Source organism: Hyphomicrobium sp. DMF-1 (assembly GCF_027886585.1).
In the GTDB taxonomy this organism is placed as follows: domain Bacteria; phylum Pseudomonadota; class Alphaproteobacteria; order Rhizobiales; family Hyphomicrobiaceae; genus Hyphomicrobium_C; species Hyphomicrobium_C zavarzinii.
Map to the genome: position 1 here is coordinate 3533097 of NZ_CP115706.1, position 115343 is coordinate 3648439.

Sequence of the window (115343 nt, forward strand, 5' to 3'; positions counted from 1 at the left end):
TCTCGAAGAGCGCGTCGATCAACTCGCGCGCCACCCGCTCGCGCCGAAGCTCGTAGACGGGCTCGAAGAAGATGCGGTGCGCCATCGTCTCGAAGAAGACGGACCGTACGTCTTCCGGAACCGCCATCGTGCGCCCGTCGAGCCAGGCTGCGACGCGGGCTGCGCGGACGAGATAGCTCAGGCCGCGCGGGCTTGCGCCTGCTGCAACAAGGCGCGCCGTATCGACGCCCGGGATCTGGATGCCGGCCTCGGCCGGGTAGCGCACGGCTTGCCAGAGATTGAGCACGTAGCGCTCGAACGCGTCGCTGGTCTTGATCTCTTCCTGGATGGCGCGGCCGACATCATTCAGCTGGTCGTAAGGCAGGATGCCTTCCTCGATCGAGCCGATGAGACGATCGCCGTCATGGAAACGTGTGCTGAAAGCCAATTCGCGCCGCGTTGCGAGATCGGCTGGCGTGGTGATGGCAATTTCCATCAGGAATCGATCGCGCGCCGCCGCAGGCAGCTCGAACGTCTCCTCGCGCTCCACGCGGTTGCGGTCCGCGAACACGACGAGGTGCGGAAAGCGGAACTCGCGGTTGAACGCCGTCACGCTGCGCTCGGCCATGAGACGCAGGAGAAGTGAGTGCACTTGCGGGCGGGCGCGGTTGATCTCGTTGAAGAAGAAGATGGCGAGATCCTCGCCTGCGCGAAGCACGGGGCCTTCGTCGACCCGCGGGCGCCCGTCCTCGGCGAGGTAAGTATGATAGATGAGATCGCCCGGCATCAGGTCGATCGTGCCTTCAATGCGCTCGTAGGCACCGCCCACCGCGCGCGCGGCCGCACGCAGCAAGGTCGTCTTGCCCACGCCGACGTCGCCTTCCAGCAGCACGTGACCGCGCGCAAAAAGGGCAATCGTCAATAAGCGGATGACGCGCTCCTGGCCCACCACCGCTTTTGCAATTTCGGTTTCGAACTTGGCGGCCCGGCTACGCCATCCGGGCAAGTCAATGCGTCCGGTGGATTGACCGGATTCGATCTTATCGTGCGGCATCAGGACCTCGCGGCGCCCGGAGCCGAACCGGAGCCTTGTTGTTCTTGCTCAAAAGGAGGTGCGGCCGAAGCCGCACCCCAAGAACCCTCGGAGAGGAAGCAGAGCACTCTTGCAAGCGTGGCACTGCAGCCGAGGAATCAATCGAACGACTATTGGATCTTCGATACGTCGTAGACCCACTTGCCCGTCTTCTGGAAGTGCGCGGAGCGCTTCGCGTTGCGAGCGGCCTGGTCGTCGAGCGACTTCTGCTGCTTAGCAAGCTCGGCGGGGTTGTGCTTCGGGTCGTACTTCGAGCCGGCGACCTTCTCCGGGTAGCCGGGCTTCGGCTCCCAGCAAACGCCCGCGGCCTTGCACTTCGTTCCATCGTAGGCGCCGGCAACGCCGGCACCAACTGCGAGGATCACCGCGCTTGCGGCGAGCGTCACAATGGTCTTCGTCATGGGTCAGTTCCTCCAATCAGCGTCTTCGACTTCGGGCGGTTTAATCCGCCCTGACACCCGCATATCCCCCGGGAGGCGCCCGCGAAGGCGCCCTGGCCGGTTAGTTTGCGGATACCTTGCACTCACCTGCGTCCGCAGCCTTTGCGCTGTCGTCCGCGGATGCGTGTTCCTCGAGCTTGTAAGGCGTAAACGCCTTTTTCTGCTCCTCGGTAAGCCAATCGGCTTCCTGGATGTCGCCGGTGTAGAGATGGCGGATCCAGGCGATCAGCTTCAGCATCTCGTCGAGCTGCAGATCGTTGTGCGGTCCCATCATGCCCTGGGCGCCGCCGTAGATCGTCTCAAAGAGACCTTTGTCGGTTTTGTTCTTCGGATAGGTCCAGTAGGCGTCGTTGAGACCGGGTCCGACCTTGCCTTCGGCGACATGGCCATGACAGCCCGAGCACGACGTCAGATAGACCTCCTCACCCTTGGGGAGGCACGCCTTGACCTCGGTGTAGAGGTTCACGCCGCTTTCAAGGAACTTCTTGACCGCCTCGGTATCCCGGCCTTCCGGATTCGCAGTCTCAGGCACCTTCAGGTCTTCACCCGTGATCGTGTGCCGAAAATCTTCCGCCCACGCGACAGCACCTCCGAATGCGCCTGCCGCCAGCAGGACAGACGCAAAAATCGCCTTGCTCTTCCTCGTCATTCTCTCGTCGCTACCCGTTGTTATATTTCGTTGAACTCCCAAACCGGAAAGGCGGTGTCCACGTCCGCCTCCCGCCTCCTCACTCACGAGCGCGGCAGTCCCGTCACGAGCGGAATGCCTTCGTCCTTCAGGATCTCCTCAATCTTCGGCTTCGCCTTCTCGAGCGCGAGATCCAGTGCCGAGAGGAGTGCAGTGTCGTCCTTGCGGACGCCGATCGACTGATCGAAATGATGCGGAACCTTCTCCCCGTCGCTGCGCACGTTGTCGTCGGGGATGACCGTCAGCATCAGCTTGTCGGACGCCTTGACGTAGCGCGCCACTTCCGGCGCGAAGTTCACGGCGACGTCCGCCGTGCCGTCGGCGACCTCGTTGACCATGCGGGTGGGCGGAACGCGCGTGAACTTGTTGCGCCGATCCTGGAAGTTGGTCAGCGAGTGCATGTAGTTGAAGTGCTCGCGGAAGAGCCCGAGCTTCTCCATCATGATCTGGGCGGGCGTACCCGGCGTGAAGCCGATCTTGGCAGCCTTCGCGAGATCCGGGCTGTTCCAATCCTTGATGTCGAGCTTGGTGTCCTTGCGCTGAATGAAGACGTAAGGAGCGCGATAGTAGGGCTTGGTGGTGAGGACGCGCGGATCACCGGTGTCCATGCCCATCACGACATCGCACATCTTCATGTCGAGCTGATCGCGGACGATATAGATGCCTGGGCGCGAGAACCATACGAAGTGCGGCTTCCGCCCCATGGCGTCGGCCACAGCGACCGCAATCCTGTTCTCGAAGCCGGATCCATCGCGGTTCGAATAGGGCAGCTCGTCCGCCGCTGCGCAGATGCGGAGCATGGCGGAGGCTTCGGAGTTGGCGTCGTCAGCGGCCAGGGCGGGCGTGGCCACGAGGCCAACCGCGAAGAGAGGCGCGACGAGCGCAGATTTCATGGAAGAGAAGCGGGAGGACGCGAAACGCTTCATGACTTTCACCTTGGGTTCCTCTTGATGTGTCGAGCTTGCCGTCTCTTTCGCTTCAGATTTCGCTCTGAGCTTTGCGGCTTGGCTCTTCCGATCCCCCTTTTTTTCGGATGCATTGGCCTGCATCTCTTCCGGGCGATCGCGGTGTGTGTTTGGGTCCGCCATTCCGGCGTGGGGGCCGCCGCAGCGCCTCTCTGCCACGAGAGGATGATCGGCGCTGCGGCGGCCTTTAGTTCAGGCTAGATCAGCCCTTCGTGTCGAACTCACCGACGGAGAGGTCGTTGTAGGGGTTCTTGCCGTCGAGCGAGAACACCTGGAGACCACCACCCATCTGCGTGTAGTTCTGCAGATTCTTGAAGGCGCCGACGGCACCAAGGCCAGCGGTCGGATCCTGCAGGTCGAACACGAGACCAACGCCCGGCCAGCCACCGACGCCGTACATGATGGCGACGTACTGGGTGCCCTTGTGCTCATACGTCATCGGGTGACCGATCACGCCCGAGGGAAGCTTGTACTTCCAGAGCAGCTCACCGGTGTCAGAGTTGCGGGCCTTGATGAAGCCATCAAGCGTTCCGTAGAACACCAGGTTGCCTGCGGTCGCGAGCGTGCCGCCCCAGACCGAGAAGCGCTCCATCTTCTCCCACTTGTAGTCGCCGGAGATCGCGTTGTAGGCCTTGATCTGACCGAGACCGAGGTAGTTCTGGCGATCACCCTTCGGACCCGGGTACATCCACAGCGTGGCGCCGACGAAGAACTGGCCGGCACGATAGGGAAGCATGAAGGGCTCCCAATCCATGCAGATGTGGTTGATGCCCATGAAGAAGAGTTCCTTCGTGGGATCGTAGGAGTCGTGGCCCTGGTTGTGGTAACCCATGGCCGACGGGCAGATTTCCTTGCCCTTGTGGTCCATGCGGGTGCCGAACTCAGGATCGCGAACCGGGAGGCCCGTCTTGAGGTCGACCTGCTTCACCCAGTTGACCGTATCGTCGAGCTTGTTAGCCGAGACGAGGTCACCGTTCTCGCGGTCGAGGGTGTAGACGATACCGTTACGATCGGGGTGGGTGAGAAGCTTGCGCTTCTTGCCAGCCTTGTCCGTCTGCTCCGAAAGGATCATGACGTTCACGCCAGCGTAGTCCCACTCGTCGTGCGGGGTCTTCTGGTAGCCGAACTTGGCCTTGCCGGTGTCGGCATCGCGGCCCCAGATCGTCATCGTCCACTTGTTGTCGCCCGGACGCATGGTCTCGTTCCACGGCGCCGGGTTGCCCGAGCCATAGTGGAAGAGGTTCGTCTCGGGGTCATAGGCGTACCAGCCCCAGTTCGTGCCGCCGCCGATCTTCCAGGCGTCGCCTTCCCAGGTGCCCGTGCCAAGGCCCTTCTGGCCGTAGTGCGGGTTTGCGCTGTTGAAGTCGTCAGCCAGGCCGACCTCGTTGTCGGGACCGGTTGCGTACACGCGCCAGACCTGCTCACCGGTCTTGACGTTGTAAGCGGTGGTGTGACCGCGAACGCCGAGCTCGGCGCCCGAGGAACCGACGAGAGCCAGATCCTTGATCACGTACGGAGCCTGGGTCAGCGTCTGGCCGACCTTGATGTCGCCGTTCTCAACCTTCCAGTACTCTTCACCCGTCTCAGCGTTGAGAGCCACGAGGTGGCCGTCGAGCTGGGTCTTGATGATCAGAGCCGGAACCTTGCCGTCGCCCGGCCAGTAGGCCAGACCGCGGTTGACGAGGTCGCAGCAAGCGACCGAGCGAGCGGCCGGATCCTGCTTCGGCTTGTGCTGCCACAGGATGTGGCCGGGATCGTTCAGGTCGAGAGCGAACGTGTTGTTCGGGAACGACGTGTGGACGTACATGACGCCATTCACGACGAGCGGCGTTCCCTCATGCCCGTGCAGCAGACCCGTCGAGAACGACCAGGCAGCGCGGAGCTGCTTCACGTTCTCGGTGTTGATCTGCGTGTTGGGGCTGTAGTTCTGTGAGCTGTAGTTCTTGCCCGGCATCACCCAGTTTTCGTTGCTCTTCGACAGCTCGTTGAGCTTGTCGTTGGCGAACGAAGAGGATGCCGAACCCATGGCGACCATCAGCGCAGCGCAGGACGCGCCAGCCAACAGCCCCTTACCCAGGTGCTTCATCATTCCCAAAACCTCGCGTTATCCATCCCAAGGCCGAGACAGTTCCCGCGGAGAGCCTCACGGTTAGCCATGAGTGCGCATCCGCAGCCTGCCTCTATCCAGTGTCGCAATGTCCCGCTGACCACGTCGGGGGACATCACGCTCACGACCCGATTTGCTGCACCGCCAAGGGCTTGTTCTCGCCCGTTGCGGCTTTGCGTCTCGGACCGTGGCCGCACGCTAGACTGCGACATTCGGTGCGGTCTCTAGTCCGACTGGCAGACATCGACGGGATAAAATTGCAAAGAAGCCGGGCTTGCCCCGGCAACGGGCAAAAACGTAACTATGTAACGTTATTGTGATCGCCGCGAAGCACCGTCTTGTGGTGTTTCACTTTCATTCGCGGCTCGTTTCGAGCCTCGATTCCGATCCAAAAGAGGGAGGTTAGAGCGATCGTGGTGCACAAAAACGGCTCCGATCAGCGCGTAAAGCGCTCCGCCTCTTTCGCCGCCCTCCTCGCAGCGTCTCTCTTCGCGTGCGCGGGCCTCGGCGGATGCGGAGACGAGCCCGTGCGCCAGGAGGCGAAGCGCGTGGATCCCGCGGAAGCGGCGCCTCACAAGACCGCCTGGCTCGAGCTTTCCAGTCCCCTTTCTCCCGCCCAATGGCTCGCAAGCCGCGGCGAGGAAGACGCGCGACCGATCACCGACCCCGAGGTTCAGCGGGTGGCGGAGTTGCTGGCGACCGCGCATACGCGCTATCGGGAGAGCGAGCGGATGATCGCCAACCGCTCCGCACAGCTCTCCGAGATGCTCGAGCCGCACGGAATAAAAGAACGTGCGACAGATATTCTCGGTGATCTCACCAGCATCGGCGGCAAAATGGGCCAGACTGAAGGCTTCGGCGCCGTGAGCCAGTACTATTTCAATCTCCGGGTCTCGAGCGTCACCCGCACGGAGGCGCTCGCAACCCTCAAGACCCGCTATGGCGCAACGCCCTAGCCCGCAAGGACAGACGACCCATGGGACCAGTTATGCAAAGCGTCGAGCAGCTCCGAGTGCTCATCATCGACGACCATCCGTTCGTGCTTCAGGGGTGCGCCCGCATCCTCGAGGAAGCCGAGGTCGCGCGCGTTCTGCAGTCGGGTGGCCTGGCTGACGGCTACCGACAATACCGCGCTCATCATCCGCACGTGATCATCGTCGACCTTTCGATCAAGACCGCGGCGCTCGGCGGCCTGTCGTTCGTGCGGCGTCTCAGGCTGCACGACAAGAAGACGCCGATCCTCGTGCTCAGCATGCACAGCGATCCCATGATCATCCGCCGCGCACTGGAGGCGGGTGCCACGGGCTATCTGCTCAAGGATGCGCCTTCGGACGAGTTCCTCAAGGCATTCCATACCGTGCGGCAGGGCCGGCCGTATCTCAGCCACGAGGTCGCTTCGGAGATCGCGTTCAGCGAGACGCGGCTCAATGCGAGCCCGCTTCAGGCGCTCACGGTGCGCGAACTTCAGACGCTCTCGCTCATCGCTGAAGGCAAGTCTTACGGCGTGATCGCGGAAGAGCTCAGCATCAGCTACAAGACCGTGGCCAACACCACATCGCAGATCAAGATGAAGCTCGGCGCACGCAGCCTGCCGGAGCTGATGCGCATTGCGATCCAGCATCTGCCGGGTCCCTCCGGACGGCGCAATCGCGACTAAACTCCAATAGAAGCCGCAAAAGAAATTGCGCAAGCTCTCGACTGAGGGCTTGCGCATTTTTCTATCGGGTAGCTGTCGCGGTTTCGTCAGCTCGGCGGATTGATCGCGATGTCTGTCGGCGTGCTGAACGTGCCGTCAAACAAGCGCGTATCCGATCCATCGCCCTTCGTCACGATATTGCGCGCCGGCAGGCCGGTCGCCTTGTCGACGTAGAGCGTCTGAATGTTGGCCGGCTCGGCAGGCTTTTCCTTGTCTCCCTTCGCGCGCTCCTCGGTCACGGGCGGAAGGGTAGCCTTGTAGGCCAGATAGGGCTTGCTCTCGAACGTCGTCTCACCCAGGCACTCGTAGGCGAGCTGGCTCTTCGAGGGCTCAGCCACCGATTCCTTGAGCTGCTTGGCGATCACTTCGGCAAAATTAGCCGGAACCTCGGACCATCCTTGTCCCTGGTTCGACCAGACTTTGTTGCCGATGGCGATGGTCTCCATCTGGGCAGTTGCCTGATCGCCGAGGCTCACGCGCTGATGCATGCGGTCCGGCAGCAGGTAGTCTACCGTCATATGCAGGGTTCCCTGCTGCTCGTTGACAATTTTCGTCTGGAGCCGGAAGCCCGGTCCGCTGCGCAGCTTCGAGAACGCCTGGCTCACCTCCTCCTTGCAGTCAGCGCTGAAGGCGTGACTGCCAGAGGCAAGGAGCAGTCCAACCACAAGTACACCACGGATCACGAGGTCTTCTCCCAGTATGAGTTGTTTTGCATAGCTCTTTGCGCGCCTCACCATGCCGTGTCATGGCAGAACAATCCGGGAGGAAATCCCCGGTCTGCGGGGACGCGGTCGCGACCGTCTGCGTCCATCCAGGACCGAAAAGGGCCTTTTACCGCCATCATTTGCGCTGTTTCCCGAACTAAACGGGGGTCAATGGGTGTCTAGGACTCAAGCGAAGCCTTGTTTGCCGGGACGACGCTCCAGGCACCCTTCGGCCTTGTTCCGGGACGATGTCGACCGGCCCCGGATCAACTTTGGATAGAACATGACCCATCGCGCCTTCACCGCGGCCCTCTCCCTTCTCCTCACGTCCGCCATCGCGCCATCCGCTCCGCACGCCCAGACCCCGACGCGGGACCCCGAGTACCGGATCGCGCAGCAAGGGCCGGGCGGCCCCGCTGCCAATCAGGGGGAAGATAAAGAGGGCGACAACACCCGCCCGGGAAAGCGTACCCCAGGCAAGGAGGGACCGGGCCGAGGCGAGCGCGGGCCTGGCCGCGAAGGCGGTGCGCCTGGCCGCGAGGGCGGGCCTCCGCCGCAAAGGCAAGGGCAGGGGCAACCGCAGGGCCAGCCTGCGGGTAAGCCGGACAAGACTATCGACCGCGCCCAAGGCGAGGCTCTCAAGCAGAAACAGCTCGAGGCCCAGCAGGCTCGCGAGAAAGCGCTCAGGCAGAAGCAGGATGCGGACCTAGCCCGCGAGAACGCCATCAAGCAGCAGCAGCTCGACGCACAGAAAGCCAAGGAGAACGCTGCCCCACCCAAGCGCCCCATCGATCGCATTCGCGAACGCGTTATGCAGGGTAAGGAGCAGAACGCCGTGCAGCCGCGGGACAACGCTGCAACGCGCAGACAGGACGCCGACCGCGAGCGTGACAACGTGCTGAGACGTCAGCAGCTCGATGCGCAGCAGGAGCGTGACAAGGCACTCAAGCAAAAGCAGGACGCGGACCTGGCTCGCGAGAACGCCATCAAGCAGAAGCAGATCGACGATCAGCGGGCCAGAGAGAACGCAGCCCCTCCGCCGAAGCGGGACATCGACCGGATCCGCGAAGGCATCATCAAAAAGAAGGAGATGGAGGCGGGACGCGGCAGTCCGAACCGCGACGCCGACCTCGCACGTGAAAACGAGATCCGCCAGCAGCAACTGGATGCCCAGCGCCGCCGGGACGGCGATCGCGGGCCGAGCAAATTCGACCGCGCGAAGGCGGACCAGGAATACCAACGCGCGCGCCAGCAAGCCGAGCGCGATCGCCAGGGCGGCGGAGACCGCGGTCGCGGCGGCCCCGGCGACACCGAGCGTTGGCGCGAAGGATCGGCAAGCAAATTCGAAGCTCTGCGTAAGGGACGGCGGGAGCGAGTGGACCTCGGCGGTGCCCGCAATGTGATCGTGGAGCCGGACAAGCGCGTGATCGTGCGCGAGAACAACCGTGCCTTCATTCGGCACGACGAGACGCGCCGGTTTGCAAAGTCGGGCCGCGAGCTGCGGCGCGAGCGGCGCAAGGATGGCACGCTGCTCACGGTGTACATGGGCCTCGCCGGCGCTCTCATCTATACGCTCGAGGACGAGCAAGGCCGGCTTTTGAGACGTTCGCGCAAGGATCGCGACGGGCGCGAGATCGTGCTCATCGACAACCGCAATTTCTATCACGATCGTCGCGGCTCGCAGTTCGGCCCCGGCCGCTACTACGATTCCTACGTGGATCTGCCGCCGCCGGATGTTCGCATTCCGCGCGACAAGTACATCGTGGACTATGACGACGCCTCGGAGGAGGACATCTACGATGCGCTCAGCGCGCCGCCCATCGAGCGGCTCGACCGCGGCTACTCGCTGGACGAGGTGCGCCACAGCTACCGCGTGCTCGAGCGCATGCGCCGCGTCGACCTCGATGCGATCAATTTCGACTTCGGATCCTGGGATGTCGGCGAGGACCAGTATCGCAAGCTCGAGCGCATCGCCGACGCCATGCGGCGGATCCTCGACAAGTCGCCGGACGAGGTGTTCCTGATCGAAGGGCACACGGATGCCGTCGGCTCCGACATCGACAACCTTTCGCTGTCCGACCGGCGCGCGGAAACGGTGGCCGTCATCCTGACGGAGACGTTCGACATTCCGCCGGAGAACCTCACGACGCAGGGATACGGCGAGCAGTATCTCAAGGTCATGACTGACGGGCCTTCTCGGATCAACCGCCGCGTCTCCGTGCGCCGCATCACGCCGCTGCTCTCACGGCGAGGGTGGGACGAGAACTAAATCGGTCTTCTAAAGAAATGGCCCCGGATGCGCATCGCATCCGGGGCCTTTTTTCATTGCGCAGAGTTCAGAAGATCCTCAGCCCTTGGCCTCGCTTCTATGGGCGGCAAGATCCACTACGTTGTCGCCCGGCGCATTCACCGCGGAGAAATGGGTGACCTTGTTGGCGTCGCTCACGTACACCCACTTGGCATCGAACAGCTCCTCGTCGCGAATGTAGCCGAGGGTCGCTCCCTTGTTCGGGCGCCAGAACAACAGCGGCGGCAACGCCACCCCGGGCCTGTCCCATTCGGGCTCGACATAGTCGGCCACAGGCTTCCATTGGATCACGTGCTCCTCCTTCCGCGTTCGCCGCGCGCACCGTTATAGTTGAAATCACTCTTCGTCGTCACACGGCACCGGATACTCGATATCCGGCTCGATGCAGCTCTCCTCCTGGATCGTCGCGTGAGTTGCGGATACTGCCGCACAGACGCCAAGCGAAACGGCGACGAGAAAGAGGCATACTGCACGCGGGACTTGCCCGCTACGTTCTGCCCGGCGTAATCGTATCCGTGTGCTCTGCTGGCCCCTGTTCTGCTGGTCCATGTCCGGCACCTCTGAGCAGACGCTCTTTTCCGTTGCCAAGGCTACAGCTCAGGCGGCCGCACCGCCAGTCTCGATCGACACCCAACATCCCGATGAAAGAGCAGGAAGATAGCAGAATTTTGGGCGCCGCCCCCGTGATGCAGGGCGGAAACTCCTCCCCCTGCACGGTGTGCGGGGCGTGCTGCGCTTACTCCGACGAATGGCCGCGCTTCACCATTGAGGACGACGCCACGCTGGACCGGATTCCCGCCGAGATGGTCAATGACCAGCTTTCGGGCATGCGTTGCGATGGCGTGCGCTGCCTGGCCCTCGTCGGTCAGATCGGCGTTGCGACGTCCTGCGCGATCTACGCCGACCGGCCCGAGGTATGCCGCGCCTGCGAGCCCGGCGACCATGCCTGCGACATGGCGCGGGAGCGCCATGGGCTGCCGCTCCTCGCGCGCTGAGGCTTCCTCCTCGAGGGACATAAAAAAAGGGAGGACGGCGGTACCCCGTCCTCCCTCCCTCATGCCGTGATGCCGGTGCTGCTCCTAGAACTTCACGGTGAGGCCCGCGTTGAAGGAGCGTCCCTCGCCCGGCACATTTCCCTTTGCCGCCACGCCGCCGATGTGACCCGACATAGTCGGCTCGATATAGTGGCCGGCCAGCGGGTCCTCGAAGTAAGTGTCGAACAGATTGGTCACACCGAGATCGAAACGCCAGTTGTCGACCTCGTAGCTCGTGCGCAGATTGACGAGCGCGTAGCCCGCAGTTTCCAGCTCGTTGCGGGTGGTATCGACGTTGTGCTTGCCGCCCACGAGATCGAGCTCGACGGCGCTGGACCAGCCGCCCAGCGCATGGGTGAGCGCCAGCCGGGCATGGAGCGGCATCATGTGATAGAGGCTGACGCCGGTATCGACATTCTCGCCGTGCACATAGCCGCCGCGCCCGGAGAGGCCGATCTCGCCAAAGTCTCGGCTCGCCAGCAAGCGCACGCTTCCGGCGAAGTTGATGCCGTACAGCTCCGCATCGTGGTTGACGAACTCGAGATTGACGAAGCCCGGCTGGCCGATGGCATTGCCGATCTTTCTCACGCCGATGTAGTCCTCCACGTAGGTGTAGTAGGGCGTGACCTTAAACTCCCAATCCTTGCGCGCGCCGTCGTGCCAGCCGGTCGTGACGCTGACCGTATGGGCGGTTTCCGACTCGAGATCCAGGTTGCCTACGTAGCCGTTACCGTCTCCGAACCAGCCGATCATGCTCATTGCCATCTGGGCGTTGTCCATGGGCCCGTCCACGCGGCTCCAGGCGTAGCGCTCATAGAGATTGGGCGCGCGCGACTTCATGGCGTAGCCCGCCTCATAGCTCGTGTTGCGGTTCGGCTCGTAGCGCGCCAGGGCCGTGACATCGATGTTGGTGTCGGTGCGCTCGTGATTGCGGGCGTTGAAGGCTGCCGCATCGAGGGCATAGACGCCGCCCATGCCTCCCACGGCGGCGTTGTAGCCGTGCACGTCGCCGGTATCCATCCAGACGACATCGTTGCGCACGCCGAAGAGCGTGGACCAAGCGTGATCCCACTTGCGCTCCCACTCGATGAAGGTGCCGAGCCGGGTTCGCGTTCCGTCATTGATGGTGAGATACGTATCGGGACCCATCATGCTCACCATGGCCATGGTGGCGGGCCACCAGTCGTCGAGCGCCTGGTGATGGAGCTCGTTGCCCACGCGGAGCAGGTCGCGCTGCGAAAGGGGTATCTCCGCCTTGATCGCATAGCCCATGTCCTCGCCTTCGGTCAGCATCGGCATGTTCCGATAGGGCGGCGCCTTGTTGTATTTCTTGTCGGACAGGAAGTTCATCTCGTGGTCGGTGTGCTGGTAGAAGGCGCGCGCATCCAGCTTGCCCCAGCCGAAGGTTCCGACATAGCGCGTGTTCAGGAACCAGGCCTGATTGTCGACCATATCCATGCGCTGGTTCACGAAGCCCTGGTAGGGGATGTACTGGAGACCGCCCTGGACGATGAAGACATCGCTTCCGTTGCGGATCGCGAGCTGAACGGAATGGTTCTGGGCTTCGTACTCGGTGGAGTAGACCTCTGTGCCGCGGCCGTCGTCGTAGTTGCCGGACCGTCTCCACGCGCCCGCATAGTTGACGCTCACCGTCTCGGTCGCGGCATGAGCGGTGGCGGCGGTTCCGATGCCGTCGCCGTTGCTGCGATAGGAGGCCGACAGGCTTCCCGCCGTGTGGACGCCCTGCTCCGGGCTTGCGAAATGCGGCGGATGGCTTTCGACGATCACGGTACCGCCGAGACTATCGCCGCCCTTGGAGACGGGGGCCACGCCGGTCAGCACCTCGACGTATCCGACCTGTGCGGGGTCTGCGTAGGAGAGCGGCGGGTTCATATGATTGGCGCAGGCCGACGAGACCACCATGCCGTTGAGCAGGACTTTCACCCGATCGTCGGCAAGGCCGTTGAGCGCGGGGATGCCCGACACGCCGCCAGCCCTGAAAATGCTGACACCGGGCGCATCCGCAATCAGATCCGCCGTGCTGCTCGTTCCGGGCTGCATGGACTGGAAATCGCGGCTCGTCCTCTGCGTCGCGGAAAGCGGAACGGCGAGGCCGTCGTTACGAAGTCCGATCTCCGATTGCCGAGGGGCCTCGTGGTCCTCGACTCCGGGGCCGGAGTTAGCTGCCGCCGGCGTGGAATGGTTTGCTTTCTTTCCGGCGGCCTTGTGCTCTTTGTGGACGACGACCACGGGCGGCAGCGAGACGCTGCCCTTGTTGCTTGCTGTCGTGTTGCTGGCCGCGTCTTGAGCCACGCCGTGGGAGAACGGAATCAAGGATGCAACGGCGGCAGCGGCCGCCCTGCCCGGCGCGAGCCGATAGCGTGATGAGGACATAGGAACTCTCCAGTGTGTCGTGAAGCCTGTGCGCAGGCTGGCGTTCCCCAAAACGAGGGCAGCCGGTGCGCTTTGTGGTGGACTACGAGAGGGAGAGTTCCGGTGGGCCTCGTGCCGAATGGGCCGAGGGACGCGGCGTTTCCTGAAAAATGCCGCGCGTGAGGCGATACGTGATCGAGGCGTAGGCTGCCTGCGACGCGACGACCGAAGACGGGCCCGCGCCGATGCTCGCCGAGCCGACAGACGCGTAGGCGCAGATATCCTTGTCCCGCTTCTTTTTCTTCGAAGGGACGGGTGCCTCGCCTTCGGCGGCCTCCTGCTCTGGGCCGTGACCGGTGCAGATGACGACTGTCATCGCGACCGCATCCTTGTCCGCTTTCGGCGCGAGCATGAATCCCACCGGCACGATGCTGTACAGCGCATACGCTACGATCATCCATATGCGCAGGACGTGCCGCATCGCCTCGTCAGATCTCGCCTACCGATTGATATGTCCAGTTGCCAGTACGGCATCATCCCCGGCACCGACCGAACTCAGTTGATCTCTGATAACCTGGCGGGGATCGCACGTTTGGATGTGTCCGTTGGGACACTGCACGATCTCATGGCGGATCATTTTGCTGATGCGGATCAGCGAATTACGGCCGAGACTCTACTCCCCGAACCGTCAACGGAGATCGCGGCAGGCGCCCACGGACCTCCTTACCGAGGATAGGGCTCCGCGCATCCCCCCATTTGGGCGGATAGGGTCCCTTCCGGCCCCGCCATTTCCGTTCCCATTCATGCTGCCATTCTATTATTTTGTTTTAGATCACCCACCCCCCGATTATCGACGAGCATCCCCGTGCATACATTCGACGTCATCGTAGCTGGCGTAGGCTCCATGGGTGCCCAGACGTGCTGGCAACTGGCCAAGCGTGGCCTGCGCGTACTGGGGCTGGACCGGTACGACATCCCTAACCAGATGGGCTCTTCCCACGGAGAGCATCGCATCATCAGGCTCGCCTATTTCGAGCATCCGCTCTACGTGCCCATTCTCCGGCGGGCGTATGAGCTTTGGCGGGAGCTTGAGCAGCTCTCGAGCGAGCAGATCCTGTTCGTCACCGGATCCATGGACATCGGCGCGCAAGGCTCCGAGGTCATCAACGGCTCGCTCGCAAGCTGCCGGGAGCATCATCTCCATCACGAGCTGCTGTCGGCGGCGGAGGTGATGCGGCGCTATCCCGGATATCTGCTGCCCCACACCTTCCAGGCCGTCTATCAAATGGACGGCGGCTTCGTCGCATCGGAGCGCGCGGTCACGGCGGCTGCGCGGCTTGCGCTCGAAAGCGGTGCCATCATCCGCGGCCATGAGCCGGTTCTCGAAGTCTCGCCCGCTCCGGGCGGCGGCGTTCGCGTCCGCACCACGCGGGGCACCTACGAGGCCGGCCGGCTCGTCGCCTCGGCTGGCGCGTGGATCGGCGAGATGCTTCCCCGTCTCAAGGAGATCGCTGTTCCCGAGCGGCAGGTGCTCGGCTGGTTCCGGCCGCGCACGCCCGAGCTTTATCGCCTTGGCGCGTTTCCGGTCTCGAATCTCAAGAGCGACCTCGGACACTTCTACCAGTTTCCGATGTGGACCGTGCCGGGCTTCAAGATCGGTCTCTATCACCATCTGCGGGAGCGGGGTGAGGCCGATACGCTTTCGCGCGTACCCACCCAGCAGGACGAGGAGGTGCTGCGGGAGGGAATCGCGCGCTTCTTCCCGGAAGCGAATGGGGACGTTCTGGCCCTCCGAACCTGTCTTTTCACCAACACCCCAGACGAGCACTTCATCCTCGATACGCTCCCGGGCTTCCCCGAGGTAATCGTCGCCTCGCCCTGCTCCGGTCACGGCTTCAAGTTCTCGAGCGCCATCGGCGAGATCCTGGCCACCATGGCGATGGGGCGCGCGCTGCGGTTCGATCTCTCGCCATTCCGGCTTTCGCGATTCGAGGCGTGAGTCTTTTCGCCGCCGCGAGCTTCGAGACCTTCCGCACCGCGTGAGGCGCAAAAAAAAAGAGAGAGAGCCTTGCGGCTCTCTCTCCTCTTCGTCGTCAACCAGTTGGGAGTGGTCGTATCAGAACGAGATCATGGCGCCCGCAGCAACGACGTTGATGTCGTCGAGATTGCTGATGGCCGGAGGAGCACCCTCGAAGCTCGCGTCATAGTTCTTGTACGTCAGCCACAGAGACATGGCGGCTGCGTCGATCTCCTGGACGGCACCGAGGCCCCACTGCGTCAGGTTGCTGCCCGTGACCCCGAATGCGCTGAGATCGGGATGGTACATGTCGTTGCGCTCGGAATACTCGCCGTAGAGCACCGTGGCGCCAAGCGGTACCCAGTTACGCCGGATGCCCGCCTTCAGATACCAGACATCGCCGCTCGGCTGCGCATCCGTCAGCGCCTGCGTGACGAGGATGTTGTCGTTCTCTTCCTTGCCGTAAGAGCCATAGAGGAAGAGGCCCGACGAGACGTGCTGCAGATAGGCGCCGATCTGGAAGTAGCTTGCGTCGCGCTTCACGACGTTGCTGAGGCCGGTCACCGTATTGAAGCCGGTGTACATGCCTTCGTCGCCGTTCCAGTTGTAGGCCGCAGTTGCCGCCACCTTGAAGCCGCCGTGCTCGCCGGCATAGCGAAGGGCGACATCCCAGAAATCGTCCTCACCCCACGTGGCCGACGCGGAGAAGCCGCCGAACGTCGGCGAATCGTAGCGCACGCCGTTGATCGGAACCGGCGCGCAGTTGCCGCCGGTCGGCAGCGAGCTCGAGCCGCACCACATGGCTGCGCCAAGCGGGAAGCCGACGTTCGGGACGAGCGTGGGCAGGCCGAAGTCGGCGTCGAGAAGAAGCTCGCGGCCGTTGCGTGCCAAGGCGATGCCGAGGCCGTTCAGGGGCGTCCAGTTCGCCTGCAGAAGCGAGCCGGATCCATCCACCAGCATGGCCGCGTGCTCGGAAGCCTGCGGGATGTGGCCGACCATCACCTGGCCAAGGCTCTTGCTCTTCAGGAACCAGTACGAATAGAGCGACTTCACGGCATTGTTCTGGAGCGTATCGTCGCTCGTGATGCCATAGGCATAGGGACCGTTATCGCGCCAAGCGGGGTTGCCCGCCGTGATCGGATCCGCGTTCATCACCTCGAGATGGAGTACGTAACCGGCAGTGACGTCCGGCGTCACCTGGGCGCTTCCCGAGAATTTGACGTGGGAGGCGATGGTGGAGCCGATATCCGTGACGTAGACGTCGTCAACCGCGCCGTTGTCAAAATACATGAGCTGCTGGCTAACCCAGCCGCTGATCGTCATCGACACTTTCCGGTTGCCTTTTCTCGCCGTGGTCGCCTCAAGCTCGGCAACACGCTCCTCGAGATCAGCACAGCAATTGCCCCCGAGGTCCGCGGCGTTGGCGCCACCGGAAAGCAATCCGCCGGCAACGAGCCCCGCAGCCACAAGCGCACTTTTGCCCCTGACTTTCATCTTTTGTTTCTCCCGTGAATTGTGCGTCATTCGTGGTGCGGCCCAATATCCCCACGGCCGAATTCAAAACGGCCGCACGCCAAACTTCACACCATCGATTTTCGGATTATCACAAAGCTGGAAACTGAAATCGGAAAAAATGTCCGTAGACGAAAGTTCCACACGCAAATGTCTACATTCAGTCACACAAATTGAGGCAGTCAATATATTGCAGAACAACAGGAAATAGGTAGGCCGCCATTTATTTTATTTGTGAATGCTATTAATAGATTTAAAAAATAATACGGCCGGATCATCGCTATCCGGCCGCATCATTTATTACGTGCAGGTGTCGAAATCCAGCCCGGCCGCCTGATCCGGTGAGCCGTGCGGGCGCTAACCCGTTACCTCCCTCGCTCCCCGAGAAAGGCGAGATACGATTCGTGCGCCATCAGCGACGAAAGGTCGGCCGATTCGGCCAGGCGAATGGTGAGAAGCCATCCGTCTCCATAGCAGTCTTCGTTCAGCAAGCCTGCCTTTTTGCTCAGATCCTGATTTGCGGCCAGAACCTCACCCGAAGCGGGCGCGATCAATTCGGAAACGACCTTGTACGATCTGACAGTTCCAAAGGGAGATTCGGCCTCGATGTGATCTCCCGCCCGGGGAAGCTCAACGTACAGGATCTTTCCGAGCTGCTTTTGCGCGAAGTCCGAGACGCCGATATGCGCCTCGCGCGATCCCGCGGACGGCCGAATCCACAGGTGGCTTCTGTGAAAGAGCGCACCATCAAGAGAATTGCAGGACATTGTGCTCCTTTCGTGCGGCCGCGAGCGGCTTGTGCGTGGCCTGCCCGAGTGCATCCTCCACGGCTTCCAGAACACCTTCGGAAATCGTGGGATGGGCATGGACGGTCGCAAAGAGCTCCGCCGCCTTTCCGTTGCGCTGAAGCACGATCGCTCCCTCATGCACCATCTCAGACGCGTGCGGCCCGATGATGTGGAGGCCGATCAGCTCTCCCGTGCTCTTGTCGACGACCACTTTGGCGAAGCCCGAGATTTCACCGAGGGCGTGCGCACGGCCGAGGCCCCGTAGATCGAACTTGCCGCTGACCACATCGAGGCCATCGGCTCTGGCTTCGTCCTCCGTACGGCCGACCCAGGCAATCTCCGGATTGGTGAAGACGGCGACGGGTATCGCGCGGTCGTAGATCAAGTTGAACTCGCGCCTGAGGGCGTGGTCCACCGCGAGCTTGGCTTGGGCGGAAGCGGCGTGCGCCAGTCCGGACCGGCCATTTACGTCACCGGGAGCATAGACGCGCGGGGCACTCGTTTTCAGCACCTCGTCCACGACGATCTCGCCCCACTCGTTGGTGCGAATTCCAGCCCGCTCCAAGCCGAGATCAGCCGTATTCGCCTTCCGGCCGACGGCAACGAGCGCGCGCTCCGCGGAACAGACGATCCTGTTGCCGGCAAATGCGCTGACGCCGTTTGCGGCGTGCACGAGAGACTGAATGCGACAGTTCAACTCGACCTTGATCGAGCGCTTGCGCATCTCCCGCTGCATGACGGCGGAAACATCCTTGTCGGCGCTCGACATCAGCCGGGACCCGCTCGCGAGCAGCGTGACCTCGACCCCCAGGCTGTCGAGGATGAATGCGAACTCGCAGGCGATGATGCCCGAGCCGACGATCATCAAGGATCGCGGCAAGGTTTCCCAGGCGAGCAGATCGTCGGACGTTCCGATGATCTCCCCATCCACGTTGAAGTGCGGATCGGCGATTGGCTTGGAGCCGGTGCATACCAGAATGCTGTCGGCTTGGATGTGCTCGCCATTCACGCCGATGGTGTTCGCGTCCAGGAACTCGCCGTAGCCGCGAACGCAGGTGACGCTGCGATCCTCCATCAGGCGCTCGATGCCCTCTCCGAGCATCGCGATGACGGCCGCGGACCTCCGGTTGATGGAGGTCCAATCGGCCGAGACCGCGCCCGCAACCTGGAGGCCGAATTCATCGGCTCTCCTCAGCTTTTCGAGCAAACCGCAGCTTTCGACGAGAACCTTGGTGGGAACGCAGCCTTGATTTAGGCAGGTTCCCCCAAGGGGTTTCGGCTCGACGAGTGTCACTCGCGCGCCGTGCGCGGCAGCGTGAGAAGCGGCGACGTACCCTGCCGGTCCGCCGCCGAGTATGACCATGTGGTGATGCATGCTCAGGCAGTTGTCTCGAGAGCCATCGGCTGGCCGTTGATCACCACGCTGCCTGCGACCTCGACCGGGGCCTGCAGCGTGTTGAGAACGGGGCAGTGCTTCTCGACCATTTCCGCGAGCTTGCAGAGCTCCTCGCGGCTGGCAGAGCTCTTCACCTCGGTCTCGAAGATGATCTTCTGGTAGCCCGCGGGAATGTCGTCCTGCAGCGCGAAGAGGCCGCGCAGATCGATGTATCCGCGAAGATTGCATTTGACGCTCTCGAGCTCGATTCCGAGCACGGCGGCATAGGCGCGATAGACGATTTCCTGGCACGTTCCCAGCGCAACGAGCACGATCTCGACCGGATTGGGACCGCGGTCCGTGCCGCCGAGGTCCGCAGGCTCATCGATGCTCATGGCCGGAAAGTCGCGGATCTTGCCAAGGCAGTGCATGCCCTCGCCGAGCTCGGTGGAAGCCCGGAAGACCACCTTCGCGCTACCCGGGTTCTCCTTGATGTTGCCCATGGCCGCGAGGAGAATCTGCTTAATTTTCTCTTGAGACATGCCCGTTTCCTTCCCTGTGGTTTTTGCCGTGTTGATTGTGTGGGAAGGCTACGCTTGCGGTGCCGGACGCCACAATTGGGGGCATTCCGAGCGAACCTAGGGACTTTCCCTAAGGCACGGACAACCGGATCGTCCGTGGGGCGCTTATCCGTCGTCGCGCGCGTGTGCCCGACCGATCCGAACGCGGTCGCGCATGGCCGGTCAGAAGCTCATTTTAAGCGTCTAGCAGGGCTTTGGGGTGACGAGCACGCCGAGCTTCTGCACCAGTTCGGCGACGGAGTGGGCCGACATCTTCGCCATGACGTTGGCGCGATGGACCTCCACTGTCTTGCAGCTCAGCGAAAGCTCGGTGGCGATACGCTTGTTCGGCATGCCGGAGTAGATGAGCCACGCGACCTCGCGCTCGCGGCACGTCAACCGGTTGAAGCTGGCGTCGACCTCGGAGCGCGCGGTTTCCGCCTTGTAGAGCCCCCTCGCGCGCGCAAGCGCCTCCTCCGTCCTGTCGAGCAGGACCTGGTTGTTGAAGGGCTTCTGCAGGAAATCGATGGCCCCGTGCCGCATGGCCGTCACCGCCATCGGAACATCGCCATGCCCGGTGACGACGATGCTGGCAAGCGGAGATTGCCTTTTCTGAAGCTCGAGCTGAAGCTGGAGGCCACTCATGCCCGGCATGCGAATATCCAGAATCACGCATCCCAGGCGGTCGTCATATTTGTCCAAAAACTCGTTCGCACTCGTGTACGTGCACACGCGATAGCCCACGGACGTGAGCAAGTACTCGAGCGACTCCCTGGCCGCCTGATCGTCGTCCACGACGAACACCCATTCGTTAGCCCGCATTCTCCCCTCCGTCACGAATAGGCAGCTCGATGATGAACGTGAGACCGGGCTCCGGCGCGTTGGTTCTCACCGCAAGCTGTCCCCCGTGGGCTTCCACAATCGATCGCGAGATGGGAAGCCCCATGCCCATCCCCGTGGGCTTTGTGGTGAAGAACGCCTCGAACATCTTGTCCGAATCGATGGTGGGGGCAATGGGGCCACGATCTTCGATGAGGAGGCGCACTGATCTCGGCTCGGCAACCTCGAGCGTGATCGTAACCAGCCTGTCCTGGCCAGGCCCCATCGCATCCATCGCCTCGATGGCGTTGCGAACCAGATTGAGGATGACCTGCTCGATCTGTATGGCTTCTCCCATCACGCGTGGGACCGACGTGACGCCCCGGGTGCAAACCTTGACCTGATGCGCATGGGCTTCCGGCGCGACGATCCGAAGGGCGTCGAGCACAAGCGCGCGCAGATCGAGGTGATGGAACGTCGCGCTGCCTTTCGATAGAAACCGGCGGACGCTGGTGATGATATCGCCGGCCCGTTCCGCCTGCCTGCACACATGCTCCATCGCGACTTTCAGCTCAGAACCTTTCGAGCCGTTCTCCAGGCGATAGAGACAGCCTCGGGAGTAATTCGCGATCGCAGCCAGGGGCTGATTGAGCTCGTGCGCGAGGGCCGTCGCCATCTGCCCCATGGAGTTCAAACGTGACGCGACAGACAGCTCCCGATAATGCAGGCGGATCTCGTCCTCGTAGCGCTTGAGATCGCTGATGTCGCGTGTGATGCCAAGGAGCGCCCTAACCGTACCGTCCTGATCCTTCAAAGGCGCCGCGTGCGTCTCGAGCCAACGCTGGCGTCCCTTGAGGGATATGATCTGGAACTCCATCTTGACGCGCTCTCCGAGAAACACGCGCCGGGTCATCTCGTCATAAGGATCGCGATACTCCGGCGCCACGACCCGATAGACGGACGTTCCCACGATGTCCTCGGCGCGGTCCGCGTCCACCAGATAGAGGCCGGCAGGATTCATTTCGAGAATGATCCCGTCGAGGGATTGTATCTTCACGCACTCGGGCTCGGTGGCAATGATCTGGCGGAGCCGCTGCTCACTTTCGGCCAGCCGTTCCTCGACGCTCAGCCGATTGGACGTTTCATCTCTCAGCACCAGCTTCGCCCGCCGCAACGAGAGGCTCACACTCGCGCTGTAGATCGACATACCGGCCAGCATGGCGAGCGCAAGCAAGAGAAGTGCGTATTCGCCAGAACCAGACATCCCCCAGCAATCCTCCGGGACGCGCCGCGCATCGACGCATCGTTCGCGGCATTCTAGCGACGACTGCGCATCATCGAAGACGGGGTCCGCATTTATTTTCTATTCCTATATATCGCCTTCCTTGCAGCCGCCCCTCGACCTGATCCGTCCACGTCCTCAACCTCCGGGCGTTAGCGTGCGGAGATCGTGCTGGAGCTTTTCGGGCGTCATCAGCTCCTCGACGCGGGCTAGGCCCGGGAACGTCTCGATCAGCCATTGTCCGAGCGCCTGGATGCTGAACCACTCGAACACGTTGAGGAAGGCGATGCCGGTCAGCACCAGCAGCAGGCCCATGATCTTCTCCATCAGCCCCAGATGGCGGCGGAAGCGGTGCATGAACGACAGAAACGGGCGGATGGCCACCGCGGCCAGCACGAACGGAACGCCGAGCCCGGCCGAATAGACCGCGAGCAGGCGCACGCCCGCGCCCAGGCTCGCCTCGTTGGCGGCGAGCGCGAGCACCGTCGAGAGGATGGGGCCGATGCAGGGCGTCCAGCCGAAGGCGAAGGCGAGACCCATCACATAGGCACCGGCGAGGCTCGCGCTCGACTGCTCGGCCTGATAGCGCTTCTCGGTGAGCAGGAAGGGGATGCGCAGCACGCCGAGGAAGTGCAGGCCGAACAGGATGATCACGAGGCCGGCGGCGAAAGAGAGCTCGGCGCGCCAGGTCTGGATCACCTGGCCGATCAAGGAGGCGCTGGCGCCGAGCGCGATGAAGACGGTGGAGAAGCCGAGCACGAAGAAGACGGAGGCGAGCACGACGCGGCGCCAGACCGCGCGCTCGAGACCCTTTTCGTCGGAAAGCTGCTCGAAGGTGGTGCCGCCGAGGTAGCTCAGGTAAGGCGGCACCAGCGGCAGAACGCAGGGTGAGAGGAAGCTCACCAGACCCGCCAGCGCGACACCGAGATAAAGATGGGCTTCAGCGAGCATCGCTCATGTTCCTTAGGACGCGCCTGTCATCGGAGGCCTCGCCAAACGACGTAGGCGCCGACCAGCGCGACGATGACTGCGAAAATATTCGAAAGTGCCTTCTTCTTTCCCGCGAGCCGTGTGGCGAGCATCTGCCCTCCGAAGCCGCCGACCGCGCCACCGCCGACGAACCACGCGACGAGCGTCCAGTCGATGAAGCCCGAGAGGGCGTAGTTGCCTGCCGTCGTGAGCCCGAAAGAAAATACGGACACGAGAGAGCTGCCAATCGCGAAGATCAAAGGCATGCCGGTTGCCGCCACGATGCCCGGCACAACCAGAAACCCACCTCCGATGCCGAAGAAGCCCGCGAGTGCGCCAACGCTCGCGCCGTAGGCCAAGAGCAACGGCATGAGCTTCGGCGCGGTATCACGCGTCAGCCTGACATCGCCGTTGCTCGCATCGCTCCCCTTGAAGAACATGAGGCTGGCAATCACGATCATCAGCACGCCAAACAGAACCAGCAGGCGCTCGCCATCGAACTGTTTGCCGAATGTGGAGCCCAGCGCGGCACCTGCAGATCCCGCCGCCGCGAACACAAGTGCGCAGCGCCACTTGACGTGCCCGGCTCTCGCGTGCCCCACGAGATTGACCAGCGCGCTGATGGCTACGGCGACCGCGCTCGTTCCAATCGCGACGTGAGGCGAACTCACGCCGACGACATAGACGAGCAGCGGAACAGCGAGAATAGACCCGCCGCCGCCGATGAGGCCAAGCACGAACCCGACGAGGGCACCAGAGCCGACGGCCAACAGGTCCTGGATTACGATCACGCCATGACCTTCGGACGCGCCATCCACTCACGGCCTTTGAGCATGGCCTTCCAGTAGATCGGGGGCAGGATCCGTTCCTTGAGGATCCAGGCAGCCCGCGAGGGCTGCATGCCGTCGATGATGTACTTCGGGAATGACGGAGCCAGCTTGCCGCCGTAGCAGAACTCGGCCAGCACGATCTTACCGCGCTCCACGGTCAACGGACACGAGCCATAGCCGTCGTAGGCACAAAGCGCCGATCCCAGCCCCATGTCGAAGAGGATGTTCTCGGCGCAGACCGGCGCCTGCTTGCGTGCGGCTGCCGCCGTCTTTGCGTTCGGTGTGTTCGAGGCATCGCCAAGCCCGAAGATGTTGGGATAGCGCTTGTGCCTCAGGGTTGCGGGGTCCACATCGACCCAGCCTGCCGTGTCGGCGAGCGGGCTCGACCGCACAAAATCGGGGGCCTGCTGGGGCGGGCAGACGTGGATCATGTCGAAGGAGGTTTCGATCGTCTCCGCCGCTCCGTCGGCGCCTGCCTTTTTGAACCACGCCTTCTTCGCCGGACCATCGACCGCGAGCAGCGTGTGATTGAAATTCAGGGTCACGTCGTACCGCTTCACGTATTCCATGAGCGCGGGCACATAGTCCGCGACGCCGAACAGAACGCCGCCCGCGTTGTAGAACCCGATATCGATGTCCTTCAGGCATTTCTTGCGCAGCCAATGGTCGGCGGAGAGATACATCGCCTTCTGCGGCGCGCCCGCGCATTTGATCGGCATCGGCGGCTGCGTGAAGATGGCGCGACCTGAGCGGAGTGAGCGAACCAGCTCCCACGTGTAAGGGGCCAGATCGTACCGGTAGTTGGAGGTGACACCGTTCTTTCCGAGCGTCTGCGACAGGCCCTCCACGCCGTCCCAGTTGAGCTTGATGCCGGGGCACACCACGAGGTGCTTGTAGCGAATGGTGCGGCATCCCTCGATGACGACGCAATTCGCCTCGGGCTCGAAGCCAGCGACCGCCGCCTTGATCCATGTGACACGACGCGGAAGGACGGCGCCCATCGCCTTGGCCGTCTCCTCCTTCTGGAATACACCGCCGCCCACCATCGTCCAGCCCGGCTGATAGTAGTGCGTTTCGGCCGGCTCGATGACGGCGATATCCAGATTGGGCCGCCGCCGAAGCAGGCTCGCGGCAACGGCCGCGCCGGCCGCACCGCCTCCAACGATCACGATGTCATGGGAGGCTACCGGATGATCGGTATCGATGAGACCCTTGTTCGAGATGCGGCTCAACACGCCCGAAACATCATATCCCGCGGCTTTTGCCCTTTCGGCAATCTCCGCCGCCGGGCGGCGCGCGCCCTCGCTCAACGCCCAAAGCGTGGTCGAGCGGGTGCCCGTTCTGCAATAGGCCAGCACAGGCTTCGGCATCTGCGACAGCGCGTCCCCGAACGCTGCCGCATCCTCGTCCGTCACCTTCCCCGTGCTGACTGGAATATAGCGCACAGAAAGGCCCGCCGCTCGCGCCGCAGCCTCGATCTCTGCAAAGAGAGGCTGGTCGGTTCCTTCACCGTCCGGCCGGTTGCAGACGATCGACTTGAAGCCTTGGGCGGCAATCGCCGCGATATCGGCCGGCATGATCTGCGGTGAGACGGAGACCTCTTCGGAGAGCTTCTTGGCATTCATCTTGGGGGAACTCTTCTGGCTGGGGCTCATCCTTGAAATGCGCGCATTTCAATCAGAGCTCGTTGATCGGAACTTTGAGATGTCGTTTTCCCGTTTCGTCCGGCTCGGGAAGGTTTCCGCCCCGGATGTTCACCTGGATCGATGGGATGATGAGTTTCGGCAGGGCGAGCGTCCTATCACGCTCCTCCCGCATCCTCACGAATTCATCCTCACTCACGCCGTCCCGCACATGGATGTTGTTTGTGCGCTCCTCGGCGACGGTCGTCTCCCATTTGATGTCGCGTCCCCCGGGCCCGTAGTCGTGGCACATGAAGAGGCGCATCTCCGGTGGCAGCTCGAGCACCCGCTTGATGGAGCGATAGAGCACGCGCGCATCGCCGCCGGGAAAATCCGCACGCGCCGTTCCGCCGTCCGGCATGAACAGGGTGTCGCCGACGAAAGCGGTATTGCCGATCACGTGCGTCATGCAAGCCGGGGTGTGACCGGGCGTGAGCATCGCGAATGCGCTCATGCCGCCGATCTCGTAAGTATCGCCGTCCTTGAACAGGCGGTCGAACTGGCTGCCGTCCCTCTGGAACTCGGTGCCTTCGTTGAAGATCTTGCCGAACACCTCCTGCACGATCTTGATGTTCTCGCCGATGCCGAGCTTGCCGCCCACCTTGCCCTGAATATAGGGCGCGGCCGAGAGATGATCGGCATGGGCATGCGTCTCGATCAGCCATTCGACGTGCAGGCCGTTCTTCGTCACGAAGGCAATGATCTTGTCGGCTGATCCGTAGCTAATGCGGCCGGCGGCGTAGTCGATGTCCATCACGCTGTCGATGACGGCGCAGGACGTGGAGTTCGGATCCTTGACGACGTAGCTGACCGTGTTCGTCTGCTCGTCGAAGAATGCCGTGACCTCGGGTTTGACCGAGAGATCTACGGGGTGAGGGATCATGGTGAACCTCGATTAGAAACAGGTGTGTTGCGTCCGATCGGAGACCGGGCTCGATATTGGACTTCGCGGAGAGTCGCGCCCCAGGTGCCGCGCCGACTGCCAGGGCTAGTCTCTTTAACTTGGCTCATCCGCTTCAGGTCCCGCTCTTACAGCGAAATCCAGAGCGCCGCCGCAATCGCGACGCCGCCCCAGACCATCGTATTGATGAAGGAACGCAGAATCATCCGGTGATCGCTGGAAGCTGGGATTCCGGCCCAGTTGCAGACGAGATCACCGGGGATCAGAAAGATGGAAAGCATCGGTTGCGCTGCCTTTGTCACGCCTTGCGATGGCCGCAGGTCGAAACGCCTGCGACACGATAGACGGGGCAGAAGCGGGCAAGACCCGTAATGAGAGGAACGAGGCCGACAAGTCCCCATGGGGTCTTGGGCCCAACGAATACGAGGGCCAGCAAGGCGAGGCCCAGGAGGATGCGGAGATTGCGGTCCCAGCTACCGACGTTTGATGTCATGAGCGTGCTCCATTTTCTGCCCAAGACTTGCATATGAGTGCCGGTCCCATGCGTCTGTGACCTAGTCACAGACCGATCACGGTGCCGCAGCTAAATTTTTGAGGGCCTCCGCCCGCACGATGTTGATTACGCCGCGGGACGTGGCGATCCAGCCGCGACGCTGGAATTCGTTGAGCTGGCGGCCGATGACCTCTCTGGCAGAGCCGAGCTCCGCAGCCAATTGCTGGTGCGTGCGCTCCACCTGGGCGCCGGGGCCAGCGAGCTCGAGCAGCTTCTGGGCGAGACGGACATCGATGCGCGAGAAGGCCACCTCCTCGATGATGCGGAAGAGATTGGTGACCCGCACGCTGAAGGCGGTGAACACGAAACGGCGGAACTCCGCGGAGCGTGCGATGAGATCGTCGAAGGTCGACCGCGGAATGGCGACGGCCTCAACGTCGGTCTCGGCGATGCCCTCGGCCTGATACTCCTCGTAGCCCATGAGGCACGCGGTGGTGAGCGCACAGCTTTCGCCGGCCGAAACGCGGTAAAGTACGATCTCCCGGCCGGCGCTGGAGGCCTGCTGAACGCGCACCGTGCCGTCGATGAGCAGAAGATACGCGTCGGGCGCCTGCCCCGGACCGAAGATCCTCGTCCCCGCTGGAAGCACGACTACTCTACTCGTCTCGACAAGCGGCTTTGCGATCTCCGGCGCGAGAGCCTTGAGGCCCGGGAAATGCGCCACCCAATCCTTAGATGTCATGCGTCGCACTCTCGTTACGGCGAGAAGATCCCCCTTGGGCCCCGTTAAGGAGGACCGCGACCCAAGGGGGAGAACCGCCGAAACCTCGGCAAACGCGCGTGCCGCGTCAAGCTGTGAACTCCGGGAGAAGACTGGAGCGGAGAGCATTGAAGGGGCGCCTTGATCGTGCCTCGGTTCGCCGGCGATCTAGAGGAAGATGTCCGCGGTGATACCCTCGTACCAGCCCATGTTCTCCGTTTGAGTCATCTTCCGGACCGAAGCATCCTCGCCGGGCTTCGACACGAAATCCTCGACGGATGCGATCTTGCCCTCCTTCGGCGCGTAGCGGCCGCCCACTTTGACCGCGTCGTCGTCGTCGAGCATGCTCCAGCAGATGTTCTGAAAGCGCGGGGGGAAGGTCTTCGCATCAGCAAACCTTCCGCGCACTGCGGCGGCTGCCACCTTCGCCTGGCTGTTCGCGGCATATGCGGACTTGGGCATGTCGCCGGGAATGCAGGCATCACCAACGATGTAAATGTTGGGATCGAGCTTCGATTGCATGGTCTCGGCGTCGATGGGGCAGAAGCCGGTCTCGTTGGCGAGGCCGGAATCCCGTGCGATCGCTCCTGCCATCTGAGCGGGAATGACGTTCACGAGCGCCGCGTTCGCGTAGGTTTCGAACCCCGTGTTGACCGTGTTGGTCTTGGGATCCACGGATTTGATGGCCTCGTAGAGATCCTTGCTGAACCATTCCACCATGCCGGGGTAGTGCTTGTCCCAGCCTTCCTGGAAGAGCGCCTGCTTCGAGAACTTCTCCTTCGGATCGAGCACGACGATCTTGCACTTGCCCTTGCCCGCGCGCTTGAGCGTATGGGCCATCATCGAGACACGCTCGTAGGGTCCAGGCGGGCAGCGATAGGGGTTGGGCGGGGCAAGCATGACGATCAGACCGCCGTCCGGTACCGCATCGAGCTTGCTCTTCAAGAGCAGCGTCTGGGGACCGGCTTTCCAGGCGTGAGGCATCGCCTCCTCGTGCTCCTGTCCCCATCCCGGCACGCTGTCGTACTTGAGGTCGATGCCGGGCGAAAGAACGAGCGCGTCATAGTCGATGGTCGCTCCGTCGGCGAGCGTCACGCGACGGGCGGCCTTGTCGATGGAGGTGGCCTTCTGGTGAACAAGCTTGATGCCGTAGTTGCCCGCGAGTTTGTCATAGGAATGCGAGATGCTCTCGATCGTCTTGACGCCGCCCAGCACCAGGTTCGAATGGAAGCAGGTGACGTAGGTCTTCGCGGGCTCGATCAGAGTGACCTCGATCTTGTCTGCGGAATCCTTCGCAATGTACTTCGCGGCAGTAGCGCCGCCCGCGCCGCCGCCGATGACGACGACCTTCGCCTTGCTGTTTCCAAGCGCTGGTGCCGAGATGCCGAAAACTGCGGCCGCGGCAGCAGCCTGCCCGACCCTTGAATTGAACTGACGACGCGTAAGTGTCATGTGCAAAAATCCTCCCTGCTTCCTCAGCATTTCTTTTCTTGAGACGGCTCCTGCCGGCATTCGATCGATGTTGTGAGCGAGGAGAAATAAGCCGCGAGGGCCTGCATCTCGTCGTCCGCAAGCCGCGCAGCGACATCCTGCATCACCCGGCTCGCCCGCTCCCCCGTCTTGAACGCGGCGAGGGCCGTCAAGATCTCTCCCCGCTCGCGCCCCGCGAGCGTTGGGATCTTTCCGTCCGTGTTGCCCGAGCGGTGACAGGTGACGCACTCGCCCGAGAGATAGGCTCCGTATTCCGTCGCGTCGTCCGCCCTGGCGTTTGTGAGAGGCATTGCCGCCGCAAGAGCCGTTAGAGACAGTGACATCAGCCGCCTCATCATGCGCTCTCCTCGCTCAATCGACGCTCGGAGCGGATTTGGAATCCGGCGTGACGTCGAGAATCGCCGCTTGGCCTGTCACCGCGACCTCGGTCTTGCAGTTCTTCATGCACGCCTCGGCATTCCAGAACTTGCGCTCCGTGGTCTCCCGGTCGTCGTCGTAGAAGCCATCAGCGTTCGGCATGCGGATCGAGGTGAAGTTCCCCTGATTGAGCTCGAACTCCGGATCCTTGATCACGTCGTTCATGTTGAGCAGGAACGCGGTGACCGCGTAGAGCTCGTCGTTGCTGAGCGACTGCGCATTGCCGAAGGGCATCGCGCGGCGCACGTAGTCGAAAACTGTCGAGGCGGATTCCCAATAGGAACCGATGGTCTTTTCCGGCCGGTCCGCCTTGAGCGAGCCGTGACCGCCCGCGAGCACGGGCCACCTGTCGCGACCCTCCGCGAAATCTCCGTGGCACGCCGCGCATTGCTCAAGGAAGATCGCCTCCCCTTGCGTAGCCGTTCCTTTGCCCGGTGGCAGGCCCATACCGTCCGGGCGCACGTCGATGTCCCATCCCGCGATCTCTTCGGGCGTAGCGGGCGTTCCGAGACCCAGCGGCTTCTCGGGCTGCGCGGGCGCGGCAGCGCTCGGCCCGGCGCCGTAGAGTGACGCCGCGCCCATTGCTACGAGCGCACTAGCTGCGGCTGTGAAAAGGAGGGGGCGCACGTCAGGAGATCTCCACGTTCTCTGTCTCGCCGTTGGAGCGAACCAGCCAGGTTTGAATGCCGTTGTTGTGGTAGATCGAGTTCACGCCGCGGACGGCGCGCAGCTCGTTCTTGGTCGGCTGCAGGTAGCCGGTCGAGTCGTGGCACCGCGACTGGATCATCAGCTCCTCGCCCTGCCAATCGAAGTCGACATAGAACCTCGTGACGGAGCGCTCGAACACCGGCCCGTCAATCCTGGCTTCCCGCCAGTTCCGTCCGCCGTCCAGGGTCACATCCACCCGCGTGATCGCGCCGCGCCCAGACCATGCGATGCCAGTCAGAACATTCTGTCCCTTGAAGCGGAGCGGGGCCTGCGGCGACGGATTGGTGATCACCGACTTCGCATCCATCACGAATGTGAAGCGGCGTGCGCGTCCATCCGCGAGCAGATCGGTGTATTTCGAGGTCTCCTCGCGGGCGAGCCACGGCTTGTCGCCGACCTCGATGCGCCGGATCCATTTGACCCAGATGTTGCCTTCCCAGCCCGGCACGACGAGACGCAGCGGATAGCCCTGCTCCGGGCGCAGCGCCTCGCCGTTCATCTTGAACGCGAGCAGGCAATCGTCGAGCGCCTTCTCGACCGGCAGCGAGCGGTTCATACCGGACGCATCGCCGCCTTCCACCAGCAGCCACTTTGCCTTCGGCTTGAGGCCGGCCTCGTTCAGCACTGTCCTCAGCGGCACACCGGTGTACATGACGTTATGGATCATGCCGTGGGTAAACTGGCAGCCGTTGAGCTGCGGCCCGCGCCACTCCATGCCGCTGTTGGCTGCGCATTCGAGAAAGAACACGCGATTGACGCGCGGCATGCGCATGATATCGCTCATCGAGAAGACCAGTGGCTTGTCGACGAGGCCGTGCACCATGAGGCGGTGATCGGCCGGGCTCACATCCGGCGCGCCACCGTGATGGCGCTCAAAGCACAGACCGCTTGGCGTGATGATGCCGTCGAGCTCGTGCCAAGGCGTGAAGTTGACGGAGCTCTGCTGCGATGCGGTCAGCCATTCGACCTCCCGCCGCACGACGTGCGCCTCGAATTTCGACGGCTTGCCATAGGGCCGATCCGCGACGCCAGCGCCCAGATGCTTCGACCAGTCCGCGACATGCGGCGGAAGGTTCTCCGGCTTAGCCTCGGCACTCGACGCCTGCGGCCATGCCGATTTTGCTCCTGCGGCCACAAGGGCACCCGTCAAACCGGCTGATTTGAGGAATTGGCGCCGGGAGCGCGTATTCTTTTGCGGCTCGTTATCTTCGCTCATTGCTCGCTGCCTGCTCACACGCCTTTGACGTTCACCGCCGTGCTCGGACGGACGCTGACGACTTTCTTGCTCGTGATGTAATCCGAGACGACATCCCAGATGGGCGGCCCCTCGGTTCCCTCGTTGACGCTCGCCCAACCGCCGACGGTGTATTCCTTCGATGCGTCGATCGGGGCACCCGTCCTCAGTGCGGTGAGGTTTGAAATGCGCTGCCCGGCGGGCTGCGCGATGTCGATCGCGTAGCCGAGGCCGCCGCAGCGCACCATGTCACCGCCCTGCTGGTAGTACGGATCCGGATTGAAGATATTGTCGGCCACGTCCTCGAGCACTTCCTTGAGGCGCGCTCCCGTCATCGTCGTGCGGTAGCAGGCGGGATAGCTCATCGCGGTAGCGTTGGTGATATCCTCGAACGTGATGGGTGCGCCGGGCAGCATGCTCGGTCCCCACCTCACGCCTGGAGACAGCGAGATCTCGACATCACGCTGCTCGATGATCGAGTCGCAGATAAGCGTATCCAGCGTTCCGTCGAAGTTTCCGCGCCGATACAGAAGTCCGTCCGTCGTTCCGAGAACGCGGGAGAGATCCTTCTGGAATGGCTCGCGCACAGCCTCGATATGCGCCTTCATCTCCGCGTCCGGCGTGATCGCATCGGAGAAGATCGGGATGAGACGGTAACGGAACGACGCGACGCGTTTCGACTGCACGTCGAGATCGAGGCGCGACACGAACTTGCCGTTCGAGCCGGATGCCACGAGCAGCGTGCGCCCGATCTGCGTGACCTCGGGCACCGCGTCGTGGGTATGCGCCGAGAGAATGACGTCAATCCCCGGAACGCGCTCCGCGACCTTGCGGTCAACGTCGAAGCCATTATGCGAAAGAAGCACGATCAAGTCGGCGCCCTTCGTGCGGAGCGACTCGATTTCTGCTGCGAGCTCCTTCTCACGAATACCGAAGGTCCAGTTCGGGATCATCCAGCGCGGATTGGAGATCGGCGTATAGGGAAACGCCTGGCCAACAACGCCGATCTTCACGCCGTTGCGCTCGAAAATCCGCGAAGCCTCGAAGACGTGCTCCTCGAACTCGGCTTCGCGGATGTTCTGCGCGAGAAGCGGGAAGCCCATGCCGTCCGCGAGCTCGCGCACGCGAGCCTCGCCAAGAGTGAACTCCCAATGCGCCGTCATCGCATCCGTCTTGAGCATGCGCATGGCATCCGCCATGTCCTGCCCCTTGGTCTGCAGAGACGTCCAGCTATTGGTCCAGGTATCGCCGCCATCGAGCAGCAACATCCGATCGCCGCGCTCGGCGCGAACCGCCTTGACGACGGTCGCGATCCGGTCGAGGCCGCCCATAGCGCCATAGGCGCGCGCCAGCCCCTCGAAGTCATCGGCAGTCAGCGCGTACGCCAGCGCCGAGCCATCCGTCAGCTTGAACGCCCTGCGAAACTCCGCACCGACGAGGTGGGGAACGCGTCCCCGCGACTCGCCGACGCCGAAGTTGGCGGACGGCTCGCGAAAATGGATCGGCACGAGCTGCGCGTGCAGATCCGTGACATGAACGAGCGTGACGTTTCCGACCGGCTCGAAAGCGAGCAGATCATCCTGCGTCAAACGCCCCTCCGCCGAGAGCCGGCTGAGAGGAACTCCGGTGCCGGCGACCAGCGTTGCCGCAGCCGTTGCAGCCACGAAAAATTCACGCCGCGATATCATTTCTTGCTCCGCTAGCTCTAAATCGGGCGCGTCAGGACACCGTGACCTGATGCTCGGACTTGTAGACGGAGCCGTCGTCATCAAACCAACTGAAGACGAAGAGGCCGCTTTCGGTCGCCCGAACGGAGAACGACTGGTAGGGATTGGCGGAAATCGCCGGATGCCAATCGGCGCTCAGAATTTCCTTACCGTTGAAGGTGGCGGTGAACTTGTTGATGATGTGCCGCGGGATGATTTTTCCGGACGCATCCTTGCGCTGCCCGCTCTCCATCTCGTGGCTGATCAGGGTTTTCACCTCAATGATCTCACCGGCTTTTGCCGTCGCAGGCATGCGAACGCGCGGCGTGACTTTTGCGGCCATGACTGAATATCCTTTGGTCTTTCGAAACGTTCGGTCGCACCGGAGGCGTCAGCCGCCGCAGCCGCCGATCGTGACTTTGACTTCCTTACGGGTGGAGAAGATCTCTCCGTTCGACATCACGGCGAGAGCGGTGATCGTCTGCGTCTTCGCCAAGCGGATCCGCAACTGAGCCGCGGCCTTCGGGCTCAGCGGCGTGAAGGTGTAATCCGCCACGTGCGGATTTGGATTTCCGTCCGCAAATATATGGACGGCCTTGACGTGATCCTCAGCCGTCATAGGGCTTTCGACATCGAAATTCAGCGGAACGACCAATCCGTTTTCAGCGATATTCGGAAGGTCGAGAGAAATGCGCCCTTCGGCGACCTTCTTTTCACCCGCAACCTTCTTGATCAGCTCATCAACCTCGGAGCCCGACGCAAGAAGCGGTCCGGCAGGAAGCGCGACAATCGCTGCAAAACCTGCCGCTCCGACGAGAACTTCGCGGCGCGTTCTCGCACTCGTCAGTGCCTTCATCTCTCACCCACCCCTTGCCTCTTCCTTCTTGGATTTTTCGACGCCCTATTATTCCGATCGTGCGATCGGCAAGTTCGATCGCACATTAACCGGCACCCCCTGTTTCTTGATATTTTTATTGCGAATTTGTGAGCTGAGATTATTCAGACCCCTTACTTCGCCTATTCGGATTTCAAATATATTGAGATCGCACGGATGCTCGCAGCGGGATGGGGACGCGTTCGGAGCAAAAAAAACGGCACCCGGTTCCCCGGGTGCCGCGCACCGAAAATCAATACGCACAGCAAGCGCCGTGAGCGCCGTGTATCGCGTTGCTACCTGTAGCCTTCGTGCTTGGCCTGATCCTCCGCAGTGGTGAGAGTTCTCAGGAAGGCAACGAGATCAGCCTTTTCTTTTTCCGCCAGGTGCAACGGCTGGAGCGCACGCTCTCCATCGTGCTCGAGTCCGCCCTTGTCATAGAACGCAACGACATCCTCAAGCGTCGAGAGTGAGCCATCGTGCATGTAGGGATAGGTCAGCTCGATGTTGCGCAAACTCGGCGTCTTGTAGGCCCAGCGATCCTTTGCGTCCAAAGTGACCGCAAAACGCCCGATGTCGTTGATCCGCGGCGCGCTGAAGGACTTCATGTCCTCGTACTTCATGTCGATGAAGTAGCCGGGGGCCAGTTCCACCTTCGCGACGCGCGATCCAGCGCCTATCGCGTTATAGTAGCCGATGCCGGTCACGTAGAATTTGTGATCGGTGAACAGCGCGGATTTCTCGCCCACAGTGTGGCACGTCGCGCATTGGCCCTTGCCCATGAAGACCTCGAAGCCGGCCTTTTCATCGGCATTCAGGGCATCATCCTGCTTTCCATAGTACCACTTGTCGAAGCGCGAGTTTCCGGAGAGCAGCGTGCGTTGATACGAGGCCAGCGCGTCGCCGATCGTCTGCATGGATGGGCCATGACCGTCGAAGACTGCTTCGAACAGCCCCCGATAGTCCTCGAACGAGCGGATCTTGTCGACGACATGGCCGATTGAGGGGTTCGCCATTTCCAAAGGCGACAACAGCGGCGCCCAGGCTTGCTGGGCGAGATCGGATTCGCGACCGTCGTGGAACAGCGTGTCCTGATAAGCCACATTGTAGAGGGCAGGCGCGTTGCGGCTGAGACTGCGCCCCTCCATGCCTATGGCCCTCGCGGACTGGTTGGAGGTGAGGCCCTGGGACTCGATGTGACACATCGCACACGAGTTCGTGTTGTTGAAGGCGAGCCGGCGGTCGAAGAAGAGTTTGCGCCCGAGCTCCACTTGGGCCTTCACGGGCCGCTGGTGAGCTTCTAGGGGCGGGAGGCCAAGCGGCACGGCATCATCGGCGCCGCCGGAGGCAGAGTTCGGCCAAATGTGACCGACGAGGAGGATTGTGAGCACCGAGGTGCATATTGGAACTGCCAGAGGCAGCCGTCGCTTTCTTCTCATTTCATCCCTATCGCGTTGTCACTCTTCTTCAAGCAGGAGTGTTCCGATGTCGGAAAGGACGACATCGGGATTCAAGAAGCTGGTCGTATAGATCTCCCTCACCCAGGAATCCTTATCGATGAGAAACACCTTTACCAGATGATTGATCACGTCGGTCGGCTTGCCCGCGTCGTCGAATTCACGCGAAGCCGGCACGTACAGATCGTTGAGGATAGGCGCAAGGTAAGTGTCGTTCCACGTTGTCAGGAACGACCAGGGAGCTTGCGGAGTGCTGATCGAGGTCTTGAAGAACGACATCATCTCCGGCGTATCGACCTTGGGATCGAGACTCAGGAAGACGAGCCGAACCTTGTTTTGCAGCCTCGGATCTTTCTTGATCGCCTCGTGAACCTTGTTGAATGCGTCCCAAGACTTCGGGCAGCCTTCAGGATCCCGGCACGTGGCATAGAAGAACGAGAACAGTGTGATCTTGTCCTTCGTGTAGCTGGACAGTCTGCGTGGAATCCAGACGCTGTCCTCGAGGACCCAGCCGGACGGAGCCGGCTGGATCTTCTGCAGTTTGTACGTGCCCGCCTTGGGATGGACAGGGCCGGCTACGCTTTGCTCGTTCCCCGCTACGGGGATTGTGGACGCTAGCAGAGAGAGCGCCACATAGCCGGCCTGCACGCGGCTAGAACGCCGCCGGAGGAACCGCCAAACACTGCTGGGAAGCGGCAACGCTATTCTCCGAGAGCTGCAGCCTTGGTCTTGGCCGAGAACTTCATATGGTGAGCCCGGCCGAGCTTTTCAGCATGGAAGTCGACGCTGAACTTCTCGACGAGCTGCTTGCCGTCCCAATCGTAGGCCTTCAGCCACTGCTCGTTGTCCTCGCCCTTCTTGTCCCAGTTTGCGAGCAGAGACGTGGTGAAGTAGACGCGCTTTCCGTCGAAGCTCTGCGAGACCATGTTCACCTGGCTACCCATCTTCTTGGAGTAAACCTCCTTGGGCGCCTCGGGGTTCGTAAGGTCGTAGTAGCGCGTGGTGCCGTCCAGGAACGTGTTGACCCACAGGCCCTTCGCGTCCGCGGAGATCGAGATGTCGACCGGCAGCGGGATCTTCGACGGATCGCCGATGGTGCCCACGTCCTTAGCCTGCCACTCGCCCTTCTCGTCCTGCTTGACCAGCCACAGCTTCGACGTCAGCGCCGTTGCCGTGATCGCCCAGTTGTCCTCGGGCTTCAGCGACCAGCGGATCTCGAGCGGAGCGCCGGGAACCTCCATGGTCTTGATCGGCTTCATGGACTTGTAGTCCCACATGATCATCGACTTGCCGAACTTCTTCATGGCGTCGGGGTCTTTGACCATCTGACCCATGTCCATCATGTAGTTCGTCCAGCCGGTGAAGCTCGACGTCAGCATCACGTTCATCGCCGGGTTGATGCCGATGTCGTAGCCGTAGCCGTCGCCACCGTTCTCCAGCGGCATCTTGTGCACGGAGACGAGCTCGCCCGAGTTGTTGTAGACGGCAATGCCCGTCTGACCGTCGTGCGTGTCCTTGTTGGACAGAGCCTGGATCATCATGCGGCCCGGCGTGGCATAGAAGGTATGCGGACCTACGAAGCCGGTCTTATCCACGAAGTCCGTGATGGTCTTCACGACCTTGGGCTTGGACGGATCGATCAGGTCGAAAACGAAGATCTTGTTGTCGTCCAGACGGCCGGCCCAGAGGAAGCGGCGGTCATCCGTGAAGCCCGTGTGGTGTGCCTCGCCGCGTCCGCCAACGGACACGGAATGCACGACCTTGCCGTAGGTCGGCGAGTTGGGCTGAACGTCGATCGTTACCAGCTTGTCGGACTCGTCGCCGACACCAACCTCACCCAAAGTCCAAACGTGCAGGAAGTCTTCCTGGCCCTTGATGAGCGCCGAAGTGAACGGCGAGTTGCAGGTCTCATCCGCAAGAGTGACTGCCGGCCCAGCCGCAACCATAGCCAACATGCACACAGTTGATTTCAGTAGCTTTTTCACTTGTTTCCTCCTCGACCGTTACTCGCGAACGGTTCCCGATTGCAAACATGCTGAAGGCTACCCTCACCGAACTGGTTAAGTGAAATTCTATTTGGCAATGCTGACCATTCAAAATTTCTATATATGCCCACGCTCGGGAAACTTGGTTGCGCCTTGTTGGGCTAATATAGGTTTTCAAGGTCGAGTTTGATATATATCATAGCATAATCCACCGTCCCATTATCGGGTGCTTTGCTATGAATCTTCAGCAGCTTAGGTATGTTCGCGCGCTTGCCGAGGAGGGCTCCTTTGTTGCCGCCGCGTCTCGTTGCGCCGTCACTCAGCCGACCCTCTCCAACGGCATCGCCCAGCTCGAGGCGGACCTGGGCCACCGCATTTTCCGGCGGACGACGCGCAGCGTCGCGCTGACCGCTTATGGCGAGCGAATCCTCCCGGCCGTCCTCGATGCGCTGAAGGCGTTCGAGCGCGTGCGCGATCTCGCGAAGCAGACCGGTAAGGCGCAGCATGTGAGCGTGGGTCTTTCGCCTTGCGTCGGCATCCGCATGGCAGAAGTCGCATTCGAGCCCGCCAAAGCGCAGCGGGCGGATCTGGAAATCGTCTATCGCGAGAGCAATCTGGCGGAACTCTGCGACCTCATGCGTCGCTCGCAGATCGACATCATCCTCTCGCCGCTCGATACCCGATCGCAGGCGCTCCCCGATTGCATGGTTCAACGCATCTACAGCGAGCCGCTGCTGTTCATTCCCCGCAAGGAGGTGCGGGAGAAGTGGGCGCACGCCAGCCATGTGACAGTGCGGGAGATCGCGGAAGAGCAGTTCGTGCTCGTTCCCAACGCCTGCGGCCTGGCGCAAGTCACCAAGCGACTGTTCGAAGACAACTGCTGCACGTTGAACCGCTATCTCGGCGAAGCCAGCAGCTATTCCGTGGTCGAGGAATGGTCCGACATGGGACTCGGCTCCGGTATCCTGCCCGCCTCTAAGATCTCGATGTCCTCCAGACATCCGGCGATTCCCATCCTGGACGACGGGCAGCCGGCGAAGATCGACTATTTCGCGGTTGGAAAGCCGAATACGATTCCGACGGCGCTTTTCAACGAGATCTGGGAAACGCTGCAGGTCGAGACGGTGCCCACGTCGCACAAGCACGTGCCGGCTCCCGTGTCGGCCTTCGACTGGTGCCTTTAGAACTCGGTACATGGGGGCGGCTCCAGAGTTCAGGGCCGCCCGGTTGCGGGGCGCCCGAACCGTATGAGGCTCTGCCGCAGGACGGTTCGATAGCCCTGCAAGTCCTCCGAGCCCATTGCGTAGCGTGTCGAGGGAATCAGATCCGCGCGCGGGTTTGATCCCAGCCCGATTGCCGTTCCCAATCCCGCATAGATGCTGCGGTCACCGAAAAGACGCGCGAGTGCGGCGAAGGCCGGCTCTCCCGTACAATGCCCCGGAGCGATCCAGGCCACGCCATAGGTCTCATGCAGCGCTTTAAGTTGGCGCATCATCTCACCGTCGGGGGTCGTGAGAAGATGCAAACCTCCGGCTATGAGGTGAATACGCCGGTCGATCCGCGCCGCCGCGGCAACAATGCGATCGATGCCGGGATGCGAGCAGCCAACGACGAGCACAATGCCTTCTGACGTCTCGATCGCTAGCGACAGCTCTTTCATCTCGAGCGTGCCCGGCTTGTCGGACACGAGCGCGATCACATGAACGCCCGGTGCAATCTCGCGGGTTTCTTCCACCAATTCTATGTTTGCGCCCGGCCACGCTTTTCCGAACTTCATGACTTCGGGCGGAGCGCCGTCGAAATAGCGCATGCCGGCCGGCAGTCCCGGCTCTTTGCGATAGAAGGCGGACGGCGCGGATGATCCGAAAACGCCGAACCCTTCCTTCGGGGCATAGATGCGGACTTTAGGATTGACCGACAGGAGGTAGGACAGTCCGGTCGTGTGATCGCCGTGCCGATGCGACATGACGACGAAGTCCAGCGTGTGCAGATCGACCCCGAGCGTCTTGACGTTGTGCTCGAAGACGGCGGGATCGTTGCCGGTGTCGAAGAGAATTCTGCGCCCTCCGATCTCGACAAGGGCGGCATAGCCCCAGTCCTTTTTGAGGCTCGGATTTCTACCGAACGCATCGAAAAGCACCGTGAGGCGCGCCGGCCCCGAATTGCCCGCTGACTTTTTCGCCCCCTCCGATTCCACGGCCCATGCGGAGACGGCTCCGGCAGCCAAGACGATCAGGGAAAGAACGACGCGCAGAGCCTTCATGATTCCTCTCTTCATACCCGGCAGCGGAGCACTCGCTCATCGGCTCATCATATCGGCGACTGTGCCGCGCACCTCATTTGCAGTGGCAATGTCTCTCATTCGGTCTTCCTATTTGTTGCGCGGCGCGCGGAGAGATTAACTGCCGCATCCACGCCCGCCGCATCGATGCAGCGCGCCTAGCGCGCCGCCACACCCAGGTCAGCCGCATGACACATCGCGTCCGCGTTTTTTCCCTCGCCGCGACCCTTGTCCTTCTCGTCTTCGGAGCGGCGGGGCTTCATGCAGGCGATACCGAGGACGAGATCCAGCGTTACCGGGAAATGATCAACGACCCGATGGCCAACCCGGCGTTTCTCAACGTCGATCGGGGCGAAGCGCTGTGGAAACTGGCGCGAGGTGAGAAGAACGTCTCGCTCGAAACGTGCGATCTCGGCAAAGGTCCCGGCATTCTTGACGGCGCCTATGCGGAGCTTCCCCGCTACTTCGCCGATTCCGACAGTGTGATGGATCTCGAGCAGCGGCTTCTCTGGTGCATGACGACCATACAGGCGCTCGACACGAAGGAAATCGTCGCGCGCAAGTTCAGCACGCCCGGCACGACCTCCGACATGGAGGATCTCGTGGCCTACATCGCCAACAAGTCGAGCGGAATGACGTTCCATATTCCGCTCGATGACGTGCAGGAGCAGAACGCCTACGCCGTGGGCGAGGAGCTTTTCTATCGACGCGGTTCGCTCTTGGATTTCTCTTGCGCCACCTGTCACAGCGCCGATTCCGCACGCATTCGGACCACCCAGCTCCCGAACCTGACCAAGCCCGGCAAGGACGCGACAGAGACGATGGGATCGTGGCCCACCTACCGCGTCTCTCAGAGCCAGATGCGGACCATGCAGAACCGCTTGTGGGACTGTTATCGTCAGATGCGCATGCCGCCGCCGGAATACGGCTCGGCGGGACTGACCGCACTCATGATCTACTTGGCCAAGCAGGCCGACGGTGGAACGCTCAATGTCCCCTCAATCAAGCGCTAACCGGGGCTCGCCCATGCGGACACTCACACTCTGCGCCGCCCTTTTCATCGCTGGCGCCATGAATGCCGTCGCCCACGACACCGGTGAGCATCATGACGAAGGGGCGCAACGCTCCGGCGCGGGCGATCCATCGATCACCGAGCCTTACGTTCAGGAGATGTGGCGAAACGCCGAGGCCACCTGGAAAGTGCGGCTGAAGCAGGACGAGACGCAGGCCTCCTGCTCGCGTTTTCGCAATGCCCCTCCCGACGATGTCGCCGAAAAGATCCTAGCGCGGGAAGCTTCAACCGTCGTCCTGCCGAAGGATGGGCAGGTTCTCGGCAAATGGCGGGATGGCGAGAAGGTCGCTCAGAGCGGGCGTGGCGGACAGTTCAGCGACAATGCCGACACCGTGAACGGCGGCAACTGCTATGCCTGCCATCAAATGGCGAAGTCGGAGCTATCGTTCGGAACGCTGGGACCCAGTCTTTTGGAGTATGGGAAGCTGCGCAACTTCAGCGCCGAGGCTGCGCGTGACACGTTCGCGAAGATCTACAATCCTCAAGCCACTGTTGCCTGCTCGAACATGCCGCGCTTCGGAGCGCACGCCTTTTTGACGGAGCAGCAGATCAAGGATGTCGTCGCCTATCTGTTCGATCCGGATAGCCCCGTCAACAAATGAGCATCGCGCGGTTTCTCGTCTCCTTCGGCCGGTCGGCGTGGCTGCATCGTGGCATTCTCGCGGGCGCCTCGCTGATGCTTGCTCTCGCTAGCAATGCCCAAGCGGCCGAGCTGATCATGGTGCGGCAGACGGGCTGCTCCTGGTGTGCGCTCTGGGATCGAGAGATCGGACCTATCTATCCCGTTTCAGACGAAGGCCGTTTCGCGCCGCTGCGTCATATCGATCTTCGCGCCCCCCTGCCCTCGTTCATCACCAAACCCGTCACGGTGACGCCGACATTCATTCTCGTCGAAGACGACCGCGAGATCGGACGGATAACCGGATACCCCGGTGAGACTTTTTTCTGGGGGATGCTGTCGGAGATCTTCGAGCTTTCCTCGTTCGGGCAAAACAAACCGTCGTGATGGCGGGCGGCCCCTTAGTTCCAAAGAAAAAGGCGGCGCACACGGCCGCCGCCTTCTCTCGCTCTCTCATGTCCTGAATACTCAGCGGTACGGATAGCCGACCTTGTTCATGACGGCCGTGTAGTCCTTGTAGACTTGGACCACACGCGCCGCGCGCGGGCTCTTGGCTGCGACTTCGTCCCAGAAGCTTTCGGCGTCCTTCACCACCTTCTCCCATTCCTCTTTCGGGATCTCGGTCAGCTCCATCTTCTTGCCTTCGACGCGCAGCTTCGCCTCGCCGCCCCAATACCAGACCTGGCGATAGTAGTGCGACTGGTCGATCGTGGAGAGGAAGAGCTGCTGCAGGTGCGGCGGTACCTTTTCCCAGCTCTGCTTGTTGGCAAAGTAGGAGCCACACCAGGCGCCGCAGATGTTGTTCAGGAGCGCGTACTTGCAGACGTCGGCCCAACCGACCTCGTAGGCTTCTGTGAAGCCGCACCAGGCCACGCCGTCGAGCTCGCCCGTCTGAATCGCGACCTCAACGTTGTCCCACGGCACGGTGACGGGCACCAAACCGTAGCGCGAGAGGAATTTGCCTGCGGTCGGCACGCCGAACACGCGCTTGCCGTTGAGGTCCGCCAGGCTCTTGATCGGCGACTTGGTGAAGATGTGGAGCGGATCCCAGGATCCAGCGGAGAGCCACTTGACGTTCTCGACCTCGGAATAGGCTTCCTCCCAGATCTTGTCCAAGCCGTAGTATTTGAACATGACCGGAAGATCGAGGCTGAACCGGCAGGAGAACGGGAAGTAGCCGCCGAAGTCTGCGATGTCGACCGGCGAGGCCATCGTCGCGTCGTCGGATTGCACGGCGTCGATGGTTCCGCTCTGCATGGCGCGGAACAGCTCGGCGGTAGGTACGAGCTGGTCGGCATAGTAAAGCTCGATCTCCATTTCGCCGTTGGCAGCCTTGTTGAATGCCTCGATCTGCGGCTTGATGACATGGGCGCCGAGCGGCGCGCCCGAGTACGTCTGCAGGCGCCACTTGATCTTGCCGCCCTGCGCCTTGACGTAGGGCGCGGCCACCGTCGTCGCCGCCAGCGCCGCAGCGCCGCCGGTTCCGGCCGTCTTCAGGAACGAGCGCCTGCTTTGCTTGGAGGCGTCGGTGCTGCCTTTGATCAAATCTGATTTCGACATGTCCTTACTCCCTGTGATGCTATCGATTTCGAGCGGTACGAGGCGCGGCGTCACTTGCCATACATGTAGTTGGGCAGCCACAGCGCGATCTGCGGGAAGATCATCAGGATGACGATTGTGCCGACCATCATGAGGAAGAAGGGAATGATCGAGCGATAGATGTCGATCAGCGTGATTTCCTTGGGCGCGAGCGCTCGCATCAGGAACAGGTTGTAGCCAAATGGCGGCGTGATGTACGCGATCTGGCACGTGATCGTGTAGAGCACGCCGAACCAGATCAGATCGAACCCGAGGGCTTTCACGAGCGGAATGAAAAGTGGGGCGACGATCACGAGCATCGCGGTGTCGTCGAGGAAGATGCCGAGGAAGATAAAGGTCGCCATCATCATGCACATCACCATCCAGGGATCGAGACCCATGTCTGTGATGAACAGCCGCTCGATGGCGCGCACCGCACCCAGTCCGTCGAAGATGCCGCCGAATGCGAGCGCGGCAAGAATGAGCCACATGAACATGCACGAGATGTTCAGCGTCTTCTTGGAGGTTTCGAAAAGAACCTTCCAGGTGAGCCGGCCCTTGGCCGCGGCCGCGATAATCGACGCCGTCACGCCGACCGCCGAGGCCTCGACGAGGCTCGTGTAGCCCATCACGAACAAGCCGGTCATCGACAGGAAAATGAGAAATGGAATGATGCCCGCGCGCAGAAGCTTGAGCTTCTCCTTGAGCGGCATGTTGAGATCTTCATCGTCTACCGTGGGTGCGAGATCCGGGTTCAACCGGCATCGTATGACGATGTAGAGAATGAAGATCGAGGCCATCAGCAGGCCGGGGACGACGCCGGCGAGCCAAAGCTGTCCCACCGGCTGGCGCGCAATCATACCGTAGAGCACGAGCACGACGCTCGGTGGAATAAGGATGCCGAGGGACGAGCCACCCTGCACCACACCCGAGATCATCACTTTGTTGTAACCGCGCCTCAGCATCTCGGGCAGCGCGATAGTGGCTCCCACGGCCATGCCGGCGACCGACAGGCCGTTCATCGCGGAGATGATGACCATGAGAAGCATGGTGCCGATCGCGAGCCCGCCTCGCAACCGGCCGAACCACACGTGCAGCATCCGATAAAGCTCTTCGGAGATGCCGGACTCCGAGAACATGTAGCCCATGAAGATGAACATGGGCACCGTGAGAATCGGAAACCAATTGAACAGCTTGAAGGTGGCGCTGAACGGCATCTCGATGCCGCCGGGTCCATAGAGGGCAAGCGCGGCAACGGAGGCCACGAAGCCGATCGCCGCGAAGATGCGCTGCCCGGTGAGCAGCATCACCATCATCGACGAGAACATCAGAAGTGCGATCAGCTCATGACTCATTTGAGATCGACACCCCTGACGGCCGCGATGTGCTTGAAGAGCAGAGAAATTGCCTGAAGGATCATGAGCACGAGACAGGCGACCATCAGCGTCTTGATGGGGATCATCGAGGGATTCCAGATCGAGAACCGCTTCTCGTTGGTCGCGATCGCGTACTTCAGGCTCGAGATGGCGCCGATGAGCATGATCGAGAGATAGAAAATGAGGCAGCCGCTCGTGAGAATGTCGATCCACTCCCGGCCCTTGTCGGACAATCTGGAGTAGACGAGGTCGAGCCGAACGTGCTCGTCGTTCTTGAGCGTCATCGCTCCGCCCATGAAGTAGTAGGCAGCGAGCGTGAATTGCGCGAACTCCACGCACCAGTGCAGCGGCATGCGGATGACATTGCGCGTGACGGCATCAAGGAGGAGCACGCCGATCATGACGAACACCAGCGACATGGCGGCGTAGCCGACATAGTTCGAGATCTTGTCTACGATCCTGACATAGTGCCTGATCACGGCCGGCATCGAAGTCCCCCAACCGAGAAGGCGCGCACAAGGCGCGCCAGCGAATGTTCATCTGAACTCGACATCGGCTTCCCCTAGCGCGGCCCTGAATGCGGGCGACGGCGCAGTATCCGAAACAAGAACATCGATCTCATCCAGCCGGCAGACGCGGAAGGCCGCTTTGCGCTCCATCTTTCTGGCATCGGCGACAACGATGAGCCGGTGTGCGCACTCGATCATCGCGCGCGCCACGTGCGCCTCATCGAGCTCCGCGTCCATCGCACCGACAGACGCATCGAGCGCTGCCACCGTGATCACCGCATGATCTGCCTGAAATCCGCGGATCTGCTCGATCGTGGTCGGGCCAACCGTTTCCGCATTGTCGTTGCGAAACTCGCCGCCGAGCAGCAGCACCTTCGGCCGGCCCTCGCCCGAGGACATCACGTGCGCAATGCGCACCGAATTGGTGATTACGGTAAGCTCGGGAACCGCGGCAAGCTGATGTGCGCAGGCAAGCGTCGTCGAGCCGGTGTCGATGAAGAGGGTGTCGCCAGGCTCGATGAGCGGAGCGAGCTTTCGCGCAATCTCCTCCTTTGCGCCGGCATTCTCCGCCATGCGCTCGGAAAAGCTGCCCTCTGCAATAAGGGGCGAGCGGCGCGCGCCGCCATGCACTTTCTGGATGACGCCGCCTTCCGCGAGCTGGCTGAGGTCCCGCCGGATCGTCTCCGCGGAGACGCCAAACTGCTGAGCAAGCGCGTCGACCGAGGCTTCCCCCCTCTGGCTGACGAGCTCAGCGATGTGCGCCTGCCGATGCTTCGGTTTCATGCCGAGCCCCCTTGCGTTCGATAAATGAAAACGAGAAGATTGCCCGAGTCAACATTCATAGTGCTGAAGTTGTGATCATTCAGGCAGTCATTCTGACTAATGCCGCGCCAAAATTGACTAAACAGGCATCATCCCGGTTGGCCCGGGTCTCGCAAGCTTCGCAGCTGCAAAATTAGAACGAGTACAGATTTATGTCGCGCTCGCACGCACAATCCGGTTTCGATGTCGCCGTTGTCGGGGCGGGCGTCGTCGGCTGTGCGATCGCGCGGCGCTTCACTCTCGAAGGCGCGAAGGTGATCGTGCTCGAGAAGGCTCCCGACATTCTCGACGGCGCGTCCAAGGGAAACAGCGGGATCCTTCATACGGGCTTCGACGCGCCTTGCGGCTCGCTGGAGCAATCGTGCATTGCAAGCGGCTATAGCGAATATCTCGACATTCGCGAGCGTCTCGGCCTTCCGCTCATCCGGTCCGGTGCGCTGGTGCTCGCCTGGACGGAAGAGGAGGAAGCGCGCCTCCCCGAGCTGATGCAGCAGGCGCGCGACAACGGTGTCGGGGATGTCGAGGCGCTCACGTCCGACGAGATCTTGCGGAGGGAGCCCAATCTCTCGCGCCGCGTACGGGCGGGGTTCTGCGTTCCGCGAGAGTTCATCATCGATCCCTGGTCGGCACCGCACGCCTATTTGCTGCAGGCGCTCACAAACGGCGCGGAGCTTCGGCGCGAGTGCGAAGTCCTCGCGGGGCAGTTCGACGGATCGGCCTGGCGATTGGAGACGAGCGCGGGAGAGATCGCAGCGACGTGCGTAATCAACGCGGCGGGTCTCTATGGCGATCTCGTCGACCAGACGCTTCGCGGCGCCTCCGATTTTCATATTCGCCCGCGCAAGGGGCAGTTCGTCGTCTACGACAAGGCGGCTGCAGGGCTGGTGAAGAGCATCCTGCTTCCCGTCCCCAGCGCGACGACCAAAGGCATCGTCGTGTGCCGCACCGCTTTCGGCAATCTTCTGGTCGGCCCGACGGCCGAAGAACAAACGGCGCGAGACGAGGCGGTGCTGGTGCCTGAGACGCTCGCGCAGTTGCAGGAACGGGGCACGCAAATCGTGCCCGCTCTTTCCGGCATCGAGGTCTCCGCGATCTACGCTGGGCTCCGGCCTGCGACCGAGTTCAAGGACTATCAGATCCGTGCCCATCGCGAGATCAATCTCATCACGGTGGGCGGCATCCGCTCCACGGGACTGAGCTCGGCGCTCGGCATCGCGCGCCATGTCTTCTCCCAGTATCTCGAGCTTGGCCACGCTCCTCACGCTCTCACCGATCCCATCTGGCCCACGGTGGCGCAGATCAGCGAAGCGGGAGAGCGAAGCTGGCAGACACCATGCAACGACGGTGTCGTCTGTCATTGCGAGCGCGTGACGCGCGCGGAAATCGAAGCCGCTCTCGAAGGCCCGCTCGCGCCAGGTAGCTTCGCCGGATTGAAGCGCAAGACCCGTGTGACCATGGGCCGTTGCCAGGGCTTCTATTGCTCGGCCGAGCTCGCGCGCCTGACCAAGGACCGCCTCAAGCATCCCATGAGCGGGGCACCAGATGACAGGTGACACCGCCCCTGCTTACGACGTCGCGATCATCGGCGGTGGACCGGCCGGTTTGTCCGCGGCCGTGGAGTTGAAACGCCTCGGCGTTGCCTCCGTCGTGGTGATCGAGCGCGAACGCGAGGCCGGGGGCATTCCGCGTCATTGCGGCCACTATCCGTTCGGCATGCGCGAATTCTCGCGCGTTCTTCGCGGACCGGACTATGCCGCGCGCCTCGTCGAGCGGGCGCTGCGGGTGGGCGTCGAGATCAGGACACGCGTTTCCGTCACCTCGCTCAAGCCCGGCCCGCAGATTGACGTCTCGTCTCCGGACGGGCTCGCAACAATCCGCGCGCGCCGTGTGCTCGTCGCGACCGGCGTGAGAGAGAAAACGCGTGCCACCCGGCTGATCGGCGGAACAAAACCCAGCGGCGTGCTCTCCACCGGGGCTCTGCAAGGCCTCGTGTATCTCGACGGACTCAAGCCGTTCAGCCGTCCCGTCATTCTCGGGACGGAGCTGGTCTCGTTCTCGGCCTTGCTCACCTGCCGCCATGCCGGAATCAAGCCCGTGGCAATGATAGAGCCCAACGCGCGCATCACCGCCTGGCGCGCCTCCCGGCTGTTGCCCGGCGCGCTTGGCGTTCCGCTGATGCTCGGGGCCTCGATCACGCGCATCGAGGGGCGCGCGCAGGTAGAGGCAGTCGAGGTTGCCGATCGCTCCGGGCGGACCTCGCGGATCGAGGCCGATGGGGTGATCGTCACCGGGCAGTTCCTGCCGGAGGCCTCTTTACTGCGCGACAGCCACCTTGCCGTGGACAGCATGTCGGGTGGTCCCTGCGTGGACCAGTTCTTCCGCCTCAGCGATCCGGCATACTTCGCTGCCGGGAACCTGCTGCGCCCCGTGGAGACCGCTGGCTGGTGCTGGGCCGAGGGCCGCGCTGCGGCGCGGATGATCGCGGGAAGTCTCGCCGGGACACTGCCGGAGCCCACCCCACGCGCAGGCCTCGCCCTCATGGGAGACGCGCTCAAGTATGTGGTGCCGCAACGGCTCGTCGCGGCAAGCGGTGCACCGAGGACTCTCCAAGTGCGCGTACGCCGGCCGGCCCGAGGCACGCTTTCGGTCGTTGTCTCCGGCCAAAACCTATGGTCTCAAAGGATCGACGCGCTACCCGAGCGGCGTATTCTCATCCCGCTCGATCGGCTTCCCATCGATCTCAACGGGCCGGTGCACATCGTGTTCGCGGAAGACAAGGCATGAAGACGCTCGCCATCGACCAGGGCACGACGAGCACGCGCGCGCTGGTCATCGACGGCGACGGCTCGGTGCGGACCATCGCCTCGCTGCCGCACCAACAGCTCTATCCGGCTCCCGATCATGTCGAGCACGATCCCGAGGAACTGATCCGCAATATCCTGGCTTGCCTCGACGCGGCGGGTGCGATCGGCGATCTCGGGGCCATCGGTATCGACAATCAAGGAGAAAGCTGCCTCGGCTGGGATGCGGAAACCAAGTCCGCAGTCGGTCCCGTAATCGTGTGGCAGGATGCGCGCACCTCCGCCTTCACGGACAGGCTCAAGGCCGATGGCGCGGAAGCGATCGTGCGCGAGCGTGCCGGGCTGCCGCTCGACCCCTATTTCTCGGCATCCAAACTCGCGTGGATCCTACGTGAGATCCCCGAGGCGCGGCGGCTTGCCGATCAAGGCCGCCTCAGGCTCGGAACCACCGATGCCTTCTTCCTCGATCGCCTGACAGGCCGTTTCGAAACCGACATCGCGACCGCCTCACGCACCTCGCTCATGAACATCACGACGGGAAGCTGGGACCCGGAGCTCTGCCGCCTGTTCGGCGTGCCAATCGAGGCCTTGCCGCGGATCGTGCCCACCAGCGGCGACTTCGGCTCGCTGGCGTGCGGGGCCAAAAAGGTTCCGCTGACAGCCAGCATCGTCGATCAGCAGGCCTCGCTCTACGGCCATGGCTGCCGCAGACAAGGCGACGCGAAGATCACGTTCGGCACCGGCGCCTTCGCGTTGCAGATCACCGGAACGCTCCACCAAAACCCGGGTGGCGGTCTGCTGCCCACCGTGGCCTGGCAGAACGCGGGCGGCGCGCCCGTATATGCGGTCGACGGCGGCGTCTATTGTGCGTCGTCGGCGTTGGAATGGGCGAGATCGCTCGGCCTGTTCGATGCATTCTCGGACATTGACCACTTCGACACCCCTCCCGCGATCTCGCGTGGGCTAGCATTCGTGCCCTCGCTCGCCGGCCTTGCGTGCCCGCATTGGGACCGGTCGGCGCGCGGCGCGTGGCTTGGCCTCTCGCTCGATTCGACCAAGGCGGATCTCGTGCAGGCGGTGCTCGAAGGTGTCGCGCTGCGCACGGCCGAGGTCATGATGGCGATCAGCAAGGCTTCAGCGCCGGGCGAGGCCATCTCGATCGACGGGGGCATGACGCGCAACCGCTACTTCTGCCAGTTTCTCGCCGATTGCCTCGAACGGGAGCTGATCGTCTCCGATCAACCGGAGCTGACGGCGGTCGGCGTGGCTGCGCTTGCCGCGGAAGCCGTCGGCAGACCTTTCGCTTTTACGCGCAGCGGGCGTCGCGTGAAGCCACAATCGCCATGCGCGGACTGGCACGCCGCGTTTGCCGCCGCCGTTTCTGGCATCAAAACCTTTGGGTCGCGGTGAAGCCGCTCACGGCTCGCCCGCCTCCGCCGGTCCGTGATAGCGGCGGAAGGCTTCCGACGGAAGCTCGCCGAACATCACTTTGTAGTCGCGAGCAAAGCGGCCGAAGTGCCAGAAGCCCCAGAGCGTGGCCGCTTCCGCTACGGAATTGGCCTGCTTGATCGCCCGGCGCGCCCCGTTCATGCGCAGGGACCGCAGATAGGCCGAGGGCTTGAGCCCCAGAGTCTCCTGGAACGACTGCTGGAGCGCGCGCCGGCTGACGCCCAGCGTGCGGCACAACTCCTCCACACTCGTATAACCATCCGGCGACTCGGTCACGAGATCGCGCGCATCGCGCACGATGCGGGCGCGCTTCGCGGAGGGAACGTCGAAGCTGTCGTTTTCGGTTCGCGACAAGGCCGCTACCAGGGCAGCCCGCACATCGCGGGTCATGGACGCCCGGCGCGGCGCATCGTTTTCGAGATCCGGACAGTTGGTGACGACCTCGCAAACGTCGGCGAAGATGCGGCGCATGTGCTCTGCCGCGCTGCCATCGACCGCACGAAGATGCGGGTTTGCAAGCGACGGCAGGACCGTTTCCAACTCGTCCGAGGTCAAAGAGCAGCGCAAGTCCTGCTCCCTCAGCACGAAACCCGCGATGTCCAATCCGCTCGGCGAAAAGAACTCGAATGCATCGTTGCCGGAAAAGACGTGCACCTGCGCTCCGTCGCACCGCTGACCGCAGAACCTCGCGTTACCGCGCAACGCGATCGGCACGCCGACGGCGATCGTCCCCTCCGGCAAGTCTCCGGTCTGATGAAGCGAATTGCTGGTGATCTCACGGAAAAACTGAACGTCGTCGATCCGGGCTTCCCAGAACGAGCCGCTGAAGGCGCCGGCGGAGATCTGATCGTAGGTCTGGTTCCAGCCGCGCAGAAGCGCCGCCTGCTCGTCGATATCGCGCGTGATAGCCGCGTGAACGGCCGTATTACCGTCAGGCGAGCCCTTCGGCGGGGGGGCGTGGCGATCCGACAAAGCCACCATGCGCAACGTCCACTTGAGCTATTTCGGGACTACTCGTGCCTGTTGCCGAATGAGACTTAAGTCGGACGTCAAGCACGCATGCCGAAATTGGATAGACGACATAATAGCGCATCACTAGCGTCTTCCAACACTAAGAGTGAGATTGCCGTCGTCATTTTTGGGCGATGTGCGCCGCAACCCTCCATCGCGCTTTACAACGGCGCCGGCCCCGCCGGCTCCGAACGCATGATGCTGCGCTGCGGAAATACAATAAACAAACACAAGTTCAAGGGGATCACCATGGAGTCAGTGGGACACTCAGGTGTCGAGTACGACAAGGTTGGGCAAGACTATTTCGAAAAGCGTCAGCTCAAGCGCGGCGCCGCAGGATGGCTGCTGCTCGTCGGCCTCGGCGTCGCCTACGTTATCTCGGGCGACTACGCAGGCTGGAACTTCGGACTCGCACAAGGCGGCTGGGGCGGCCTCTTCATCGCCTCCATCCTGATGGCGACCATGTACACCTGCATGTGCTTCGCGCTTGCGGAACTCGCGACCATCGCTCCCACGGCGGGCGGCGGATACGGCTTCGCGCGACGCGCCTTCGGCCCCTGGGGCGGTTTCCTCTGCGGCATCGCGATCCTGATCGAATATGCCATCGCGCCGGCGGCGATCGCGGTTTTCATCGGCGCCTACTGTAATTCCCTGTTCGGCATCGACGGGTGGATCGTCTATCTGGCCTTCTACGTCGTGTTCCTCGGCATCCATCTCTATGGTGCCGGCGAAGCGCTCCGGCTGATTTTCGCCATCACGGCGCTGGCTGTCGTGGCGCTCATCGTCTTCGTCGTCACGATGATCCCCTATTTCGATACGAACAACCTGTTCGACATCGCGGTGACCGATGCTGCCGGGGCGAGCCCGTTCCTGCCGTTCGGCTATCTCGGCATCTGGGCGGCGATCCCCTACGCGATCTGGTTCTTCCTCGCCATCGAGGGCGTTCCGCTCGCGGCTGAGGAAACCAACGATCCCAAGCGGGACCTGCCGCGCGGCCTGATCGGCGGCATCCTCGTTCTGCTGGCATTCTGTGCACTGATCCTCACGCTCGGTCCGGGCGGCGCGGGGGCGGATGCACTCAAGGATTCGGGCAATCCGCTGGTGGCGGCACTCGAGTCTCCCAAAGTCTTCGGCGGCCCGACCTGGGTGAGCCGGTTCGTCAACTTCGTCGGTCTGGCCGGCCTCATCGCGAGCTTCTTCTCGATCATCTACGGCTACTCGCGGCTGGTGTTCGCCATGTCTCGCGCCGGGTATCTGCCCCGCGCGCTGTCGCTGACGAGCGGACGTAAAACCCCCTATGTTGCGCTGATCGTACCCGGTATCATCGGCTTCCTGCTCTCGCTCAGCGGGCAGGGCGATCTCCTCATCCTGATCGCGGTGTTCGGAGCAACGGTCTCGTACGTGATGATGATGGCCTCGCATATCGCGCTGCGCATCCGGGAGCCTAACCTCGACCGGCCCTACAGGACGCCGGGCGGAATCCTCACATCGGGGATCGCGCTCATCCTGGCGTGCGTCGCTGTGGTCGCGGGGTTCCTCGTGGATCCCCGGGTGATCATCGGCGCCGCGGTCGTCTACGCAATCTTCATCGCCTATTTCGCACTCTACAGCCGCCATCATCTGGTCGCGGCGGCACCAGGCGAGGAAGAGCCGTTCTAAAGACTTGGACAGCAGCAATCGGCGGGCAACCCTCATGAGCTACTCTTATTCCATCGCCGGTCACCGGTTCAGCTTCGAGAACCTCCGGGTTCTCATGGCGAAAGCCACGCCAGCGCGATCCGGCGACTATCTCGCAGGTGTGGCGGCAGGCGACGACGAGGAACGCGTGGCCGCTCAGATGGCGCTCGCCGATGTGCCCCTCAAAGTCTTCCTCGTCGAGCATCTGGTGCCTTACGAGACAGACGAGGTGACGCGCCTGATCATCGACGATCACGATGCGAAGGCGTTCGCGCCGATCTCGCATCTGACCGTCGGCGCCTTCCGCGACTGGCTTCTCTCTGACGAGGCAAACGAGCGCTCGCTCGCGGCGCTGGCGCCGGGCCTCACTCCGGAGATGGTCGCGGCCGTCTCCAAGATCTGCCGCGTGCAGGACATGGTGCTGATCGCGCAGAAGTGCCGTGTCGTCACCAAGTTCCGCAACACCATCGGGCTGAAGGGGCGCCTTTCGACGCGTCTTCAGCCCAACCATCCGACCGACGATCCGACAGGCATCGCGGCGAGCATCGTCGACGGCCTCATGTACGGAAACGGCGACGCGGTGATCGGCATCAATCCGGCGACGGATAGCATCTCCGCCGTAATCACGCTGATCGACATGCTTCACGAGATCATCCAGCGCTACAACATCCCGACGCAATCGTGCGTGCTCACGCATGTGACGACCAGCATCGAGGCCATCAACCGGCGCGCACCCGTCGATCTCGTGTTCCAATCCATCGCCGGAACCGAGGCCGCCAACAGCAGTTTCGGCATCAATCTCGCGGTGCTCAAGGAAGGCTACGACGCCGCGCAAAGCCTCCAGCGCGGCACAGTCGGCAACAATGCCATGTACTTCGAGACCGGACAGGGCAGCGCGCTCTCGGCCAATGCCCATCACGGCGTCGATCAGCAAACGCTCGAAGCGCGCGCCTATGCCGTGGCACGCAAGTACAAGCCGCTGCTCGTCAACACGGTCGTGGGCTTCATCGGTCCCGAATATCTCTACGACGGCCGGCAGATCATCCGGGCCGGGCTCGAGGATCATTTCTGCGGCAAGCTGCTCGGCGTGCCGATGGGCTGCGACATCTGCTATACGAACCATGCCGAGGCCGACCAGAACGACATGGACACTCTGCTGACGCTGCTTGCCGTTGCGGGCATCACGTTCATCATGGGTATCCCCGGCTCGGACGACATCATGCTGAACTACCAGACGACGTCGTTCCATGACGCGCTCTATGCGCGCAAGGCGCTCGGTCTCAAGCCGTCGCCCGAGTTCGAGGAATGGCTGCTCAACGTCGGCATCTTCGAGAAGAGCGAGGCGCTGAAGCTGGCCAATACGCTGCCGACGCCTTTCCAGCGCGCACTCTCGCATCTGCATTGAGGTGGAGCCCCGCATGTCGGACGATAACAATCCCATCGTCGTTCCCAATCCGTGGAGCAAGCTCCGCCAATACACGACGGCGCGCATCGCGCTCGGCCGCGCGGGCACCAGCCTGCCGACGAAGCCGCACCTCGAGTTCCAGCTCGCGCATGCGCGGGCACGCAACGCCGTGCATCATGAGCTCGACGTGAAGCGGCTCGAAGCGTCACTCGTGGCGCTCGGTCACCAGCCTCTCGTTCTGCATAGCGCCGCCGAAAATCGCCCGATGTATCTCCAGCGGCCCGACAAGGGCCGGCGCCTGGAGGCTGCCTCCCGAGAGGCGCTCACGAAGGTGGCGCGGCCCGCGGAGGGCTATGACGTCGTATTCGTGATCGGCGACGGACTTTCCTCATTCGCCATCGAGGAGAACGCCACGGCGTTCCTCGACGTGATGCTGCCACCGCTCGTGCAGCAAGGCTGGCGTATCGCCCCGCTCGTGGTGGTGCGGGAAGCGCGCGTAGCCGTCGGCGACGAGGTGGGCGAGCTTCTGGGCGCCAGCATGGTGGTGGTTCTGATCGGCGAGCGTCCGGGCCTCAGCTCGCCCGACAGCATGGGCATCTACATGACGCTGAAGCCCCGCGTCGGTCTCACGGACGAATCCCGCAACTGCATCTCGAACGTGCGGCGCGAGGGGCTCAACTACGGCGTGGCTGTGCACAAGCTGCTCTACCTGATGACGGAGGCCCGCAAGCGCGGACACTCCGGCGTTCAGCTCAAGGACGAGGCGGAGACGCTTTCGAGCACGCTCACCGCCCCGAGCAAGAGCTTCCTGATCGAGTCGCAGTAATCAGACACGTCTGACATGCATGACAGACGTCTCGGACAGCGCGTGCGCGAGCTGTCCGAGACGCTGGCATTCTATTCCGCGGCCTCCTTGTAGCTCTCCAAGGGCGGGCACGAGCAGACGAGATTGCGATCGCCGTAGACGTTGTCCACGCGGTTGACCGGCGGCCAATACTTGTCGACGCGGAAGGCGCCAGGCGGGAAGCAGGCGGCCTCTCGCGAGTATGGCCGCTCCCACGAGCCCACCAGATCCTCGACCGTATGCGGTGCGTTCTTCAGCGGATTGTTGTTACGGTCGATGCGGCCGTCGGCGATGGCACGGGCTTCCTCGCGGATCGCCAGCATGGCGGAGCAGAAGCGATCGAGCTCCGCCTTGGTCTCGCTCTCCGTCGGCTCGATCATCAGCGTTCCAGCCACAGGCCAGCTCATGGTCGGGGCGTGGAAGCCGCAATCGATGAGGCGCTTGGCGATGTCGTCGACGGTTACGCCCGCGCTTTCGAGCAGAGGGCGCGTGTCGATGATGCACTCGTGCGCCACGCGGCCATTGCGGCCGGTGTAGAGAACCGGATAGGCGCCCTCAAGCCGCTTGGCGATGTAGTTGGCATTGAGGATTGCGATGCGGGTGGCCTGGGTGAGCCCCCGCCCACCCATGAGCAGGCAGTAGCTCCACGAGATCGGCAGTATCGACGCCGATCCGTAGGGCGCCGCCGAGACGGTGTGCTCCCGGCCATCCGTCTCGGGATGTCCCGGCAGGAACGGTATGAGGTGCGCCTTCACGCCGATCGGTCCCATGCCGGGGCCGCCGCCTCCGTGGGGGATGCAGAACGTCTTGTGCAGGTTGATGTGGCCCACGTCCGCGCCGATGTCTCCGGGGCGGGCCAGCCCGACGAGCGCGTTGAGATTGGCGCCGTCGAAATAGACCTGGCCGCCGTTGGCGTGCGTGATCTCGCACAGCTCGACGACCGTCTCCTCGAACACGCCATGGGTCGAAGGATAGGTGATCATGCAGGCGGCCAGGCGGTCCTTGTGTTTCTCCGCCTTGGCGCGGAAGTCGGCGACATCGATGTTGCCGCCCGCGTCCGTGCCGACGACGACCACCGTCATGCCGCACATCTGGGCGGAAGCGGGGTTCGTGCCGTGGGCCGACGCCGGAATGAGGCAGACGTCGCGCCTCACGTCGCCGCGGCTCCTGTGATAGGCGCGGATGGCGAGCAGCCCCGCATACTCGCCCTGAGCCCCCGAGTTCGGCTGCATCGAGATGGCGTCGTAGCCGGTGATGGCGCAGAGCTTGCCGGAGAGATCTCCGATCAGTTCCTTGTAGCCCAGCGCCTGATCTGCCGGCACGAAGGGATGCAGCTCGCCGAACTCGGGCCAGGAGATCGGCAGCATCTCAGCCGTGGCATTGAGCTTCATGGTGCACGAGCCGAGCGGGATCATCGAGCGGTCGAGCGCGAGATCCCGATCGGCGAGGCGGCGCATATAGCGCGTCATCTCGCTTTCGGCGCGGTTCATGTGGAAGATGGGATGCGTCAGGATCTCCGACGTGCGGATCAGGTTCTTCGGCAATCGGGAGGCTGGATACGCCTCGTCGTACCGGAGGTCGAAGCCGCCGAACGCGCGCCAGACTGCCTCCAGCGTATCGGGACGCGTGCGCTCGTCGACGGTGATGCCGATGCGATCTCCGCCGACCTTGCGGAGATTGATGCCGTTATCGACTGCGTTCTTGAGGATCAGCCCCTGATAGGCACCGACCTCAACAGTGATGGTGTCGAAGTAAGCGGCAGGGCTCACCTTGAACCCGAGCGAGGTCAGCCCTTCATCGAGCCGCACAGCATCGCGATGCACGCGCTCGGCGATGGCCTTCAGGCCGCGCGGCCCATGGAACACGGCATACATGGACGCGATGACGGCGAGCAGAACCTGCGAGGTGCAGATGTTCGACGTGGCCTTCTCGCGGCGGATGTGCTGCTCGCGCGTCTGCAGCGCGAGGCGGTAGGCGCGGTTGCCTTTGCTGTCCACCGAGACGCCGACGATACGGCCCGGAAGCGTGCGCTTCAGGGCATCGCGGGTCGCCATGTAGGCTGCGTGCGGGCCGCCGTATCCCATCGGCACGCCGTAGCGTTGCATCGACCCTATTGCGATGTCGGCTCCCATCTCGCCCGGCGATTTCAGGAGCGTCAGTGCCAGCGGGTCTGCGGCGACGGCAGCGATGGCGCCGGCGGCATGCAGCTTCGCGATCGGATCGGAGAAATCATGGCACGCGCCGCAGACACCCGGATACTGGAACAGCGCGCCGAAAACGGCCTTTGGATCGAGATCGGTGAAGGGATCGCCGACGATGACAGTCCAGCCGAGCGGCTCGGCGCGTGTCCTCACGACGGCGATGGTCTGGGGCAGACAGTCCTTGTCCACAAAAAAGGCCGTGGCCTTGGAGCTCGCCACGCGGTGCGCCATGGCCATCGCCTCGGCGGCCGCGGTGGCCTCGTCCAGCAGCGAGGCGTTGGCGATGTCGAGCCCCGTCAGATCCGAGACGAGCGTCTGGAAATTGAGGAGCGCTTCCAGCCTCCCCTGGCTGATCTCCGGCTGATAGGGCGAATAGGCCGTATACCAGGCGGGGTTTTCGAAGATGTTGCGCTGGATGGCGGGCGGCATGATGGTGCCGTGATAGCCCTGCCCGATGAGCGAGGTCAGCACGCGGTTCTTGTTCGCGGTGGCGCGCACCTTGTCGAGTGCGCGGCGCTCGGTGAGCGATTTGCCGAAGTCGATACGCGACGTCTGGCGGATGCTCGCCGGAAGGGTCTCGTCGATGAGCGCGTGCAGGCTTTCAGCACCAATCACACTCAGCATTTCCGTGATCTCGGCCGCCGAGGGGCCAATGTGGCGCCGGTTGGCGAAGTCATAGGGATCGTATGAGCCGGGCATCGTTGTCTCCACGCGAGGGTGCTTCCGGAAAAGCGGGCGCCTTTCCGAGGCGAAGCACGACAGTATTCAGTGCCTATGCCTTTCCGCGTCTCAACGGCAGCGGAAGGCGCGCAAGTGTCTCAACCGACCAGGGCCTTGTAGGCCACCTCGTCCATCAAGCCGTCGAAATCCGCGACATTCGCGAGCCGCATGCGATAAAGCCAGCCTTTGCCGAGCGGGTCCGTATTGACCAGCGCCGGGTCCTTCACCACCGCCTCGTTAATCTCCACCACCTCGCCGTCGATCGGCGCGAAGACGTCCGACGCTGCCTTGACCGACTCGACGACCGCGGCGCCGTCACCCTTTTTCACCGTCGTGCCGACCTTCGGGAGATCGACGAAGACGAGATCGCCGAGCTGGGTGGTGGCGTGCTCGGTAATGCCGACGGTCGCCACGTCGCCCTCGAGCGTCAGCCACTCGTGCTCATCGGTGAATTTCATCTCGGTTGATCTCCTTCTCACGGCTGGCGGCTCGGGCCGCGTTTGAATCTGGTCGCGACGAACGGCAAAGGTGTGACAGTCATGGGCAGGCGCTTTCCGCGGATCTCGGCAAAGATTCGGGTGCCTGTTGCCGCCAACGAAGACGGCACGTACCCCATGGCAACGGGACGATCGAGGGTGGGGCCGAAGCCTCCCGAGGTCACTGTGCCGACGGCACGCTGCGAGTCTTCCGTGGGATACAGGTCCGCCCCTGCGCGGACGGGAGCCCGCCCCTCGGGCAACAGGCCGACGCGACAGCGCTCCGGACCACGCGCAATCTGGTCGAGAATGATGCGTGCTCCGGGAAACTCGGCGGGGTGCTCGCCCTCCGCGCGCCGCGTTCGCGGAACAGCCCAGGCTATCCCCGCTTCCACGGGCGTGGTCGTTTCGTCGAGATCCGCGCCATAGAGACAGAGACCTGCTTCGAGACGCAGGGAATCGCGCGCGCCGAGGCCGATAGGCTGTACGTTCGGATCCTCCAGAAGCGCGGCGGCGATCGCGCTCGCATGGTCGGCGGGTATGGAAATCTCGAATCCGTCCTCACCCGTGTAGCCCGAGCGTGTGACGACGCAGGGAACGCCCAGAATATCGATGTCGCGCACGTCCATGAAGTGCATCGACGCGCAGGCCGGTGCTAAGCGGGCCAGCGCGGTTTCGGCTTTGGGGCCTTGAAGCGCGATCAACGCGCGATCGAGCGGCTCGACTTCGCAGGTGCCGGAGAGGTTGGCTGCAAGATGGGCGGCGTCCTCCGCCTTGCAATTGCTGTTCACGACGAGCAGGACGTGGTCCCCGCGATGGGCGATCATCAGATCGTCGAGGATTCCGCCGGTTCCGTTTGTGAAGAACGAGTAGCACTGGCGGCCAGGCTTCAGGTTGAGGAGATCGGCGGGAACGAGCCGCTCGAGCGCGAGCGCGGCATCGGCGATCTGACCTGACCTCGGGCGGACGACGATCTGGCCCATATGCGAGACGTCGAACAAACCCGCGGCGGCGCGCGTGTGAAGATGCTCCTTGAGAACCCCCAACGGATACTGGACCGGCATCTCGTAGCCGGCATAGGGCACAATGCGCGCGCCCCTCGCGACATGCAGCGCATAGAGCGGGGTACGGTTCAGAATGGGCGCGGGATCGGGGTGCGATGCGTCGCTCACGCGGGGCTCCATAGCTCTTCTGCGCGCATTATGCGCACAGATGCGAGCCCCCTCTGTCGTGAGACCTGAAAGATTAGGTGCCTTTCCCGCCAACTCACTGGCGGTCCCGGCCCTTGTCATCGTCGGTGGATGGAGCGGGTTACCGCCTCATCGCTTTCCAGAGTGTCGTTCGGCTGCAGTCCGTTTGCCTGAGAGTTTCCGGGGCGGTTGCTCCTTCGGCGCCAGTCATGCGTGAACATGACCGGTCTCTTCCGCAGTCGATTGCCGACATGGGGAAAATGGTGAGCTTCGCGGCGAGGGTCAAGTCCACTTTGGTCGAGCACCGTCCGCAAAGCGGCACTCTCTGCCCAAGAGTTGCGCAGATGGCCAACACAGGCTTGCCCCTGAACACGTCCTCGCTCTGAACACGTTGTCAGCTATTTGGTTGGTGCTTATGCTCTTGCGCGTGGGACAATTTGAGATGGACCGTATCCAGAAGAGGCCAACCCATGTTGCGCACGACGCTTGCCTCGAGCAAATACATCGTTGTCGTCGCCATCCTCGGCATCTATGTCGCCGCCGTTGCGCTGATCCTCTACGAGATCGCCGTTGTCGGCTCTGCGATCGTCGACACGCTCCGGATAGGGTCCGTCTCTCCAGAAGGCGCGCGACTCTTGGCCGTTGGCCTGCTGGCGGCCATCGACGTGTTCCTGATTGCCATCGTGGGCTACATCACCTGCGTCGGATTGTTTGCGCTGTTCATCGACGACACCATTCCTCTTCCGGCATGGCTCGTCATTCGCAACATCGAGGATCTCAAGAACAATCTGATCAGCGTCGTCGTCGCGGTTCTTGCCGTTCTCTTCCTCAAGGAAGCGGTTGCGCGCACACGGGACCTCGATCTCCTCGGTCTCGGCATCGCCGTCGCGCTGATGATAGCGGCCTTGACTTTCTTCCTCAAAATTAACGCGACAGCTCCCCGGGCAGGCGATCCGCCGAGCGAGAAAGACGGCTCGTGAGCCCGATCAAAGCGAACGCCGCACGGCTTCGCATTCCGATCGCTTACTGCTCCAGATCAGAACGTCCAGGTTAAAAAATGGACGCTGCGCAAACTCATTGAGCCGAAGCGCGCTCTGATTTTTGAACAATTAACTCCAATTGGTCCGCTTCATTACATTTCCTTCTCATGGGGATGAATTGGGCCTATAGTTCGAGCACGGGGGACACTTAGTGAACCAATCGCTGAGGAGTCCGTGCAATGAAATTTTTGATTACGCCTGCTATTGCAATCGTCTCTTTCGGAGCCTTTTCGGCCTCTGCCCTTGCTGAAGAGCGCCCCATGCCCAAAGGGCCGCCCGTGACAATGGGCGATCAGGGAAAGCTCCCTGCCAGCGAGACCATGCGTAACGCAACGCCCGATATGACGGGGCCCAGCACGGGCTCGGCCGCCACTGGCGCAAGCACCGGAACGGGAGGTTCTGCCTCGCCGAAAGGCCCGCCGCAGAGAATGGGTGACGAAGCCGGAAAGCTTCCCGCGACCGGCACCGTGAGCGGTGCCGTTCCCGAAATGCGCGGGCCCGCGCCTGAAGAAAAGTGATTTCATATCGGCAGCTTCATTCGAGCTGCCGATCACTTGAAACTTGAAACAGCACACTCGCTTCTCCGGAGAGCTGTTTTCGGAGGCGAAGGAATTCGCCCCGAAATCTTTCTCGCATTTCTCTTTCACACTCGATTTCAAGAGGTCCACCATGGTCGACAAGTCAGTCATTCATTCGAGCCCGAATCTGGCGACAACGAGCTGGTGGGGCGCACTCCTGCTCGGCATCGTCTTCGTTGCCGCCGGTCTCTTTGTTCTCGGCGATGTCGCACTCGCCACCGTGATCAGCGCGATCCTGATCGGCTTCTTCCTGATCATCGCCGGCGGATCTGAGGTCTTCCACGCATTCACGGCGCCGCATTGGAGCGGCTTTGCGTTGCGGCTTCTCATCGGCGCACTCTACGCCGTCTGCGGCGCGATCCTCATTTCCGATCCGCTGGTGGCATCCGTGATGCTCACCTTCGTCTTCGGTCTGGCGCTCATCGCATCCGGCGTCGTGCGCGTCGTGCAGTCCTTTCAGTACTGGCGTTGGTACGGCTCGCTGCTCCTTCTGTCCGGCGTCATCGGCATCATCGCCGGCTTCGTGATCCTCGCGAAATGGCCGGTGAGCGGACTGTGGGTGCTGGGCACGCTGGTCGGCATCGATCTGCTGCTGCATGGCGCCTGGTGGATAGCACTCGGTCTGCAGCTCCGTCGGGAACCCCGCGCGGTCGAACCCTAGACCGCGCGCCGAGCCCCGCAGATCGGGGATGGCTGAGATCCCGATTCGGAGCTACCGATGCCCAACGTGCGTCTCGAAGATCGCAAGACTCCACTTCTCGTGGACCTGGCCTTGCAGGGTGGTGGCGCGCACGGTGCCTTTACATGGGGCGTTCTGGACAGGCTCCTCGAAGAGCCCAACCTGCGGATCGACGGGATCTCTGGCACGTCCGCCGGTGCGATGAACGCCGCAGTGCTGGCAGACGGCTATGCCGATGGCGGGCCGGAGGGTGCGCGCGCTGCGCTGGAGACCTTCTGGCGGAAAGTCTCTGAAGCGGCCCGTTTCAGTCCCTTTCAGCGCAGCCCCCTCGACGTCATGCTCGGACGCTGGACACTCGACAACTCGCCCGCGTTCATCACCATGGACCTGATCGCGCGGCTCATCTCGCCCTACGATCTCAATCCGGGCGGCTTCAATCCCCTCCGCGACGTGCTCGCCGAATGCGTCCATTTCGACCGCCTTGCGAGCGGCTCAATCAAGCTGTTCGTGAACGCAACGAATGTCCGCACGGGACGCGGCCGCATCTTTCGCAACGCCGAGCTTACGCCCGACGTGCTTCTTGCGTCCGCATGCCTGCCCCAGCTTTTCCAGGCCATCGAGATCGACGGGGACGCATACTGGGATGGGGGCTATTCCGGCAACCCGAGCATCATGCCCTTGGTGCTCGAATGCACCTCGCGCGACACCATCCTGGTTCCGATCAACCCGATCGAGCGTCCCGGCACGCCGCGCTCGGCGCGGGAGATCCTCGACCGGATCAACGAGGTCGCGTTCAACGCCGTTACGCTCAAAGAGCTCAAGATGATCGCGCTACTGAGGCAGGTCGCCGATCCCGGCACGACCGAGGGAGCCCTGTGGGGCAAGATGCGCGTCCATGCGGTGCCGAACGACACCATGAGCAAACTCGGCTACTCATCGAAACTCAATGCGGAGTGGCCCTTCCTCGAAATGCTGCGCGACGAGGGACGGCGTTCGGCGGATGAGTTCATGACCAAGCACAGCCAGGATCTCGGGCGCCGGTCATCGGTCGATCTGGACTCCCTTCTTCATCAGGTCTAGCCAATGGGACTTCTTGGCATCATCGTTGCGCTCGGATTTCTCATCTGGCTCGCCTATCGCGGCTGGAGCATCCTTCTCCTGGCCCCTGCCGCCGCGCTGATCGCGGCCGCCTTCTCGCGCGAACCGCTGCTCGCCCACTGGACCCAGACGTTCATGTCCAACGCGGCGCAGTTTCTCGCGCAGTTCTTTCCGCTGTTCCTGCTCGGCGCGTTGTTCGGCAAGCTCATGGACGACAGCGGCTCCGTGAAGGCCATCGCGCGCTACATGACGGAGACGCTCGGTCCTTCGCGCGCCATCCTCGCCGTCATTCTAGCCGGCGCGGCGGTGACCTACGGCGGTGTCAGCCTGTTCGTCGCGTTCTTCGTTCTGGCGCCGATGGCAATCGAGCTGTTCCGGGCCGCGAACATCCCCCGGCGCCTGATACCGGCCGCGATCGCGCTCGGAACTTCCACGTTCACAATGTCCGCCCTGCCCGGCACGCCCGCGATCCAGAATGCCATTCCGATGCCGTTTTTCGGCACGACGCCTTTCGCAGCTCCCGGTCTCGGCATCATCGCCTCGGCCATCATGCTCGGCTTCGGGTTGTGGTGGCTGCGCCGTGAGGAGGACAAGGCGCGGCTCAAAGGAGAAGGTTTCGGGGGCGCGGACCTTGGGGGTGCGGGCGCTGCAGCGGCGGACGACGAGTTCATCCGCGAGCGCGCGACAGCGGCTCGCGAGTTCGACCCGGCCGAAATTTCTCACGGCCAGCACACCGAGACGTTGCCGCCCATCTGGGTTGCCGCGCTGCCCCTGTTCGTCGTCGTGCTCGTCAATCTGCTGATGGCTTTGATCGTTCTCCCCTCGCTCGACTTCGCGTTCCTCAAGGAGGAGCGGTGGGGCGGAACCTCCATCCAGGCCGTGGGGGGCGTGTGGTCGGTGGCCATCGCGCTGGCCACGGCGACGCTCGTACTCATCATTCTCAACTACGAGCGCCTCCCCGCCTTGCGCAAAAGCATGGATGCCGGCGCCAACGCGTCCGTTCTCCCCGCGCTCAGCGTTGCGAGCCTCGTCGGCTTCGGCGCCGTCGTCGCCATGCTACCCGCCTTCGCGTTCGTGCGCGATTGGGTGCTCTCCATCGGCGGCGGCGTGCTGGTGTCTCTCACGGTCGCAACCAACGTGCTCGCGGCCCTCACCGGCTCTGCTTCCGGCGGCCTCACCATCGCGCTCGATGCGCTCGGGGGCACCTACATGCACCTTGCTGCGGACCAGGGCATCCATCCGGACCTGCTGCATCGCGTCTCCGTCATCGGGGCGGGAACGCTCGACAGCCTCCCGCACAACGGAGCGGTCGTCTCCCTGCTCGCCGTGTGCGGATCGACACACCGCGAAAGCTACCGGGACATCGTTGTCGTCTGCATCCTCGGCGCGATGATAGCCCTCGCGGCCGTCATCGTTCTGGGGTCGTTATTCGGATCGTTCTGAGGTCGCGCGCCGATCAGGCAGTTGAGGGAGCTTTGTCCGATGAGCAGATGGAGCCGAGCATCACAGCAGGTCGCGCCTCTTCTCGGCGTGCCTCTTCCCGCGATCGCGCTGCTCGGCACGCTCGCCCTGTCGGCTTGTAGCGACGACACCGAAAGCGCGGCGCCCGATCCCCGTCCCGTGCGTACCACGACTGTCGAGAAGCGTGTCGGCGGGCAGCCGCTGGCGCTCACCGGGCGGGTCGAGGCGGCCAACGAAGCCGCACTGGGATTCCGCATCTCCGGCCGCATGGCAGAGCGCACGGTCGGAATTGGAGATCGCGTCGAGGCAGGCCAAGTAGTCGCGCGGCTCGAGCCTCAGAACGAGATGAATGCGTTGCGCTCCGCGCAGGCCAACCTCGCGGCCGCTCATGCGGCGCTAACGGAAGCGCGCAATCGCTTCGAGCGGCAGGAGACGCTTCTCTCCCAGGGCTGGACGACGCGGGCGCTCTACGATCAGGCGGAGAAGGCGCGCGCGACCGCCGAAGCGCAACTCGACGCCGCGGAGGCTCAGCTCAAAGCGGCCCATGATCTCGTGAGTTTCACGGAGCTCGAGGCCGACGCGCCTGGCGTCGTGACCGCGACCGGAGCCGAGCCTCACGAGGTGGTGCAGGCGGGACAGATGATCGTCCGTCTCGCCCGCGAAGACGGAAAAGACGGCGTGTTCGACGTGCCGGCGCAGGTGCTGCGTTCCGTTCCAGCCGACGTGGAGATCGAGGTTCGGCTGAGCGACGATCCCTCCGTCAAGGCAGCCGGACGCGTGCGAACCGTGGCGCCCCAGGCCGACCCGACCACCCGTACATTCGAGGTGAAGGTGGGGCTGACGGACCCGCCCGAAGCGATGCGGCTGGGCGCGACAGTAACCGGCCAAATCGAACTCGACACGCTGGCGACCATCGAAATACCGGCGAGCGCGCTGACGAAGGTCAATCTGCAGCCTGCCGTCTGGATCGTAAACCCGGCCGATTACAGCGTCTCGCTCCGCAACGTCGAGGTGGCCCGCTTCGACCCGGCCACCGTCATGATCTCCGACGGCCTCGACGTGGGAGACGTCATCGTGACCGCGGGCGTTCAGGCGCTTCATCCCGGACAAAGGATACGCATCCTCGGAGCGGAACCGTAATGGGCGTCAATCTTTCACACTGGGCGCTGCGCAACCGCTCGCTGGTGATCTACTTCATGATCATGGCGGTGATCGCCGGTGTCTTCTCCTATGCCCGGCTCGGGCGCAACGAGGATCCGACCTTCGTCATAAAGACCATGGTGGTGCAAGCCGCCTGGCCCGGCGCCACTATCGAGGAAACGCTCAACCAGGTGACGGAGCGGCTCGAGCGCACGCTTCAGGAAACGGAAAAGCTCGACTTTCTTCGCAGCTACACCAAGGCGGGCGTCACGACCATCTTCGTAAACCTTCAGGGCGACACGACCGCCCGCGAAGTCCGCGACATCTGGGACGAGGTGCGCCGCAACGTGGCCGACATGAGATCCACCTTGCCTATGGGCATCGTCGGTCCCGGCTTCAACGACAATTTCGGCGACACCTTCGGCATCATCTACGGCTTCACGGCGGACGGCTTCACCCACCGTGAGCTTCGCGACCACGTGGAGGACGTGCGCTCCACCCTTCTCAAAGTCCGCGACGTCTCGAAGATCGAGATCCTGGGCGCACAGGACGAGAAGATCTTCGTCGAGTTCTCCATGAAGGAGCTCGCCACGCTCGGCGTCGACCGGTCGGCGCTGATCCGCGCGCTGCAATCCCAGAACATCGTGCGCCCCGGCGGCACGATAGAAACCGGAGACGAGACGCTATCACTCAGGGTGTCCGGTGCATTCACCTCCGAGCAGGATGTGCTCGACGTCAACTTCGCGGTTGGCGACCGCATGTTGCGCCTGCGCGACATTGCGCAGGTAAGGCGCGGTTTCTCGGATCCGCCGCAGCCTTTGTTCCGCGTCAACGGCAAGCCGGCGATTGGACTTGCCATCGCCATGCGCGACGGCGGCGACATTCTCGCGCTCGGACAAAACATCAAAACGAAAATGGACGAAGTGAAGGCCACGCTTCCGCTCGGCATCGAACCGCGGCTCGTGGCGGATCAGGCGGTGACGGTGGAGAGCGCCATCTCTGAGTTCATGTCGTCGCTCTGGCAGGCCGTCGGCATCATCCTCGTCGTGAGCTTCATCAGCCTCGGCGTGCGCGCAGGGCTCATCATCGCGCTCTCCATTCCGCTCACGCTCGCTATCGTCTTCGCGATCATGGAGCTCTTCGGCATAGACATGCAGCGCATCTCCCTCGGCGCGCTCATCATTGCCCTCGCTTTGCTGGTCGACGATGCGATGACCATGACTGACGCAACGCTCACCCGTCTCGCCAGGGGGGACAGCAAGGAGGAAGCGGCCTCTTTCGCGTTCCGCACTTACGCGTTCCCCATGCTGGCTGGCACGCTCGTGACAATTGCCGGGTTCGTTCCCGTGGGCTTTGCCGCCAGCTCCGCCGGCGAGTACACCTTCTCGCTGTTTGCCGTGGTGAGCATCGCGCTGCTCGTCTCCTGGGTCGTGGCTGTGATCTTCGCCCCCATCCTCTGCTCCGTCATTCTGAAGCCGCCTGCGCCCGCCGCGAGCGGCGAATCGAGCAAGGTGCTGGAGAGCTATCGCGGCTTTCTTTCGCGCGCCGTCGCGGCGAAGGGCTTGACGGTCGCCGCCACGCTAGCCGTGTTCGTGGCCTCCATTCTGGCGCTCCCTCTCATTCCCCGGCAGTTCTTCCCCTCCTCCGACCGCCCCGAGTTGCTGGTCGACATGCGGCTTCCGCAGAACGCCTCGATCTTCGCGACGGAGGATGCCGTCGAGCGGCTGGATGCGGCACTTCGCGGCGATGAGGACGTCGCGCGCTGGAGCACCTATGTGGGCCGCGGCGCCATCCGCTTCTATCTCCCGCTCGATGTCCAGCTCCCCAATGCGTTCTTCGCGCAGGCCGTGGTCGTCGCCAAGAATGTCGCGGCGCGCGAACGGCTGCGCGCGCGCCTCGAAAAGCTCCTGACAACCGACTTCCCCAATGTGGTCGGCCGCATCTCGCCGCTCGAGCTGGGCCCGCCCGTGGGCTGGCCGGTTCAGTATCGCGTCAGCGGGCCGGACATTGCGGTCGTCCGGGACATGGCGTTCAAGCTGGCTGCGGTCGTGGCCGCCAACCGCCAGGCCGAGCATGTAAATTTCGATTGGATTGAACCGACGCGCGAGGTTCGCATCGCCGTCAACCAGGACGAGGCGCGCCAGCTCGGCCTCAGCTCCGAAGCGCTGGCGTCCGTTCTCAACACCGTCATTACGGGCAACACGCTCACCCAGGTTCGCGATGATATCTATCTTGTCGACGTGATCGCCCGGGCAACGGACGAGCAGCGCGTCTCCCTCGCGACTCTCCGCACCATCCAGGTTCCGCTCCCCAACGGCAGAACCGTTCCCCTGAGCCAGTTCGCCTCCTTCGAGTATGCCCAGGACCAGCCTGTGGTCTGGCGGCGCAATCGCGTGCCGACGCTTACCGTGCAGGCGAATGTCTCCGGCGGCACGCTGCCGGAGACCGTCGTCGATGCGCTGGCGCCCAGCATCGCGGCGCTGCGAAAGGAGCTTCCACAGGGCTACGCCATCGTGGAGGGCGGAACTGTCGAAGAAAGCCAGAAGTCTCAGGCTTCGGTGATCGCAGTCGTTCCGCTCATGCTGCTGATCATGCTGACCGTTCTGATGGTGGAGTTGCGCAGCTTCCAGCGGCTCGGGCTGGTGCTGACTGTCGGACCGCTCGGACTGATCGGCGTCGTGGCCGCTCTCCTCGTCTCGGGACGGCCGCTCGGCTTCGTTGCCATTCTCGGAATCCTCGCCCTTCTGGGCATGATCACGAAGAACGCCGTCATCCTGATCGGGCAGATCGAGTCCGAACGGTCTCAGGGCAAGGATGTCACCACCGCCGCCATCGATGCGAGTTGCACACGCTTCCGGCCGATCATGCTGACCGCGGTCTCGACGGTTCTCGGTATGATCCCCATCGCGCCAACCGTGTTCTGGGGACCGATGGCCTTCGCGATCATGGGCGGGCTTCTCATTGCCACGCTGCTGACGCTCGTGTTTCTTCCCGCCCTCTACGTCGCGTGGTTTTCGAGAACCGCGCCCTCTGCGGCGGTCGCAAATGACGGCGGCACTGCTTGATGGTCCGTTTCCTGCGCTTGCGCCATTACGATACCTCGCGCGTCTCGTCCCCGGCGACCGTCATGCGCTGCGGCTTCAGCAGGCGAATGCGGCCGTCGCTCCCGGCCTCCAGCGTGTGAATGTAAAAGTGCGTCTCGACGTCGTTGGTCGCCTCCATCACCGGAGAGGGCGCCGAGACAATTGCCATTCCTCCACACTCGCCGATCCAATCGATATGCCGGTGGCCATGCATCAGCACGGCGCGGCTTGCCATCGGCCGAAGCTGGCGCAGGAACCAATTGCCGTTGACCAACGCCGTGCCAATACGCTCGGACAAAACCTTCGCGGCGCGCGGGTATTCTATCGGGTGGTGATGGAGGCCAATAAGCCAGACAGCACGCGGATATTGCGCGGCCGCCGTCTCGATGCCCCTCACCTGATCCGCCGAGACAAGCCCCAGCGCGTTGGTGAAGGAGAAATGAGACTCGGCGTTGGAGTTGAGAAGGATGATGCCCAGCCCGTCCTCCTCATCGGGCGGCAGGACCATGGGGAAGAGATCGTTCCACAGGTCCGAGATCGCCGTCGAGAAGACGGGACGTCCGGTATCGGCGAAGCTCTTAAGGCCGGACGCGCGCGCTGCCAGGGCATCCTGAAGCGTTTCGCCGACGCGCTTGCCTGCGCGGTCGATCACCTTGGCGCGAGTGCCCTGGATTGCCGCCGTGGCCGATAGCGTGCGGATTTTGCGCAAGCGGCTGTTCGGATCCACGTTGAGATCGAGGCGCGCGGGGTTGGCGCGATCGACGATGTTGACGTCGTGATTTCCCGGAAGGATGAGCGCGCGCTCGGCAATAGCGGGGTAGGCCGCCATCGCATCGAGAAACTCGGCCCACTCGGCCGCGCGGCCGGCATCGGTCTGATCTCCCGTGATCAACACAGTGTGGAGCGGCTCTGAAGCATGGAGCGCGTCGAGCCCTGCGAGCAGGCGATGCAGGCGTGCGTTGCCTTGCGGTCCCGACCTGCCGCTCTCGATCCGGTATCCATATCGCTCGCCGACGACGTGAAGGTCCGACAGATGCGCGATGCGCCAGCTGCGTGCGCCCGGCGAAGCTCGCGGAAAGCTCTCGATGTCGCGCGGAGGCGGCATCGTCATATCGGCGAACGCCCACACGAGCGACGCCACGGCAAGGTAGGTGCCAACCAGCACGACGGTGTTGGCAAGCGCGATCCAGGCTAGCGTACGCGGCGCAAGTAGATCGCCGGCCGTACCGATCCAACGGGAGGCCGGCCACGCGAGCAGCACCGCGCCCAGCGCGAGCCCGCTGATGAGGATGCCCGACAGTGCGGCGGTCCACGCTCTGAGGCGCTCTCGGCGAGCGACCTCCGCGGCTTCCGGAAGCATGAGCTCCGCGACATGGCGCAGGGACTCGCGGCACATCGCGTAAGCGGGCTCTACCGCAAGCGCGTTCAGCGACCAGAAACTGCTTTCCGCCAGATGGAAAAGCCTGCGCCCGAACAACCAGCCAAGGACGAGAATGGCGAGAAGAATGACGACTGGCACGAACCCGAGGAGCTGCGTGCCGAGCTGCCCTCCGACCTTGGCGGCCCAGCTCGTCGCGATCAGCGGCGCAACGCCGAGCACGATAGCCGGGACGATCAACAGAATGAGCCATGCAAGCAGCAGCTTGGGCAGGCTCACCTCGACCAGAAGACTGCCCGCCATGGAGAGCAGCGAGCGGTGCTTCGTGCTGGACGCATCGTCTTCGACGTCGCCGCGTCGAGGATCAACGATCAACCTCATGTGCTTGCCCCGCAGAATGGCGCCTGTTCCTCCCGGAGCTTGCCGATGAGTGGCGCGGCGAGCAAGCCTTGTCGTCCCTCATACTTGCCGGAACGTCAGCGAGCACTCTCCCTGCGGTCCGGCCAGGCGCCCACGTCTACGATGGGTCATCGGCCTAATCGTTACTTCACAATCTCATAGGAGGCCGTCGCGAGCCCCCACTTCACCGGGCGGTTGCGCGGATCTCCGGTCCATACGGCCAACAGGGCCTCTGCAATACTTCCGAGATATTCCGACGGCCTTCCAATCACATCGATGCCCTTCGCACGCGTCCCCTCGAGCAGGGTGTCGAGAGGCACCTTGTCTTCTGCTACGATGGCAATGATTTTTCCCTGTCCGGCCTCATCGGCTTTGAAGACGCAGCCATAAGAGGGGTCAGGCATCAGCAGCGGAGCGTTTGCGCGGATGGCGCGCTCCTTGTGCGTACAAACGCTCGGAAATAGCTGGAAGACTTTCCCGTCGTCACGCGCGTCGAGCACGATCAGCGTGCCGGGCCGCGAGCTTTCGATCCGCAGCTTGATGGACTGCCCAAGCCTGACAGTCGATCCGGGCTCGATCGCGAGCTTCACGGAAAACCCTTCTGGCGGAACCGGAATGACATCGGTGGGATCAAGGGGAGCCTGGCCCGCATCTCCCGCGGCCGCGCCGACGGGCCAAACGGACATATCTCTGCCGAGCTCGGACCCTCCGGGCTCAAAGGTTGGCGTCATGCCCGTCTTGCACGCGAAGCTCGCGCAATAGTTCTCGGCCTTGGCACGGGCGTAGGTCAGGACCTCCGATGCCGTGACCTTTCCGTCGCCGTTGCTGTCGGCTGCTCCGCCGATGCCATCCACGAACGCCCGGGTGAAAACACCTTGTCTCGCGCCTGGCGCAAGGGACGCATCCTCCTGTGCGAGCTGCGTGGCCGCGGCTGCGGTCCATACCAGCAGCGATCCTCGCCCCGTGACCGTGACATCGCGCGCCTCGATGAACGAATTCGCCTGGCGCAGCTTCTTGTAGGCTTGCTCGCTCGTTTTTAGTGCAACGGCGAGATCTTTGTCCGGGCCGCCGCGCATACCCTCGGTTGTCCACGTGGGAGAACGGACCATACCCTCACTGCCGGTGGCCTCGTCCTCGCTGACCAACGAGCGCTCGATGGTCCCGGAATGACAGCTATCTGAAAGCAACATGACCTGCCGATCGGCCATCTCGCGGAGAACCCGTTCGATTTCATCGTCAATCACGAAATTCTCGTACCCGGATGCGAGCAGTTTTCCGTCGTGGGGAACGATCACCTCGTCCCGGCCGTCAGCCTCGTCCCCACTGGTATCCTCGACAAAGTAACCGTGCCCCGAGAAGTAAATGAGCGCCCGGTCCCCAGGTGACGTATCGGCTACGATCCAATCGCGAAGCGCACTTCGAATTGCCTGTGCCGTCGCATCGGCATCCAGCAGCATTTTTATCTGCTGCGGCTTGAAGCCCCACTTTGTTTTCGCCAGGCTGGCCATGACGCGGGCGTCGTTCACAGCGCCGCTTAGCTGCGATTTCTCTCCAAGATAAGCGTATTTGTTGATGCCGATAATGAGTGCTCGATCCTCGCATCGCCCCGCCGTGGCGCCTCCGAGCAGAAGAGCGGCCGCCAAGACCAATCCGGACACACACCGGCCGATGTGTCTAGGGTGCTTCGAGGAGCTATTCTGCACGCGTGTATATCCCCACTACCCCGATCCTGAACGTCGCGCCGTCCAACACCTGCGCCAGCAGACCCGTAAGGGTTGCAGACGACACGGCAGAAGCAGCCTTGTACAATCCATCGACCGGCTTATCGCTTGCGAGCACCACAATGTGGTCGGCGCCGTAGGGAGCCTCCACGCGAATCCTCGGAATGAAGAAAGGGATGTCGTCAGGCCATCGCGACGCCTCGCTGTCCGCGAGGCTTCGTCGCGTCTTGTCGGGATGGAGAAACGCGACCGACCCGTCCGGTGCGAGGTCGAAGACCGTGACGTAGCTGCCCGAGGGCAATGTCTCACTCTCGAGCCTGAACTCCTCCCCCGTCCGGTAGGTCTTGTTGGTTCCTCCCGACAGGTTCACTTCAATCGCATGCCCGGCGGACACTCGCTTCAGCATCCCGAGAACACGCCACTTCTCGACAATCTGGGACAGTTCCTCAAACCGCACGCCTTCGGCGACAATGTCGCCCGCGCTGCTGCGAACGGTTCCGTCGGCTTCATTCCAGATGAGATCAGCGTCCCTCTGCGCCGCGACAATCGTCGCGTTGTCCAAACGCAGGTTCGCAGAGGCCGTAGCCCCACCGGACTCGATGTTGAGGGACAACGGCGGAAGAGCGTGCAGTCCCGCGCCCGTGGCCGTCGCCTTTCCCGCCGGAAGCAAACCATCTCCCGACTGCCGGAGCGGAACGAAATCCGGAATCTGCCGTCCTTCCGACCACAAGGCCACTTGAGGGATGAGGAACGTTTGCAGCTCGAGACCCGACAGCGTCCCATCCCGGTCTGCATCTGCCTGACCCTCGATTGCACGGCTGAAAGCGTAGCTCAAGGCGCCGCGCCTTTCGCCGTCAATGCGCACTTCAGGAGATTGGTTCTTTTCGCTGACGGCCAGAAACTGAAAGACACCCGGGATGTCGCGATCGCGCCCCCCCTCGACCGCATCTTGTTTTGGCGATGCGTTGACCGCTTGCGCGATCGATGCACCTTCCTCTTCCCCATAAGGCGGCACGAAGCGTACCTGCCCACCGCCGAAGGTCGCACGGCCCGCTCCGCCGGAGTGACAGGAATCGGCAACAAAGACGACCTTGAACCCCTTGCTCACCGCCTCTTTCAGCCAGCCGTGGATCTCGTCGTCTACGAGGCGCTCTGAAAAACCTGGATCGCCCTTTTTCGTGCTGAAGCCCGCCAGGAGGAACGCTTCGTCCTTGCCATCCTCTTCGTCGAAAGGCTCGCGATCCGGCTCCTGACCTCCATGCCCCGCGTAGAAAAAAACGACGACGTCGCCGGCCGCCGCACCTCCCACAATCTCACGCCAAGCGCGCTCGATCCGCTTGCGCGTGGCCTCCTTGTCCGTCAGCAGTGTCACGGTGGCCCCTACGGACCGAAGCGCCTGGGCGACGTCCTGGGCATCGGCAACGGCGCCCTCCAGCTTCTTGATTGTTTTGTAGTCGTTGATGCCTATGGCAAGCGCGTGAACTCGCGCCGATGCCACATCGGGCACCACGGCCCAAAGCGTGCACACCACAGCCGCTGCAATGAGCCGTCTTAGCAATGGATTCATGCCTCACTTTTGTGCTGCTTGATCATTCGGCACCTCGAGCTCCACGCGGCGGTTCTGCTGATGGATTTCGTCCTCGGAAAGCTCGACCGAGCCGTCGCCGACGTAGGGCTCGTCTTCTCCGCGTCCTTCCACGCGGATTTTGCCCCTGTACCCGTTCGAACGCAGATAGTCGGCAACCGCTTTCGCCCTGCGGATCGACAACGCCTTGTTGAACGCGTCGTCTCCACGGCTATCCGTATGCCCCGTCAGCGTGACATGTGGTGGAGAAGTCTCTCGCAGGAGCTCGAGCATCTCCTTCACGGCCTGCGCGCCGGCTTCCGTAAATGTCGCTTCCCGATAAACGAACTGAATGGGATGAGCGACCTTTTGCGGCACGAACCCGCGTACATCGCCACCGGCAATTCCACCTGGCTTTCCGCTGCGCATGTTGACCTGGGCGACATGCCGGGGTGCGAGCAGCGCCGCCTGCTCCGCTTTCTTGAATATGGCCTGCTGGACCTCCAGAGACGGCGCTTCTGGATTGACCACCGTGTCTCTCATGTCATCCAGCGCGTTCCTGTAGAGCTCGGCAGCGCGGAGATAGCCCTTTTGCGCCATTTCTAGATCCCCGAGCATCGCCGACATTTTCCACGGCTCAGCCAAGCGGAGACCGTCCCGCAACAAGCTCGCCCTCCGCTCGTCGCTGAGCGAGGGCGCGATAGCCTGATCATAAAAAGCGAGCGCAGCCTGTCTCAGAATCAACTCGCGCTCCAACGCCGTGCAGGGTGTGTTGCCCGAGAGGAGCCTTGATGCCAGCGCCGAAACCTCCGTCTGATCTCCGGCCCTGCGCGCGGCGCGCATTTTGCTTTCGAGGTCAAGGCAGTTTGCGCCTTCCGCCACGACCGGCGCGGCGATCAGCGGCACAAGGGCCAGCGCACCAACCAGGTGAGACAGCGCTATCCGCAATTTCTGGATCATGACACGCAGGCTCGGCCAAAGGTGGTCGTCTGTCAGCTTGATCATGACGCCGGATCCTCAATGAGCCCTTGGACGAGATCTAGGTTGAGGCCGCGATGGGAGATGCTGAACGCGAATGGGCTGTCCACGACAACGCGCATGACCTCTGTCATAGAGCGTGTTGCCGTGACCGTTGTGGCAGCGGCGGCCGTCGCGCCCCTCTCGTCAACCTCGATCTTGACCGCATGATTGATGACAGGCGCGCGCACCGCATTCGAAGATATGCGAGTGTACTTGGAACTGCTGGAGACCAGCGCCCGAAGTCCACTCGCCTCAAGCGCCTCGCGCATGTCGCTTTCAAACTTCACCGCGAACTTGGGGATCGTCACATCGATCCGGGCCGGCGTGAAGCTCGCCTTCGAAAGCACGGCGCCGAGATCCCATTGCCGTGTCGAGAAGGGCCGGCTCCTATCCTTTGACTGCACAATCACGAACTGGAAGCGCGGGGCCTCGGCGGTTCCAAAAGGAATGGAGATCGCGCGGAGCTTGCGGTCCTCCCAGATCCCACCATCGATCTCGGCGGCCATCATCGGGGTCTGCTTGGTCTCTCCCGCTCGCAAGCGGAAGGGCAAAGGCGCCGTCCGCGCCGGATCGAACGACTGGGCCCACCGGCCCTTGAAATAGAGGGCCGATGCCAGAACGAACTCGGTCAACGGATCCAGCCGGTCGATCATCTGCGGGATCTGGCCCTCGGTCTTCTCGCCAATCCATCCGTTGATTTTCGCCAGCGCATCCGAGCCCCGGAAGTCCACGCCCGCGACCTCGGCGGCAAACGCCGCATTCAGCCGGTCCTTGAACTCCGCCTCCGGGGTGACGTCCTGGTGGACCCAGACGCCGACAGCGGTCTTCAGTTCGACGCCCTCCCGTGACGATTTCGCGAGCTCGCTACCGAGAATCGCACAATCCGCGAGCACACTTTCGACCGTTGCTTTGGGTCCCGTCAGAATGGTGCCGGAAAGGGCCTTCTGCAGGCTGTCGTCTCCGCCCGCCGCAAGGCCCACCAGCGCCGAATGAAGGCAGTGAGGGGCGATAACGACGTTTTGCCCTTTGTGCCTGCGAGCGATGCGGTCCAGCACCGACACGCCGAGCCTGTTGACGACCGAACCGTTCGCTCCCTTTGCCGGCGCTTGCGCGAGCAATGCGTCCGGCCAGAGGGTCAGCGCGCCCAGTCCTGCAACGACCGTCCGGCGCGAGGGCCGGGCTTCTCCTTGGACAGATGTCATGGGATCGTCTTCACTTGGAAGCCACCGCCGTCATTGCTCGCCTGTCTGGGCCGGCACCCGCACGGAAGCCCCTACTTCTTGACCCGAACAAGTAGGTTCCGCACGCCGAACGCAGGGTCCTTCTCATCTCCACCGTCCGGCTTGAGTTCAGCGCTCAGATCCTTGGCGGTCTCCTCGCTCGAGCGTCCGATGGAAATCAGCGGGTTCTTCTCGTCGGTCGCCGCGAGGGTCTGCAACTCCTTGAGCGTGAGCGGCTTTTTTGAAGCGATCACCTTGATCAGATCGACTCCCGAAGGGCCGCCGACCGTGATCTGCCACTTTTCCTTCCGCCCGGGTATGCGGACCACGGACCCGGCCTTCACACGAGCGTCTTTCTGGAAATGATTTGGATAGAGGACAGTCGTCGAGCCGCTCGAGCCGATATTGAGAATGGTGATGTAGGCATCTTTTTGCGGCTTCACGGAAATCGACAGCGTATCGCCGACGGCGTAGGTCAGGCTCTTCTTGTTCACCCACGCGTCGATGCCGATCTTCGGCCCCTTGCCGTTCTCGTCACCAAGATCGTAGATCGGCTTCAGCTCTGCGGCGAGATCGCGCTCGAGCTCCTTGCTTGCGCTCTTCTGTTCATTGATCTCCTCCGTGCTGGCCTCGCCGTCACCCTCGGCAGTTGCGGCTGCGCCCTCAGCGGGAGCGGCGTTCTCGGCCAGAGTGACCGGCGCGTCTCTTTGCGCGCCCGCCCAAGACAGTTGAGAGGTCAAGGCCAGAGCGCCACAAAGCGCGACAGCAAACCTCAAAGCTCCATGGAGTGTCATCGTACGTTCCTTTCGCCCACTCGTGTTGACGTTCTGCTAATTGGTTACGATATCGAACGGCCGTTTCCCTACTGCACGCCCGACCTTGGCCGCTCCCACGACGTCGACGCTGCGCGAACGGTCAGCCTCATTGCTCCGCTGCGTGATTTCGGTAAGCAGCGTCACGGGATCGGCAATCTCCTGCAGCGCCTTCGATGGATCGACCAGATCCCCAATCTTCGCATCGGGAGGCGCCACGATCGCGATGATGGTGTTGCGGGCCGCCGGCGGCGAGGCCTTCAGCATGAAGCTCTGATCGCTGCCCGGAATCTCGATGGTCTCTCCGGCGTGGATGATCTCGCGGGCTTTGCCTGCCTGCGTGGAGGCGCTGAAGCTGTTGGGGAATAACTGCGTGACCTTACCCGCCTGGTCCTGGTTGAGCACGACCAGCGCACCCGTCAGCGAGCTCGTGACGCGGATCGAGATCGCTTCGCCGATCTTGACGCGGGCTCCGTTGGTCAGACTGACCGTCACCTCACCATTGGCGCTCGGACTGTCGGCCGGTGGCGGACCTACGAATTGACCGAGCGACGCATCGACACCGGACGGCGCGTTTGAGGAAGGCAAGGCGAATACTGCGCCGGGCACGTATTGCCGAATCCATCCCTCATGCCCGGCGACTGACGTGTAGATCCCAGGCTTTCCTGCCTCGGCACACCCTGCGCCCCAGCTCACGATCCCGATCAGAACCTGCTGCCCCAACGGATCGCGGATGTAGAGGGGACCGCCGCTGTCGCCGCCGCAACTGTCCTTCCCGCCCGCGTCGAACCCAGCGCAAATCTGGAGCGCATAATCCACGCCCGCGTCGGAGTACGCCTTGCGGCAGTCGCGTTCGCTGAAAATTGGAACGTCGACCTGACGAAGATGGTTCGAGATCCCTTCTCCGGTGTCACCAAAGCCAATCACCGTCGCGAAGGCGCCAGGCTTGGTAAAGCTGAGACCACCCCCATCCTTCTTGTCGAGCAATCCCGTGGGGGATTTGGCAACCGTTTTCAGCCGCAGCAGGGCAATGTCGTGATGCCCCTTTGGCGAAGCGCACAATCCCTTGTACGCGGGATGGCGGACCACCCGGTCGACAGCGAGGCGCCGTCCCAGCTTTTTCTTCGAAGCGCCGTATCGTGTGTCCGTACCTTCGAAGACCGTAACCGAAGTGGCCGCGTAGTCCGTCACCGGCCCCGGCGCGCAGTTCTCAGCGGGAGAGGGCGCATCCGCAATGCAATGCGCCGCCGTGACCACCCAGTTGCTATCGATCACAATCCCGCCGCACAGAAACTCCGACTGTCCTTTTTGTATGTTCAGGTAGACGTAGCTCGGCCAGCTACCGGGGCGGGACTTACACCCGCCGATGATCTTCGCATCACGATCGCCGCCGCTTTTGACTGCTCCACACACATCGGATGACCGCTCCTCGTCGCTCTCGCCATGTGCTTCGAGAGACTGATCAAAGTCCTCTTTCGCGCCCTCGTCAGAAGCGTCGTCTGCCTCCCCGGTGTGCGGCACCGCCGCATCCGCTCCTTCATCGTCTGACGCTCCGGCATCCGGCTCCATGAACTCCTCGTCGGCGGCCTGGGCCATCTCGATTTGGGTTTGGGAAGCGCTAGGGTGTGACTCAGCGAAAGCTGGCGCGGCAAACAAGCTGAGAAGAACGCCCCACCAGAGAAATGAATAAAACATGCCACCGATCCCGAACATGTCTCAGACGTCTGATAGTATGCTAGCTTTACTCGCGTACCGTCACAACCGTGCGCGCCCATACCCACGGATTTTTGCTATCGGCAGTTAAGATCGTCGCGAGTTCGTCCTCGAATTCCCGCACATCCAGGTCAAGTTCCGTGGGAGAGGACGTCATTCTCCGACCGATGAAGCCATCAACCTGGAACCGCGTCAGCACCGCTACGATTTCGTCGTCCCCGAACGGCGCGATCGCACGGATCTTGATCGACGGGTCCATCGGATATTGAAGCTTCCGGCCCGCACGGATGGGAACGTTTTCCATCCAGAGCTGCATCCGGCCGGACGCGTTCCTGACGTAGAGGTGCACGAAGCCGGTTTTGTTGCTCTCGATCCTGAAACGAGCTGTCTCACCCTCCTCCATCCGCCTCCCGTTGAGCGCCGACACGCTGATCCTGGCGCCGTGCTCCGCGCTCGCCACAGCAAGGTCGCGGAGAGACGCGGCCTGAGCGGCAGGCGCCAACAGGGTTGCCGCGAAAATGAAAGAGGTCACGATAGAGAGAGGAAATCTGATCCGGGCCATGGGCCGCTCCTTCCGCTGTTCGCCTCGATGGATCGAGGTCGCCCGTCCCCACCATGGCTGACGGAGCGGTTTGGCAAAATGGCCCGAGCGGCTTGCCCCCTTCCCATCCGATTGGAAGCCCCCCAGCGACCGGGAGAGAGCGGATGGATCGGACTAGCGCGATTGCGGATGAAGATTGCGCATCTGTTCTTGGACACAGAGACTATGGCGGGGGCGCGGCCGGGTTCGGATCCGGGCCGACCGGGGTCGCCAGTGGCTCCGTGCAGGTCCACGGCCCCACGCTGCAAGCGATCCCGGGACATGAGCATCCGGCGATTTCGCCCCGCGGGGTGAGCTTGCAGACCCGGCATCCGTCGCTCACGGAAAGGCATTGGGCCGGCATCTCCAAAGGAGGAGAGGTCTCTCCCGCCGGCTCTGCACCCACAAACCCCAGGGCATGGCCGAGCCCCACACTCGCAAGCAGAAGACCGCGAGACACGGCCATCGCTGCTCTCGTCAATCTTTTTACTGCAGCTTCTGGGCCTTGGCCTCCTCGACATAACCGATTGCCTTGCCATCGCGTGCAATCAGCGACCACCCGTTCTCGGTTTTGATTACCGCAAAGGTCATGCCGGGCTTCAGCTCCAGAACCGCCTCACCCGCCGGACCAGCATCCTTGAAGACCTGAACCGCTTCCAAGGCTACGTGTGTCGGCTTTTCGGGAATGGCAGGAAGAGCGGGTCCGGCCCCGCTCTCGGCAACCAGCCCGTCCACTTTGCGGGCAAGCGCGAAATCGGATCCCTGAATGCTCATCTGCGGCAGCTGGCGCAACCCGAACGCCTTCTCCGTAATCTCGGGCACGGCCGTGTCGACGAAGCCCGCAAGCTCCGTGACCTCGATGAGGCCGTTCCCATTGCTGTCGGCGCGGGCCAAGCCGTCCAGCAGGGCGTAGGTGAACACGCCGTGCCCTCGGTATCCTTCGAGCGCGGGCCGGTCCGAGGTCGCCGCTGTCAGAACCGTGCGCCCCGTGGCCTGGATAAGACGGCCGACTGCCGCCTGTTGCTCGAGACCCGAGCGCATGGCGATCTGCTGGGCATTCGCGCCGGTCAGAGTTCCGCTTTCGCAGGTGTCGTAGATGAGGATGCTCTTGCGGGCCGGAATCTTCGCAAACCACGCTTGCCACTTGTCCTGCCCGATGCCCAATTCCGCAATTGACGCTTCTGTCTGGTACCGGAAGTCTCGCGGCAGGTAGTAGTAGCGCCCATCCACCGTCTTGCCATGGCCCGCTGCGAAGAACACGAGCACGTCGCGCGGCCGCACCTTCTTCGACAGCTCCGAGAAGGCCCGCTCAAGTCCCTCCGACGTCACATCGCTGTCGGTCAGGGTCGTCACGTCTATGCTGTTGTAGTGTCCGGCTCCGGCACGCTGCAAGGCCGCGGAGAACTTGGTCGCGTCCGGCACCGCGTAGGTCAGCCGCAATCGGCCGTCGTAGTAGTCGTTGATGCCGACGGCCAGCACGTAGAGAGTCGGCGGCGTCTTCACAGCACTCTCGGGAAGAGACAGCCGGATCGACACAGGTTCGGACGCAATGAGGTTGGCGGCGTTGTAGGCAACGAGCTCGATGGTGTTCTCGCCAGGCTCGAGAGACAAGGCTTGCGCCGCCTTGATGCTCCTGCCGGCAGACGCTGACGTCGTGGCCTCCTCGGCGCGCGCGAGTCCCCGCTGCCCCTCCACCTCGCCTTGCGTGACGCCGTTGATACGCCATTCGATACGCCCGACGCCGCCGCCTTGGTCGGTGATCTCGCCTTCAACCGTCATCCGCTCGCTCTCGACGGATCCCGACGCAGCGGGGGATACGATCGATACCTTCGGCGCAGCCCCCGAGGCGACCAGTTGGCCAAGATCCAATTTCACGGCCGCGGCACGGACCAGCCCCTGGGGATCGCCCGCAAGCTTCTCTTGCACCAGGTCCGGGCGATAGAGGAACTGATAGAGCTGATCGATGGTCGAGATTTGCATCGGTCCCGTGCGGAGATAGATGAGCTGACCTGCTTTCGGAGACCCGTTGAAAAAGCCCTCCGGCGTCATGGTCAGCCACTCGCCGTCCCCAAGCAGGACGCTGGTAGCGAGCAACTCTCCCGTCGCGCTATCCCACGTCTGCACCATGCCCTCGTCGCTGCCGCCATAAATCCGGCTGCCGTCATGAGACACGTCGATTGACGAGAGCCCGCCCTGAGTGGTCTTCATCCGGTGCAAGAGCTTGCCCGAGGGGAGTTCGTAAACGAGGATCTCCGACAGCCCGTTGACGCCAAAAAAGCGCGTGCCCTTGCGATCGATGGTGCCGACGCGGATCGTCTCCACCTCCAGCACCCGCTCGGGATGGGAGAAGCCGTAGCTGTAGTCGAGAAGAAAGGTCTTTCTGGGCGAGAACCCTGTATCGGACGCATCCAGAAGGGCATAGATCCGGCTCGTCTCAGGAGGCACGAAGAGCTGCTGAACCCGCGAGAAACCCCGTTCGGCATGGGTGGCGACACGGCGGTCCTCAGCGGTCTTCACGCCAACCTCAGGCATGAACCGTTGGAACTTCTGCAGTGTCTCATAGGTCTGAATGCGCTGACCGGAATCGACGCTCCACATCCCAAATCGCCATTCGCTACGCGCAGCGAAGAGGCGGGCACCATCCGGAGAGAACGCCATCTGCCCGGTGTTCGACCGGCTGGAAAGCGCCACAACGCGCGTTTGGTTCTGGCCCCAGGTCTGCTCCGTCGTAAGCTTGTCGAAGGCGATCGTCCGCTCGGCTCCGCCGCTCTCGGCATTGTAGAAGACGATCTCAGACCGGTTCTTGCGCGCCGTGCCGGGAGACCCTTCCGGCTCAACCATGCCATTTCCTCGGCTCACCGCGATGAGACGCTTGTCGGGCGAAATCGCAACGCCAAGCATTTTATCGTAGGCCTCGGTCGGCCGCCCGGCGATCGTCGACAGGCGTGAGGGCTCCGCCCCGGTCAGGCTCCATCGCACGACGTCGCCAGAGCCCAGCCCTGTGATGAGCATCTCGCCATCGCCTGAGCAGACGGCGGAGCTGACACTGAGATCGCTGCCGGATGCATCAGGGCTGCCAAGGGGCTGGCCATCCATCCTGAGCTGCGCCGCCAGCGTGCCCTTCTGGAAGTCCCACACACCCAATTTCTGCGAATAGCGATCGTATTGGATCGTCGAGAAGCCAGGCCCACAGGGAAGCACGTTGTCGATCTTCAATCGCGGATCGACACGGTTCTTCCAACTGGTTTTCTCCTTGAGGCTTCCGATCCGTACCATCCCCTCGCTGCCGGCGAGGATGGATCGGCCCGCATCGGAGCCACCGGCCATTTCAACGTTACCCGATGCGAAGCCGGTTTCCGACAAGGGATAGTCCGGCTCGAAACTCCCGGTGCCGGGGTCCAGCATTCCGATCTGCGAAATTCCCTTCTGGTCCACGATCACCGCATAGTTCTTCGTCAAAGCCGGATTGAAAAGCAGTCCGTTCAAATAGCCCGGAAGCGCGATGGACCTGAACTTGCCGGAGGATAGCTCAAGCTCTCCCATCGAGTTCTTGTAGTGTGACCAGACGACAAGCTTGGTCGCATCGCTGTTGAACGCGAACCGCGCGCCATCGAATTCTTTCGGCAGCTTCACCGTCTTGGCTTGCTTACGAGATACGAGATCCCAGATCACGATGCGGAGATCGTCGTCACGAACCGATGCCGCCAAGCGGCCGTCCATCGACACCGCGAGGCCCTCGATGTCGTTCCCGAACATGTTCGCAGCGGGAGGATGGCGTCCGAGCTTGGATACCTCCGCGTTCTTCTTCCAGTCGAACACGAACACCTGTCCGACCTGGTCGGCGACAATCAACTCGTCACTGTTGGGGCGCACCTCGATTTTTGTGATGTTGCGATCGAGCGTGTCGATCTTTCCCTCGATCACGACACGATGCGTCATCGCCCCGGTTGCAAGATCCAGGATCCGGATAGACGGGCCCGATGTGCCGATCGCCAGACTTTTGGAATCCGGCAGAAACGCCGCTGCCTTCATGCAGCAACCAAATTCAATGTCGCGGACCGCAAGGCCGGTTTCGAGATTCCAAATCTTGATCAACCGGTCTGCAAAACTCGCCGCCCACTTCCCATCGGGCGAGGCCACGACCTCCAGGAAGGAATCTTTTGGATGGCTGCGCGGAACGACGACACGCGCTTTCTTTCGATCCTCGGCGACCTGTTCTGCGTGCTGCCTCAAGAGATCGGCGACTGTGGCGACTTGGAGATTGTTGAAGAGACCATTCTTGTCCAGCCGGTTCTCCTCCGCGAAGAACCAGATCTGATACCGGGTCTGAACGTCCATAAGCCCCGTGTCGGGCGTATCCACATAGCCAAGACCCCGGAGCTGCCGCTGCAGAGCCCGCACCTCTTCGGAGGGAGACGCCGCCGGCTCGGCCAAGCTGTGAGAAGCCGCCAGAGTCGAGAAGAAAACCGCCGCCAGTAAAATGAACCAATGCCGAGGTGCACTCTGCCGTTTCATCATTTGCCTCGCCCCTATGCCCTTGGCATTGCCGAGATAACACGTGCGGTTTATCCGTGCCCGGCAAAGCGTGACGGACCCGTCTCTCAAAAGATTTCAAACAAGCCGCCGCTACTCTGACGGCCGAAGAAGAGTGCAGTTAGTTACATCTCACCGCGTCTCTGAATTGCGTCTCTCAAATCATCAAATAATCGTCCGCCCGCTTTTCTCTCCAAGCAGAGCCGGCCGTCGTGCCGTGCAGGTCCTGCCGGAAAACGACCCGGCAAACGGGACGGCATCTAGACATCCTCCAAAGCAAAGAGACCGTCCAGAGGAAGGGCTCCCAGGCTTTGGGAAGCCCCTTAGCGGCCACCACCTCGCCGAAACAACGCCGCTCAGGAGGACGTCCAAAACAACTGGCGTTTTCGCATGATAATCACTTTGACGGGCTTGCGCACGAGGTCGTCTGCAGACATACTATTCTTTCAGAATCCCCGGTCGTGGGAGGAGTGAATGCACAGACGGATCTGCGCTGTGTTTTCATTGCTATGCGCTTGTGCATTCGCAGGCGCGCCTGTTTCCGCCGGAACGGGGAAACGGGTGGCGTTGGTTATTGGGAACTCGGCCTACAAAATCGCGCCGCTGGCAAACCCGGTGAATGATGCGCGCGCCGTAGCGTCTGCGCTGCAAGACATAAAATTCGACGAGGTCATTCTCAGACAGGACCTTACGGGAGACGGCATGCGCGCAACGTTGCGCGAGATAGGGCGTGCCGCCGTCGGCGCCGATATCGTTGTCGTGTTTTTTGCCGGCCACGGGCTGGAGTTGCATGGACGCAATTATCTGATTCCAGTCGACGCAAACCCCGAACGCGCAAGCGACGTCGAGCTCGAAGCCATCAATCTCGATACGGTGCTCCAGCAGCTCGAGGGTGCAACGCGGCTCAAGCTGGTCATTCTCGACGCCTGCCGCAACAATCCGTTCCGTCCGGCGGGAGGAAAGCGAAGCGTCGAGCGGGGCCTCGCCCGCGTCGAGCCGGATGACAATACGCTCGTTGCTTATGCCGCCAAGGAAGGCACCACCGCCGATGACGGCACGGGCCAAAGGAACAGTCCGTTCACCGCAGCGCTGCTCAAGCACATCGCGACGCCGGACATCGACATTCGCTTGATGCTCGGCCGTATTCGCGACGACGTCATCTCGGCGACTTCCGATACTCAGCGCCCCCACATCTACGGCACCCTCGGCGGATCGGCGATCTCTCTCTCCATGAGCGAAGGCGGTACACACGCCTCCCTTGCTCCCTCTCAGGACGTCCTCAATAGGCTAGAGGCGTCGGAAGCGGAAAAACGTCGCCTTGAGCGTCAATTGGCCGACGAAGCAAGAAGACGCGGCGATGCCGAGCGCCTTGCAGCAGAAGCCGCCAAGGTCGAGACAATGCGAGCGGAGATCGAAGCCCTCAAGCGTCAGCGAGAAACGCGGGAGCAGCAGGCGATGCTGGCCCCGCCCGCCCCCGCCTCGCCGTCCGCGGAGAGGCCACGCTCCGCGAAGGAACGCTGCCACAGCCAGGGAGACTTCACGCTGTGTGCAAGCTCAGTTCGGAGCCCCGAATACGGAAACTCCTACCTTCCGGTGAATATGCTGGACGGTAACGATAGGACCGCCTGGGTGGAGGGCGTGCGCGGAGACGGCACGGGGCAATGGGTGGTGTTCGATTTCCAGAGCCGGCGCAAGATCCGTCAGGTGCTGATCAAGAACGGCTACGGCAAGAACAGCGACATCTTCCACAAGAACGGCCGCGTCCAATCCGGCGAGCTCGTATTCTCGAACGGACAACGCATCCCGTTCCGGCTCGATGATCATGCCGAACAGCAGGTGATCGATGTTGCATCCAGCGGAGACGCCGCATGGATGCAGCTTAAGGTAACCTCCGTCTATGCGGGCTGGAAATACCAGGACCTCGCGATCAACGAGATCAGGCTGATTGGCAACTAAATCCCGTCATAATCCGCTCCGAGGAGAAGCAAGGATCATGCAGCGGCTCGTGCTCGCTCTCGGCGCCGCCATCGTCCTCGGCCACGCTGGCGACGTAGCCGCGGACGCGCGAGACCTCCCTTCTCCCCTCGTTTACCTCGGCAAGATCGATGCGTCGATCGAGCAGGATATGCGCTATGCAGGCCCGCGCAACTTCACCGGCGCGCGGGTCCCGGGCTATGAGGCGCCCGAATGCATTCTCACGCGTGGCGCGGCCGCGGCTCTGAAACGCGTGCAGGCCGCGCTTGCAGCGCAGAAATATGCCTTGAGAGTCTACGACTGCTATCGGCCGGTGGAAGCCGTCAAATCATTCGTTCGCTGGGTGTCCGACGGGAAGAGCACGCCACTCACGAAGACATACATGCCCAAAGTCGCCAAGCGCTCGCTCATCGAGGCGGGATATATCGCCTCGCGCTCAATGCACTCGACCGGCCGCGCCGTCGATCTCACGATCGTGCCCTTCGCGCCCGCGCCGTCTCCGCCTCCATCCGAAGCACAACAGGAAACGAGCCTCGAGGCCTGCACGGCGGAGGTCTCCAAAAGAGGTTCCGACGGCAGCGTCGATATGGGAACGAGCTACGACTGCTTCGACAGCAAGAGCCACACCCACGCTTCGGGCCTGACCTCTCAGCAGAAGGCCGCGCGCGCCTTGCTCAAATCGGCCATGGAGGCTCAGGGCTTCTCGAACTATTCCCGTGAGTGGTGGCACTTCACGTTTCAGGGCGCGAGTTCCCGGTCTTTCGACATCCCCGTGCGTCGCCGGCCGGAAGCGTCCCCGTCGAGCGCAAAGGAGGAGCGCACCTCCGAGCCCCCGCAAATGGAAACATCAGAGCCAAGCCCGCCGGAGCGCGCTCATCCCTAACGCCAAAACGCGCTTTCAAGGGGCAGACTGTTCCTGCCGATCATGGGCTTCTTCGATCGCGTCCGAGAAGACGGCGGCAAGGTCCTTGGAAAGGGTAAAGCGTCTCGTCACCAGTTGATCGGGTTTCGCCAAGAGGTCCTGAAATTCGCCCGCCGCGATCGCCTCTCCCAGCGCGCGCGCGGTCGCGTAGGTGAGGCCTTCTCCCGGAAAGGCCACGGAGGAAACCGCAAACGTTCCGCTTTGGCTGTCATAGGACACGATCTCGATGTGAGTTCCGGCAGGAAGAGAAAGGCTTTGCTCGTCGGATGAGCCTTGCGCATTTGCCTGGGACTTCAACGTATCAGCCTGCCCCGCGCTTCCCGCCTGCATGATAATCTGCAGAAGATCGTGGGCCGCTTCAGGAGACGACCGAAGGTATCGATCGATGTCGGGATCCTGGCCCTTTCCCTCGGCCCCGCCGGCTTCTTCGTCAAGCTTCCCCAACCGCTCCAGAAACCCCTTCACCACCCAAGGATCGCTCTCCCGGGTCCGCCGCAGCGACTCGTTACGAGCAATGATCGCCAACTCGGCGTCCGTGAACTGCGGGCTAGCCCGCGCGATCACGTCCGCGAAGCCGGGAGCCGTCGCAAGAGGGCAACAAAGGAGAACAGACGACGCGAGCGTCAGCGGCAGGAGCGGCCACGTCTTCATTTAGAGTTCCTCGATCTAGCCTCACGAAGTGTCGATCCAAATACTCTCTCGAGATCCCCGGCGGATTTTACGATGAAGGTCCCGTAAGGCGATTTTCTCCGGACGAGGAAGCCGGCCTCGGCGCAGGCAACCACGGTCTTCCGGCACGTCTCGGGCGACATGACGACTCCGAGAAAGCGTGCGAGGTTTGATTGATCGATTGCCCCCGGCTCCTCCTGCCAGTTCTGCAAGAGCCTCGGCATCGTGTCGGAGGTGAACATCGCGTCGAGCAAGCGGTCGGACGTCAGCCCAAGCCGGCGCATCTTGCTCTTGTCCTTGGTCACGGCGACAACATAGGCGTTGTGCAATTCGGCAAGCCTCTGCAATTGGCCGACCGTGCGGATCTGCTGGCAATCCAGCAGATAGAAGAACTCGGCCATCTGCGAAGTCGGCTCCTGGCGCAAATGGACCAGAACCTTGTCGGACTGACTTGTGCTGGAGGTGCAGATGCGTTCAATCAACGACATCCGAAACCATCGGATCCGCTCGAGAAACGCGATGTCGGAAGCCGCGTCCGAGAACGCGAATGAGCTACTGTCGGCACTTTTAGCAGGGCCGCGGGGCACCCAGTCCTCCATAACCATTGACGAGTAAGGGTATCAACAGGCCGAAAGGGGGGCAACAATGTCTCCCACCCCTCGTCCGCGCCACAGAGCCGGTTCATGCCCGATGAAAACACGACGGCGTCCGGCCGAAGCCGCGCCCGCTCGTTGGATGCTTGTCTCTTCGCAGGAAATCCCGCGCGCCACCTCGCACCACGTTCTACGGTCAAGGCAGCGCAAACACCACGAGCGCACCCCCGAGGCTTGTGCGCCTCTGCAGATCCGCTGTCGCCCCGACCATCCCAAGGCCGTCGGTCGGATTCGTCAGCCCCGCGGCCATGCCGATCCCCACCCAGCCGCCAAGCCCCGACAGCACCGCCAGGTACTGCTTGCCTTTGTGCGCGTAGGTCATGACGTTGCCCACAATGCCGGACGGCGTCTTGTACTTGAAGAGCGCTTTCCCGTCCTTCTGGTCGAGGCATTTCAAGTATCCGTCAACGGTTCCGAAGCAAACGATGGAGCCGGCGGTTGCCAGCGCCCCGGACCACACCGGAAAATCCTCCGGGGCCTCCCAAACAGCGCGCCCCTGAGCCGCATCCCACGCGATGAAACTGCCACGCGTGGTCTGTCCCTGCGGAGGGAACATCGACAGCACCGCTCCCACGTACGGCTGGCCGGGCGTGTAGGTGACCCGAAACGGCTCATAGTCCATACACAGGGCATTGACTGGCACATAGAAGAGGCCAGTCAGCTTGGAATAGGCCGCAGGTCCCTGGTTCTTAGCGCCTGAGCTGGAAGGACAGATGTCCTTCGTATTGATATCGGAGCCGTTGAGAAACGGTGAGCGCGAGGCGACGACCACGGGACGCCCATAGTTGCGGCTCGCGCGATCCAGACTGACACCGCTGGTCCAGTTTGTCGCTTCGAGAAACTTGGCAGCGACGAGCGGCTCGCCGGTCGCGCGATCGAGCGTGTAGGCGATGCCGTTCTTGTCGAAATGAACAAGGACCTTGCGCTCCCGGCCCTCGACGTCGATGTCTGCAAGGATCATCTCGTTGACGCCGTCGTAGCTCCATTCGTCGAACGGCGTCATCTGATAGGCCCACGCGGCCGTGCCGGTAGTCGGATTGCGCGCGATGATCGACATCGTCCACTTCTGGTCGATCGCCTTGCCATCCGGTCCCGCCCTCTGCACGGCGTTCCACGTCGAGGGATTGGCGGTGCCGTAGTAGAGCAGGTCGAGGTCCGGATCATAGGAGAACCAGCCCCAGGCCGTGCCGCCGCCAATCTTCCATTGATCGCCGGTCCACGTCTTCAGCGAGGAGTCGCGCCCCACCGGCTTGCCCAGAGACATGGTCTTTTGCGGATCGAAAAGGATATCGCCGTCCGGCCCTGTCGCGTGTGCGCGCCACAGTCGTTTTCCCGTGTCGGCGGCGTAGGCGGTGATATGGCCACGCACGCCGAATTCGCTGCCAGATAGGCCGACGATCACCTTCCCGTTGATGACAATCGGCGCGTTGGTTCCCGTTTGTCCCCGTTTCGGGTCGCCATTGACCGCTTTCCAGAGCTCCTTGCCGGTTTTCGCATCGAGCGCGGTCAGCGTGGTGTCGCTTTGGTAGAGAAACAGCACGCCGTTTTCATATGCGACGCCCCGATTGACGGTGTCGCAGCACATGACCGGGATCGTGGAAGGATCCATGCGCGGCTGGTACACCCACTTCACCTCCCCCTCATCCATGTCCAACGCATAAACGTAGTTGGGGAAGGGAGTATGGACGTAGAGAGTGCCGTCAATGGCCAGAGGGTTTCCTTGATGACCCCGGAGCACACCGGTGGAAAAGCTCCAGACCTGACGCAGCGTGCTCACGTTGTTTGCATTGATCTGATCGAGCGAGCTGTAACGCAAGTTGGCGTAGTCGCCCGTCGGCATCGACCAATTCGCATCGGGATGATTGGCGGCTATCGGCGCGACGGACCGATCGTCCTTCGGCAGCGGCGCGGTCTCCAGCATTGCGGTCTTGGGCTGGGGTTTGCTCACGGCGGGCCGCTCTGGGCTCGGCGCCTGTGCTACAGGCGGGGTTACTGCCGGCGCAGCCGCCGCAGGTGGCGTAGCGCCCGCTCCACCGAGGTAAATCTCTCCTCCGCCTAGAGACCCGTACACATGCGGAATCTGCTGACCGTGCGTGAGCTCCATCACGTCATCGCGGACGCGTCCGAAAACCAGCCGGATCTCGGTGCTCGACGCAGAAAGGTGGCGCAACAAGGCCTTCGTATAAGGGCTGTGCTCAAGCCCGCTGCCGTCGTCCGCCGTCATCCCCTCCTTGGCGGCGTAGGCAACGAGCGTATTGCCGTCAGGTTCAACGCGCGCCAGGCCGCGCGGGATGCTTCTGCGCCCGCCGGCCATCGGAAACACGTTGTTCCGGCAGGCGTCGAGGATAACAAGTTTGAGCTTCCGAACGCCGTCGAGCTGATTGAGGACCGTGTCGAGGCTCACGGCCTCGAGATCGAGATCCGAGCTGCGATCAAGCCGGGCATCGACCGGGATCAAATAGTTCTTGCCGGAATACTCAGTGCCATGTCCGGCAAAATAGATGACCGCGACATCGGCCCCAACAGCAAGCCGCGAGATCTCTCCCAACGCACTTCTGATGCCCTGGATACCCACATCCTTTCTGAGAAGGACCTTATCGAATCCCAAGGATTCGAAGGTGCGGGCAATGGCTTCCGCATCTTTGATCGGATTGGCGAGTGGCCCCACCTTGTAGTTCGAATTCCCAATGACCAGCGCTATTCTCTGCGTCGCGTGCGCGCTGTGTCCAAGCGATAGAAAAACTGCAAAGGCCGCAACAAATGCGAATAGACGATGAGGCATGATGTATCCCCAATAGTCATATGCAAAAAGTATATTACATACCAATTTGTACTCTGATGATTTGCGGCCACACAAGGGTGTCCCAGAAGATCTGACAAATCTTCCCGTGTGATGACAAGGTGTGCCGAACCCACGGCATCGCTGAGCACGGCACACTCTCTCATCGCCGCGCATCGTTGAGCGTGCCTAGCCGAGTGCACTTCGCTCCTCGCTCCATTGCTGTGAACAAGCATCACCGAGTTCGCGCTCACCCTCGGTTTGGAAACCAGAGAAGCCACGTCGCGCGACCGGCGCGCCGCGGGTGTCACCACATCTTCGCGATGGGGGATTGACAACCGCCGCAAGTTACCGCGTCTTAGTACGCGTGACGGTTCCCGGAGTGCGCGCAAGCGAGCGACGGGTGAAAAGGGAACACGGTGAGGCGCGTCACTGCGCCGAAGCCGAGGCTGCTCCCGCAACTGTAAGCGGCAAGTCTACTCCTTTTATGCCACTGGAGATCCGCGTTGGATCACCGGGAAGGTCGGAGCGAGACGTTCGAGCCGTGAGCCAGGAGACCTGCCGGCACGAGTCGCCCATCCTCCGTGCGGGACGCTCGGTGGAACGGTTACCCGTAGTGGCGGCTGATGTGCAACCTTTTGGGAGCTACGTCAGGCATGCCTTGGGTCGAAACAACCCTCTGACAAAACAAAGTCTCGCGCTGCAACGCCGCGCGCCGCTGCATGCATGTGCGGCTGCGTGGGCATCGTGTGGGGCTGTTTGATTTTGTGGTGAGTCTGCACGGGCTCCCGTCCATCAATCGTGACGGGGGACTTGTGACGTATCGAATTTCTTTCGTGGCAGCGCGCGATTTCGGGACTGCCCGCAGGGCGGTGCTAGTGTCGTCGACCGTGCTGCTTGTCGCGTCGGCATTCGGCCATTCGGCGAAAGCTCAAGTTATGGAGCTTGAAGGCATAACCATCTACTCGGCCAACCGCACGCCGACGGACGCCTCGAAAGTCGGCTCCACCGTGGAGGTTCTCACGGAGAAGGATCTCGCGAAGCAATCGAGGACCTATCTCAAGGACTACCTCGAGACCTTGCCTGGCGTGAACTTTTCACAATTCGGACCGCCGGGCACGCAAGCCGGAATCAGCATCCGCGGGGCGAGCGGAAGGTACGTAAAGTTGCTCGTCGACGGGATGGATCTGAGCGACCCCTCGGGCGTCACCACCGAGACCGCCTTCGAGCATTTGCTTGTCGGCGATGTGTCACGTATCGAGCTGGTGAAGGGCTCGCAGAGCACGCTGTTCGGCGGCGACGCTGTTGCCGGTGTCATCAACATCGAGACCAAAAAAGCGACCAAGCCCGGCTTCTCCCAAGGGGGAGGCGTGGAATACGGCGCCTACAATACCTTTCGCGGCGCCTATACCGCTGGCTACGCCGCCAACGACGGCAGCAACATTTCGGTCACCGCCCAAGGCGTCGACACGGACGGTTTCTCCGCAGCCGCGGTTGGCACCGAGGATGACGGCTACAGAAACCTGACATTCTCGGGACGAGGCGAATACTATCTCACCCCGTCTGCGAAGGTCTTCTTCAGCGCCCGCACGCTCGACGCCGATCTCGATATCGACGGCGGATTTCCGTTTAACGACAATGCCGATACCGTCGATGTCGTACAGCATGCCGGACGGGTGGGCGCCGAGGTCTCGTTTCTCGACGGGGCATTCCGGAACACCGTCGCGCTGCAAGGGATGCGGAACGAGCGCGAGTATTTCGGCAGCTCGGCCGGGAGCTACGTCGGCGAGCGCGTCAAGGCCGAATACCAAGGTGTTGTGACACTCAACGAGCGCTTGTCTTTGCTGGGCGGCGTCGATTGGGAAAAGACGACGGCGGACTCCTACTCCGTCAACGGCCAATCGGCAGATTGGACAGGCTACTTTGCGCAGCTCATGATCGAGCCAATTGACGGCTTGGTGCTGACGGGCGGCGGCCGTCTCGATAGCCACAGCAATTTCGGCGACTTCAAAACACACCGGCTGACGGGCGCCTATCTCTTTCCGGGAAGCGCTACGAAGATCCGGGGAAGCTATGGGACCGGCTTCCGCGTGCCGTCCCTGGACGAGCTGTTCGGGGAATTCCCGCTCTATCCATCCTATTCGGAGTACGGGAACCCTAATCTCGAGCCGGAGACCAGCAAGACCTGGGACGCCGGCATCGACCAGGGTTTCCTGGACGGCAGGGTGCAACTGGGCGCGACGTATTTCGAGCTCGATACCGACAACCTCATCACCACCGAGTACAACCCCGGAACGGGCAAATACAAATACACCAACATCCCCGGCGTGACGCGACGCAACGGCGTTGAGCTGACCTCGGCTGTGATGATCGTGCCCGGCGTCACCGTGTCGGCGAGCTACACCTATGTCGACACCGAGACCGCGTCGGGTGCCCGGCTCAACCACGTTCCCAAGAACAACGTGGTACTCGGAGTTGACCTCGTGCCCATGGAGAAGGTGGCCCTCAACGTCACCGCAAAGGGCGTGACCGATACGCTCGGTAGCGGCGGCGTCGAACTCGACGACTACGTGTTGGTGAGCGCGAAAGCCTCTTACGAGTTGCTTCCCGGTGTCGAAGCCTACGTACGCGGCGAAAACCTGCTCAACGAGGACTATCAAACCTACGTCGGATACGGCACCGCTGGGCTCTCGGTCTACGGCGGCCTCAAGATGCCGTTGCCTGGCAACTGACCCGGACGCCGGATGGACTCTGAAGATAGAAACGAGCGGCCATTTCGGGTCCGCTCGTTTCACCACAAAGCAGAACGATTGGGAGAGCCACTCATGGAAATGCCCCGAAGTTTCGAGACCTGGAACATCAATCCCGAGCCGACTCTCATCAAAGCCCCAAGCTGCGGCGGCGTCGCGTCTCGTCAGGAGTGGGCACTTCCCGCAACGCAGGACTTCCTGGTCGCGTTTCTCACGGACATCTTCGAAAACCACTGGGATGGCCTGAGATATGGGCCCCTTATTCAGGGCGCGGCTTACGAGATCATGTGCGTAACGCCACCGAGCCGGATCACCGTGCATGACGGCTATCTCACTATTTTCTTCAGCAAGGGCGGCCATTTCCACCTCTGCGTTGGCGAGACGATGGGCCCCTCCTTCGCTCCGACCTCGCCCGAGGTTCGTGCGCATCGCAAGCCGTCACGCGCCGTGATGTATCGCGGAATGATGGGCGATGGTTCGCCCGTCACATGGGGTTTCGAGATGTGGAACGGCAAGGATGAGCCGATGATCTCGATCTTCTTCCCGAACCCTTTCGTCACGGACGAGGACACCGCTGAGGAAGAGCCTGTTTGGGATCGTCTCAAGGCATGGCGCGCGATCTCCAAGAAGTGGCTCGGCCGCGAGCCTGAAGCCTTGGACGAAAAAGCCCGCGGTTTTGCCGCGAAACCGAAAATGGACTGAGCGCGGAACCGAAGCTGCTTTTGGTCGTGCGGATACCCCCTAACATTTCCATTGAGGAGAACCTGGATATGAACGCAAACGCCTCTACCTCCCTCCGGACACCGGCTCCGATGCTCTGGATGGCTCTCATCTGCGCATTGGGCCTCGGAGGCACGCTTGCATTTTCTTGCGGCGCCCCGTTTGTGGCAGTCGCCGCGCTTGCCGCCGTCGGCCTGAACCGGATGGAAGGCCTGCTCACCGTCTTGGTGGCATGGCTTCTCAATCAACTGGTTGGGTTCGCGATCCTCGGATATCCCATGGAAGGGATGTCACTCGTCTGGTCCACCTTGATCGGCGCAGCGATGGTGGCGGGGTTCTTCGCCGCGCGGCTATCGGTGCGCCTCGCCTCACCGTCAGGTTCGGCCGCACTCGCGTTTGCCACGGCCTTCATCGTTTTCCAGGGAGCCATCTTTGCCGCGGCTCTCGTTCTCGGCGGAGCCGAAGCCTATACGTTCGAGACCGTCGGCTGGGTTCTCGCGCTCAATGGTCTGGCCTACGCCGGCCTTCTTGCCCTGCACTTCGTACTGAAGGCATTTGTCGAACGTTCATCGTCTCTGACAGTCCCCGCGGCCTAAGCGCCTGTCAGCCTATAGCGCCGCTACCAGCAGGAGGGAGCGTCGGCTCCCTCCTCCATCAATCAAAGGCTCGTTGCAAGATACACCGCCCAGCCGCGATCAGCGGGATGGGTTGCCGTCGCGACTGGGCCGCGTCGGCCGAGTGCTCATAAACTCAGCGTCCGCGCTCGCGTTACGCTAGCAAGCCGCGAACTGGATCACGAGGCGATGCGCAATCATCATGTGAAGCACTCCTGGTGCGCGAGGGTTGCTCAATCGCCCGTAGATTTGACGGTGCGGGTGCCGTACCGCTGCTTCAGCAAAGCGAGCGCAGCTTCTCGATCGTACTTTCCGCTGCGCAAAATGTAGTAATGTTGGGAAACTGCGCCGAAGCCCTCGGTCTGCCCGATTTCGCCAGCGACCGAGGAAATATCCTCCAGTATGTTCGCCGCGCTTTCCTGCACATTGAGCTTTGCCAGCATCTGCTCGAGCTGAACGGCGCGATTGGCAATCATTCGCTCGCTTTCCCGGTAGATGTTATGCGCCGCCGTGAGATGCTTTTGTACGCGCTGCATCTCCTCGTCAGAGGCCGACCGTTCCTTCGGATGCCGCCAATCCAAAACCCACTGCGCAGGTTTGATTGAGCTGTGGATCTCCAGCCATTGCCGGTCGAGGCCCGATCTCGATTGCGGCGTTTTCGCTGGCTTACCTTGAACCGCCGGTTCGTCACTGCAGGCGCTCAGAAGAGGCGCGAACACAATGACAATGAACACGCCCCGCTTTGAGAGCGACGAGTTTCTTTTGCAATTCAATGAGGCACGCCAGCTTGGCATCTCTGTACTCCCCTTGCAGTCTCCCGCAAACGTCGACGCGGCGGTGTTGGATTTGATCTGCGGGCTGGAAAATGGAGCAATAATTCCATGGAATATTTCCCGCCCTCGACTGATCCCAGATTTGCTGGAAAATGAAATCCAATCCGGAGATCCGAGCCGCTCGCGGCTTCGTTCTACGAAGCGACCTTTGTTCATCTCAACACGGCTGGCTTGCTCAGTGAGAACGCAATGGCAAAAACAATCGCGACGGTTCGTGCAATCGCAGTATCTGCGATGGTCTTGGTCAGCTCTTTGAGCCCATCGAACAGCTACGCGGCACCGCAGCCCGGGTGCGAGGGACGCAGTCTCATCGCCGAACTCTCACTCAAACGTCCGGCAGGGGTCGCATCCTTGCTCGAAAATGCAAGGCAGGCGGAAAACAGTCAGGCGATCCTGTGGCGCATCGAAAGGCACGGCATTTCGCCGTCCTACGTTCTCGGCACGCTTCACATCGCTCACCCTAGCCTTCAAGAGCTTAGCCCGGCCGTTACATCCGCTATCACCGCTTCGCGTGTGGTCGCACTCGAGCAAGAGCAATTGTCACGCGGCGCTTACGGTCATGTGATGGCGCAGGCCGGAAAGCTGATGAGCGCCCGCGACAAGCCTTTGCAGCGCATGCTGGACGATAGCGAATTGCGTGTGGTCGAAAAGGCGATCGCCGCCGCGGGCTATCCCGAAGACCTCGCACTAGGCGTCCGGCCGTGGGTGGCCACACTCTTTCTGGCGGCTGGATGCCCGAATGTGACGCATGAACCCATGGATCTCATCGTCGCAAACTTTGCCAAGTCACAAGGCAAGAAAATCGTGGGGCTCGAAACTCTTCTCGAACAGTTTGAAACGCTGGCTTCCATACCAGACGAAGCTCAAGCTGCCTGGCTACGCTCCAGCATCGAGATGAATGACCGGGCCGACGACGTGACGGCCACGATGCTGGAACTCTACAAAGGCCGGCAAATTTCAGCTTCGCTCGATCTCATGCGTGAGCTTGCACCGAACGCGGGGCTCACGGATGCACGTATGCAGGACATCCGGCACGGCCTGATCACCGCGCGCAACGTGCGAATGGCCGAGCGGGGACTGCCGTTGTTTGAGACTGGCGGCGCCTTTGTCGCCGTTGGCGCAACCCACCTTCCGGGAGCGGACGGCCTTATCTCGATCCTGAAGTCGAGCGGGTTCTCTGTGACGCCTGTCGAATAGCCAAGCTCGTCACATAGCCGAGCTCTGGGGACGCCAGCGCTGCCAGATCTTTCTGTGCTTCAGCGCGGCCTAACCAGTGCTTATCGGCGTCTTTCGAGCCCGGCTTCAACCATCTTCTTGAAGAAGCCCGCGAGCTTCTCGTAGGTTTCCCTGCGTGCGCTGGACTTGCGCCACGCCATGCCCATCGTCCGAAACAGCGGACGATCCTTTATCTCGAGCAGCCTCACGTCCTTGTCCTGAATGAGCTCGCTTCTTGCGTAGAGGCCAGGCATGAACGTGACGCCGAGGCCCATCACGACCATCTCGCGCAACATGTCGAGGCTCGTCCCCTCGAAATCGTAGCGCAGCCTGGCGCCCGTGGTTTTGCAGAGCTCGATGGCCGTCTCGTGCAGCTGGTGGCCCGGCCCTAAGGCCAGGACATCCTCTCCCTTGATGTCCGCCAGCGTCGCATGTGCCTTCTTGCCCAACGGATGATCCGCCGCGACGGTGAGCAGGAGCGGCTCGCGGAACAGGACGACACTTTCTATTTCCGCGCCTTTCACCGGCAAGGGACAGATGATGACGTCATGCACCCCTTCCTCGAGCGAGCGCGGGAGAAGCTGGGGCAGGTCCTCACGCACATAGAGCCGCAGATCCGGGTAGGTCCGGTGCAGCTTCGGCGCGGCACGCTGCATCAGGTATGGACCAATGGTGGGCGGCAACCCGAGCCGCAATAGGCCGCTCAATTCCTTGCTGCTGCTCGAAGCGAGACTCCGGATCTCGCTTGCGTCTTTCAGCATGCGCCTGGCGATCTCCACGATCTGAGCTCCGAGAGGCGTAAGCAGTGCCCGAGAGGTCGTGCGCTCCACGAGCTGAGCGCCGAGCCGGTCCTCCAGCGCCTTGATCTGCTCGCTCAGTGTGGGCTGGGTCGTGTTGGCCCGCTCCGCCGCGCGCCGGAAATGGCGCGTCTCCGCCAATGCGACGAGATATTCGAGTTGTCTCAGGCTTGGCACTGCTTTCGCGTCCTCTCCTCACAGGCTTTCGTCGAAGAACGACGCGCATAGGAAGGTCATCAGGCCGAATAAATCAATCGGAATTTCCGATCAGTAGACCGGCTAAAACCCATTGGACGACGATCGGTAGAATACCCATCTTGCCACTCAACGGGGGCAACACCCGCCTGGGCGAGAGCTGACTTGGGAGAGCGATCGCGTGCGGCGAAACACGAAGGCGGAGCCTCCAACACCAATATCAAGGAGCAGAAATGGCTGAACTCGAAAGACTGTTCAAAAACAACAGGGCCTGGGCCATCGCGCAAGCGGAAGCCGATCCGCACTATTTCTCGCGCCTCGCATCGGGCCAGGCGCCGAAATATCTCTGGATCGGGTGCTCCGACAGCCGCGTGCCCGCCAACCAGATATTGGGGCTCAGTCCGGGCGAGGTTTTCGTTCACCGCAATGTCGCGAACCTCGTCGTTCACACCGACATGAGTTGTCTGTCGGTCATTCAGTTCGCGGTCGAGGTGCTGAAGATCGAGCACATCATCGTCTGCGGGCACTACGGCTGCGGGGGCGTGCATGCCGCAAGCGGCTCCGGACAGCACGGCCTTATCGACAACTGGCTGCGCAACATCAAGGACGTCTACCGGCTGAACAAGGCCGAGCTCAATGCCCTATCCGATCCGCAAGCGCGGGAGGATCGCCTGTGCGAGCTCAACGTGATCGAGCAGGTAAAAAACGTCTGCCACACGACGATCGTGCAGAACGCCTGGGCGTGCGGACACCCGCTTTCCGTGCACGGGCTGATATACGCGTTGAAAGACGGTCTCCTGCGCGATCTCGCCGTTCGCATCAACACCCCCGAAGCGCTCGAGGCGATCTATCGGACGCATGCTCGCGACAATGCCGCCCCGGCTGGTGAGAGGCCCCAGCGCGATCCAGTCATTCGGCTCGAGCGCGAAACGATCCGCTACGCAAACAGCACATTGTAGAGCACGACGCAAAAGCACGCCGGACTTTACTCGCGAGGCTCCCGAGGCGGCTCCCGCTGGAGACGCTAGAAAGAGCCTCGCGATACATGATCGCGCGACGGCTTTCTCTGCCCTTTTCGCAATGGCGCCTGACAGCGGCTCCTGCGCCTATGAGACGTTAGGAAAAATCCTTGGACCTTCTATTCGAGACCTTCCTCGATAAGCCCATCTGGATGTGGGCAGGCTTCTTCAGCGTGGTGCTGATGCTGCTCGCGCTCGATCTCGGTGTCTTCAACCGCACGCCGCATGCGATAGGAACACGCGAGAGCCTCATCATGAGCGCCTGGTATATTGTTATGGGGCTCGCGTTCGGTGTGTGGGTCTGGATAAGTCTCGGGGCCCAGGCCGGGTCGGAGTACTTCACCGGGTTTCTCGTCGAAAAGACGCTGGCGCTCGACAACATCTTCGTCATCTCGCTCATCTTCGCCCACCTCGCGATCCCCGCCGTCTATCAACACCGCGTGCTCTTCTGGGGCATCCTTGGCGTCATCGTGCTTCGGGCTGTCATGATCGGCCTCGGAGCCGCGCTGGTTTCCGAGTTCTCGTGGATCCTCTACCTGTTCGCGCTCTTCCTGGTCGCGACGGGTTTCAAGATGCTCCTCATGGAGGACAAGCCCCCGGAGCTCTCCGACAACCCCGTGTTGAAGCTCATCCGCCTCGTCTTCCGCGTCACCCCCGAGCCCCACAAGGAGCGCTTCTTCGTGCGCCTGCCCGATGAGCGGACCGGCCGGGTTGTGCTGTGGGCTACGCCGCTCTTCGTTGCGCTCCTCATGATCGAGATCGTCGATCTCATCTTCGCTGTCGACAGCATTCCCGCGATCTTCGCGATCACGACGGACCCGTTCGTCGTCTATACGTCGAATATCTTCGCGATCCTCGGCTTGCGCGCGCTCTACTTCGCGCTGGCGTCTGCAATCGACCGTTTCCGTTATCTGAAGCCGGCGCTCGCTGTGGTTCTCATCTTCATCGGCGCGAAAATCTTCATTGCCGACGCCCTCGGATGGGAGAAGTTTCCGGCGAGCGTGTCTCTTGCCGTCACCCTGGCAATCCTGGCGGTGGGACTTCTCTACTCGGTCATGCAGGCTCGGAAAGAGGCTCAGCTTCCGTCATGACTTGTCCGTCATGGGGAGGCTGAGCCGCCTCGCTCATGCTCACGCGCCTAGTCCTGGACCTGGGCTCGGGCCTGGGCTCCGGTCTTAGGCTCGGACTTGGGCTTGATACCGGATGTGATTTGATCACAGACAAGGCGGCCTATCTCAGCGTAGAGGCATTTATTCAGCTCGATATTTAGTCCTCCAACTCACGGTGCACGGGCTCGGGGCGCAAAGTCCTGTCGCGCCCTCAGCCCGCTCTGACGAGAGCCGACTTGCCGAGTATGCTCGCTTCCTGGAAGCGAAAGGTGCTGGATGGGTTCCTATCTGGATCGGATCGGGGTTTCCGCGATCGATGAACGTCTTGTCAGGCGGGTCCTGCTGCTTGCGGTTCTGGTTGGACTCGTTGCGGGAGGAGCGGCGTTTGCATTGGCCCAAGAGCGGGCGGCAGACTGGCTCTGGATCGGGGCCACCCTTCCGGTGGTCATCGCACTTGCGATTTCCATCACTCGCGATCTTCTGGCGCGACGCATGGGTGTCGATGCGATCGCGCTCCTGGCCATGGCGGGCGCCATCGCGCTCAACCAGTCGCTCGCCGCGATTGTCATCGCCATCATGTACACGGGCGGCACCGTCCTCGAGGACTACGCCGTTGCACGCGCCGAGCGCAATCTCAAGTCGCTGATAGACCGCGCTCCCACCATCGCGCTCCGCCGCAAAGGCGATGCGAGCGAGGTGGTTCCGATCTCATCGATTGCCATCGGCGATACGATCGCGGTCCGCGTGGGCGAGATCGTGCCCGTGGACGGCCTCATTACGTCGCCGCTTGCGGTTCTCGATGAATCCGCCCTGACCGGCGAGCCGATTCCTGTCACGCGGCCTCGGGGCGAGAGCGTGCGGAGCGGGGCCATCAATGCGGGCGATACCTTCGAGATGACGGCGCTCGCCACGGCCGAGGACAGCACATACGCTGGCATCGTGCGTCTCGTGACAGCCGCCCAGACGGCCAAGGCCCCTTTCATCCGCTTGGCCGACACGTATGCACTCTGGTTTCTGCCGCTTACGATCCTCGTTGCCGGGCTGGCCTGGGTGATGTCCGGCGAGGCCGTCCGGGCCCTGGCTGTCCTGGTCGTCGCCACCCCCTGCCCGCTGATCCTGGCCGCGCCGGTCGCCTTCATCGCGGGTGTCTCTCAGGCAGCACGCCGCGGCATCATCATCAAAGGCGGGGCTCCCCTGGACGCCCTGGCGCAGACGCATACCGTGCTCTTCGACAAAACTGGAACGCTGACGGTGGGCGGTGCCCGTCTCGTTGCGGTCGAGACGGGACCGGGAGAAAGTGCCGATGACGTCCTTCGGCTTGCCGCGTCTCTGGAGCAGGCGTCCCAACATGTCGTTGCCAGCGCGATCGTGTCCGCCGCCGCGGCCAAGGGGCTTTCTCTCAAGACACCATCGCAGGTGCATGAGGTCGCGGGGGCAGGCCTTGAGGGGATCGTCGATGGGAAACGCGTCCGCGCGGGCTCGCACCAATTGATCTTCGGGTCGCATCGGCCCGACGATTGGGCGCTCCGGGCATTGCGCCGCGCGTCGTGGCGATCTGCGCTGAGCGTCTTTGTCTCCATCGACGGCCGCGTCGCGGGCGCGTTGCTGTTGGGCGACGAACTGCGCAAGGAAACCCCGCGCGCGGTGCAGTCGCTTCGCGCGGCGGGGATTTCGCGCATCGTGATGGTGACCGGTGACCGGGCGGACGCGGCCGAGACCATCGCCGCAGCGCTCGACATCGACGCCGTTCTTTCGGATCGGGATCCATCCGACAAGGTCGACGCCGTTGCCATGGAGAGCCGGCTGCATCCGACCCTGATGGTCGGTGACGGCATCAACGACGCCCCTGCACTTGCCGCCGCAGACGTGGGCGTTGCCCTGGGTGCGCGGGGGGCCAGCGCTTCATCGGAGGCGGCCGATGTGGTCATTGTGGTCGACCGCCTTGACCGCGTTTCCGAAGCGGTGGCCATCGCCCGCCGCTCCCGCCGCATTGCCATGCAAAGCATTGTCATCGGCATGGGCCTATCGGGCATCGCCATGGCCGTGGCCGCCTTCGGATGGCTCGAGCCGGTCGCAGGCGCGCTGACGCAAGAGGCGATCGATGTCGCAGTGATTGTGAATGCCTTGCGCGCGCTACGCCCCCCATGGGGGTCCGGAAGAGGCGTCGTTCCGGGGAACATGGCAAAGGATCTTGGCGAACAGCATCGGCTCCTGGAGGACGTTCTGGACAAGCTCCTCCAGATCTCCGATGCGCTCGACGACGTTGAGGGTCAAAAGGCGGTAGACCTGATCCTCGAAGCTCATCGCCTTGTCGAGGACAGCGTCGTAACCCACGAGCGGGAGGACGAGACGATCATCTACCCGCGCCTTACGCGGTACCTGGCAGATGGCCACGGGCTCTCTGCGATGAGCCGCGCTCACAGAGAGATTTTGCATCAATCGAGGCTGCTCGCCCGGATTGCCAGCAATCTACGCGCAGAGGACGCCGACAAATATCTGGTGCGGGATGCCCAGCGCGTCATTGGATCGATCGAGGCGCTCGTTCGCATCCACAACGCGCAGGAGGATGACATCTATGAGCACGTCGCCCAGGGATAGCGGCGAGGCCCGAATGCTCTCGTAGCAGGCGGCGAATGCGGCCTACCATGAGATCGACGGCTCCATGCAGCCCGCTCTTCGCGGGCTGCATGGAGGATTTATGCCGTCATCGATAATTCAGCGACATTGCGGGAGCTCGAGTGCGAGCGCGCCGACAACTCCGCGTTCAGCTCGGGAACATCTCGACGTGGGTTTCCGCGGTGCGCCCAATGTAGAGGACGCGCCGGCCAGACAGCGAGACGATGTAGCTCGCGCACCCTGCCGCAACCGCCTTCTTGCAGAAACCGGTGTAGGTATAGCCGGGCACATTCTGTTGAGCCTCGCGGATTGCCGCTTGCAGGGCTTTCGCATCGAAGGCTTCGGCGACCGGCTCACCGACCTGATGCATGTCCAGAACGACGCTATCTCCGCGCTTCGTATAGTAGGTCGCGGCACAACGGAGAAAATCGATCTGGTAGGCTTCGAAACCTTCCTGCGTGAGAGTTGCGAGGATCTCCGGGAACGTCTTCGTGTTGTCCTCGGCGGCCTGAAGGCAGGCCCTGGCGACGGCCACTTTGCTCTCGTCCATCTCGTGCTCCACCACTAGAGGTCCTGCGAAGCGGGTCGCAGTCTCGACGCCAGCTGTGGCACGACGCTTGTCTTTTCTGAGGCCGATCCGCCGGGACGTTTTCTTCCAATCAAGTTCGGGAGATCAATTCTTGGCGGAGTAACAGCCGCACCGGCCGCGCAGACCCGCCAAGTTGAGCGGCGCTTTCGGCACTGGATAAGTCCATGCTACCTGGGCCTAAAAGGAGGCTGAAAATTATGCTGTTATTTCAATTATATAAGGAGGATTGGTGGAGGGGGCTGGATTCGAACCAGCGTAGGCGAAGCCAACGGATTTACAGTCCGTCCCCTTTAGCCACTCGGGCACCCCTCCGTGACCAATCCCATCGTGCGTGGCGCGGCAGCACGCTCAAGAGCCGCCTCATCCGCCAGCACTGTAAACGAAATCGCCCTGCGCTCGCCGAGCGGCAGGGCAACGCCCGTCCTTATGGTAATCCGGCCCACCGATGTCAATTGGAAAAGCGCGCGAAAACCCGTATGCGTTCCGGGTCAGGCCGAGTCCGCCCGCGCATGGCAAGGCATGCGGGCGATACGGGCGGCCGAACATGTTGTTTTTACATCGATAACGACCTGCGAAACCGCGAGCGAGACAGCGCTATCGCAGGCAATCCGTCCCCTTTCTACGGCACAGCCGCATTCCGGAGCAGAACACAATGACAAGCGGCTGGGCGGGAAAGAAATCAGCGAAGAAGGGCGGGTTCGGCCGCCCCGCCAAGGGCGGGGACCGGCGGGCAAGCCGGCCTCGCGGGCAGGCGCCGGGCGGACGGGCAGCCGAGATCGCCGATGACGGCATGGTGCGCCTTTTCGGAAGCCATGCGGTCGAAGCTGCGCTCAACAATCCGCGCCGCCGTGTGCTGCGCCTGCTCGCGACAGAGAACGCGGAGCGCCGCTTGGCGGATGTGATCGCCGCCAGGGGTGTTCCCATCGATCGCGCGACGCCCGGCGATCTCGACCATCTGCTCGGGGCGGACACCGTGCATCAGGGACTTCTGCTCGAGGCCGAGCCACTGCCGGAGCCGACGCTCGAGGAGCTGGTGAAGCGCGCGGCGGAAACCGGCCCGCTGGTGCTGCTCGACCATGTCACCGATCCGCACAACGGCGGCGCGGTGCTCAGGTCCGCTGCTGCGTTCGGTGCGGCCGGGGTGGTGATGACACGCCGGCACAGCCCGCCGCTCAACGGCGTGCTGGCGAAGGCCGCCTCGGGTGCTCTCGATCTGCTTCCGGTGCTGCCCGCGCAAAATCTGGCGCGGACGATGCTCGAGCTGAAGGGCCTTGGCTTCCGCCTGATCGGCCTCGAAGGGAGCGCGCCGGACCGGCTCGAGAGCGAACGGTTCGAGGGGCTCACCGCGCTGGTGCTCGGGGCGGAAGGCAAGGGCCTCCGCGAGCTCACCCAGCAGACCTGCGACAGGCTCGTCTCCATCACGACGGGCGGGCCGCTCGAGAGCCTCAACGTTTCCAACGCAGCCGCCGTCGCGCTGCATTGGGCGGCATACGCCCGCCGCTCTTATTCGGGCTGAATTACATAAAAAGGACGGAGCCGAAACCGGCTCCGCCCTTCTCAATCTCGAAATTCTCGCGGCTCGATCAGTCGCAATAGGTCGGGCGCCAGCAGGTCCAGCGGCCACCGCGGCAAACCGTATCGCCCCAGCTGTTGGTGAAGCAGCGACGGTTGCGCCAGCCGCACTCCTCCGGGCCCGGATAGCATTCGCCGGACGAGCGGTAGTAGTGGCGATCGTAGTCACGCTCGCGCGCGTGACCGTAAGCACCAAGCAAGCCAAGACCGATGATGCCAGCGGCCACGCCTGCGGCCACTCGCCCGCCGCGCCCTGCTTCGGCCGGCTGAATCGATGACGCCGTAACGCCTGCGATCAGGCTGAGCGCCATCAGCGCATGCATAATCTTCTTCATCATGGGTCTCTCTCCCCACTCCTCGGGTGTGCTTCCGATCTGAGATCAACAACGCGCCTCAGCGGAAAAAAGTTCATGCGATCAGAAAATCATGTCGCGCATGAATGCGGCATGAACGCGGAGGAGACGTGCCCGAAAAATGCTAAAGGCCGCCTTAATGGCGGCCTTTGCGTGACGTGCATGACTGGGTTGCTTGTGCTCACCAATCGCGATGACGGTGGTGACCGCGATAGTCGTGACGATGATGCCCCTTGCGGTAGGCGTAAGCCGGACGCGGATAGCCCCAGGCCTGATAGTAGGGAGGCAGCGGTGCCACCGGGCGGCAGCAGGCGCGGCGATAACGCAGCTCTACCGTGGGGCGCCAGTAGCCCGAGTTGTAATAGGGATAGTAACGCCGGGGAGACGGATAATAGGCGTACCGATCCAACTCGTAGTCCGAGCGGTAATGGCGATGATAGAAGGGATAGTACTCGTTCGTGCCGTGGCGGTGATAGTGACCGCGGTGGCCGGCCTCGGCGGCGACCGGGATCAGGGCCAACCCAATGGCGGCCGCAAAAAGGGCAAAGACCCTAGAACGCATGGACGGAACTCCTCGGGGTCGAAATGAGCAGATTTCGCCATCACCCTAAAGCACAACGCATAAAATTGCTTTAACTTCGCTCGCCAATCAGCCGTCTGATCTCATTCGCGGCGGGCGAAGGCCCTCATTACCGCCTGTGATCCGCCATCGGTAACCAATTGATTAACGATGCCTTTCATTCGGCGTCGAATGAGCACATTGGTGGAGCATCCCTGAAGCGCGAGAGGCTTTCCAAGGTACGCGTACACGATGCTGATGACCTCGCCGTATTCGATCTCCGGACAAGAAACGGGGCGCGAAACCACCGACCTTGCCGGACTGGTCGACATCCTGCGTCGCGGCCTTCCGCAGATCCTGGTGACGACCGCGCTCGCACTCCTGCTCGCCGTCCTCTATCTCGTCTTTGCCGCGCCGAGCTACACGTCGAATGCCGTCCTCTACATCAATCCCAGCCCCAACCGGGTGGTGAACGAGACAGCGCCGGCGCCGAACAGTACGGGCGCCGATCTCGCCATCGTCGACAGCCAGGTGGCCATCATCTCGTCTGACGCGATGCTGCGGCGTGTGGTCGATACGCTCAGCCTGGACAAGGACAGCGAGTTCTCCGGCACCGGTCCGCTGACGAAGCTCAAAAGCCTGCTCTCTAATTCCGCCGCGCCCGACGCTAAAGCGCTTGCTGCCGAAAAGCTCGCCAAGCGCATCAAGATCCTTCGCGCACAGAAGACCTACATCGTCGAGGTGGAGGCGACGGCCAGCTCTCCGGCGAAAGCCGCACAGATCACCGACACGCTCATCAGCCTCTATCTCGCGGACCAGGCAACGGCGCGCGCGGAGGACGAGCGGCGTGCGAACGAGCTTATCACGGGCCGCCTCGGCGAGTTGCGCGACGAGGTGCGCCAGGCGGAAGACCGTGTGGACGATTTCAAGCGCCGCAACGGCATCACCGTGTCCGAAGGCGGCATCGTGGGCGAGCAACAGCTCGGCAAGCTCAACGGCGAGCTGGTGGCCGCGCGGGCAACGGCCGCGGAGGCCAAGGGCCGGCTCGATGCCGTGCGATCCGCAGCCGCCTCCTCCGGCGCGGCGCTCGACGCAATGCCGGAAGCGGTGCGTTCCGCCACCATCCAGCGGCTTCGCGAGCAGCACGCGCAGGTCGCGCGGCGCGTGGCGTCGCTCTCCTCGCAATTGAAATCCCGCCATCCGGTGCTGATCGAGGCGCGCTCGCAGCTCGGCGAGATCCGCGCGCAGATCGATGCCGAGTTGCGGCGCATCGCCAACGCGCTGGCCGCGGAGTATCGCATCGCATCGAGCCGCGAGCTCGAGTTGCAGCGCCTGATCGAAACGAGCAAGGCCGAGGTCTCACGCACATCCACAGCACAAATCAAGCTCAGGGAGCTCGAGCAGGACGTCGCGACGAGCCGTGACGTGCTCGGCACCTTCCTGCAGCGGGCGAAGGAAACGCGCGAGCAGGAGCAGATCTCCGTTCCCTACGCGCGCGTCGTGTCGCCCGCGACGGCGCCCTCCAAGCCGAGCTGGCCGATCAACTGGCTCGTGCTCGGTCTCGGCGCGTTCGGCGGACTTGGGCTCGGCATCGTGCGTGTGCTGGCCGGGGCCCAACTCGACACCACCGTGCGGCTGACGCCGCGCACGTTCCAACTCGGCAACCACGCCTTGTTCCCTATCCCTGCGCTCGGCGAAGCGCGCCTCTCGCGGATCGGCTCTGTCTCGAGCCGCCTGCCGGCGCTTCGAGGCACCACGCAAGAGACCGAGGATCTCGGCCGCGCCCTCGTCGCCGTGTCCGAGCCCGAAAGCGCGGCGGAGACGGCCTATCGCCAAAGCATCCTGCATCTGCTCGCTTCATTCGAGCAGGATCGCCATGACAGCTATCCCTCCGCGATCATGCTGTGCGCGGCAGATCGCGAAAGCGAGGCTGCGTCGGTCGCGCTCGCACTCGCTCAATCCGGGGCACTTCGCGGCGAGCGTGTGCTGCTGGTGGATGCCTGCTCTACGGACGCGACGCTTTCTGCCACCCTCGCCCCCGACCTCACGGAAGGCTGGGCGACCTTGCTCGCAAAGCCGGAAGCGCTCGCGGCGCATACGGTGAGCGATTCCAAATCGAGCCTCGCCTTCCTTCCGCTGGCGAGCGCCGATCTCAGGCTCCTGAAGCGCGGCGAGCGGCGTCAGCTTGCCGCCAATCTCGCGGCGGCGGCGCTCGACTACGATCTCGTCATCATCGACGGCGGGGCGCTGGCGAGCGACGAGTCCGCGTCCGCACTTCTGCCGCTGGTGGACAAAGTCGCGATCGTTGCGCGCAGCGGAAAGACTCCCCAGCACCGTCTCGACGATCTCTTGCGTGCGCTCGCACCCGTGAGAGACAAGATCTCAGGCGTGGTCCTCACCGGCACGGGCGTGGGGCGGGCGTGATGGCCGCCTCTCTGCGCGCCCAGCCCTTCCCGGCCTCCCGTGGCGCGCTTGCGACAGGCAGCGCGGAAAGCCGTCTCTTGACGGCGGCTCTGGCGCTTTTCGTCGTTCTGGTGCTCGCCCTGTCACCGTTCGCACTGACCGCGCTTGGCTTCGACTACTCCGAGACGGGCGGCAACGCGCTCACCAAATTTCATCCCGCAACGCTCTACATTCTATCGCTGGCGCTTCTGGCGGCGCTCGCGACCTCAGATCCGTTCGGCGCCATTTTGCGCGCGCTACACGAGGCGCCGGTGGCGTTTCTGATGCTGCTCGCGATCCTGCTCGGAACGCTCCACTCGGCGTTCATCTCGCGCCTGCCCGTCACCCCGCTGATCGAGACCTTCCTGCCGGCCGGCGTGACCCTGCTGCTTCTTCGCCGCATCCCTGAGCAACGGGGGCGAACGCTTGCGCTGCTGATCCACGGCATCATGATCGCCAACGCGGCGCTCGGCATTTTCGAGTATCTCAGCGGCTGGCGGCTGACGCCGTTCGTGATCAAGGGCGAGGATCTCGCTTATGAATGGCGCTCCACCGCGCTTCTCGGCCATCCGCTGGCAAACTCGATCCTCACCGGCAGCTACATACTCACGCTTGCCGTGGGCGGCGGGCGCGATCTCCCGCGATGGCTGCGCCTCGCCGCCTTCTGTCTCAGTCTCGCGGCGATGGTGACCTATGGCGGGCGCGCGGCGAGCGTTCTCGTCGTCCTCATGCTCGCCGCGCTCGTGGTACGTAGAGTGCTGGCGGTGCTGAACGGCGCTCCCATCAACGTCACGACCGTGACCGCGGCCCTCGTCAGTGTGCCGTTCGCAGGGGCTGGACTTCTGACGCTGCTCTCGACCGGCTTTCTCGAGCGTTTCCTCGACCGCTTCGCCGATGACTCGGGCAGCGCCCAGACGCGCAGCGACATGTTCGAAATCTTCTCGCACGTGCCGCTTCCAGATCTCCTGTTCGGCCCCGATCCGCGGCTGGTTGCGACATGGCAATCTCTGCTGGGACTCGAACGTGGCGTCGAAAGCTTCTGGCTGAGCTTTCTCCTTTCCCACGGACTCCTCGTCAGCCTCGTGATCTTCGCCGCGCTGCTTTTCTTCTGCCGCGATCTCGTGCGCCGCACATGCCCGGGGGCCGCCTGGGTGCTCCTCTATTTCGTCGGCGTCGCCTCGCTTTCTCTGAGCCTCGCGGGCAAGTCGAACGTGCTGACCGTCGTCACGCTCTTCGTCCTCGTGCTACTGCGAGCCTCGTCCAGCAACCGAACGAGCGCGATCGCTCAGGCCGTCAACGTGCGATAGAGCGTGAGATAGGCGTCGCGCATGACCTCAATGTCGTGCGCTGCGGCGGTGCGCCGTCCCTCCTGTACGAAGCGGGACGCCGCCGGACGATCCTCAAGAATCCGCGCGATCTTGTCCGCGAGGTCGCCCGGATCTCCGGCGTGCGCAAGGTAACCGTTGATGCCGTCGGATATGAGCTCAGCCGGACCATCCAGCCGCGAGGCGACGACCGGTACGCCGGCTGCCATCGCTTCGAGGATCACCAGTCCGAAGCCTTCCTGGCGCGAGGGCACGACGCAGATGTCGGCATCGCGGATGTGCTCCGCCGCGTCCGACACGCCTTCTAGGATCTCCACACTGTCAGCCAGACCATGACGCTCGACCAGAGAGGCCAGCAACGCCGGCGTCTCGGGCTGATCGCGCGAGGGCGATCCCACAAGGCGAATGCGCACGGGAGTGCCGCGAGCCCTCAGCAGCGCGGCGGCCTCGATCAGAACGTCCTGGCCTTTGATGTCATGGACCAGGCGGGCGACCGTGACGAGGAGAGGTACGCGATCCGGCTCCCGCTCCAGGCGGCAGGCCAACGGTTCCTCTGCCGTCCGGAAACGGGACAGATCGACGCCGTTCGGGATCAGCACGACGTTACGCAGCCCGCTTTCCTCGCACTCGCGCGTGACCGCCCTGGAAATGGCGACGGTGCGATCCACCAGCGCGTTGTGCAGCATCCGGTGGCGGGCGCCGTACCCTGATGCGACGTTCATGGCGTGGACCGTGAACACAACGCGCAGGCGCGGCTGCGCGAGCTTGGCCAGCATCGCCCACATCTTGCTGCCCCGGTTATGGGCGTGGATGATCGTGGGGCGCGTGTCGCTCGTGAGCTTCAGAAGCCGGCCAAGATAGCGCGGGTCGCGGGAGCCGCGCGGCCTGTTCCAGGCGAGCACTTGGGCAGGTCCCTCGCGCAACTTCTCGAGAAGAGCGGGATCGGCTTCGTTCATCACCACCACGGTGACGTTGCGCGCCTGCGCGACATCGAGCGCGCGCACGAAATCCACGAGCAGCCGCTCCGCCCCGCCGACGCCGAGCGACGAGATCAGGTGCACGATTCGCGGCGATGGTCCGCTCGGCCTCTGCATAGCGCCCTTCCGCTCCCGCCTACGCCCGGCACCTCGCGGCGCCTGCCCGCACCTGTTCTAGCATTATGTCTCGACCTGATCGCGCACCTTGCCTGCGACGGCGCGAGCGTTTTTGTGCTCCAATCTCCGGTAGGCGGCGATGAGGCGGGGGATCTCATAGCTCCAGGCCATCTGCGTCTCGATCCGCTTTCGGCCTGACGCGCCCATGCGCGCACGCGCGTCGGGGTCTGCAAGAAGCTCGAGAAGCTTCGCGGCAAAATCGACCGGGTCATTGGCCTTGGCATAGAGCGACGCGTCGGCCGCGCTGACGCGGCCCTCGGCAACGTCGAACTGAACGATCGGTTTTCCGAGCGCCATGTATTCCAGAATCTTGTTCATGGTCGACTTGTCGTTCATGGCGTTCACGCGATCCGGGTTCACACACACGTCCGCCGTGGACAGCATCTCGAACAGCAGCGCATCGGGCACGCGGCCAAGGAACGTGACGTGGTCCGCAAGGCCTAGATTGTCCGCCTGCTTCTTGAGCGCTTCGGTGCTGGGTCCGCCGCCCGCAAGGCAGAACTGCACGTCGTCGCGACCGAGGGTGTGGACGACATGGCGCGCGGCCATCAGCAGCAGGTCGATGCCTTCCTGATCGCCCATGACCCCGACGTAACCCACGAGATAGCGGCGTCCTTTGCGGTGGGCCGGGTTCGGCTCCGCATGTTTCACGCGCGTGAGATCGGGTCCGCTGCGCACCACGAAGACATCCTCGGGCTTCTTGCCGCCGCGCTCGATCGCGATCCTGCGGTAGCTCTCGTTGGTCGATATGACCACGTTCGCCGTCTTGAACGTCAGCCACTCGAAGAGGCGCAGAAGCCTGTGAAAGCCGCCTTGCCGCCCGAACTTGGCCTCGTAGAGCTCGGGATTGATGTCATGGTGATCGAACACATAGCGCTTGCCGATCAGCTTGAACGGCAGGGCCACGAGGAAGATGAGATCAGGCGGATTGCAGCCGTGGATGACATCGAAGCCGTGCCGCCTGAGCACCTTCAGCGCGAGGCGCATCTCGTGATAGAGGGCTGCGCCGTATTCGACGAGGTAGCCTGCGGCCGCGCTCGCTTCCGTTGGCAGGGGATGGCGATAGACGTGGATGCCTTCGAGGCATTCGTAAGCCGCATCGTGGCCTTTCCCGGTGGGACAGATCACCGAGACAAGCGCGCCGGCCTCCTTCAGAGCGCGCGCTTCCTGCCACACGCGCCGGTCGAACGGCACCGGGAGGTTCTCGACGATGATCAGCACCTTGCGGCCCGCGAGTGGTGCCACCTGGTGGTCATCCAGGCCTTCGATGGTTGTCAGCATGTCCCCGTCCCCAGAAGTCCCCAAGTGCCTCGTCAAAGAGCGTTGATGTTGATGAGCGGCGCCGGCATGAGAGCCACGCCTCGCGCGCGGCCGTTGGTGTCGATCACCCGGTCATAGGTAGTGGATGCGGCCACCTCTTCCGACACCAGCAGCTTGGCCATGTTGGGCAGATGCGCGAAGGCATAGCCAAGGTTCTGGCCGAGAAGCTGATCCGGCTTCACAGCGGGATCGAGGATCGAGAGCCGGTAGCCGTTCTGGAGCAAGCGGCGCGCGAGATCGAGCTGAGGGGCTTCGCGCAGATCGTCGGTTCCGGCCTTGAAGGCGAGACCGATCATCAGCACGTGCGATCCCTTGGGCAGATCCTTTGTCGCAAGCTCGTAGAGAAAGCGCTTGTGCGCCTCGTTGGATTTCAGAAGCGACTCGATGAGGTAGGCGCTGGAGCCCGTGTCGTCCGAGAGATACTGGAGCGCGCGGACGTCCTTCGGCAGGCACGAGCCGCCGAACGCCCCGCCCGGGCGGCAGTAGTACGGGGAGATATTGAGCTTGCGGTCAGAGATGAAAATCTCGTGCACCTTCGACGCGTCGATGCCGAGCGCCACGCAAAAGCGGCCGATCTCGTTGGCGAAGGCCACCTTCACGGCGTGGAAAGTGTTGTCGACGAACTTCGTGAACTCCGCCTCCCGGAAACGCGTGACGAACGTGGGGGCGTCGATGGTGCTGTAGAGCGCCTCGATCCGGGTCGACGGCTTTCCGTCTTTGGTTCCGACCACAATTTTCGGGGGAGCCAGGTAATCGGCCACGGCGGTGGATTCGCGCAAGAACTCGGGATTGTAGACGAGTTCGACGAGCGCGGCGTTTTTCTCGCCCAGCACGCTCTCGAACACGGGCGCGATCAGCTCCTCGATGGATCCGGGGCGCATCGTCGAGCGGTAGACGACCGTCAGCGGCTCCGCTCGCGCGCTATCTGCGAGCGCAGTCGCGATCTCCTTCGAGACGTTCATGACATAGGACATATTGTGCGCGCCATCCGGCGCGCTCGGCGTACCGACGCACACCATCGCAATGTCGGCATCCGCGATCGCGTCCCTGGCATCGGCGACCACCGTCAGCCGCCCTTCGCGCACGCCCGCGGCGAGCAACTCCTCCACGCCCGGCTCGAAAATCGGAGAGCGCCCGGATGCGACCGCGCGGCTCTTGCGCTCGTTGATCTCGACTCCGACGACCGTATGCCCTTCACGCACAAGGCAGGCCGCGCCGGTGATGCCGACGTATCCGAGACCAAAAATCGCAATCTTCACCGGGTCTTCCTATCGAGAGTCGTGCGCGCGGGGAGGACCGGCACAGCACGGGTGCCGGAGCAGTCCGAACGGAGGGGATATCGACGTGACTGTACCCGGCTCTCCGCGCCAACCTCTCTCAAGACGGTAGATACCGTTAACAACGCCGCTTAAGACTGTAGGCTGACGCATGCTTGCGTCCGGCCGTCACTTGCCGCCTATGCGGTAGAGAGCGGACCGACAGGGGGCGTCCAGCGCATAATGAGCGGCGACATCGCAAACACTCAGGCAAGAGCGGGTAAAACGTCCGTCTACGTCCTTGTGGCGACGCCGCTTGGCCACGGCGGCCGCGGCGGCATCGATCGCCTGATGGATGCGGTGAGGGACGAAGCGCGCGGCGGAAAGATTGGCCCGTGCGATGTGCGCTTCGCGGCGACACGCGGTCAACGGAGCATCTGGTTTTCGCCCCTTTACCTTGCGAGCTTCCTTTTGCGCATGGCGTGGCTCAGAGCGCGCGGGCTGCTCGACGTGGTGCACATCAATCTTTCGAGCCACGGCAGCGTGCGGCGTAAATCGATCGTCGCGCGTTCGGCCCGCATGCTCGGCGTCCCCTATGTGGTTCACCTCCACGGCTCTCGCTTCCAATCGTTTTTCGATGCGGCCGATTCCGGAACTCAGGCGTCCGTCCGTCAGCTTTTTGCCGGAGCTCGGCGCGTGATTGTGCTTGGGAGCGCGTGGCGGACGTTCGTTGCCGATCGCGTTCCGGAAGCCGCCTCGCGCATCGTGATCCTTGCCAATGCCTCGCAGCCGCTTTCGCGCTCCCTTGAGCGCCGTGACGGCGTTCGCATTCTCTTCCTCGGTCAGGTCGGTGCCCGAAAGGGGGTGCCAGACCTGATCCGTGCGCTTGCTCGCCTCAAGGACGTTGCGGGGTGGCGCGCGACCATCGCTGGCGATGGGGATGTCGCGGTGGCGCGCGAGCAGGCTCAGGCGCTCGGCCTCTCCGCTCACGTCACCTTTCCGGGATGGGTTGGCCCCGAGGAAGCGCGCGCGCTTCTCGTCTCGTCCGACATTCTGGTGCTGCCGTCTTTCGACGAGAACCTACCGATGTCCGTGATCGAGGGCATGTCGGCCGGCCTCGCCGTCGTCGCAACTCCGGTGGGTGCCGTCGAGGACATCGTCCGAAACGGAGAGACCGGCCTGCTGGTTTCTCCCGGAAACTCAGATGAGCTCGCCGACGCGCTGCGCCGGCTCGTTGCGGACGAGCGCCTTCGTCACGCGCTCGGGGACGCGGCTCAGGATTTTCACCGCCGCAATCTCGAAATCGGCGCCTACGTCGCGCGGCTCGCAAAACTCTGGACGGAGGCGTGCCGCTGATGTCGCTCGCCTGGTACATCCGCCGCCTTCGCAGCATGAGCCCAGCCGAGATTGCACATCGGGTTCGCGAGCTGGCTCTGAAAACCAGCGCGCGCAGGCGCACGGAGGGGTGGGAGCGCTATGCGAGCCCCGGAGGCGTGCCGCGCATTGCCGGTCTGCGGGAGGCGGTGGAGCGCGCCTCGCCCGAAGTTCGCGATGCCATTCACAGAGCTGCGAGGCGTGCGATCGAAGGGCGCTTCAGCGCGCTTGGATGCGACTGGCCGAGACGCTGGCCGGGCGTGCCACTCTCTGCCGATCTCTGGCGGCTCGATCCCGTCACGGGACGGCTGTGGCCCGGTGCGGACACGTTCACCTTCGACATCAACTACCGCCACGAGCGCCGCTTCGGTGACATCAAGTACGTGTGGGAAATCAACCGGCTTCAGTTTCTCCAGCCGCTCGCGGCCGAGGTGGCTCTCGGCGGAGATCCGAAGGCGCTCGCCCTGATCGAGGAGACGATCGGGAGCTGGCACGCGAGCAACCCGCCGTTCCGCGGCCTCGCCTGGAATTCCGGCATCGAATGCTCGTTGCGGGCGATCAGCCTGATCGTGGTCGCCTCGCTCGCCGGAGATCGCCTCTCGAACGAGACGATTGCGCGCATTCGCGAAATTCTCGCAGCCCACGCCTTCTGGCTCCGGCGGTTTCCGTCGCGCTTTTCCTCCGCCAATAACCATCTCGTGGCGGAAGCGGCAGGCGAGCTTATTCTTACGATCGCCATGCCGGAGCTTCCTCGTGCGTTCGCGCTCGAAACGGAGGCGCGCCGTGCGCTCGAGGCCGAAGCGTCCCGGCAGATCCTGGCCGATGGCATGGGGGCCGAGCAATCGCCCACCTATGGTGCCTTCACGGCGGAGTTGCTGCTGCTCGCCGCCATCGCCGCGCGCGGATCGGACAAGCCGCTTTCGGCCATCGTCGATCAGAGGCTCGGGCAGTTCGCGCGTTTCGTCGGATGGATTGCAGACGCGAGCGGCGCTGTCCCCGCATTCGGCGATGACGACGAGGGGCGCGTCCTGTCGCTCGCGGGATACGAGCCGGCCTATGCCATGTCGGTTGCCCGCGCCATCAGCGGCTATCTCGCGCAGACGCCAGAAGGCCTTGTTTCGGTTTCGCCGCATCTCCGCGACGCGATTTTCTTCGCGCCGCCCGCACCTACGCCGCCTCCGCGCGGCCTCGCGACGTTTTCGAGCGGAGGGCTGTCCGTCGTGCGGGAAACGCGTGC

The 115343-nt window shown here is 62.8% G+C and carries 97 protein-coding genes, 1 tRNA gene, 1 pseudogene and 2 riboswitches (2 of these 101 cut by a window edge); of the genes and pseudogenes, 36 read left to right on the top strand and 63 right to left on the bottom strand.

The annotated features are described in order from the left end of the window. From PE058_RS16210 to PE058_RS16230, 5 genes are all read right to left on the bottom strand, one after another. Positions 1 to 1033, bottom strand: the 5' portion of a protein-coding gene (locus PE058_RS16210; RefSeq protein WP_020087473.1) for an AAA family ATPase. Its footprint begins 17 nt before the window's first position; the window shows 1033 of its 1050 coding nt (coding positions 1-1033); it begins with the start codon at positions 1031 to 1033; its stop codon lies off the left edge, out of view. Between the two features lie 149 nt (positions 1034 to 1182). Beyond that, a complete protein-coding gene (locus PE058_RS16215) occupies positions 1183 to 1473 on the bottom strand; it encodes a methanol dehydrogenase [cytochrome c] subunit (protein ID WP_020087474.1) in 291 nt (96 codons plus the stop codon). Between the two features lie 100 nt (positions 1474 to 1573). Then, positions 1574 to 2161, bottom strand: a complete 588-nt coding sequence (gene moxG, locus PE058_RS16220; protein WP_020087475.1) for a cytochrome c(L), periplasmic — start codon at positions 2159 to 2161, stop codon at positions 1574 to 1576. An 83-nt stretch (positions 2162 to 2244) separates the two neighbouring features. Continuing rightward, entirely contained in the window at positions 2245 to 3126 is an 882-nt protein-coding gene (gene moxJ, locus PE058_RS16225) for a methanol oxidation system protein MoxJ (protein WP_271028870.1), read from the bottom strand. Positions 3127 to 3367: 241 nt separating this feature from the next. Beyond that, positions 3368 to 5200: a methanol/ethanol family PQQ-dependent dehydrogenase gene (locus tag PE058_RS16230; protein ID WP_156827527.1), complete on the bottom strand. Its 1833-nt coding sequence runs from the start codon at positions 5198 to 5200 to the stop codon at positions 3368 to 3370. Positions 5201 to 5685: 485 nt separating this feature from the next. Between PE058_RS16230 and PE058_RS16235 the strand changes: the two genes are divergently transcribed. Beyond that, positions 5686 to 6228 (top strand): hypothetical protein, encoded by a 543-nt coding sequence (locus tag PE058_RS16235; RefSeq protein ID WP_020087478.1) that lies wholly within the window; start codon positions 5686 to 5688, stop codon positions 6226 to 6228. A gap of 20 nt (positions 6229 to 6248) precedes the next feature. Continuing rightward, positions 6249 to 6929 (top strand): response regulator transcription factor, encoded by a 681-nt coding sequence (locus PE058_RS16240; protein ID WP_245257711.1) that lies wholly within the window; start codon positions 6249 to 6251, stop codon positions 6927 to 6929. An 86-nt stretch (positions 6930 to 7015) separates the two neighbouring features. Here PE058_RS16240 and PE058_RS16245 read toward each other — a convergent pair whose 3' ends face one another. Next, a complete protein-coding gene (locus PE058_RS16245) occupies positions 7016 to 7651 on the bottom strand; it encodes a hypothetical protein (RefSeq protein WP_156827519.1) in 636 nt (211 codons plus the stop codon). A gap of 304 nt (positions 7652 to 7955) precedes the next feature. Here PE058_RS16245 and PE058_RS16250 point away from each other — a divergent pair, with 304 nt between their 5' ends. Then, the gene (locus PE058_RS16250; protein WP_271028871.1) at positions 7956 to 9941 is read left to right on the top strand and encodes an OmpA family protein; all 1986 of its coding nucleotides are present in this window, start codon (positions 7956 to 7958) and stop codon (positions 9939 to 9941) included. A 78-nt stretch (positions 9942 to 10019) separates the two neighbouring features. Here the strand turns inward: PE058_RS16250 and PE058_RS16255 are convergent, their stop codons facing one another. Further along, entirely contained in the window at positions 10020 to 10271 is a 252-nt protein-coding gene (locus tag PE058_RS16255; RefSeq protein WP_020087481.1) for a hypothetical protein, read from the bottom strand. A gap of 395 nt (positions 10272 to 10666) precedes the next feature. Here PE058_RS16255 and PE058_RS16260 point away from each other — a divergent pair, with 395 nt between their 5' ends. Next, complete coding sequence (locus tag PE058_RS16260) at positions 10667 to 10975, top strand: YkgJ family cysteine cluster protein (protein WP_271030622.1); 309 nt, start codon at positions 10667 to 10669, stop codon at positions 10973 to 10975. A gap of 84 nt (positions 10976 to 11059) precedes the next feature. Here the strand turns inward: PE058_RS16260 and PE058_RS16265 are convergent, their stop codons facing one another. Both PE058_RS16265 and PE058_RS16270 read right to left on the bottom strand, forming a co-directional pair. Then, positions 11060 to 13408, bottom strand: a complete 2349-nt coding sequence (locus tag PE058_RS16265) for a TonB-dependent receptor (protein WP_271028872.1) — start codon at positions 13406 to 13408, stop codon at positions 11060 to 11062. An 82-nt stretch (positions 13409 to 13490) separates the two neighbouring features. After that, a complete protein-coding gene (locus tag PE058_RS16270; protein ID WP_271028873.1) occupies positions 13491 to 13844 on the bottom strand; it encodes a DUF2946 family protein in 354 nt (117 codons plus the stop codon). Positions 13845 to 14252: 408 nt separating this feature from the next. Here PE058_RS16270 and solA point away from each other — a divergent pair, with 408 nt between their 5' ends. Continuing rightward, positions 14253 to 15386 carry an N-methyl-L-tryptophan oxidase gene (solA, locus tag PE058_RS16275; RefSeq protein ID WP_020087486.1) on the top strand — a complete coding sequence of 378 codons (1134 nt, stop codon included), beginning with the start codon at positions 14253 to 14255 and terminating at the stop codon, positions 15384 to 15386. A gap of 117 nt (positions 15387 to 15503) precedes the next feature. Here solA and PE058_RS16280 read toward each other — a convergent pair whose 3' ends face one another. From PE058_RS16280 to PE058_RS16390, 23 genes are all read right to left on the bottom strand, one after another. Next, positions 15504 to 16898 carry a hypothetical protein gene (locus PE058_RS16280; protein ID WP_271028874.1) on the bottom strand — a complete coding sequence of 465 codons (1395 nt, stop codon included), beginning with the start codon at positions 16896 to 16898 and terminating at the stop codon, positions 15504 to 15506. Positions 16899 to 17281: 383 nt separating this feature from the next. Next, positions 17282 to 17683, bottom strand: coding sequence for a glycine cleavage system protein H (locus PE058_RS16285; protein WP_271028875.1), 402 nt, complete (start codon positions 17681 to 17683; stop codon positions 17282 to 17284). After that, positions 17664 to 19079, bottom strand: coding sequence for a dihydrolipoyl dehydrogenase (gene lpdA, locus PE058_RS16290; protein WP_051113876.1), 1416 nt, complete (start codon positions 19077 to 19079; stop codon positions 17664 to 17666). The genes PE058_RS16285 and lpdA overlap by 20 nt, the downstream gene beginning before the upstream one ends. 2 nt (positions 19080 to 19081) lie before the next feature. Next, positions 19082 to 19621 (bottom strand): OsmC family protein, encoded by a 540-nt coding sequence (locus tag PE058_RS16295; RefSeq protein WP_271028876.1) that lies wholly within the window; start codon positions 19619 to 19621, stop codon positions 19082 to 19084. 222 nt (positions 19622 to 19843) lie between these two features. Next, the gene (locus tag PE058_RS16300; RefSeq protein WP_020087490.1) at positions 19844 to 20461 is read right to left on the bottom strand and encodes a response regulator transcription factor; all 618 of its coding nucleotides are present in this window, start codon (positions 20459 to 20461) and stop codon (positions 19844 to 19846) included. Further along, a complete protein-coding gene (locus PE058_RS16305; protein WP_020087491.1) occupies positions 20451 to 21722 on the bottom strand; it encodes a sensor histidine kinase in 1272 nt (423 codons plus the stop codon). Before PE058_RS16305 ends, PE058_RS16300 begins: the two co-directional genes overlap by 11 nt. A gap of 156 nt (positions 21723 to 21878) precedes the next feature. Then, positions 21879 to 22691: a cytochrome c biogenesis CcdA family protein gene (locus tag PE058_RS16310; RefSeq protein WP_271028515.1), complete on the bottom strand. Its 813-nt coding sequence runs from the start codon at positions 22689 to 22691 to the stop codon at positions 21879 to 21881. A 26-nt stretch (positions 22692 to 22717) separates the two neighbouring features. Beyond that, positions 22718 to 23500, bottom strand: a complete 783-nt coding sequence (locus tag PE058_RS16315; RefSeq protein ID WP_026867948.1) for a sulfite exporter TauE/SafE family protein — start codon at positions 23498 to 23500, stop codon at positions 22718 to 22720. After that, positions 23497 to 25164 carry a bifunctional protein tyrosine phosphatase family protein/NAD(P)/FAD-dependent oxidoreductase gene (locus PE058_RS16320; RefSeq protein WP_271028877.1) on the bottom strand — a complete coding sequence of 556 codons (1668 nt, stop codon included), beginning with the start codon at positions 25162 to 25164 and terminating at the stop codon, positions 23497 to 23499. The genes PE058_RS16315 and PE058_RS16320 overlap by 4 nt, the downstream gene beginning before the upstream one ends. A 52-nt stretch (positions 25165 to 25216) precedes the next feature. Beyond that, positions 25217 to 26104 (bottom strand): MBL fold metallo-hydrolase, encoded by an 888-nt coding sequence (locus tag PE058_RS16325; RefSeq protein ID WP_020085441.1) that lies wholly within the window; start codon positions 26102 to 26104, stop codon positions 25217 to 25219. Positions 26105 to 26250: 146 nt separating this feature from the next. Then, complete coding sequence (locus PE058_RS16330) at positions 26251 to 26424, bottom strand: hypothetical protein (RefSeq protein WP_271028878.1); 174 nt, start codon at positions 26422 to 26424, stop codon at positions 26251 to 26253. Beyond that, the gene (locus PE058_RS16335) at positions 26421 to 26615 is read right to left on the bottom strand and encodes a YgaP family membrane protein (protein WP_083929117.1); all 195 of its coding nucleotides are present in this window, start codon (positions 26613 to 26615) and stop codon (positions 26421 to 26423) included. Before PE058_RS16335 ends, PE058_RS16330 begins: the two co-directional genes overlap by 4 nt. A gap of 76 nt (positions 26616 to 26691) precedes the next feature. Further along, entirely contained in the window at positions 26692 to 27357 is a 666-nt protein-coding gene (locus PE058_RS16340; RefSeq protein ID WP_020085438.1) for a Crp/Fnr family transcriptional regulator, read from the bottom strand. Positions 27358 to 27543: 186 nt separating this feature from the next. Next, complete coding sequence (locus PE058_RS16345; protein ID WP_020085437.1) at positions 27544 to 28827, bottom strand: NAD(P)/FAD-dependent oxidoreductase; 1284 nt, start codon at positions 28825 to 28827, stop codon at positions 27544 to 27546. Positions 28828 to 28850: 23 nt separating this feature from the next. Continuing rightward, positions 28851 to 29189, bottom strand: a complete 339-nt coding sequence (locus tag PE058_RS16350) for a c-type cytochrome (protein ID WP_198011158.1) — start codon at positions 29187 to 29189, stop codon at positions 28851 to 28853. 28 nt (positions 29190 to 29217) lie between these two features. Then, a complete protein-coding gene (locus PE058_RS16355) occupies positions 29218 to 29865 on the bottom strand; it encodes a c-type cytochrome (protein WP_271030623.1) in 648 nt (215 codons plus the stop codon). 46 nt (positions 29866 to 29911) lie between these two features. Then, positions 29912 to 31207 carry a sulfite dehydrogenase gene (soxC, locus tag PE058_RS16360; protein ID WP_271028879.1) on the bottom strand — a complete coding sequence of 432 codons (1296 nt, stop codon included), beginning with the start codon at positions 31205 to 31207 and terminating at the stop codon, positions 29912 to 29914. Between the two features lie 14 nt (positions 31208 to 31221). Next, positions 31222 to 32913, bottom strand: coding sequence for a thiosulfohydrolase SoxB (gene soxB / locus PE058_RS16365; protein WP_271028880.1), 1692 nt, complete (start codon positions 32911 to 32913; stop codon positions 31222 to 31224). 31 nt (positions 32914 to 32944) lie between these two features. Next, positions 32945 to 33274 carry a thiosulfate oxidation carrier complex protein SoxZ gene (gene soxZ, locus PE058_RS16370; protein WP_020085432.1) on the bottom strand — a complete coding sequence of 110 codons (330 nt, stop codon included), beginning with the start codon at positions 33272 to 33274 and terminating at the stop codon, positions 32945 to 32947. A 48-nt stretch (positions 33275 to 33322) separates the two neighbouring features. Beyond that, positions 33323 to 33787, bottom strand: a complete 465-nt coding sequence (soxY, locus tag PE058_RS16375; RefSeq protein ID WP_020085431.1) for a thiosulfate oxidation carrier protein SoxY — start codon at positions 33785 to 33787, stop codon at positions 33323 to 33325. A gap of 314 nt (positions 33788 to 34101) precedes the next feature. Beyond that, positions 34102 to 35088 carry a cytochrome-c peroxidase gene (locus PE058_RS16380; RefSeq protein ID WP_271028881.1) on the bottom strand — a complete coding sequence of 329 codons (987 nt, stop codon included), beginning with the start codon at positions 35086 to 35088 and terminating at the stop codon, positions 34102 to 34104. Between the two features lie 174 nt (positions 35089 to 35262). After that, the gene (locus PE058_RS16385; protein ID WP_020085429.1) at positions 35263 to 35910 is read right to left on the bottom strand and encodes an SCO family protein; all 648 of its coding nucleotides are present in this window, start codon (positions 35908 to 35910) and stop codon (positions 35263 to 35265) included. A 53-nt stretch (positions 35911 to 35963) separates the two neighbouring features. After that, on the bottom strand, positions 35964 to 37247 hold the full coding sequence (locus tag PE058_RS16390; RefSeq protein ID WP_271028882.1) for a selenium-binding protein SBP56-related protein: 1284 nt from the start codon (positions 37245 to 37247) through the stop codon (positions 35964 to 35966). A gap of 236 nt (positions 37248 to 37483) precedes the next feature. Here PE058_RS16390 and PE058_RS16395 point away from each other — a divergent pair, with 236 nt between their 5' ends. Then, positions 37484 to 38431, top strand: coding sequence for a LysR family transcriptional regulator (locus PE058_RS16395; RefSeq protein ID WP_020085427.1), 948 nt, complete (start codon positions 37484 to 37486; stop codon positions 38429 to 38431). Between the two features lie 29 nt (positions 38432 to 38460). Here PE058_RS16395 and PE058_RS16400 read toward each other — a convergent pair whose 3' ends face one another. Continuing rightward, the gene (locus tag PE058_RS16400; protein WP_271028883.1) at positions 38461 to 39510 is read right to left on the bottom strand and encodes an MBL fold metallo-hydrolase; all 1050 of its coding nucleotides are present in this window, start codon (positions 39508 to 39510) and stop codon (positions 38461 to 38463) included. Between the two features lie 206 nt (positions 39511 to 39716). On the opposite strand from PE058_RS16400, the gene soxA reads away from it, so the two are divergent. The 3 genes from soxA to PE058_RS16415 are packed head-to-tail and all read left to right on the top strand — an operon-like array spanning position 39717 to position 41606. Further along, on the top strand, positions 39717 to 40541 hold the full coding sequence (gene soxA, locus PE058_RS16405; protein WP_020085425.1) for a sulfur oxidation c-type cytochrome SoxA: 825 nt from the start codon (positions 39717 to 39719) through the stop codon (positions 40539 to 40541). A gap of 13 nt (positions 40542 to 40554) precedes the next feature. Next, entirely contained in the window at positions 40555 to 41202 is a 648-nt protein-coding gene (soxX, locus tag PE058_RS16410; RefSeq protein WP_271028884.1) for a sulfur oxidation c-type cytochrome SoxX, read from the top strand. Beyond that, a complete protein-coding gene (locus PE058_RS16415) occupies positions 41199 to 41606 on the top strand; it encodes a thioredoxin (RefSeq protein ID WP_271028885.1) in 408 nt (135 codons plus the stop codon). The genes soxX and PE058_RS16415 overlap by 4 nt, the downstream gene beginning before the upstream one ends. 81 nt (positions 41607 to 41687) lie before the next feature. Here PE058_RS16415 and PE058_RS16420 read toward each other — a convergent pair whose 3' ends face one another. From PE058_RS16420 to PE058_RS16435, 4 genes are read right to left on the bottom strand one after another with little or no spacing between them, the layout of a single operon-like run. Then, entirely contained in the window at positions 41688 to 42779 is a 1092-nt protein-coding gene (locus tag PE058_RS16420) for a TRAP transporter substrate-binding protein (protein WP_020085422.1), read from the bottom strand. Positions 42780 to 42829: 50 nt separating this feature from the next. Beyond that, a complete protein-coding gene (locus PE058_RS16425; protein ID WP_020085421.1) occupies positions 42830 to 44152 on the bottom strand; it encodes a TRAP transporter large permease in 1323 nt (440 codons plus the stop codon). Further along, positions 44149 to 44661 (bottom strand): TRAP transporter small permease subunit, encoded by a 513-nt coding sequence (locus PE058_RS16430; RefSeq protein ID WP_020085420.1) that lies wholly within the window; start codon positions 44659 to 44661, stop codon positions 44149 to 44151. The genes PE058_RS16425 and PE058_RS16430 overlap by 4 nt, the downstream gene beginning before the upstream one ends. Before the next feature lie 48 nt (positions 44662 to 44709). Further along, positions 44710 to 45465 carry a DeoR/GlpR family DNA-binding transcription regulator gene (locus tag PE058_RS16435; RefSeq protein WP_020085419.1) on the bottom strand — a complete coding sequence of 252 codons (756 nt, stop codon included), beginning with the start codon at positions 45463 to 45465 and terminating at the stop codon, positions 44710 to 44712. A 191-nt stretch (positions 45466 to 45656) separates the two neighbouring features. Here PE058_RS16435 and PE058_RS16440 point away from each other — a divergent pair, with 191 nt between their 5' ends. The 3 genes from PE058_RS16440 to PE058_RS16450 are packed head-to-tail and all read left to right on the top strand — an operon-like array spanning position 45657 to position 49715. After that, a complete protein-coding gene (locus PE058_RS16440) occupies positions 45657 to 47057 on the top strand; it encodes an NAD(P)/FAD-dependent oxidoreductase (protein WP_271028886.1) in 1401 nt (466 codons plus the stop codon). Continuing rightward, complete coding sequence (locus tag PE058_RS16445; RefSeq protein WP_271028887.1) at positions 47047 to 48288, top strand: NAD(P)/FAD-dependent oxidoreductase; 1242 nt, start codon at positions 47047 to 47049, stop codon at positions 48286 to 48288. The genes PE058_RS16440 and PE058_RS16445 overlap by 11 nt, the downstream gene beginning before the upstream one ends. After that, on the top strand, positions 48285 to 49715 hold the full coding sequence (locus PE058_RS16450; protein WP_271028888.1) for an FGGY family carbohydrate kinase: 1431 nt from the start codon (positions 48285 to 48287) through the stop codon (positions 49713 to 49715). The genes PE058_RS16445 and PE058_RS16450 overlap by 4 nt, the downstream gene beginning before the upstream one ends. A 6-nt stretch (positions 49716 to 49721) precedes the next feature. On the opposite strand, the gene PE058_RS16455 is transcribed toward PE058_RS16450, so the two are convergent. Next, the gene (locus PE058_RS16455; RefSeq protein ID WP_271028889.1) at positions 49722 to 50735 is read right to left on the bottom strand and encodes a helix-turn-helix domain-containing protein; all 1014 of its coding nucleotides are present in this window, start codon (positions 50733 to 50735) and stop codon (positions 49722 to 49724) included. Between the two features lie 279 nt (positions 50736 to 51014). Between PE058_RS16455 and eat the strand changes: the two genes are divergently transcribed. The 3 genes from eat to eutC are packed head-to-tail and all read left to right on the top strand — an operon-like array spanning position 51015 to position 54673. Next, positions 51015 to 52424, top strand: a complete 1410-nt coding sequence (eat, locus tag PE058_RS16460) for an ethanolamine permease (RefSeq protein ID WP_271028890.1) — start codon at positions 51015 to 51017, stop codon at positions 52422 to 52424. Between the two features lie 34 nt (positions 52425 to 52458). Then, complete coding sequence (locus PE058_RS16465) at positions 52459 to 53847, top strand: ethanolamine ammonia-lyase subunit EutB (protein ID WP_020085413.1); 1389 nt, start codon at positions 52459 to 52461, stop codon at positions 53845 to 53847. A 13-nt stretch (positions 53848 to 53860) separates the two neighbouring features. After that, complete coding sequence (eutC, locus tag PE058_RS16470; RefSeq protein ID WP_020085412.1) at positions 53861 to 54673, top strand: ethanolamine ammonia-lyase subunit EutC; 813 nt, start codon at positions 53861 to 53863, stop codon at positions 54671 to 54673. Between the two features lie 71 nt (positions 54674 to 54744). Here eutC and gcvP read toward each other — a convergent pair whose 3' ends face one another. From gcvP to gcvT, 3 genes are all read right to left on the bottom strand, one after another. After that, positions 54745 to 57591, bottom strand: a complete 2847-nt coding sequence (gene gcvP / locus PE058_RS16475) for an aminomethyl-transferring glycine dehydrogenase (RefSeq protein WP_271028891.1) — start codon at positions 57589 to 57591, stop codon at positions 54745 to 54747. 119 nt (positions 57592 to 57710) lie between these two features. Next, positions 57711 to 58070, bottom strand: a complete 360-nt coding sequence (gene gcvH, locus PE058_RS16480) for a glycine cleavage system protein GcvH (protein WP_020085410.1) — start codon at positions 58068 to 58070, stop codon at positions 57711 to 57713. 17 nt (positions 58071 to 58087) lie between these two features. Further along, positions 58088 to 59272, bottom strand: coding sequence for a glycine cleavage system aminomethyltransferase GcvT (gcvT, locus tag PE058_RS16485; RefSeq protein ID WP_271028892.1), 1185 nt, complete (start codon positions 59270 to 59272; stop codon positions 58088 to 58090). A gap of 154 nt (positions 59273 to 59426) precedes the next feature. Then, a riboswitch (glycine riboswitch) is annotated at positions 59427 to 59524 on the bottom strand. 224 nt (positions 59525 to 59748) lie between these two features. Here gcvT and PE058_RS16490 point away from each other — a divergent pair. The 7 genes from PE058_RS16490 to PE058_RS16520 all read left to right on the top strand — a co-directional run bounded on the left by PE058_RS16490 (position 59749) and on the right by PE058_RS16520 (position 68339). Then, positions 59749 to 60258, top strand: coding sequence for a YqhA family protein (locus PE058_RS16490; RefSeq protein WP_020085407.1), 510 nt, complete (start codon positions 59749 to 59751; stop codon positions 60256 to 60258). Positions 60259 to 60497: 239 nt separating this feature from the next. Continuing rightward, entirely contained in the window at positions 60498 to 60836 is a 339-nt protein-coding gene (locus PE058_RS16495; protein WP_271028893.1) for a hypothetical protein, read from the top strand. Positions 60837 to 60987: 151 nt separating this feature from the next. Then, positions 60988 to 61557 (top strand): HdeD family acid-resistance protein, encoded by a 570-nt coding sequence (locus PE058_RS16500; protein ID WP_156827301.1) that lies wholly within the window; start codon positions 60988 to 60990, stop codon positions 61555 to 61557. Positions 61558 to 61614: 57 nt separating this feature from the next. Next, positions 61615 to 62655, top strand: coding sequence for a patatin-like phospholipase family protein (locus PE058_RS16505; protein ID WP_271028894.1), 1041 nt, complete (start codon positions 61615 to 61617; stop codon positions 62653 to 62655). A gap of 3 nt (positions 62656 to 62658) precedes the next feature. Then, positions 62659 to 64116: a GntP family permease gene (locus PE058_RS16510; RefSeq protein WP_271028895.1), complete on the top strand. Its 1458-nt coding sequence runs from the start codon at positions 62659 to 62661 to the stop codon at positions 64114 to 64116. Between the two features lie 39 nt (positions 64117 to 64155). Continuing rightward, on the top strand, positions 64156 to 65274 hold the full coding sequence (locus PE058_RS16515; protein ID WP_020085402.1) for an efflux RND transporter periplasmic adaptor subunit: 1119 nt from the start codon (positions 64156 to 64158) through the stop codon (positions 65272 to 65274). Then, positions 65274 to 68339 (top strand): efflux RND transporter permease subunit, encoded by a 3066-nt coding sequence (locus tag PE058_RS16520; protein ID WP_271028896.1) that lies wholly within the window; start codon positions 65274 to 65276, stop codon positions 68337 to 68339. The genes PE058_RS16515 and PE058_RS16520 overlap by 1 nt, the downstream gene beginning before the upstream one ends. A gap of 25 nt (positions 68340 to 68364) precedes the next feature. On the opposite strand, the gene PE058_RS16525 is transcribed toward PE058_RS16520, so the two are convergent. The 9 genes from PE058_RS16525 to PE058_RS16565 form a co-directional block, all read right to left on the bottom strand. Beyond that, positions 68365 to 70116 (bottom strand): metallophosphoesterase family protein, encoded by a 1752-nt coding sequence (locus PE058_RS16525; RefSeq protein ID WP_271028897.1) that lies wholly within the window; start codon positions 70114 to 70116, stop codon positions 68365 to 68367. A 161-nt stretch (positions 70117 to 70277) separates the two neighbouring features. After that, the gene (locus tag PE058_RS16530) at positions 70278 to 71837 is read right to left on the bottom strand and encodes a caspase family protein (RefSeq protein ID WP_333780403.1); all 1560 of its coding nucleotides are present in this window, start codon (positions 71835 to 71837) and stop codon (positions 70278 to 70280) included. After that, entirely contained in the window at positions 71827 to 73365 is a 1539-nt protein-coding gene (locus PE058_RS16535) for a caspase family protein (protein WP_271028899.1), read from the bottom strand. The genes PE058_RS16530 and PE058_RS16535 overlap by 11 nt, the downstream gene beginning before the upstream one ends. A gap of 60 nt (positions 73366 to 73425) precedes the next feature. Beyond that, complete coding sequence (locus PE058_RS16540; protein ID WP_271028900.1) at positions 73426 to 74424, bottom strand: OmpA family protein; 999 nt, start codon at positions 74422 to 74424, stop codon at positions 73426 to 73428. Further along, on the bottom strand, positions 74421 to 75641 hold the full coding sequence (locus PE058_RS16545) for a serpin family protein (RefSeq protein WP_271028901.1): 1221 nt from the start codon (positions 75639 to 75641) through the stop codon (positions 74421 to 74423). The genes PE058_RS16540 and PE058_RS16545 overlap by 4 nt, the downstream gene beginning before the upstream one ends. 71 nt (positions 75642 to 75712) lie before the next feature. After that, positions 75713 to 76453 (bottom strand): DUF4384 domain-containing protein, encoded by a 741-nt coding sequence (locus tag PE058_RS16550; RefSeq protein ID WP_271028902.1) that lies wholly within the window; start codon positions 76451 to 76453, stop codon positions 75713 to 75715. A 36-nt stretch (positions 76454 to 76489) separates the two neighbouring features. Beyond that, positions 76490 to 78067 (bottom strand): trypsin-like serine protease, encoded by a 1578-nt coding sequence (locus PE058_RS16555; protein ID WP_271028903.1) that lies wholly within the window; start codon positions 78065 to 78067, stop codon positions 76490 to 76492. A gap of 145 nt (positions 78068 to 78212) precedes the next feature. Beyond that, positions 78213 to 78686 (bottom strand): DUF4384 domain-containing protein, encoded by a 474-nt coding sequence (locus PE058_RS16560; RefSeq protein ID WP_271028904.1) that lies wholly within the window; start codon positions 78684 to 78686, stop codon positions 78213 to 78215. A 564-nt stretch (positions 78687 to 79250) separates the two neighbouring features. Continuing rightward, positions 79251 to 83198, bottom strand: coding sequence for a caspase family protein (locus tag PE058_RS16565; RefSeq protein ID WP_271028905.1), 3948 nt, complete (start codon positions 83196 to 83198; stop codon positions 79251 to 79253). Between the two features lie 666 nt (positions 83199 to 83864). Here PE058_RS16565 and PE058_RS16570 point away from each other — a divergent pair. Together PE058_RS16570 and PE058_RS16575 are read left to right on the top strand one after the other, a co-directional pair. Then, on the top strand, positions 83865 to 85253 hold the full coding sequence (locus PE058_RS16570) for an NADase-type glycan-binding domain-containing protein (protein WP_051113774.1): 1389 nt from the start codon (positions 83865 to 83867) through the stop codon (positions 85251 to 85253). 37 nt (positions 85254 to 85290) lie between these two features. After that, positions 85291 to 86154, top strand: a complete 864-nt coding sequence (locus PE058_RS16575) for a M15 family metallopeptidase (RefSeq protein ID WP_271028906.1) — start codon at positions 85291 to 85293, stop codon at positions 86152 to 86154. Positions 86155 to 86169: 15 nt separating this feature from the next. Here PE058_RS16575 and PE058_RS16580 read toward each other — a convergent pair whose 3' ends face one another. From PE058_RS16580 to PE058_RS16595, 4 genes and pseudogenes are all read right to left on the bottom strand, one after another. Further along, positions 86170 to 86718, bottom strand: a complete 549-nt coding sequence (locus PE058_RS16580; RefSeq protein WP_271028907.1) for a hypothetical protein — start codon at positions 86716 to 86718, stop codon at positions 86170 to 86172. Positions 86719 to 86840: 122 nt separating this feature from the next. Then, positions 86841 to 87350 carry a hypothetical protein gene (locus PE058_RS16585; protein WP_245257641.1) on the bottom strand — a complete coding sequence of 170 codons (510 nt, stop codon included), beginning with the start codon at positions 87348 to 87350 and terminating at the stop codon, positions 86841 to 86843. A 301-nt stretch (positions 87351 to 87651) separates the two neighbouring features. Further along, complete coding sequence (locus tag PE058_RS16590) at positions 87652 to 89436, bottom strand: PQQ-dependent dehydrogenase, methanol/ethanol family (protein ID WP_271030624.1); 1785 nt, start codon at positions 89434 to 89436, stop codon at positions 87652 to 87654. Positions 89437 to 89589: 153 nt separating this feature from the next. Further along, positions 89590 to 90471, bottom strand: a pseudogene (locus tag PE058_RS16595) (caspase family protein); the annotation flags it as partial. Positions 90472 to 90648: 177 nt separating this feature from the next. Then, a riboswitch (cobalamin riboswitch) is annotated at positions 90649 to 90874 on the top strand. A 256-nt stretch (positions 90875 to 91130) separates the two neighbouring features. Here PE058_RS16595 and PE058_RS16600 point away from each other — a divergent pair. The 3 genes from PE058_RS16600 (at position 91131) to PE058_RS16610 (ending at position 94360) form a co-directional block, all read left to right on the top strand. After that, positions 91131 to 93026 (top strand): TonB-dependent receptor plug domain-containing protein, encoded by a 1896-nt coding sequence (locus PE058_RS16600; protein ID WP_271028908.1) that lies wholly within the window; start codon positions 91131 to 91133, stop codon positions 93024 to 93026. A 93-nt stretch (positions 93027 to 93119) separates the two neighbouring features. Next, positions 93120 to 93746 carry a DUF7676 family protein gene (locus PE058_RS16605; protein WP_271028909.1) on the top strand — a complete coding sequence of 209 codons (627 nt, stop codon included), beginning with the start codon at positions 93120 to 93122 and terminating at the stop codon, positions 93744 to 93746. Positions 93747 to 93814: 68 nt separating this feature from the next. Then, entirely contained in the window at positions 93815 to 94360 is a 546-nt protein-coding gene (locus tag PE058_RS16610) for a hypothetical protein (protein ID WP_020085385.1), read from the top strand. Between the two features lie 251 nt (positions 94361 to 94611). Here the strand turns inward: PE058_RS16610 and PE058_RS16615 are convergent, their stop codons facing one another. After that, positions 94612 to 95367 (bottom strand): hypothetical protein, encoded by a 756-nt coding sequence (locus PE058_RS16615; RefSeq protein WP_271028910.1) that lies wholly within the window; start codon positions 95365 to 95367, stop codon positions 94612 to 94614. A 33-nt stretch (positions 95368 to 95400) separates the two neighbouring features. Here PE058_RS16615 and PE058_RS16620 point away from each other — a divergent pair, with 33 nt between their 5' ends. Then, positions 95401 to 96408 (top strand): TraB/GumN family protein, encoded by a 1008-nt coding sequence (locus PE058_RS16620; protein ID WP_271028911.1) that lies wholly within the window; start codon positions 95401 to 95403, stop codon positions 96406 to 96408. An 80-nt stretch (positions 96409 to 96488) separates the two neighbouring features. Here the strand turns inward: PE058_RS16620 and PE058_RS16625 are convergent, their stop codons facing one another. Then, a complete protein-coding gene (locus PE058_RS16625) occupies positions 96489 to 97400 on the bottom strand; it encodes a LysR substrate-binding domain-containing protein (RefSeq protein ID WP_026867940.1) in 912 nt (303 codons plus the stop codon). A gap of 251 nt (positions 97401 to 97651) precedes the next feature. Between PE058_RS16625 and can the strand changes: the two genes are divergently transcribed. From can to PE058_RS16640, 3 genes are all read left to right on the top strand, one after another. Continuing rightward, on the top strand, positions 97652 to 98377 hold the full coding sequence (gene can / locus PE058_RS16630) for a carbonate dehydratase (protein WP_271028912.1): 726 nt from the start codon (positions 97652 to 97654) through the stop codon (positions 98375 to 98377). Positions 98378 to 98547: 170 nt separating this feature from the next. Then, positions 98548 to 99528: a TerC family protein gene (locus PE058_RS16635; protein ID WP_442908663.1), complete on the top strand. Its 981-nt coding sequence runs from the start codon at positions 98548 to 98550 to the stop codon at positions 99526 to 99528. Positions 99529 to 99822: 294 nt separating this feature from the next. Beyond that, positions 99823 to 102144 (top strand): heavy metal translocating P-type ATPase, encoded by a 2322-nt coding sequence (locus PE058_RS16640; protein WP_020085378.1) that lies wholly within the window; start codon positions 99823 to 99825, stop codon positions 102142 to 102144. A gap of 166 nt (positions 102145 to 102310) precedes the next feature. Here PE058_RS16640 and PE058_RS16645 read toward each other — a convergent pair whose 3' ends face one another. Continuing rightward, positions 102311 to 102712: a DUF1398 family protein gene (locus tag PE058_RS16645; protein ID WP_026867938.1), complete on the bottom strand. Its 402-nt coding sequence runs from the start codon at positions 102710 to 102712 to the stop codon at positions 102311 to 102313. Between the two features lie 266 nt (positions 102713 to 102978). Continuing rightward, positions 102979 to 103063 (bottom strand) — tRNA-Tyr (locus PE058_RS16650). A 340-nt stretch (positions 103064 to 103403) separates the two neighbouring features. On the opposite strand from PE058_RS16650, the gene rlmB reads away from it, so the two are divergent. Beyond that, a complete protein-coding gene (rlmB, locus tag PE058_RS16655) occupies positions 103404 to 104267 on the top strand; it encodes a 23S rRNA (guanosine(2251)-2'-O)-methyltransferase RlmB (RefSeq protein WP_271028913.1) in 864 nt (287 codons plus the stop codon). 67 nt (positions 104268 to 104334) lie between these two features. On the opposite strand, the gene PE058_RS16660 is transcribed toward rlmB, so the two are convergent. After that, complete coding sequence (locus PE058_RS16660) at positions 104335 to 104661, bottom strand: hypothetical protein (protein WP_020085375.1); 327 nt, start codon at positions 104659 to 104661, stop codon at positions 104335 to 104337. Positions 104662 to 104857: 196 nt separating this feature from the next. Next, positions 104858 to 105238 (bottom strand): hypothetical protein, encoded by a 381-nt coding sequence (locus PE058_RS16665; RefSeq protein WP_156827298.1) that lies wholly within the window; start codon positions 105236 to 105238, stop codon positions 104858 to 104860. A 255-nt stretch (positions 105239 to 105493) separates the two neighbouring features. Between PE058_RS16665 and PE058_RS16670 the strand changes: the two genes are divergently transcribed. Both PE058_RS16670 and PE058_RS16675 read left to right on the top strand, forming a co-directional pair. Beyond that, a complete protein-coding gene (locus PE058_RS16670; RefSeq protein ID WP_271028914.1) occupies positions 105494 to 107659 on the top strand; it encodes a GumC family protein in 2166 nt (721 codons plus the stop codon). Further along, positions 107659 to 108984: a VpsF family polysaccharide biosynthesis protein gene (locus tag PE058_RS16675; protein WP_271028915.1), complete on the top strand. Its 1326-nt coding sequence runs from the start codon at positions 107659 to 107661 to the stop codon at positions 108982 to 108984. The genes PE058_RS16670 and PE058_RS16675 overlap by 1 nt, the downstream gene beginning before the upstream one ends. Here PE058_RS16675 and PE058_RS16680 read toward each other — a convergent pair. The 3 genes from PE058_RS16680 to PE058_RS16690 all read right to left on the bottom strand — a co-directional run bounded on the left by PE058_RS16680 (position 108963) and on the right by PE058_RS16690 (position 112735). Beyond that, positions 108963 to 110096 carry a glycosyltransferase family 4 protein gene (locus PE058_RS16680; RefSeq protein ID WP_271028916.1) on the bottom strand — a complete coding sequence of 378 codons (1134 nt, stop codon included), beginning with the start codon at positions 110094 to 110096 and terminating at the stop codon, positions 108963 to 108965. The genes PE058_RS16675 and PE058_RS16680 overlap by 22 nt on opposite strands. Positions 110097 to 110159: 63 nt before the next feature. Beyond that, entirely contained in the window at positions 110160 to 111437 is a 1278-nt protein-coding gene (locus tag PE058_RS16685; protein WP_271028917.1) for a glycosyltransferase family 4 protein, read from the bottom strand. A gap of 32 nt (positions 111438 to 111469) precedes the next feature. After that, positions 111470 to 112735, bottom strand: coding sequence for a nucleotide sugar dehydrogenase (locus tag PE058_RS16690; protein ID WP_020085369.1), 1266 nt, complete (start codon positions 112733 to 112735; stop codon positions 111470 to 111472). Positions 112736 to 112975: 240 nt separating this feature from the next. On the opposite strand from PE058_RS16690, the gene PE058_RS16695 reads away from it, so the two are divergent. Beyond that, positions 112976 to 114088, top strand: coding sequence for a glycosyltransferase family 4 protein (locus tag PE058_RS16695; RefSeq protein ID WP_020085368.1), 1113 nt, complete (start codon positions 112976 to 112978; stop codon positions 114086 to 114088). After that, positions 114088 to 115343: the 5' portion of a heparinase II/III family protein gene (locus PE058_RS16700; RefSeq protein ID WP_271028918.1), read on the top strand. 682 nt of this gene lie beyond the right edge of the window; only the first 1256 of its 1938 coding nucleotides appear in the window; its start codon is at positions 114088 to 114090; its stop codon lies beyond the right edge, outside the window. The genes PE058_RS16695 and PE058_RS16700 overlap by 1 nt, the downstream gene beginning before the upstream one ends.

Excerpts from the sequence above, each read along its gene's own strand:
- PE058_RS16215 (WP_020087474.1), bottom strand. The coding sequence starts at position 1,473 with ATGACGAAGACCATTGTGACGCTCGCCGCAAGCGCGGTGATCCTCGCA.
- moxG (WP_020087475.1), bottom strand. The coding sequence starts at position 2,161 with ATGACGAGGAAGAGCAAGGCGATTTTTGCGTCTGTCCTGCTGGCGGCA.
- moxJ (WP_271028870.1), bottom strand. The coding sequence starts at position 3,126 with ATGAAGCGTTTCGCGTCCTCCCGCTTCTCTTCCATGAAATCTGCGCTC.
- PE058_RS16230 (WP_156827527.1), bottom strand. The coding sequence starts at position 5,200 with ATGGTCGCCATGGGTTCGGCATCCTCTTCGTTCGCCAACGACAAGCTC.
- PE058_RS16240 (WP_245257711.1), top strand. The coding sequence starts at position 6,249 with ATGGGACCAGTTATGCAAAGCGTCGAGCAGCTCCGAGTGCTCATCATC.
- PE058_RS16250 (WP_271028871.1), top strand. The coding sequence starts at position 7,956 with ATGACCCATCGCGCCTTCACCGCGGCCCTCTCCCTTCTCCTCACGTCC.
- PE058_RS16260 (WP_271030622.1), top strand. The coding sequence starts at position 10,667 with ATGCAGGGCGGAAACTCCTCCCCCTGCACGGTGTGCGGGGCGTGCTGC.
- PE058_RS16265 (WP_271028872.1), bottom strand. The coding sequence starts at position 13,408 with ATGTCCTCATCACGCTATCGGCTCGCGCCGGGCAGGGCGGCCGCTGCC.
- PE058_RS16270 (WP_271028873.1), bottom strand. The coding sequence starts at position 13,844 with ATGATCGTAGCGTATGCGCTGTACAGCATCGTGCCGGTGGGATTCATG.
- PE058_RS16280 (WP_271028874.1), bottom strand. The coding sequence starts at position 16,898 with ATGAAAGTCAGGGGCAAAAGTGCGCTTGTGGCTGCGGGGCTCGTTGCC.
- PE058_RS16285 (WP_271028875.1), bottom strand. The coding sequence starts at position 17,683 with ATGTCCTGCAATTCTCTTGATGGTGCGCTCTTTCACAGAAGCCACCTG.
- lpdA (WP_051113876.1), bottom strand. The coding sequence starts at position 19,079 with ATGCATCACCACATGGTCATACTCGGCGGCGGACCGGCAGGGTACGTC.
- PE058_RS16295 (WP_271028876.1), bottom strand. The coding sequence starts at position 19,621 with ATGTCTCAAGAGAAAATTAAGCAGATTCTCCTCGCGGCCATGGGCAAC.
- PE058_RS16300 (WP_020087490.1), bottom strand. The coding sequence starts at position 20,461 with ATGCGGGCTAACGAATGGGTGTTCGTCGTGGACGACGATCAGGCGGCC.
- PE058_RS16305 (WP_020087491.1), bottom strand. The coding sequence starts at position 21,722 with ATGTCTGGTTCTGGCGAATACGCACTTCTCTTGCTTGCGCTCGCCATG.
- PE058_RS16310 (WP_271028515.1), bottom strand. The coding sequence starts at position 22,691 with ATGCTCGCTGAAGCCCATCTTTATCTCGGTGTCGCGCTGGCGGGTCTG.
- PE058_RS16320 (WP_271028877.1), bottom strand. The coding sequence starts at position 25,164 with ATGAATGCCAAGAAGCTCTCCGAAGAGGTCTCCGTCTCACCGCAGATC.
- PE058_RS16325 (WP_020085441.1), bottom strand. The coding sequence starts at position 26,104 with ATGATCCCTCACCCCGTAGATCTCTCGGTCAAACCCGAGGTCACGGCA.
- PE058_RS16335 (WP_083929117.1), bottom strand. The coding sequence starts at position 26,615 with ATGACATCAAACGTCGGTAGCTGGGACCGCAATCTCCGCATCCTCCTG.
- PE058_RS16340 (WP_020085438.1), bottom strand. The coding sequence starts at position 27,357 with ATGACATCTAAGGATTGGGTGGCGCATTTCCCGGGCCTCAAGGCTCTC.
- PE058_RS16345 (WP_020085437.1), bottom strand. The coding sequence starts at position 28,827 with ATGACACTTACGCGTCGTCAGTTCAATTCAAGGGTCGGGCAGGCTGCT.
- PE058_RS16350 (WP_198011158.1), bottom strand. The coding sequence starts at position 29,189 with ATGTCACTGTCTCTAACGGCTCTTGCGGCGGCAATGCCTCTCACAAAC.
- PE058_RS16355 (WP_271030623.1), bottom strand. The coding sequence starts at position 29,865 with ATGGGCGCGGCGTCACTCTACGGCGCCGGGCCGAGCGCTGCCGCGCCC.
- soxC (WP_271028879.1), bottom strand. The coding sequence starts at position 31,207 with ATGAGCGAAGATAACGAGCCGCAAAAGAATACGCGCTCCCGGCGCCAA.
- soxB (WP_271028880.1), bottom strand. The coding sequence starts at position 32,913 with ATGATATCGCGGCGTGAATTTTTCGTGGCTGCAACGGCTGCGGCAACG.
- soxZ (WP_020085432.1), bottom strand. The coding sequence starts at position 33,274 with ATGGCCGCAAAAGTCACGCCGCGCGTTCGCATGCCTGCGACGGCAAAA.
- soxY (WP_020085431.1), bottom strand. The coding sequence starts at position 33,787 with ATGAAGGCACTGACGAGTGCGAGAACGCGCCGCGAAGTTCTCGTCGGA.
- PE058_RS16395 (WP_020085427.1), top strand. The coding sequence starts at position 37,484 with ATGAATCTTCAGCAGCTTAGGTATGTTCGCGCGCTTGCCGAGGAGGGC.
- PE058_RS16400 (WP_271028883.1), bottom strand. The coding sequence starts at position 39,510 with ATGAAGGCTCTGCGCGTCGTTCTTTCCCTGATCGTCTTGGCTGCCGGA.
- soxA (WP_020085425.1), top strand. The coding sequence starts at position 39,717 with ATGACACATCGCGTCCGCGTTTTTTCCCTCGCCGCGACCCTTGTCCTT.
- soxX (WP_271028884.1), top strand. The coding sequence starts at position 40,555 with ATGCGGACACTCACACTCTGCGCCGCCCTTTTCATCGCTGGCGCCATG.
- PE058_RS16415 (WP_271028885.1), top strand. The coding sequence starts at position 41,199 with ATGAGCATCGCGCGGTTTCTCGTCTCCTTCGGCCGGTCGGCGTGGCTG.
- PE058_RS16420 (WP_020085422.1), bottom strand. The coding sequence starts at position 42,779 with ATGTCGAAATCAGATTTGATCAAAGGCAGCACCGACGCCTCCAAGCAA.
- PE058_RS16425 (WP_020085421.1), bottom strand. The coding sequence starts at position 44,152 with ATGAGTCATGAGCTGATCGCACTTCTGATGTTCTCGTCGATGATGGTG.
- PE058_RS16430 (WP_020085420.1), bottom strand. The coding sequence starts at position 44,661 with ATGCCGGCCGTGATCAGGCACTATGTCAGGATCGTAGACAAGATCTCG.
- PE058_RS16435 (WP_020085419.1), bottom strand. The coding sequence starts at position 45,465 with ATGAAACCGAAGCATCGGCAGGCGCACATCGCTGAGCTCGTCAGCCAG.
- PE058_RS16440 (WP_271028886.1), top strand. The coding sequence starts at position 45,657 with ATGTCGCGCTCGCACGCACAATCCGGTTTCGATGTCGCCGTTGTCGGG.
- PE058_RS16445 (WP_271028887.1), top strand. The coding sequence starts at position 47,047 with ATGACAGGTGACACCGCCCCTGCTTACGACGTCGCGATCATCGGCGGT.
- PE058_RS16450 (WP_271028888.1), top strand. The coding sequence starts at position 48,285 with ATGAAGACGCTCGCCATCGACCAGGGCACGACGAGCACGCGCGCGCTG.
- PE058_RS16455 (WP_271028889.1), bottom strand. The coding sequence starts at position 50,735 with ATGGTGGCTTTGTCGGATCGCCACGCCCCCCCGCCGAAGGGCTCGCCT.
- eat (WP_271028890.1), top strand. The coding sequence starts at position 51,015 with ATGGAGTCAGTGGGACACTCAGGTGTCGAGTACGACAAGGTTGGGCAA.
- PE058_RS16465 (WP_020085413.1), top strand. The coding sequence starts at position 52,459 with ATGAGCTACTCTTATTCCATCGCCGGTCACCGGTTCAGCTTCGAGAAC.
- eutC (WP_020085412.1), top strand. The coding sequence starts at position 53,861 with ATGTCGGACGATAACAATCCCATCGTCGTTCCCAATCCGTGGAGCAAG.
- gcvP (WP_271028891.1), bottom strand. The coding sequence starts at position 57,591 with ATGCCCGGCTCATACGATCCCTATGACTTCGCCAACCGGCGCCACATT.
- gcvH (WP_020085410.1), bottom strand. The coding sequence starts at position 58,070 with ATGAAATTCACCGATGAGCACGAGTGGCTGACGCTCGAGGGCGACGTG.
- gcvT (WP_271028892.1), bottom strand. The coding sequence starts at position 59,272 with ATGGAGCCCCGCGTGAGCGACGCATCGCACCCCGATCCCGCGCCCATT.
- PE058_RS16490 (WP_020085407.1), top strand. The coding sequence starts at position 59,749 with ATGTTGCGCACGACGCTTGCCTCGAGCAAATACATCGTTGTCGTCGCC.
- PE058_RS16495 (WP_271028893.1), top strand. The coding sequence starts at position 60,498 with ATGAAATTTTTGATTACGCCTGCTATTGCAATCGTCTCTTTCGGAGCC.
- PE058_RS16500 (WP_156827301.1), top strand. The coding sequence starts at position 60,988 with ATGGTCGACAAGTCAGTCATTCATTCGAGCCCGAATCTGGCGACAACG.
- PE058_RS16505 (WP_271028894.1), top strand. The coding sequence starts at position 61,615 with ATGCCCAACGTGCGTCTCGAAGATCGCAAGACTCCACTTCTCGTGGAC.
- PE058_RS16510 (WP_271028895.1), top strand. The coding sequence starts at position 62,659 with ATGGGACTTCTTGGCATCATCGTTGCGCTCGGATTTCTCATCTGGCTC.
- PE058_RS16515 (WP_020085402.1), top strand. The coding sequence starts at position 64,156 with ATGAGCAGATGGAGCCGAGCATCACAGCAGGTCGCGCCTCTTCTCGGC.
- PE058_RS16520 (WP_271028896.1), top strand. The coding sequence starts at position 65,274 with ATGGGCGTCAATCTTTCACACTGGGCGCTGCGCAACCGCTCGCTGGTG.
- PE058_RS16525 (WP_271028897.1), bottom strand. The coding sequence starts at position 70,116 with ATGAGGTTGATCGTTGATCCTCGACGCGGCGACGTCGAAGACGATGCG.
- PE058_RS16540 (WP_271028900.1), bottom strand. The coding sequence starts at position 74,424 with ATGATCAAGCTGACAGACGACCACCTTTGGCCGAGCCTGCGTGTCATG.
- PE058_RS16545 (WP_271028901.1), bottom strand. The coding sequence starts at position 75,641 with ATGACATCTGTCCAAGGAGAAGCCCGGCCCTCGCGCCGGACGGTCGTT.
- PE058_RS16550 (WP_271028902.1), bottom strand. The coding sequence starts at position 76,453 with ATGACACTCCATGGAGCTTTGAGGTTTGCTGTCGCGCTTTGTGGCGCT.
- PE058_RS16555 (WP_271028903.1), bottom strand. The coding sequence starts at position 78,067 with ATGGCCCAGGCCGCCGACGAGGAGTTCATGGAGCCGGATGCCGGAGCG.
- PE058_RS16575 (WP_271028906.1), top strand. The coding sequence starts at position 85,291 with ATGCAGCGGCTCGTGCTCGCTCTCGGCGCCGCCATCGTCCTCGGCCAC.
- PE058_RS16585 (WP_245257641.1), bottom strand. The coding sequence starts at position 87,350 with ATGTCGTTGATTGAACGCATCTGCACCTCCAGCACAAGTCAGTCCGAC.
- PE058_RS16590 (WP_271030624.1), bottom strand. The coding sequence starts at position 89,436 with ATGCTGGAGACCGCGCCGCTGCCGAAGGACGATCGGTCCGTCGCGCCG.
- PE058_RS16605 (WP_271028909.1), top strand. The coding sequence starts at position 93,120 with ATGGAAATGCCCCGAAGTTTCGAGACCTGGAACATCAATCCCGAGCCG.
- PE058_RS16610 (WP_020085385.1), top strand. The coding sequence starts at position 93,815 with ATGAACGCAAACGCCTCTACCTCCCTCCGGACACCGGCTCCGATGCTC.
- PE058_RS16615 (WP_271028910.1), bottom strand. The coding sequence starts at position 95,367 with ATGAACAAAGGTCGCTTCGTAGAACGAAGCCGCGAGCGGCTCGGATCT.
- PE058_RS16620 (WP_271028911.1), top strand. The coding sequence starts at position 95,401 with ATGGCAAAAACAATCGCGACGGTTCGTGCAATCGCAGTATCTGCGATG.
- can (WP_271028912.1), top strand. The coding sequence starts at position 97,652 with ATGGCTGAACTCGAAAGACTGTTCAAAAACAACAGGGCCTGGGCCATC.
- PE058_RS16640 (WP_020085378.1), top strand. The coding sequence starts at position 99,823 with ATGGGTTCCTATCTGGATCGGATCGGGGTTTCCGCGATCGATGAACGT.
- PE058_RS16645 (WP_026867938.1), bottom strand. The coding sequence starts at position 102,712 with ATGGACGAGAGCAAAGTGGCCGTCGCCAGGGCCTGCCTTCAGGCCGCC.
- rlmB (WP_271028913.1), top strand. The coding sequence starts at position 103,404 with ATGACAAGCGGCTGGGCGGGAAAGAAATCAGCGAAGAAGGGCGGGTTC.
- PE058_RS16660 (WP_020085375.1), bottom strand. The coding sequence starts at position 104,661 with ATGATGAAGAAGATTATGCATGCGCTGATGGCGCTCAGCCTGATCGCA.
- PE058_RS16665 (WP_156827298.1), bottom strand. The coding sequence starts at position 105,238 with ATGCGTTCTAGGGTCTTTGCCCTTTTTGCGGCCGCCATTGGGTTGGCC.
- PE058_RS16670 (WP_271028914.1), top strand. The coding sequence starts at position 105,494 with ATGACCTCGCCGTATTCGATCTCCGGACAAGAAACGGGGCGCGAAACC.
- PE058_RS16675 (WP_271028915.1), top strand. The coding sequence starts at position 107,659 with ATGGCCGCCTCTCTGCGCGCCCAGCCCTTCCCGGCCTCCCGTGGCGCG.
- PE058_RS16680 (WP_271028916.1), bottom strand. The coding sequence starts at position 110,096 with ATGCAGAGGCCGAGCGGACCATCGCCGCGAATCGTGCACCTGATCTCG.
- PE058_RS16685 (WP_271028917.1), bottom strand. The coding sequence starts at position 111,437 with ATGCTGACAACCATCGAAGGCCTGGATGACCACCAGGTGGCACCACTC.
- PE058_RS16695 (WP_020085368.1), top strand. The coding sequence starts at position 112,976 with ATGAGCGGCGACATCGCAAACACTCAGGCAAGAGCGGGTAAAACGTCC.